Genomic DNA, 115,343 nt, shown 5'->3' with positions numbered 1-115,343 from the left:
CTATGGCGTCGGTGGTGTGGCGGTCATCGTTGAGACCATGACAGACAATGTCAACCGCACAGTTGGTGAAGTGCGTCATGCCTTTAGCAAGCACGGTGGCAACCTAGGCACATCAGGCTCGGTCGCTTATCTATTTAGCAAGCGTGGCGAGATCGTATTTAATGATCTTAGCCTAGAAGACAGCGTGATGGAAGTCGCCCTAGAAGCAGGCGCTGATGATATTGAGAATGATGGTGAGAGCCTACTGGTCATCACAAGTCCAGCTGCTTTTGGTGCGGTGGTCGATGCCCTATTGGCAGCAGAGCTAAAGCCTGACAATATGGAAGTCACCATGTCGCCAAGCACTACTGCTGATATTGATAACATCGATGACGCCCAAAAAGTGCTGAAGATGATTGATATGCTAGAAGATTTGGACGATGTCCAAGAAGTTTATACCAATGTCAATTTTAGCGATGATGTGATGGCACAGTTGGATGCTTGATTTGTCATTGAATTTATAAAGCAAATTGGATATGATAGCTGATCATCATATCCAATTTTTTTAATTAAAAAACGGTGTCAAATTTAGGAAAATCCAATGATTGTACTAGACCTACCGCCACAAATGCTGCAAATCATTGAACAAGTTGCCCATAAAAACGGTCAAAGCATTCAAGATTTTATCACCATCAGTGCTTACGAAAAAGCCCTGCAATCGTTTGCCACACCAAAACAGGGCGAACTGCTAACCGATTTTATCAAAACTCTACCAAACCGCAACCAGCTGGGCGATGGCTTGGCAATTCAACAGGCATTGCGTGATGAGTGGGATTAATTATTTATTGGACACTTGCTTTATCATTGAGCTGTATAATGGTCATCCAACCGTCGTTGATATTATTGAGAAAAATCATATTGACTTAGGTAGCTGTGCCATCAGCCCAATTAACCGCATGGAGGTCTTGGGCTTTGGTCAATTATCAGACCAAGATCGACAAAATCTTGAACATCTATTAAATAGCGTCATCACCATACCGCTTGATAGAGCTGTTGAAGATGCTGTGATCGCCCTGCGTAGCCATCACAAAATCAAATTGCCTGATGCCATAGTTTTGGCAACGGCAATCACGCATCATTTAGAATTGTTAAGCTTAGACCAAGGTCTGATGAACAAATATCAAAAACAAATTCATCAATAATATCAATAGCTTACTATTATTAAAGGAAACCCCATGCTAACCCCTTATGTTCGTGCCATCCTACAAGCCACCGTCTATGATGCTGCTGTGCGTACACCACTTGAGTCAGCGGTGAAATTATCCAAACGCTTTAATAACGACATTCGCATCAAGCGTGAAGATTTACAGCCTGTGTTTAGCTTTAAATTGCGTGGTGCATACAACAAAATCAGCCAACTATCCGATGCTGAAAAAGCCAAAGGCGTCATCTGTGCATCCGCTGGCAACCATGCCCAAGGCGTCGCTTATTCCGCCAGCCGTCTAAATCTCAATAATCTCATCGTCATGCCGACCACCACCCCTGATATCAAGGTGCAAGCGGTCAAGGCATTGGGCGGTACAGTACATCTGCATGGTGATAGCTTTGATGAAGCCAACCGCTTTGCCATCAACAAATCCCAAACCGACGGACTGACCTATATCGCCCCTTATGATGACGAGCTGGTCATCGCAGGTCAAGGTACAATTGGGCTTGAGCTGACCCAGCAGTGGCGTGAGATTGATTATGTATTTGTTGCGGTCGGCGGTGGCGGTCTGATGGCAGGTATTGCCGCTTATCTTGGCGATGTCGCACCACACATCAAAGTAGTCGCCGTTGAGCCTGAAGGTGCCGCTTGCCTAAAAGCCGCCCTAGCTGCAGGCGAGCGAGTACGCTTGCCACAGGTCTCACTGTTTGCCGATGGTGTGGCAGTTGCACAGATTGGCGAGAAGCCTTTTGAAGTCGCCCAGATGATGAAATCGGACGGCGCAGGCACTGTCATTGAGTCTGAAGTGGTGACTTGTACCAATGATGAAATCTGCGCTGCCATCAAAGATGTCTTTGAAGAAAACCGAGCCATCGTCGAGACCGCAGGGGCATTATCCATCGCTGGCATGAAAAAATACCTAAGCACGCACGGCATCACAAACAAAAACTGCGTCGCCATCGTCTCAGGCGCGAACATGAACTTTGACCGCCTACGCTATATCGCCGAGCGTACCGAGATTGGTGAACAAAAAGAAGCGATTTTTGCGGTGCAATTACCCGAAAAAACAGGGGCGTTTTTGGACTTTTGTCGTGTGCTACAAGGTCGCAACATCACCGAATTTAACTACCGCATGGATGCCACCAACCCAAATAGCGCCCATGTCTTTGTCGGTATCGGACTCAAAGAAGGTCAAAAAGAGCGTGCCATCATCAGTGACGCCCTAACACAAGGCGGCTATATCGCCCATGACCTCACCGATGATGAAGCCTCAAAAACCCATATCCGCTATCTGATCGGCGGTCATGCACGCTTGGATGATGAGCAGTTATTCCGTGTGATTTTCCCAGAACGCCCAGGAGCGCTGCTGAATTTCCTTGAAAAACTGGGTCAAGATTTTAACATCACTTTATTCCATTATCGCAATCATGGTGCCGCTGAAGGTCGTATCATGGTGGGCTTGCAAGCCTCCAAAGGCAGCAGCCGCCAAATCCTAGATGCACTCACCGAAATCGGCTATGAATGTGACAGTCTAACGGATAATGTGGGCTATCAACTGTTTTTGAAGTGACATGATGACTATCATCACAGATAAATTGGCGGTCAAACACTTATGCTAGACCGCCAACTGTTAAGGCAGCGTGGTGCCAAAAATATCGCCGTTGACTCCACTGCGTTATCAAAATCCTTATCCATCTACCTAATACCAATTATTTCTTGTATTTTCTTGGCGATTGGTTGGTATAATGGCGATATTGGTTTTATTATTGTTGTTATCATTGCCATCATTGGTAATTTACATTGGCATTTTAAAATAAACAATCATCATGCTGATGAAGTTTGGGAAACGCCTGACGGCTTTATCATCATTATTGATAATGACTATGAAGAAATTCGCTTTTGTGATATCAAAAAAGTTGAATATAAATTCCGATATTTAATAGATAATCGAAATTATATCGTTGAATTTTATTTTAAACAGCCCAATAAATTTGGTGATAAAATCTTTTTTGTAACTTGGGAAGATGCGTGCAATTATAATCAAGAATCACAAATCTTTCGGATAAAAAACCAAGCTACCACCGATTATATCAATCGCCTGCAAGAAAAAATCAAACAGGCAAACGACAATCATATGAGCAAAGAATGAACATCCGCACCTGTCATTAAAATTGGAAACGCTAATGACTCTCACCTTTAAAAAACCCACACTGGATGACAAACAAAGCACCCTAGCCTTTGCCAACGCCTATTTATCTTATTATGATGAAACTGGCATTCATGGCGGTGCAGAATTGGCACGCTTTGATGACAGCACTTTTAATGAATGGCTTAACTATGTTTATGCTCCTGCTGGCACTAATACTTTTGGTTATGACAAGGTCGGTGATGAGACATGGCTAATCTATCTAGAAAATACCGTGGTGGGCATCGTCAATATTCGTTATGAGCTAACTGAATTGTTATCAAAAATAGGTGGCCATATTGGCTATAGCACGCATCCAGATTTTCAAGGTCAGGGCATCGCAAAACAAGCACTGACTCATGCCTTACAAATTTTAAAGGACAAAGGCGTTGATCGTGCCTTGCTCACTTGTAATGATCGCAATACAGGCTCTGCCAAGGTCATCGAAAGTCATGGCGGCGAGCTAGAAAACACCATAGAATCTGGCGATCAAATCATCAGGCGCTATTGGATCTCGTTATAAGACAATCAAGCGACAATGGACATCACAAGCATCCACACCCTGCCCCATTGGTCATTTGGCGATAGCCCACAAATGGCGGATGATAAAATGTGGCTAATTTTTGAAGAATTTACAGTGGTTAAAATTTTATGAACCCATCTGAACTCACCAAAGTACGCGCCGATAAATGGCTATGGGCGGCACGGTTTTTCCGCACTCGTAGCCTAGCCAAAGAAGCCATCGAGTCTGGCAAAGTACATATGAACGGTGCCAAAATCAAGGTCAGCAAAGAGCTGCAAGTCGGCGATACGCTCACCATCCGGCAAGGTCATGCCACCCGCCTTGAAGAAAAAACCGTGGTGATAAAGGCATTATCCGAAAACCGTGGGAATGCCACCATCGCAGCCACACTGTATGATGAGACTGATGAGAGCGTGGTGCAGCGAGAGTTTTTTGCCGAGCAGCGCAAGCTTTTGAACCTTGCTCGCCCCGACACCAAGCCCGACAAGAAACAACGCCGAGCACTGAATAAATTCAAACAGCAGTGGTAAAATAAATCTGATAAGCCGCTGTCCCAATGATGGCTTTATCGATTGACTTGCCAAGCTTGTAGTCGCTATAATGCACTCATTTTCAACTAATCTAAGTCGCCAATGATTCACACCCATCACAATTACGACCTGTCCGCCTTGAATACCATGGCGCTCAGTGCCACAGCCGCTACCGCCATCATCATCGATGATGAATCGGTATTGCCATCATTACAACTGGCAGCGCCTTGGATGGTGTTGTCTGGCGGCAGCAATGTGCTTTTGCCCCATCACATCGAGGCGACGGTGGTGATGCCGCGTATGATGGGCAAAAAAGTCATCGCCGAAGATGCTGACAGTGTCACGCTAGAGGTGATGGCAGGTGAAAACTGGCACGATCTGGTCAGTTATTGCACTGCTCAAGGTTGGTATGGACTGGAAAACTTGGCCTTGATCCCAGGCTTGGCAGGCGCTGCTCCCGTCCAAAATATCGGGGCTTATGGTGTGCAGCTAGAAGATGCACTGGTATCGGTGCGCGTATATGAATGGCAGACCGCTCGTTTTGAGACCTTGACCAAAGATCAGTGCCAGTTTGCTTATCGTCACAGCATCTTTAAAGATGATCCTGATCGCTATTTGATCACCGCCATCACCCTAAAGCTGCACAAAGACAGCACCAAGACGATGAGCAACTATGGTGATCTGCACAACCACGCCACCGACCTAGCCGCACAAGATGGCCGATCAAGCATCACACCGATGGATGTATATCATGCAGTGATCGATATTCGCAACAGCAAATTACCCGACCCAAAGCAGCTGCCAAATTGCGGATCATTTTTCCAAAATCCCATCATTTCTGCCGATCAATACCAAAGCTTGCTCGAGCAATATCCCACCATGCCGCACTATCCGATGGCTGATGGCATGGTCAAAGTCCCTGCAGGTTGGCTCATCGAACAAGCTGGACTTAAAGGCGGTGGCATCGCACCGATCTTGACACACACCAAACAGGCTTTGGTCTTAACCAATCACGCCCCACTGATCGCCACCCAAAATGACATCGCCGCTACAGCCAAGCACATCATCGATGCTGTAGCGGCCAAATTTGGCATTCGCTTGGTGCGCGAACCTGTATGGATTGATCGCGATGGCAGCCATCACTGACGCATCTAAGCCATCTGTCATCAGTCGCATGCTACGAAGCGCCATTAGGCTATTGATCGGTGTTGCATTGTTGGCAGGCGTGGTCACTGTAAGCGTGTTCACCCCCTTATTTGCCGATGCTGGTGTGGCTTTGTTGTCTGCCTATTCTAAGCTGACACTGCCCAGCATCGATCAGCCTGCCAGTAGCATCGTGATCTTAGGCGGTGGACTGACGCGCGATCAACAAGGCGACATTGTTTTAAATCACTACAGCCAAAGCCGCGCCGATAAAGCCATCGCCCTGCACCGTGATTCACCGTTAAATATCATCACCAGTGGTGCTGAGTCTCCGTGGCTACGCGATTATCTGAATTTACATCTTAATCGCTCACGCGCTGTCATCATCAACGAAAATGCCAGCATGAATACTTGTGAAAATGCCGCATTCACCGCCAAGCTACTTGCCCATCATGAGTTGCCGACCACCGCTTATCTGGTGACTGATCGCTATCACATGGCGCGCGCCCGTCGTCAGTTTGCGCGTTCTGGCATTGATACCATCGCTGCGCCTGCTAGGCTGCACATCCGCCCCAGTTGGACACAGCCAAGCAATAACCTCATTCACAGCCGTCGCACACTGTATGAGATTGCAGCTTTGGCGCGCGACATCATCGCACCGCAGCCAAATTGCCGCAGTAGTGATGAGATCAGCATCGAAGAGATCAGCACGCCAAGACGCAAGCCAAAGTTATTTTTATGATGTTATCAAGCTTGGCTCACCGTTTTCGCTGATTTGTCATAAAAATTCACCCATCTAAAAAAATCCTTGCATTTATAAAAATTTAGGCTATAATATGACGCATTGGAAGCTTGGCAGAGCGGTTGAATGCACCGGTCTTGAAAACCGGCGTGGGTTTATAGCCCACCGAGAGTTCGAATCTCTCAGCTTCCGCCATTATTCTGATTTTATCATCCTTGTGATGAATACCGCTTACGGAAGCTTGGCAGAGCGGTTGAATGCACCGGTCTTGAAAACCGGCGTGGGTTTATAGCCCACCGAGAGTTCGAATCTCTCAGCTTCCGCCATTATTGATCGCCCAAGTCCGCATTGGATTTGGGCGATTTTATATCTGTTTGTGCAGCATCTGTGACTGACGCACGGTAATTTGGCTTAGACTGTTTTTGATTTGGTGGCATCATGTCCTACAGCGTATTAAACCCAGTGTTTGTGCAAGGCTTTTTGGTCTCTGGCGGCTTGATCGTAGCCATCGGCGCCCAAAATGCTTATGTACTAAAACAAGGCCTACTAAAGAACCATGTGTTTTGGGTGGTGCTCACCTGCTTTTTGTGCGATTTCATACTCATCAGCATCGGCGTACTCGGCATGGGATCTTTGATCGCGCAAAGTGTGATGGCCACCATCGCCTTGGCTTTGGTTGGCGCGCTGTTTTTGACCGTATATGGCTTTCGTGCTTTGATGAGTGCCTTTCGTGGCGATAGCGCACTGTCTATCGACGCCAGCCCAAAAGCCACCACCCTAGCCGCCACCATCGGTACCACACTGGCATTGACGCTATTAAATCCGCATGTCTATCTTGACACTGTGGTCATCATCGGTGGGGTTGCCAGTACACTGAGCCCAGATGGGCGCTGGCTATTTTTGGCAGGCGCGCTGCTGGCTTCTGCCAGTTGGTTTTTTGGCTTGGGTTATGGCGCACGCCTACTCATTCCATTATTCAAAAAGCCCATCACTTGGCGGATCTTGGATGCCTTGATCGCATTAGTCATGTGGCTTATCGCCTTTAATCTGGCGATTTATGCTCATCGACTGTATTTTGGTTAATACAGCTAATTTATCCCAAATCATGCTCAATCGCCTAAGATTTTTTGTGGAAAATTTGCTAAAATACTGTGGTTTAAATTTCACCAATTATCATCCAATATCGTCCAATTTTCTTTATGGATAAGCATAAAATTATGAATATTCAACAACTTTTAAATGACAAAATCACACAAGCCATGATCAGTGCAGGTGCAGACAGCAATGTCCAAGCGCTCGTGCGTCAGTCTGGCAAGCCACAGTTTGGCGATTATCAAGCCAATGGCATCATGGGCGCTGCCAAAAAACTGGGCAAAAATCCTCGTGAGTTCGCCCAAAGCGTCATCGATGTGCTAGACATCAGCGATATCGCCAGTAAAGTAGAAATCGCTGGTGCGGGATTTATCAATATTTTCTTAAATAATAAATGGATAGAAAATAGCACTACGGTCGCCAATAGCGATGCCAAACTGGGTGTGAATGCCAACCAACATCAGCGCGTGGTCGTGGACTATTCATCACCAAATGTCGCCAAAGAAATGCACGTCGGTCATCTACGCTCCACCATCATCGGTGATAGCGTCGTGCGTACGCTTGAGTTTCTAGGCAATACCGTGATTCGTGCCAATCATGTTGGTGACTGGGGTACGCAGTTTGGTATGTTGATTGCTTATCTTGAAAAGATGCAAAACGAAAACGCCACCGATATGGATTTGTCTGACATCGAAGAGTTTTATCGTCAAGCTAAGCTAAATTATGATAATGATGAAGCCTTTGCCGAGAAATCTCGTAACTATGTCGTCAAACTCCAAAGCGGTGATGAGTACTGCTTAAGTATGTGGCGTAAGCTTGTCGATATCACCATGACGCAGTGCCAAGCCACTTATGAGCGTATGAATGTCACTTTGACACCTGATGATGTCATGGGTGAAAGCCTATACAATCCGATGCTGCCTGTCGTGGTGCAAGCACTCAAAGACAAAGGTCTTGCGGTCGAAGATGATGGTGCTGTCGTGGTATTTTTGGATGAATTCAAAAACAAAGACGGTGAGCCGATGGGCGTCATCATCCAGAAAAAAGACGGCGGCTATCTATATACCACCACCGACATCGCCGCTGCCAAATACCGCTATGAGACCTTGCAGGGCGATCGTGCGTTGGTCTTTACCGACGCTCGTCAAGCACAGCACATGGCACAGGCATGGCTCATCACTCGCAAGGCAGGCTTTGTGCCTGAGTCATTCAGCCTTGAGCATTTTACCTTTGGGATGATGCTTGGCAAAGACGGCAAGCCGTTCAAGACTCGTACTGGCGGCACGGTCAAATTAAACGACCTGCTAGATGAAGCCATCGAGCGTGCTACTGTCTTAATCAATGACAAAAACACCGAACTTAATGATACCAAAAAGCAAGCAGTCATCGATGCTGTCGCCATCGGTGCGGTCAAATATGCCGATTTGTCAAAAAATCGCAATACCGACTATGTGTTTGATTGGGATAATATGCTGTCGTTCGAGGGTAACACCGCTCCGTATATGCAGTACGCTTATACTCGTATTCGCTCGATTTTTGCCAAAGCGGGTGTGGATGGCGATACGCTTGCAGGTCAAATCAGCATCACTGATGATAAAGAGCGCGCTTTGGCGGTGAAATTATTGCAGTTCGAAGAAGTGCTACTCGCCGTCGCCAAAGATGGACTGCCACATCTGCTCTGCCAATATCTGTTTGAGCTGGCAGGTGCGTTCTCAGGCTTTTATGAAGCCTGTCCAATCCTAACAGCCGATGAGCCAACCAAAACCAGCCGCCTACTGCTTGCCAATCTCACCGCCAAGACGCTTAAGCAAGGTCTTGATTTACTTGGCATCAAGACCGTTGAGAAGATGTAAATTAATTCAGATAATTACCCCCAGTCTAGCACTGGGGATAATTTTATTCAAACAATGATGTCAGTATAGAAGGCTCAAAACTCATCGCAATGGCAATTTGATTATCCGGCAAAGCAAGCTGAACTTCATAACTTGGTGCAAAATCATGCCAAAACGACTTGTGCGGATGATGAATCATCAAACCCACACTGGTATCAAACATCAACGCATCTTTTTTGGCGATCGCTGATGGCTTGAGTGTCGCTACGAGCATATAGGCACCCGACCCGATGCCATACATATCGCCTTGATTGATGATGGCGAGCTGTTTGATGTCGTCTTGATTGATTCCCCAATCTGCAACATACACTGGATGCTGTATGGATTCAGGTGGTGGAATGCGAGTGATACTTTTGAGCGTATAGCCGTCTGTTGGGACATACTCAGACAGCACGAACTGTAAGTTTTGATGCGTGGATAATAGCAGTGGATCAGTCAAGCTAAGCACAAACTCATCACCATCGATTGGCACATACAAGCTCAATGTACCATATACTTTGGTAAAAGATTCATCCACGATAGAAAGATGTGCACTGCCTCGATCTGATTTTAGTGCTTGCTGGGTGGCTTTTTCTTGGCGTATGGCTGCTTGAGGGGTGACTTTGACGAATGCTGATAAAAATCCCAATTCATTCACACCCAACTCAGAGCTGATGATATCCTGCTGAGTAAATACTGGCTCTTTGGCAAAATAATGCTCATCTACCATCACCTGACCGCCTCCTGTTTGCCAAGTGAGCATCCGCTTTTGGTAATGCGATCGATCCACCTGTGCCACATCCTCCATCTGCCACGCTACAGGTGCCAAATCAAATATTGCCTTTGATAGCAAAATGTCATTGGCTGATGCACATAAGGGCAAGGCAATCAGCATCCATGCCATGAATTTTTTAAACATATCAAACTTCCACCAATTCAATTATCATAATTAAAGACTGTATTATACTACAATCAATAATGCTTTGGTATTGGTATCGCCATCACCCTGTTTGATGCACTAGCCGACTTGGACAGACGACACCCGATGATATGCTCGCCCAAAATACGCCGAGCCTGCTTTATCATGACTATCCTTGACTGCGATGATTGATGGCTGATTTTAGGCATAAAGTTATTGCGCATTTGAGATAAATTTAAGCTTCATTTATTTAAGGCAGCTGTGATATAATGCATCCAATTTTTTTTGGATCGCCCATGGTGTCTTATGCTTAACTTCCTTCACCCAAAACACCGCTCAATCAACCCATATTTACTAATGCTGATTGTCGCCGTATTTTTAACCATTAGTGCCAATGTTACTTTTTTTAAGCAGGTGGTTTTGGTTTATCCCATTGCAGATCATTTGTTATTTGTTGCTTCATTGACAGTGGTGTTATGCGGTGTTTTAGCACTTGTGATTGGCTTGTTTAGCTATCGATATACGCTAAAATTTGTTTTGATCTTTATGATCATGGTTGCCGCCATCACCAGTTATTTTACCGACACTTATGGCACGGTGTATGACACCAATATGCTACAAAACGCTCTACAAACCGACAGCAGCGAAACCAAAGATCTACTTAACTTAGGCTTTTTGGTGCGCATACTGTTATTGGGCGTGTTACCAAGTTTACTGATTTTAAAGCTGCCAGTTCATTTTGCCAATTTTAAAACCAACGCATTTCAAAGATTAGGATATTTATTATTGAGCCTAGGTTTGATTTTGGTGCCGATTTTAAGCTTTAGCGAGGCTTTTGCCAGCTTTTTTAGAGAGCATAAACCGCTGCGTTCTTATACCAATCCTGCCATGCCAATCTATGCCGTCGGCAAGCTTGCCAGCATCGAATATAAAAAAGCTACCGCTCCAAAAGACCTAACTTATCATGCCAAAGATGCTGCGCAGACCACTACAAGCACCCAACGAAAACCTAAGCTTATTGTAATGGTGGTCGGTGAGACGGCTCGCGCTGATCATGTGTCATTAAACGGCTATTCAAAAGACACTTTTGTGCAGTTATCCAGCATGGATCATCTGACCAGTTTTAAAAATGTCATATCCTGTGGGACATCAACCGCATATTCTGTACCTTGCATGTTCAGCTATTTGGGTGCAGATGACTATAATGTTGATACCGCCAATTATCATGAGAACAGCCTAGATACCTTGCATCGCTTGGGTGTGAATGTTCTGTGGCGTGATAATAATTCGGATTCCAAAGGTGTGATGGATAAGCTCCCTGCCGATTTGTATCAAAATTATAAAACCTCTGATCTTAATCATGAGTGCACCAACGCCCATCAAGAATGCCGCGACATTGGCATGCTGATCGGACTGGATGACTATGTGGCACAAACCGCCAAAAACAGCAATCAAGATGTGCTGATCGTGCTGCATCAAATGGGCAACCACGGGCCAGCTTATTATAAACGCTATAATGAAGCCTTTGAAAAATTTACGCCCGTCTGCCGTGATAACGATCTGGCCAAATGCGATACCAGCCATGTAATCAACGCCTATGACAATGCCTTGGTGGCAACCGATGACTTTTTAAAACAAACCATCGATTGGCTAAAAACACATCAAGCCAGCCATGATGTCACCCTATTGTATGTATCCGACCACGGTGAAAGCTTGGGTGAAAATGGCGTGTATTTGCATGGTATGCCAAACACCTTTGCTCCCAAAGCTCAAAAGCATGTTGCTGCATTTTTATGGACAGCAAACCCAGCCATCCATGCAGTAAGCAATCAAGCACCATTAACTCATGATGCCATCACGCCGACTTTGCTGCGTTTATTTGATGTCAAGACCAAAGCGACGGAAAACCAAGCGATGTTTATCGAATAAGTCATTGAATTTTAATCATTTTATTAATTTTGTTGATCAAGGTGTTCCATGCTCCATCGTTCATCTTCTAATACAGCCATAACTACGCGTAATCTGATGGTCAGCATCTGGATCATGCTGGTGCTATTGGTGGTCACCTCGCTGTTTATTGAGCATAGTATGATCGATCTGTCACTGGCTAGGTTGGCATATCAAGGCGATGGGCAGTGGCTGATTGATAAGCAAAATACGGCTTTATTTATCATTTTCTATACTGCACCAAAATACCTTTTGATTGCTTTAGAGATTTATATCATCGCAGCTTATCTGGTCAGAAAGCTCAAGCGGCAGTTTGGCGTGTTTTATCCTTGTCGCCATCTATCCACACACTCTTTGGCGTATTTAAGCTTGGCACTTGTGAGTACGCCATTGGTGGTTGGAATAGCAAAGGCGGTGACTCATGTCGCTTGTCCTGTCAGTCTTGATGTGTTTGGTGGGGATTTGCCTTATGTTTCTTTGATACAAAGTATGATTTTGGGCCTACCTGCCAAATGCTTTCCTGCTGCTCATGCCAGTGTCGGTTTTGCACTGTATGCCTTTGCTTTTGTGCCTGAATTTAGTCATCATCGCAAAAAAATTATCCTCATCACCACGATGCTTGGGTTTGTCATGGGCGGCTATAAGATGCTGATTGGCGATCATTTTTCAGTCATGCCTTAGCATCTTTATGCACAGCTTGGCTGATCGCAGGAAGCTTGGCACTGTTATTTTTTCACAGATCTGGCAGTATGACCTAAACCGATTGATCAACATTCAAACACTTAACGCTACCCTATGTTATACTAATGTCATACTTATCACAGGTAATCATCATGAGAAGCACCCATCCCGAACCTCATTTTAGCAATCGTAATAACTGGCTGCGCGCCACAGTGTTGGGCGCCAATGACGGGCTGATCAGCACCGCAAGCCTACTGATGGGTGTTGCTGCTGCAGGCAGCAGTGAGCAGACGCTGATCTTGACTGGTGTGGCATCACTCATCGCTGGTGCGATCAGTATGGCAGCTGGTGAATATGTCTCCGTGTCATCGCAAGCAGACACCGAAAAGGCCGATCTTGCCAAAGAAGCATATGAGCTGATGCACAACCCTGACAATGAGCTAAAAGAACTGACCCAAATTTATCAGTCCAGAGGTCTGGATGCCGATCTTGCTGCCAAAGTCGCTGAAGCTCTGACCAAACACGATGCACTACAAGCGCATGCACGCGATGAGATCGGACTAAATGAGGATCTGTCTGCCAATCCCCTACAAGCCGCACTGGCGTCGGCAGCGTCATTTGTGATGGGTGCGATCTTACCGCTATTGTGCGTTTATGCGGCACCTCAGCCGATGCGCATCACAGCCTTATGGATCGCGACATTGGTAGGACTTGCGCTACTGGGCATGCTCTCAGCGCATCTGGGCGGTGCCAATAAGATGCTTGCGATGGCTCGTGTGGTGATCTGGGGTGTGGTTGCTCTGGCTGCGACCAGTTTGATTGGGCATTTTTTTGGTATTCAGACTGCTTAATGCTTGCTATATTTTATGAGGAACTGATATGTACTCACCCCAAAAAGGCAAAACTGGCATCCGCCGTATCATCAATGCCTTTGGTTATTCGATGGCAGGATTTGTTGCAGCTTATCGACATGAAGCTGCTTTTCGCCAGATCATCTGGATTAATCTTGTTCTTATCCCATTGACTTTTATCTTGGATGTCAGCACCCTTGAGCGCGCATTCATGATTTTTGTTTGCTTGTTTTGTATTATTGTTGAGCTGTTCAATTCCGCCATCGAAGCGGTGGTTGATCGCGTTAGCACTGAGCATCATCCTTTATCTGGCCGCGCCAAAGACATGGGCAGCGCTGCGCAGTTTGTGTCATTATCAGCCTTAACCATCGTCTGGGCGTTGATTTTATTTTTTTAAATGTAAATCTTGCATCAGATCATCATGCGGCTCAATGCATGACAATAACCCCACAGCCGTCATCGCCTTTTTGATAAATATTGCTAATTTATTAAACTTGGTTATAATAGTGATTTTTATCGATTTATCATTATGAGCCAGTCCAATCAACAAGCACTACGCCAAGGCTGTCAAGCCGCCCTACCCATCGCGCTAGGCTATATTCCTGTGGCGATCGCTTTTGGCATGGCGACGACGGCGGCAGGATTTCCCACTTGGGTGATTGTGGCGATGAGTTTGTTTATTTATGCAGGCGCTAGTCAGTTTTTGTTATTCGCCTCCATTATGAGCGGTGCGAGCGTGACGGCAGTGGTCGGATTGTGCGCCCTGCTCGACTCTCGGCATCTGTTATATGTACCACTAATGAAACGCCATCTCAAATCCAGTGATGGCATGATTTGGATTGCGCCGCTGATTACCGATGAGGTCTTTGCCACAGCGATGGCGAAACTCAAAGACATCGACAACCAAAAGCCATGGCTGATCGGGCTTGCCATCGTCTCATGGGTGTCATGGTGGGGCGGGACGATTGCAGGGATTTATGGTGGCAAACTACTGGCTGATTATCCGACGATGAGTGCGGTGATGAATTTTGCGTTTGTGGCGTTATTCGTTTCGCTCTCGACGCACGCTTTTATCAGTGAGCCTCGCTTTCGCGTGGCGCTGATCATTTCAGCGGTGATTGCCATCCTCTGCACACGCTATGGACACGGAGAAATCGCGCTACTGGTGGCGGGCTTTGCAGGTGTGCTTGTGCAATTAGCCATCAATCGCATCAGAGGATAAGGGGTAGCTATGTTTAGCCAAGCTAATTTTTCGACTTTGGTAATTGCTGTGGTGGCGATGGCTTTTTTGACCGCCTTGTCTCGTGCGTTGCCGTTTTTATTACCTGATAATTCGCCCATCATTCGTTTTTTTACCGCCGAAAATTCGCCCTTAGCGCCTCTTGGCGGTGCGATCATCGTTGCGATGACGATGGTGCTGATGCTGCCGTTTTTTGAGGCGCCGACTGAGCATAGTCCGATGATTGCCACCATCTGCGGTATCATCGCCACCATCCTTGCCACCGCTCGCGGCATCAACACTGGCATGAGTGTGATTATCGGGATGGTGGGGTTTTTGATCGGTGAGATGATTCACGGTTTGCTGTAGGTCATTTGCCATAAGATTAATCAGCCGATGGCCAATGCTTAAGCTAAAGTACGGACGATCAAAGAGCCATCAACATCTATCCATCACAAAAATGACCGACAGCTTGCTTGATTTTATTTGCTTTCATATTTTTATTAATATATAATTAATAAAATATCGATTAAGACTTCTATCTGAGTACCTAAAAGAGCGCTTAATCTTGTGCAAATTTACTAAAATCCAGCACCACATCCATCGCTTGCATATCATCGATGGCAGCTTGTAGTGAGCTATCTTGATCAATGGCAGCAGTCGCATCCATCAGCACCGTACACTGATAGCCAAGATTGGCGGCATCCATCGCTGTCCACGCCACACAAAAATCAGTCGCAATCCCCACCACATAGACCGTATCGATACCACGCTGTTTTAGATAGCCATCAAGCCCTGTCATGGTGCCATCAGCTTCCATAAAACCCGAATAGCTATCCACTTGCCAATGATGGCCCTTGCGGATGATCAACTGCGCGTGCGGAATGTCCAAATCAGGATGAAAATTGGCATCATCCGTACCTTGAATACAGTGGTCAGGCCACAGAATTTGCTCGCCATACTTGAGCACGATAGTGTCAAATGGCTGCTTATCGGCATGATTAGAAGCAAATGAGATATGATTGGCAGGATGATAATCTTGAGTCATCACCACATGCTCAAATTGTTTGGCAAGCTGATTAATGATCGGTACGACGCGTTCGGCATTTTTTACCGCAAGATTGCCTGTGATAAAGCCATTTTGGACATCGACCACTATCAGCGCTGTGGTGGCTTGATTAATATTTTTCATCATTTTTCATCCATTTACCAATAATTCTCAACAGCGATATTGCCCACACCACGACGATTCATCGTCAAGCCCTTGGCTTTGAGTGCTTCTTTGGTGTCATCAACCATTGCAGGATTGCCGCAGAGCATCACATGACTATCAGTATCCAACGCAATACCTGCCAGTCGTTCAAGCTCCCCTTGTTCGATCAGCGTCGGGATGCGAGCCTGCAAACAGCCATCAACCGCTTCACGAGTCACAATGGGAATATACTTAAAATTCACCGTCTGCTCGCTCATCAGAGCGAAAGTCTCGCTAAGTTCTCGGATTTTATCTTGGTAAGCCAATTCACGGCTTGTGCGGGCACTATACACCAAGATGATGTTTTGGTAATTTTCCCAAGTATATAAATCCTGCAACATAGATAGAAACGGAGCAAGCCCTGTCCCAGTGGATAATAGCCACAGTGTCTTGGGTGCTGGTTCTTGATAGCGAGATAAAGTCAAAAAGCCAAACGGCGTGGGATTGAGCCATAGCGTGTCATTGGCTTGTAGATGCTGAAGCTGTGAAGTAAACGCCCCATCTGGCACGACCACCGAGAAAAATTCAAGCACCTCATCATACGGCGATGATGCAACCGAATATGCTCGAAAAATCCGCTCATCAGGCACATTTTTGCCTTGATTGGCACTAAGCTCACTTGGGTTTACGCCCAGTCGCACAAACTGCCCTGCCTCAAAGCGAAAACCCTCAGGGCGTGTCGTGGTGAAGCTAAATAAAGTATCTGACCAAACGGTCTTTGAAAGCACAGTCAGTGCGATGGCTTTTTCGTCGCTCATAAGTTGTCATTCATTATTTAAAAAATACAATATACCAAAGCCATCCAAACAAAACAAGCACCAATCACGGTGCTTGTTTCGAATCAGAGCTTGGTAATTAGCGAATCACCGCAAGTCCTGCCAATTGCATCATACCCTCTGGTAAGACACCAAAAATCAGGACCAAAGCAGTCACAATCATCACCATCACACCACCCGCTTTGACACCCCAATGCTGGTGTGCATCAAATTCAAGGTTGGTTTTTGGTTTTTGGTATAGATTGACCAGTACTCGCAGATAGTAGTACAAGCCGATGGCGCTGCCAAGGATAATCATCCCAGCCGCCCAAAACCGCATACCCTGCACGGCAGCAAAGAAGATGGTGAATTTGGTGATAAAGCCTGCGGTCAATGGGATACCTGCCAATGACAATAGCATCACAGTCAAGACTGCAGTCAATACAGGGCGACGCCAGAACAGACCTTGATAAAATCTCAGCTCGTCCGCCTCGCCACTGATCGATGTATGACCACGCTCACGATATGGGCTAGACATCAAGGCAATCACCCCAAAGGCACCGATCGATGTCAGTGCGTACACCGCCATGTACAGACTCACCAAACCTGTGCCGCCACCTTGCACCGCAAGCAGTGCAATCAGCGCATAGCCGATATGGGCAATCGATGAATATGCCAGCATACGCTTAAGGTTGTCTTGACGAATGGCAAGTAAGTTACCAATCACGATGGATGCCACGATGATCACTGTTAAGATCACCTCGGATAATGGCGTGATGACCACATGGCTGCCGATTAAGAATCTGAGCGCCAATGCCATCATGGCAACTTTACTAACACTTGCCAAGAATGCCGCCACGGGTGATGGTGCGCCCTCATAGACATCAGACACCCACGCATGAAACGGTGCTGCCGACAGCTTAAAGGCAATAGACACGACCATCAGTACTGCGCCAGCAGCAAATAGGCTACTGACTTCATTAGCATACATGGCGCGAGCCAAACCATCAAAGTACAAAGTACCTGTATCAGCAAAAATCAGCGCCATACCCATCAGTAGCGTCGCTGATGCTGCTGCCGATAGTACTAGGTATTTTAGACCCGCCTCAAGCGAACGAGCACGCAAGAACGTATAGGCAAGCATCCCATACATTGGCACAGACAACAGCTCAAGACTCATAAAGAATGCCGCCAAATGCTCGGCACCTGTCATCAACATCGCACCCAAAGTCGAAATCAGCATCAACAGATACAGTTCATCTTTATTGTCTTTGAGTGTCTCAAAATAGCCATAAGACAGTGTACAGCACGCCAATGACGCAATCAAAATCACGCCCATATTAAATTTGGCAAAACCATCAAACATAAACAGTCCGCCCAGCGTACCGCCTGATGGCATCAGACCCATCGCCTGTGCCAATAAAGCAAGTAAAGCAATGTTCAGACCGACGACACTGATGGTCGCCGTCCAAAAATGTGAGCGTTTCATAGCGATGGCGAACATCACCACCAAGGCTGTTAGCGCCACCACAACCATCGGCAGTAATGACGAAACAGATGCGAAAATCATATGATCCATAATTACTCTCCGTGTGTGTGGTTGTGACCATGATAACCATGGTATCCGTGTTCATGCTTGGCATCATGTCCGACACCATGCAGATGATTGGCGTGCTCTTGCATAAAGTCACCCATATTACCATCAATCAGGCGTACACCATGCTCAGTAGCACTCGCTTTGACATCATAGGTATAAGCTTGTGAGATCCACTGCATTGAGCTTTGTGATTTATCCAGTACTGGCTGTGGATATAGACCAAGCCATACCAAACCTACACCCAAAGTCACGAGCAGTAGCAGTTCTCGCTTGCCAAGGTCTTTGAGCTTACCGCCATTTTGTTTGACCAGTGTAGCGGTAGTATTTTTGCCAAAGAGCGCTTGATAAATCATGATCAGCGAATATAGACCAGCAAGCACTAGGCTAACAGTTGCAAGCACAGTTGCAATCGGATGCAATTTGAACGCACCAAGCAAAATCAAAATCTCACCGATGAAGTTGCCCGTACCTGGAATACCCAGCAAGGCTGCACTAAAGAACATCAATAGTGGTGCAAAGTAGCGGAACTGACCCCACATACCACCCATCAAAGTCAAATCACGCGTATGCAGACGCTCATACAGCTGACCTGCCATGATAAATAGCGCTGCACTAGACAAGCCATGTGCAATCATCTGCACCATCAAGCCTTGTAGCGATACCAAAGTACCAGCATAAATCGCCAGCACTACAAAGCCCATGTGTGAGATACTGGTATAGGCAAGCAGTCGTTTGACATCGCTTTGGGCAAATGCCAAGAACGCACCATAGAATACGCCAATCATACCAAGTACAATCGCAATCGGTGCAAATTCAGCAGATGCCGTTGGGAATAATGGCAAGACAAAGCGTAATAAACCAAATGCCGCTGTCTTGATCAAGATACCTGCCAAGTCCACAGAACCTGCGGTCGGTGCTTGGGCGTGTGCTTCAGGTAGCCAGCCATGCAGTGGGAAAATTGGCAACTTCACCGCAAAGCCGATAAAGAAGCACAGCATGATAATGTATTCCCAACCGCCAAGATTTAGACCCAAAAGATCATGATAATCAAAGCTTAGCACCCCAGTTTGGCTAAAATGAATGATGACCAGTAGCAAGATACCAATCAGCATAATCAGGCCGGATGCTTGGGTGTAAATAAAGAACTTGGTGGCAGCATATTCTTTGGTGCGACCGCCTGTGGCATTATGACCCCACAACGCAATCAAAAAATAAATTGGCAATAGCATCAATTCCCAAAAGAAGAAGAATAAGAATAAGTCAATTGCCAAAAAGACACCAATAACACCACCCAAGCTCCATAGTAGATTCAGGTGGAAAAAGCCCACACGGCGCTGAATTTCACCCCATGAACAACCAACCGCCATGATACCCAAAAAGGCTGTCAACGCAATCATCAGTAGCGACAGGCCATCCATCGCCAAATGAAACTTGATGCCAAAAGTTGGAATCCATGGCAGGATAAACTGCGCCGCCCAAGGTAGGTTATTTTTATCGACCGCCCCTTCGGTTGCAAGCAAGGTATTCATACCGCCTTGTTGCCATAGTACCAAAGTCAGGCCAAAGGTAATCGCCATGCCAATCAGTGCAATCCATCGCGGCAAGCGATCATCCACTTTCTCAATCAGCCAGCACAATAAGCCTGCAATAAACGGAATTGCAATCAATGCTGGCAGTATCCAATTTTGTTCTAATGCCATCTTACACCACCATCATCATTGCCAAGATTAGAAGAATGACCAAGCCAAAACCAAAGCTGATCGCGTGTGTACGCAATAGACCAGTTTGGGTTTTTGCAGTCAATTTGTTGCCCACTGATGCCAATGCAGGGAAAACATTAATCAGCTTATCCACTGGGTCATTGCGTAGTGCTTTGGCGATTGCCAAGAATGGCTTGACAAAGACGATGTCATACAATGCATCAAAGCCCAAGCCATGATAGCACCAATGATACATCGCACCACCGATGGCAGTCTTTTTAAAGCATTCAAGCAGGCGACCTTTGTTAAATACATACAAAATCACAGCCAGTAGCAACCCTGCCGCCATAAAGCCAACAGCGATATATTCAGCCGTATGCTTGGCATGAGCATCACCTGCTTGCTCAAGTAGTGCACCAGGGCCAAGTGGTAGTACACCTGTCAAAGGTGGTACAAGCAGTGCACCCACACCCGTTGATAGCACAAGCAGTACAGTCAAAGGCAGCCAATATGAGATGCCTGATAGCTTATGTGCATGGGTTTTTTCTTCGCCAAAGAAGGTAATCCAAATCAAGCGGAAAGTATAAACCGATGTCAAGAATGCACCGACGACACCTGCCCAGAATAGGGTTTGATAACCGCCTGCATACGCCTCCCAAAGAATCGCTTCTTTTGAGTAGAAACCGACAGTCACCCAAGGCAATGCCACCAAGGCACCACCACCGACGACAAAGCAAGCAAAGACCAGTGGGATTTTCTTATACAAACCACCCATCTTAAAGATGTTTTGTTCGTGATGCACTGACAAAATCACCGCACCTGATGCCAAGAATAGCAATGCCTTAAAGAATGCGTGCGTCATCAAGTGGAAAATCGCCGCTTGCCAAGCACCCACACCCAGTGCGATAAACATATAGCCAAGCTGACTCATGGTTGAGTAAGCCAAGATACGCTTGATGTCCGTTTGTGCCAAAGCACAAAAACCTGCAACAAGCATCGAGATAGCACCAACGCCACCTACCCAGTATAGTAGTACTTCAGGTGTTAGGACAAATAATGGATGCATACGAGCGATCAGATACACGCCAGCAGTTACCATCGTCGCCGCGTGAATCAATGCTGAGACTGGCGTCGGGCCCGCCATTGCATCAGCAAGCCATGTGTGTAGTGGAATCTGCGCTGACTTACCCCAAGCGCCGCCCACTAGCATCATGGTCGTCAAAATCATCGTAGGATTATTGACACTAAATACTTCAGGTGCTTTGGTGATGATCTCAGAGATGGTCAAGGTGCCAAACTCACGGAACAATAGGAATAAACCAATCGCCAAAAACACATCGCCTACACGGGTCACGGTGAATGCCTTAATCGCCGCACGGCCATTGGCACGCTCAGAATAATAAAAACCAATCAATAGGTATGAGCAGATACCAACGCCTTCCCAGCCTAGGTATAGTAACAGCAGGTTATCGCCCTGCACTAGTAGTAGCATACTGGCGACGAATAGGTTTAGGTAGCTAAAAAAACGTGCAAAACCATCTTCACCCTTCATGTACCATGAAGCGAATAGATGAATCAAAAAGCCCACACCAGTAATGATGGCGGTCATGGTCAAAGTTAGACCATCAAACTGCAAGCCAAAAGCTGGGGCAAACTCGCCCACTTTTAGCCAGGTCCATAGCGGTACATTCACCGCTTGTCCATTATAATTTTGGAAATAATCCAGTGATGTCATCAAGGCAAAGATTGCCGATAATGCCATACTACCCACACCAACAATGGTAGCCATTGTTTCAGATAGGCGATCACGCAAGCTTGCTAAGATCAAAAAACCAATCAGTGGGCAAATAAAAGTCCACGCTAGCATACTCATGTCTTACCCCTTTAATCGACTGGCTTGATTCACATCAAGATTGCGGAATCGATGGTAGAACTGAAGCAAAATCGCCAAACCAATCGCCGCTTCTGCTGCTGCCAATGTCAGCACAAAAATAAACATGATTTGACCATCTGGGCTGCCCCACATATTGCCAGCAACCACAAATGCCAATGCAGTCGAGTTCATCATAATCTCAAGGCTCATCAGCATAAAAAGCACATTGCGGCGTGCCATCACACCCACCAAACCAATGGCAAATAAAATCGCTGCCAAAATCAGTGCGTGTGATGATGGGATGCCCAAATTTGCCACTTGTTGCCCCACTTGCACTGTCATGTCAGTGACCGCTGTCTGCAAATTTGTCGCCATTACAGACCTCCTTGGCGTTTGTTATGATCAGTAAAGACCGGGCCATCAGGCTGATGGTTTGGTGCATTTGCTGCATCTTCTGTATCTTGGTAATGGCTAAAGTTCTCATCGTCAAGTGCTTTTTTGCCCAGATGATAAGCCGCTACCAAAGCACCCAATAGCAAAAATGCCGCCACTTCGACCAGTAGCACATATTGCGTAAATAAGCTTGTGCCGACCGCTTTGGCGTCGATGGTTTGGTCATTAAGCATTTGATTGGCATCAGATGATGCTAGAATCAGACCCACAAGCACAGTTGCGATAATCAGCATCAAACAAACAGGTGTCGCCCAAGCACTTGAGGTCAGCCATGTTTTTTCTTCGCTGACATCCGTGCCTAGATTTAGCATCATAATCACAAAGACAAATAACACCAAAATCGCACCAGCATAGACAATCACCTCAAGCACACCTGCAAATGGCGCACCCAAGATAAAGAAAATCCCTGCCACTGCCAACAATGACACAATCATCGATAAGATGGCGTGCACTGGATTGGCGTGCGTCACCACTCGAAAACTGGCAAACACTGCCACAGCTGCCAAGGCATAAAAGCCGACCAAATTGGCATTGCTTAAAATATCGGATAAAATCGTCATCATGGTAATAAACTCCGCACATCAATCGGTGCAGCTTCGTTTTGGTGCGAGCCTTTTGGTTGATTTTCGGTCGCCATGCCAGTCACACGATAGTAGTTATAATCAGGATATTTACCTGGTCCTGAGATGAGTAGGTGCTCTTTTTCATAGACTAGGTTTTGGCGGTTGTATTCACCGATTTCAAAATCTGGAGTCAGCTGAATGGCTGTCGTCGGACACGCTTCTTCACACATACCACAGAACACACAGCGAGAGAAGTTGATACGGAAAAATTCAGGATACCAACGACCATCTTCCCGTTCAGCTTTTTGTAGGCTAATGCAGCCCACAGGACACGCCACCGCACAAAGGTTACACGCCACACAACGCTCATCGCCATCAGGGTCACGGGTCAGGACAATGCAACCACGAAAGCGTGGTGGCACTGGCACAGGCTGCTCTGGGTACAAAATGGTGTCACGAGGGCGCAAGGCATGGCTATTGACCATCCACATTGAGCGGACGATACTTGCGATACCAACTGCTGTATTTTTTAGAGTTGTTAGCATAATTTCATCATCCTTATTGTGCCAGCAGAATGACTGCAGCAGTCACCAATAAGTTAATCAAGGTCACAGGCAAGCAGACTTTCCAGCCAAAGTTCATCACCTGATCATAACGCGGACGCATCAGCGAGCCACGCGCTAGGACAAACAAGGTCATAAAAAACAAAGTCTTTAGCATAAACCACACCACAGGTGGAATGAATGGAATGTCAATGCCAAACGGTGGCAACCAGCCGCCAAAGAACAAGCAGGTCATGAGCGCTGAAATCAGCACGACATTGACATATTCACCGATGAAGAACATACCAAATTTCATGCCCGAATATTCCACATGATAACCTTCAGCAAGTTCTTGCTCGGCTTCTGGTTGGTCAAATGGATGACGGTGCGTCACAGCCACGCCTGCCACGACAAAGGTCAAAAAGCCAAAAAACTGTGGTACGACATTCCATACAGTCGTTTGGGCTTCGACGATGTCACGCAGATTAAAAGAACCTGCCATTGCCACCACACCCATCAATGATAGACCTAGGAATACTTCATAGCTGATGGTTTGGGCTGATGAACGCAGACCACCCAAAAGCGAGAATTTGTTCGCCGATGCCCAGCCACCAAACATCACCGCATACACAGCAAGGCCCGCCATCGCAAAGAAGAATAATAAGCCAATATTCCAATCTGCCGCACCCAAAGTTGGGCTAAGCGGAATGATGGCAAAGCTTGCCAATGCAGTGAACATTGCAATCGCAGGTGCTAGTGTGAAGATTTTTTTGTCGGCAAATTCTGGCGTCCAGTCTTCTTTGAAGAAGATTTTTAGCATATCCGCCACAAGCTGTAGCGAGCCTTGCCAGCCCACACGGTTCGGGCCATAGCGGTCTTGCCATAGTGCCAGCATACGGCGTTCATAGACAATCATCAAGGCAGCAACAATCACAAGCCCCAAGAAAATTACTAAGGCTTGCACCACCAAGAATAGCACCGACCAAGCATCAAAGCTCATCATATTTGCCAAAAATGTCGGCATTTCTGGAATAATACGCGTACTCATTACACTGCCTCCACAGATGGTGTGACTTTGATTGGTGTATCACTCACCTTAAACAGCGGATTACGATGATGGCTTGGCAAATGATCCAAACTCACCGCATAAGCAGGACGATAAACTGGATCGACCGTATCAGCACGCTTGATGGTGGTTGGGACTTTTGGCGACAGTGGCACTTGTCCTGCTGCATAGCCGATGCAGCCATCAGGGATAAATTCGGCAAATTTTACTGGTAGGACGATTTCACCTTGGGCGCTTTGAATGGATAGCAAATCCCCTTCACGCACTTGCCAATGATCGGCATCTTCTTGGGTCATGTACCAGCCGATGTCTTGGTTTTGGCTTGCCACCACTGGACTTCTTGATGCCATTGGGCTTGAGCCAAACAAGTTATGCACAGGCACTAAGCGTACCACACCATTGAATACGCTGGTGCTGGCAGGGTCTTGTACCATGCTGCGATTTGACGCATAAACCACATCCAATCGTGGTAAGCTGTCAAACAGACGCACACCAACATCACCACCTTTGAGCTTGCCACCAACTTTGTCTTGGTATTTATTCCAAGCTTGTGGTGAGTTCCAGCCTGCCGCCCAAGCAAATGGAATACTGGCAGGATTGGTTTGGTTACCGACATAGCCTTCCATTGAGAAAGTCAGTGCAGTATCCACATCTTTTGGCTGCATCGGTTCATGGATAGACAGCGGTGCGCGCATCGCAGTACGACCTGAATAACGGCGTGGTTCACGAGCGATTTTTAGGCCAGTGATACGATAGTCCGCTTCAGGGGCAGCATCTTTGATACCAGTCAGCTGTGGATAATCCGCCACGATATCAGCAATCACTTCATCTAGGTGTGCTGCAGATGCCACTTGTCCTGCATCATGTGCCAAAGCGTATAGCCAACGCCATGCATCTTTGATGTCACTGGTTGGGTCGTAGTATTTTTTGTCATAAGCTTGGAAGAAACGCTGTGCACGACCTTCTGACGACACAAGCGTACCATCACTTTCAGCAAAGCTTGATGCTGACAGCACCAAATCCGCCTTATCATGCCAAGCATAGTGTTGATGGTCAATGACAATCACAGTTTTGCCATCAATCTTATCCAGCACATTGATACTGCTTAGCTGGCTTAGGTCGTTTTCTAGCACCACCACCGCATCAAAGTCGTTTGCCAACACTTCTTCGATTGACTGACCGCTAAGTAAGCTTATGCCAGCACTGTTCGCCGATGGTAGGCATAGATAGATACCTGCCATGGTGGCAAACTTAGCATCGAGTGCTTTTGGCTTAGGTGTACGCACAAGTTGAGCTTGCACTTCTTTATCCGTACCTGTGCCGTCATGTTCAGGCTTGGCAGCCAGCTGTGGATCTTGCTCAGGCACAGTTTGTGCTGCATCTTCGAGCGCTTGATAAGCAGCGACTTCAGCATCATTGACAGACTTGATGGCACGGCGTTTATTGCTTAATGCCTGAGCGATATAGCCTGCCGCTTCGATAACTTGAGCAGATGCCAGTGATGTGCCTGATACCACAAGTGGCTGATTGGCACTGACCAAATCCACAGCGATTTGATAAGCCAAATCCAGCATATCAGCATCGGCATTGAGTGCAGGCTTAGCCAGATTCTCAAGATGTGTATCAAAACTTTCAATCACTTCACCGACCAGATAGCCAAGGCGGGCGATCTCTTCGATACTTGCCACTGCTGAGACTTTGGCGATGTCATCAAGCTTGGTATCAACCACATCCACCACATAAATTGGACTATAAGCCGATTGACCGATACGCTTGACAGGCTCAGCCAGCCAATGATCAGTGCGTAATGCAGTCGCCATTTTTTTGGCTTCATTTTTGGCAGCTTGGCGGACTGACAGTGCGACACGAGCTGCTGTCTGAGTGATATCTTCACCTAGGACGAACACCGCATCAGCCTGTTCAATTTGAGTGAGTGAGACATTATATACGCTGTCATTACGCAGGATTTCAACCGATTTATCCACCAAAGCTTTGGTTGCCATCGATTGACCTGTACTATAATTATCCGCTCCGACCAGTTTTTTGAGCGCGTAGTTGTTTTCTAGGCTGGTCGCATCAGTACCGATACCGATGGTTTTTTTGCCTTTTAAAAGCTCAATTGCACTATCTAATGCTTGGTTGGCATCCATCAATACTTTGCCTGATGCACCATTGGCATACGGGCGTACTGGACGGTCGGCACGATTGACATAGCCATAACCAAAACGACCACGGTCACATAGGAAATAGCCATTGACATCATGGTTATAGCGGTTTTCGATACGGCGAATTTCACCATAACGCTCACCTGCTGAGATGTTGCAGCCTGTAGAGCAGCCATGACAGATGCTCGGTGCGTACTGCATATCCCATTTACGGTTGTAGCGGTCTGAGTGGGTTGCGTCAGTGAATACACCTGTTGGGCAGACTTCGGTTAGGTTACCGCTAAATTCGCTCTCAAACTGACCATCTGCTTCACGACCGAAATACACACGGTTATTTGACGCATAGACGCCCATGTCTTCGCCACCAGCATAGTCTTTATAAAAACGCACACAGCGGTAGCAAGCGATACAGCGGTTCATCTCATGATTGATGAACGGGCCCAAATCTTGATTGTGGTGCGTACGCTTGGTGAAGCGATAGCGTCTTTGGCGATGACCTGACATATAAGTCATGTCTTGTAGATGGCAATGACCGCCCTCTTCACAAGTCGGACAATCATGCGGATGGTTGGTCATCAGATATTCAACGATACGCTTACGAAACCCTTTGGCTTCTTCGTCATCAACCGAGATATACATATCATTGGTTGGAGCCACCATACAGCTCATCACAAGTCTGCCACGACCTGCTTCATAATCTTCAGCATTGTTGTACTGTTTGACCGCACACTGACGGCATGAACCCACTGAACCTAATGCTGGATGATAACAAAAATACGGGATATCGATACCAAGCGACAAACAGGCTTGTAATAAGTTATCGGCACTATCAACTTCGACAGTTTTACCATCAATATGAATAACTGCCATCACACACCCCCTTGTTGTGCTGATTGCTCGGCTGTATCGTCGGCAGATGAATTGATTTTATTGTCAAATTCATGGCGGAAATATTTCAAAGCACTCATCAAAGGCTCCATCGCCCCAGGTGCGTGTGCACAAAATGTCTTACCAATCCATAAATCACGGGTTAATTCAGACAGTTTTTCGATGTCTTCAGGCTTACCTTGTCCATTGTCAATCGCATCAAGCATCTTGACACCCCAAGGCAGACCATCACGGCATGGCGTACACCAACCACAGCTTTCTCTTTGGAAAAATTGCTGTAGGTTCTTGGATAGGCTCACCATATCTTGAGTTTCATCGACGACCATCATTAGGCAAGTACCCAGACGACTACCCGCTTTCATGATCGGATCAAAGTCCATCACCAAGTCCAGATGCTCATCGCTTGCGGTCAAAAAGTCGGTACTTGCACCACCTGGTAGCCAAGCTTTTAGCTTAAGTCCGTCCTGCATGCCACCAGCCAGCTCAATCAGCTCACGAGCGGTATAGCCAAATGGCACTTCCCACAGACCTGCATCCTTGACACGACCTGAGCAGCCCATGATTTTGGTACCAGGCGTTTCTGATTTGCCTTTTTTCTTAGGCAAATCTAGATACCACTCAACGCCATTTAGCATAATGGCTGACATATTGTTCAATGTCTCAACATTATTCACCACAGTCGGGCGACCCCATGCGCCTGAGACTTGTGGGAACGGTGGCTTGGTGCGTGGGTTGGCACGGCGACCTTCTAGGCAGTTAATCAATGCCGTCTCTTCACCACAGATATAGCGACCTGCACCAGTATGTACGTGCAAATCAAAGTTGAACGCCGTACCCATGATGCCATCACCCATCAGCCCTGCTTCGTGCAGCTCTTTGATGGCAGCTTCTAGACGCTCGGCAGCCAAAATGTATTCACCACGAATAAAGATATAACCGACACTTGCACCGATGGCATAAGCAGTAATCAACATCCCTTCAATCAACTGGAATGGCAGACGCTCCATCAATAGGCGGTCTTTGAAAGTACCCGGCTCCATCTCGTCGGCATTACAAATCAGGTAACGCACGCCCCCATCCGGTGGTGTCATAAAGGTCCATTTTAGACCTGCGTTAAAGCCTGCACCCCCACGACCACGCACATTGGCAGTCTTAATCATCTCACCGACTTCTTTTGGAGTTTTTGATAAGGCGATTTTTAGCCCTTCAAAGCCTTTGAGTGCCAAATAATCAGCAAGCTTTAGCACCGCATCTTGGTGAAACAGTCGCCAAGTCAAAGGATGGGTAAGGCTTGTTGGCGCTTCACCTTCTGCCAAGCCCACACCATAAATCGGCACACGCTGATTATTGAGCTGGCTTGGCGCTAGTCCATTTTGGCGAGCTTGTATTTGTTCTGCTACGGTTTTCATGCGTATTGCTCCAGCAACATCGATACTTCACTTGGTAGTACAGGGCCATAAGTATCTTCATCGATTAGCACGCTTGGGCCTTTGTCACAGTTACCCAAACAGCAAATTGGCAATAGTGTAAAGCGACCATCCGCTGTCGTCTGACCAAATTCAATGCCAAGCTCACGCTTGAATGCGTCCGCCAAAGCTTCATAACCTGTCAAATAACACGCAATCGAATCACAAATCAAAATCACATGGCGACCCACAGGACTGCGATAAATGCGGTTAAAAAATGTCGCCACACCTTCCACATCCGTGGTGGCAATGTCTAGCATATTGGCAATGGCAGCGACTTGAGCATCATCAACCCAGCCGTTTCGCTTTTGAACCAATTTTAGGGCATCAAGCACCGCAGCACGAGCTTGTGGGTAGTGATGAATATACTCATCAATGCCTGCAATCTCAGCACTGGTCAAAATGGATGCCACATCCACTTTGGGGGTTTTATCAGTTACAATTTTCATAGAAACCCTTACTGCAATTTAATTATTCATTAGTTTAGTAAATAAACCAATCCTTTAAGATAGAAGATAATATTAATACTGTCACATTTTAACCATATGAGCTTTCTAACACTTGCCTCCAAAACGCTCGCATTGCTAGGATATATCGATGGATATCATCTTCTCCAACTTGAATTTTTGCATCAGCCAAAGAAATCAATTTATTATCAACCACCATATTTGGGTATTTTCTCACCAATTGATCAAAGGATCTGCCTTTACCATGTTTAATTGCATTTGCTACCAATCGCAATTCATAATTGATAGTGCAAATATTTGTACATTTTTCAAATTCATAATTCGAGCTCACCAGGTTGAACTTAGACAAAATATCATTCATCCTGTAATTATCGTTCCGACAATTAAACACTTGCTTAAACCTTCTTTCAAAAATATGATACAACCAAACAGCAGATATGTTTATAAAATCATTCTTAAAATCCTCGTGCAGATTTACAAAATTAACCTGATGAAAAAACGCATTTTCTTCAATTGTCGCTTCATCATCACAATCTGGGCAGAATGCACTATTTCTTTTCTGCAGATAGCCCAACCTGCTTTCTTTGGCCTGTTTTTCAATATTCTTAAAACTCTCCAACAGCCTTTCATCAAAGTTATCTTCAAAGATATTTAATTCTTCCTCGATTTCGTACAGATGGGCTATTATAAAATTATTTACCATCAGAAATACTTGAATTTTCTATATCTAAGCATTGTACTTACCACTCTTCCAAGAAGCTCGTAATTATAATTATCAGACATACTAACATCATCTCTTAGCGACAATTCCAATGTAATATTAGCCATTTTGTAGCTGGCTGGATATTTTCTTTTCATACCATACACCATACGTAGCAAGTCAGGTATCTGTAAATATTTAGGGTTTTTTCTTGCTAAGTTTTCATCCAAATGTTTAGAGTGTGTGATACTTACACTATAAGTTCCGCCTCCTGACTCAAAAGATTCATGCAGATGTATCACTCCGGCATGGTAAGTTGTATGAATAGTACGATCATACTCTTTTACACCTCTTTTATATACACCAATACCGGTTGTTTCTTTTTCCTTTTCTACATCATGAATCATATTAGAATCCTGAAGCCATTTTTTGAGATTATCATAAAACAGCTTCTCATCTGAAAGCAATCTATACCAATCAAAAGAAATAGACACAACTTCAAATGACAACAACTTTAATGATTCATAGCCATACATGTCTATAAGATGTTTACTCACCTGATCACGTATAGTCATGCGCCCCAAGCCAAAAGAAAACACCTTTTTTTACTCCAAATACTTTAACAATCTAACGATCACAGTCAGCCATGACGATGTCAATACTTGCCAAATAAATAATCGCATCCGATACCAATGAGCCATTAATCACGCTTGGCATCTGTTGTAAGTGTGCAAAAGTCGGCGTACGGATACGCGTGCGATAACTCATGGTTGAGTTATCTGATGTCACATAGTAGCTGTTTAGACCCTTAACACCTTCGACCATCGCACAGCTTTCGCCAGCTGGCATCACAGGACCCCATGACACAGAGACGAAGTGGTTAATCAAGGTTTCGATGTCTTGGAGCGTGCGGTCTTTTGGTGGCGGTACAGCCAACGGATGCTCGGCCTTATAAGCACCGCTTGGCATATTGTTCAAGCACTGCTCGATGATGCGTAGTGATTGGCGGATTTCTTCGATTTTCACCAAGCATCTGTCATAAGCATCGCCGTTGTAGAATACTGGCACTTCAAAGTCGAAGTTCTCATAGCCCATATACGGACGAGCCTTACGCAGGTCAAAGTCAATACCTGTTGCACGCAGACCTGCACCCGTCACACCCCACGCCAACGCCTGCTTGGCATCATATTGGGCGACTGCTTGGGTGCGGCCTTTTAGCACGGTGTTGGTCATCGTGGCTTTGACATATTCATCGATACGCTTTGGCATCCAGTCAAGAAAATCTCGCACCAGTTTTTGCCAGCCATTTGGCAAATCATGTGCTGTACCACCGATACGGAACCATGCAGGGTGCATACGATAGCCTGTCACGGCTTCGATGACATCATAGGCCTTTTGGCGGTCGGCAAACATATAAAAGATTGGCGTCATACCGCCGGCGTCTTGGATAAATGTACCCCAGTACAACAGGTTATTAGTAATGCGGAAAAACTCACTCATCATCACACGGATGGTCTGGGCACGCTCAGGCACAGTGATGCCTGCCAATTTTTCGACTGCCATGATATACGGCAACTCATTCATCACACCGCCCAGATAGTCGATACGGTCGGTATAAGGGATGAACGAATGCCAAGTCTGACGCTCTGCCATCTTCTCAGCACCACGATGGTGATAGCCGATGTCAGGGATACAGTCGATGATCTCTTCACCATCCAGCTGTAGCACTAGGCGAAATGCACCGTGCGCCGATGGGTGGTTCGGGCCGATGTTTAGGAACATAAAGTCCTCATCACGACCACTACGCTTCATACCCCACTCTTCAGGCACAAAACGCAGGTTTTCTTGCTCAAATTGTTGCTTAGCGGTGTTTAGAAAATAAGGCGTAAACTCAGTCGCGCGAGCGTGATATTCTTTACGCAGCGGATGACCTTCCCAGTATTTTGGCAGTAGGATACGAGTCAGATGCGGATGGCCATCAAAGATGATGCCAAACATATCATAGACTTCACGCTCATACCAGTTGGCATTTGGGTAAATCTTGGTGGCGCTTGGGGTGCTTTGACCTTCTTTTAGGGCAACCTTGACACGAATATCGCTATTACGCTCAAGACTCATCAGATGATAAAACACCGTAAAATCACTGGCAGGCAAGCCATGTCGATGCGTACGCAAACGCTCATCAATGGCGGATAAATCCACCAACATCACATAGGGCTTTGGCAAAGTACGCAGGGTCAATAGTACATCCAGCACATGTTCGGTGCCAACCCAAATCGTTGGGATACCATCAGCGGTAGTCTGTACCGTGTATTGACCTTGATGCTTGGCATTTAATTCATCAAAAACCGCATGGGTTGATGCGTTGTCAATGATGCTCATTGTTATTTTCCTTATTCGCTCATATCATTATGCGATATGATTCAAATTTAATTTTAAAAATTCTAATATTTTTAAATAAGATTACCAAGCATCATCTTGGCTACGCAAATTGACCGTCGCAATACGATCTGCATTTTTGCGGTCACGCTCTGGTGTCATTACAGGCTGGATAATGCCCTGCTCATCCAAGTGAATACCAAGCGGACGGCGTTCGTGCGTGATGGAGTTTTGAAGTAGCATCAACGCTTGGATGACCGCTTCTGGGCGTGGTGGACAGCCTGGGATATAGACATCGACAGGTAGGATTTTATCCACACCTTGTACGACTGAATAGATATCATACATACCGCCTGAGTTGGCACAAGCCCCCATTGAGATGACCCACTTTGGCTCTAGCATCTGTTCATACAGACGCAAGATAACTGGCGCCATCTTGACAAAACAAGTCCCTGCCACGATCATCACATCCGCCTGACGAGGTGATGCACGGATGACTTCAGCACCAAAGCGTGATAAGTCATGCACACCTGTCAAAGTGGTGGCATATTCGACATAGCAGCAGCTGGTACCGAAGTTGAACGGCCAAAGTGAGTTTTTGCGACCCCAGTTAGCAGCAGCGTGCGTCAGATCTGATAATTTTGCCATAAAGACATTCTTATCAATCTCAGCTTGGGTGATGTCATCAATCAACTCTCGTGATTGTTTTGGGTATTGATCTGCCGATTGATTGGCACGGGTTAGTGTGTATTTCATAGCGGTACACTTTTATTTTTGTTTGTTTAGAATAGACGAATTGCTGGATTAAATCTGGCTTAAGCGTTTTGCATTCCTTTGCAATGCGATGATGCTTTTGCATAAGGTAAAAACGCCACAGCCTAAGCCGTAACGTTTTTGTATTTAGTCATCTTGACGAAAATCGCGTGTGGTGACACGCCCTGTCGTGTTGATATGGTCAATGTTCGCCATATGTGCACGGTTTTTTTCGATGTCGTTAGAGACATTGATGCGACCAGATGACTGTGCCGGCACCTTGCCTGTTGGGTCGGTGTGCAGCTCATCAATGCCATTAAATGCCGTGATGGCAGCCAAGTCAAAGTTTTCGGGGCGAGATAGGATGCGTGGTTTTTTCTTGCGTTTATCCGCTGGTGCCCAGTTCATCGCGCCCAGACGCATTTCATAGACCAGACCAACAAATAAAATAGCAATGAAGATGGCAGCTGCGGTAAAACCAAGCCAGTTGACTTCACGCACGCTCACTGCATATGCGTATAAGAATAATGCTTCTAAATCGAAAATAACAAAGAAAATTGCAACCAAATAGAACTTGGCAGATAGACGGATGCGTGCCGAACCTGCTGACACCACGCCTGCTTCAAATATTTCTTGTTTTTGAGAACCCGAAGAACGACCACCTAATAGTCGTGGCACAACCAACATAAACACCACAAGCCCTGCGGCGGCTAGCAAAAATGCAATCGCTGACCAATTGGCTAACATAATCACCTCTTGTGATTGGTATAATCTTATAAAATGGCGGTATTATAGCATACTTTACAAAAATACATCATTTTGGCAAAGAATTTCTGCCCACAAATTATTTCAAATTGTTATGGCATCATTTTTATAAATGCTGTAAAGCCATCAAGCATCAATTAAGCGGCGCAAACAGCTTAAAGTGATGTCAGCGTCGCATCAAAGCCTGCCGCTTCAATGGCATCCAATAACTGCTGCTGATTCACCAATGCCTCATCATAGCCGACGCTGGCCACGCCATCTTCTAGACTTATCGAGATGCTGCTGACACCTGTTTGTGCTTGTAGGGCTTTTTGGACGCTGGCTGTGCAGCCTGTGCAAGTCATGCCATCGATTTGAATGTGAGCGTTTTGCATATCTTATTCCTTGAACTTATTTTAGATTATGGCGATGGGAGTCCTAACCAAGAATCGCCATCGCATCAAATTACTATATAGTTGATATCGCTATTTGATATCATCATCAGCTCTCATTATAGCACGCCATCATCACCAGTTTTAATAAAATAAAAACCCGAGCGTCACTTTTTGCTCAGGTTTGGTTATCTATTATCAGCCATTGCCTAGACGATGACTGATTGGCGATGCTTAATTGGTTAATGTTGATGCTTATTTAACCAAGCCTCCATCTGCTGAATCTGCGCGCTTTGGGTATCATAAATATCCTCTGCCAAAGCCTGAACCTCAGCATCCAATGCCAACACATCAGCCTGCTTGATCATCGCCAGCATTTGGCTTTGATGCAGCTGCATGAGCAGTATGAACGCTTGATCAGGCGAGCTTTGTTGGGCGGCTTTGGTCATACTTTGAAAATGCTGGCTGCTTGGTTTGGATAGTACAAATTGATCGGCGCTCTGCACGCTGTCTTTGGGCACATAAAAGGACAGCCATTGATCCATCCAGCTCATCTGTGCCTGTTGAATATCAATACTGCGCTGGGCAATGCTCCGCGCATCGGCATCTTTGCCGTGTTTTAACTCAATATAAGCCATCATCACCGCTGCCTGCTGATGGTTGCGCATCGCCTGAATAAACTGCTGATTGATATCCATATCGCCATCGACTTGGGCGGAGGATTTTTTTAGATCCGTGATAATATCCAGATATTTTTGGCTATGGCCATTGGCTGCACCCACCTCAGATTGCGCAGCTTTTAGATGGGTGCTTTCTTCTTTTTGGGTACAAGCCGTCAAAAGCAGCATCGATAATAAGCCAACCACCAGCACACCAAGTAGCTTAATTGAGGCGGTTTTTTTGGCGGCTGTGTTGACAGCCAAGGCAGTATCACAGCTGTTAGCGCTACGATGCTTTTGGCATCCAGCGACTCTTATGTGCTGCGTGCGATTATCATAGGCATGAGTGTGATGGTTTTGCATATGTGTCTATCCCACCTTGATTAGCCGCCAGTGTCTGCGGTCATCAAGGCAATGATAAAAGCATTGCCTTGATGGTGCTGTTATTGGCTAATCACATCCACACCGCGTGGCGGCGTAAATTCAAATTGTGCATTGCTCAATCGTTTATTCAACGAAATGTTGGTAAAGCGGATGCTGGTGGTTTGGCCGATGGCATCATTAAGCACCACCATCACAGGACGACCACCATTAAAGCTGATTGAGACATTTTTAAAATTAGCATTGGCTGATTTTGGTGTCAATACAAAGTAATTGCGACCAGCATTTGGTTGAGCGACATTAAAGTTACGGCTGATTTGGCTTGGATCGCCAGATAACAACAGGGCAGGCGTCTCGCCGACTTGGTTGCTCACCGATTGCTTGGTGGCTTGTTGCAAGTCTTTATCATAAACCCACATGGTGTTGCCATTGGCGACAATCAGCTGCTCAGATGGCGACTTGGTTTCCCAGCGAAATTGATTTTGGCGCTGTACACTCATCGTACCGCTAAAGTTGGTTTTTTTGTTACCTGCGTATGTGGTTTGGGTGAAATTTGCCGTCATTGAGCGGATGTTGCTTAGATGGCGATTTAGGTTATTCACCGCGGTTTGCTGTGAGGCTGCTGCGGCGTGCGCGGTCGTAGCAAGCATCATCGGTGCTGCTGCCGCCGTGATCGTGGCCGCGCCAATCATCGCTTTTAGCGTCAGTGCTTTGATGGTTGAAGTTGTCATATCGTTCTCCAAAAAATATCATTCAAGTTTTGATGTGTGCATTGTGCCAAAATACTGTGTTGCAATCTACATAAAAAATGCAACCAAGCCCACCTGATTGTTACTGCATCCATGAAAAAACACTGATTTTAGCATAAAAGTTGCCAAAAGCCGCAGCATTTGCCAATTTTGTAACAAAATATGACGAATTTTTAGGTATTGATCTGCTGCTGTTTGGTGTTTAAAGATTTGACAGCGTGTTTTGTTAGATTGTCTTACTGCTTATTTTGCCAGTGATGGCTATGGCATTGTTATCTGATTTTGTGGCAATAAAAACCGCCAACCTCATCGGCGGCGGCTTTTAAGATCATCAAGGCAAGAGTCGCTGTATACGCCACACATCGCCATCAGCGGTATATCGCATACGATCATGCATCCGACCGACACGCCCCTGCCAAAACTCCGCACAATCCACGATCAGCTCATAGCCACCCCAAAAGCTTGGGTACGGCACGCTGTCACTATGAGTTGCATCTAAGATGGCATATTTTTCCTCGATGATGGCACGGTTTGCCACGACACCGCTTTGGGGTTCGCTCACCCATGCGCCCAGTTGGCTTTCACGCGGACGCTTGGCGAAATAGGCGGCAGATTTGTCCGCACTCACCTTCTCGATGCGACCCGATAGTCGCACCTGACGCTCTAGCCCCTGCCAGAAGAATAGCACTTCGGCATTAGGATTGTCAGCGATATCTTGACCTTTGGCACTGTCATAGTTGGTGTAGAACACCACACCACGCTCAGTCAGCTCACGCATCAGCACGATACGCACGCTCGGGCGACCATCCGCACCACAGGTGGCAAGGCTCATCGCATAAGGCTCGGGCAAGGCTTCTGCCACCGCTTCATCAAACCATGTGCGAAATAGCTCAAACGGTGTCGTTGGCAGACCTGTATCAGGCAGGGTATGTTTTTCGTATGATTGTCTGTGGTCGGTAAGATCCATGAGATTCCCCCTAATTGACTGTGATGTGAGTAAAAAGATGATTTATTATACACCGATTTCCTTATAATATGTGGGGAATTTATGCAATTGCCAACACAAATCCATATACAAAAAAACCGCTCATACTTAGCGTATCAGCGGTTAAAATCAGTACAGCAAATTATGATGCCAACACTCGCTTGACATGATCCGCTAGGCTCTGTGCCATCGCTTGACAGGTGTCCGCATCTTGATGCTCGACCATCACACGGATGACAGGCTCAGTACCTGATTTGCGGATGAGTAGGCGGCCTTTGCCAACAAGCTCGCTCTCTGCCTTGGCAAAGATGGCAGACAGCTCTTCATTGGCATACGGATCGCTCATCTGTGATAAGCGTACATTGATCAAGGTCTGTGGGAATGGCGTATAGCCCTGGGTGAGCTCGGAGAGTTTTTTGCCTGTTTCTGCCATGCAAGATAGCACCTGCAAGCCTGCAACGATGGCATCACCCGTACGGCTCTTATCTAGGCATAGGATATGACCTGATGGTTCACCACCAATCGTCCAGCCACGAGTCTCAAGGTCTTGCATCACATAGCGGTCGCCGACCTTGGCACGATGAAACTCGATGCCACGCTCCGCCAACGCCAGCTCAAGTGCCACATTGCTCATCAAAGTACCGACCACACCTGCAGGTTGTAAGTGCGTGGCAAGTACATATAGGATGCTATCGCCATCGACGATATTGCCATGCTCATCGGTCATGATAATGCGGTCGCCATCACCATCTAGTGCGATACCGACATCAGCACCATGCGCGCGTACGGCAGCTTGTAGCACTTCAGGATGGGTCGAACCACAGTTGTCATTGATATTGATACCATCTGGCGTATTGTGAATGGCGATGACTTTGGCACCGAGTTCCTTGAGTACGCGTGGGGCGACACTATGCCCTGCACCGTTGGCACAGTCCACGACGATCGTCAGATTTGATAGGCTGTAGTGATAAGGAAAACTGCCTTTGCAGTATTCAATATAGCGGCCTTTGGCATCATCGACACGGTGGTTTTTGCCGATGCTATCTGCCTTGATACCTGCTAGGCGAGCTAGGCGTGCATCAGTATCGCCGACCAGGTAGTCAAGCTCGACATTGATGGCGTCTTGCATGTCATCAGAGATTTTTTTGCCTTCGTGTGAGAAGAATTTGACACCGTTATCTTGGTATGGGTTGTGACTGGCCGAAATCACCACACCCATGTCCGCATGGAAGCTTTTGACCAAATGCGCAATCGCAGGCGTTGGCAATGGGCCAAGCATATAGACATCGACACCTGCTGCGTTAAATCCTGCTTGCAGTGCCGCTTCGATCACATAGCCCGACAGACGGGTATCCTTACCGATGAGTACGCTTGGGCGCTTATTAGGATTTTGGGCGACCAATACACGCCCTGCGCCAAAGCCTAAACGCAACAAAAAATCAGGGGTAATCGGAAAAGTCCCAAACTGCCCACGAATCCCATCCGTACCAAAATAGCTCATTTTTTATCCTTACACTCATTCTTGAGTGATCAATCAATGATGAAATGTTTTTACAACGACATTGATCAGCAGTCAAGTCAGGGCTGTGCTGATCATGATTTGTACAATTATAAAAAAGATGGCAAATTATAGCACACGGCGCAAGCTTTGTAGCGTTAGCTCTGTGTTAATTTGGTATAAATTTTGCATAGGATCAGAGACTTAGCCGTCAATTATTTTACTGGTAAAATCTTAAATAATTGTTTATGCTAATGCATTTAACTCATAATTATCTTAGCATGCGCCGATGGATCTGATCATGACTGATTTTAATACCGAACAATTAGCATTACTTGACAGCTTACCCAAATCCAAACTGACAGGCAAGCCAGTACTGCATTTCGTCCATGCCAATGGAGTGCCATCACCGACCTATCTGCCGATACTTGAGCGATTGGCAAATCACTTCACCATTGAGCGGATTGACCGTCTTGGTACGCATCCCAATTATCCTGTGGATAATCACTGGCAGTGTCTGACTCGCCAAGTCGCTGACAGCATCGATGATGCGTGCTATAAGCATGGTGTGCCGACGGTGGTGGCGGTTGGGCATTCGGTCGGAGCAATGACCACGATGCAAAGCCTACTTGCCAATCCCAAGCCAATCAGCCAAGCGGTATTGCTTGATCCATCCTTATTGACAGGCAAAAATAGCCTGACTTGGCATCTGGCAAAGTCAGTTGATGATCAGCTAAATCGTGTGCCATCACTGGCGCATCGCTTGATTGATAAGCTCTCCCCTGCTGGCAAATCCAAATACCGCAAAGATACCTTTGATAGCTATGATGCTGCTTATCAAGCACTGCGGGACAAGGCGTTGTTCAAGCCATTTGATGAACGCTGCTTTGAGTTGTACATCCAACACGGCTTTGTACCGACAGCTGATGGCAAAGTGACGCTCGCCATCCCAAAGGCAGTGGAAGTCGCCATCTTTCGCACCATACCGTCATTGTATTGGCTTAAGTCCATCAACCCAAAGCGACCAATGACCATCATCGCAGGCAAGGATAGCCACTTTACTCGCATCGGCTCATATCGTGATGCAGCTGATAAATTTGGATTGACCGTGCAGTATGTCGATGGCGAGCATATGTTCCCACTGGAGCGACCTGATGCCATCAGCGATGAGATTTTGGCGACCATCCTACGCCAAATCCACCCATCACAAGCCTGATGCGATCGTCCTTGCCACGCTATCGCCCGATGACTGCCGCCGCCTTGATGGTGATGGTGGTGGCGACCATGTTCGCCCTACAAAATGGCTGGCTGATTATCCTAAGAGCCATCGCCAATGCCACACCCTATCATCAGGTGACGGATAATACCCTGCTTGTGATGTCGGTGGTGCTGACGGCGGTGTGCTTGGTGTGGCTGATGGTGTTTTGGCAGTATTTTCGAATGCAAAAGTATGCCAATGACACTAAGACAGCACGGCAACTATGGCAACAGTATCTGGCATTGATGCCGATGGATGGGCGAAAGTTTTGGTACTGTCTATGGGTGTTCTTGTCGGTGGTGCTTGTCGCCAGTCTCATCGCCAATCTACTCACCACCGCCCTATCACCAACGCCATCGGCAGATAGCACTGCCTTGATGGGTCATGATACGCCGATGTGGCTATTTGCGCTGATGGTGATGGTGTGCGCGCCAGTTTATGAAGAGCTGATTTGTCGTGGGCTGTTTTGGCGACTGGGGCAGGATATTTTTTCATCATTTAGCAATAACACACACCATATCACCATACTGACCAGTTTGATCAGCAGTTTGATATTTGCTCTGCTACATTTTCAATATAATCTGATCGATACTGGTATGATGTTCGCCGTCGCACTGGGATTGTGCTATGCTCGTGTGCGAACAGGCTCGGTATATGCGCCGATGATTTTGCATAGTATGAATAATAGTTTGGTGCTACTGCTGTTGATTTTGGAGTAGCACCTGCTCGCCTGCACTGCGGATGTCATCTAGGGTCAATGATGGTTTACCGCTCAATGCCTGTCGCCATGCGCGCGCACCTGTCAGCCCTTGAAATAAGCCCAAATAATGCCGTGTCAAGGTCGCAAGATTTGCCCCTTCTTCGTCTCGCTTGGCAAGATAACTCATCAATCCTTCAAAAATCTCACGACGGCTCGGCATCGGCAATCCCCAAAGCTCATTACACTCTGCCATCAGATAAGGGTTATGATAAAACGCACGCCCAATCATCACGCCATCGACATACTGCAGATGCTCACGGATAGCACTCATCTGATCGATGCCACCATTAATCTCGATGGTGAGCATGGGGAAGTCTTGCTTGAGTCGATAAATATCATTATAACGCAGTGGCGGAATTTCTCGGTTTTGCTTGGGTGATAGGCCTTGTAGCCAAGCGATGCGAGCATGAGCGATAAAATGCGTACAGCCAGCTTCTGCCACCGTCTCCACAAAGCCTTTCATAAACTCATAGCTGTCATGATGATCGATACCGATACGATGCTTGACCGTGACAGGCTTATCCGTGACCGCTTGCATCGCTGTCACCATCTTGGCGACTATCAAAGGCTCTGCCATCAGGCACGCACCGATTTTGTTGTGCTGGACACGATCGGATGGACAGCCGACATTGATGTTAAATTCATCATAACCCTTGGCATCGGCAAGCTGCACCGCCTGCGCCATCTCATCAGCATCAGAGCCACCCAACTGTAGTACCACAGGATGCTCAGTGCCATCAAAGCGTAGCACACGATCGGCATCGCCCTTTAGGATGGCACTGGTGCTGATCATCTCAGTGTATAGATGGATATTGGGATTGAACAATCGGGCAAATGCACGAAAATCCGAAGTCGTCCAATCGATCATGGGGGCCAGACTGATGCGTTTATTTTTCATGATATCAGTCACCAATAACCACCTTGTACTGATTCACCAAATTGACAAAATTCTGACTGGTCATCTGCCCAATCTCGGCACTATCCATGCCATAAACCTTGGCAAGTGCCTGTGCCACATACGGCACATAGGTCGGTTCATTGTCACGACCACGCTTGGGCACAGGTGCTAGATACGGACTATCAGTCTCAATCAATAAGCGGTCTAGGGGCAGCTGTTTGGCAACTTCTCGCAGTGCTTCAGATTTATTAAAGCTAACAATCCCTGATAGCGAAATGTACAGCCCCATATCCAGTGCACGCTTGGCAAAGGCATAATCCTCGGTAAAACAGTGGATGATACCATGCTCACAGCGCTCGCTTTGCAGCACATCCAAAGTATCATGATAGGCACTGCGAGTATGCACAATGATGGGTTTTTTGGCGATTTTGCTGGCACTGATATGGGTGGCAAAGCTATGCTTTTGGGCAGATTTTTTATTGCCATCCCAATAATAATCAAGCCCCGTTTCGCCAAATGCCCACACCTTATCCGTATCCAAAGCCAACAAATCCTCAACTTGCACGCTCTTTAGCATCGCTTCATCTTGACAAGGGTGAATCCCCACACTCATGCCGATATCAGGTAGGCTATCATCACTCATCGCCAAATCCACCCATGCACGGATGGCATCATTTTCCTCAAACTTGCACATAATCGCCATCGCTCGGCTGACATCAGCATCACGCATGGCAGTCAGTAGATGGCGTGGCGATTGCTCATAATTGTCAAGTTTTAGATAGGTTAGGTGGCAGTGCGAATCGGTGTACATAGTCGTTCTCAATCAATACAAACGCCGTATTTTATCACGAATCTGACTGATTTAGGCGGTTTTTGTCATCCAGCACCACCGTCTGGCTCGGCAAGGCGTGCTCAACCTGATAATTTTCTAAGAATTTTAGTACCTGTAAAATCAACTGGCTTTGTTTGTCATAAAACTCCTGCGCCCCTGACGCTGGAATATACGCACGCATCTCGATGACATAGCAGTCTTGGCGCAGCTCTTTGATCCACGCCTGATTCCACTCATCATTGGTCAGACTATGCGATGCCAAAAAGTCTTGCAAATCAGCAATCATCCGCTCTACTTCTGCCAAATCTGCGGTGCGCTTAATGAATAAATTATGCAAAAACCAAAACATATCTCTTGCGGTAAAGTTCTCAATCTGTAAAGCAGAAAACTCACCATTAGGCACAGTGACGATGGTGCGATTGAGCGTGCGGATACGCGTTGAGCGGATACCGATGTCGATGACCGTGCCTTCATAAGTACCAAATTTACAATAATCTCCCACATGCACTGGACGGTCAGCGACGACAACCACTGAGCCGATGAGATTTTCGATAGTTTTTTGGGCGCCAAAAGCCAGTGCCAAACCACCCACACCCAGTGCAGCGATCCCCGTGGTCAAATCAAAGCCTAAGTTGCCAAAGATGATAATAATTGCCAAAATGACCATAAACACCTTGGCGATTTTGCGAAGCAGATTTAGGATCGAGACCTGCTCAGGGCGGCCGCGCTTGAGCGAATTGGCTTCAGCGCGGCGAAACACACTGTCCAGCAATCGCAGCACCAGCCAAGCAGTCGCACCCCATGCCACGATGTCTTTGATACGACCAAATGAGCTGCGCAAAGTCAGCGGCACGCCGACGCGCACCATCACCTCAGGCAGCAGCATCGCCACGAATATCAGCGCCAAAGGCATGATGACACTGGGCGTTACTCGATATGGTTTTTTGCGGATGTTTGTGTATAAAAACTTACTAATCATATACAGCAGCCACACCGCGACATAAAAGATCAAACACATCGCCACGACGAGCAGTATCACGGCCAGCACTTCCAGCCACTGCTTTTGGTGATTGTCCATATCATCGCGCACCAGATTTAGCTGTTCGGCCAAAGTCTTGGTCTGAGCGACCTTGCTGGGCAGCTGCTCTAAGGTCTGACCTGAAATTTGCCAAAATACCACGCCTTCATCACTTTCGCGACGCGTCACCAAAATATCGAACCGCTCATTCATCAGCTGAATTTCACCGACTTTATCAACTTCTCTGGGCAGATTATCCGATAAATTCCCCTCAGGCGCATCACTCAGCTGCAAATCAGGAAACAGCCTACCGCCAGAATCCAGCGTCTGCACCAAATGCTCAACCACATCACGATTGGCCATTTGGGTTTCTGCCAGATATCGACCATCCAGATAGTTTGCCGCCAGATCATAATCATCGCTTGTTATGGCGCGCATAAATCCTTGGACAGTGCCTCGCGGCGTCTCACGACCGAAACTGTCTGTCGCTTTGACAGACTCTTCGGCGCTGGCAGATTCTTTGCTTAAAATTTTGGCTGTGGTGGCAAAGCTTGGTGTGATGCCAAGCATCAGCACCAATATTAAGCCCATCGACATGAGCGTACTTTTGATCATCGGTAAATGTCTCATAATGACTGCAACTGGTTGAATGGGATTAAAGCAAAAATGCCATAAAGACAATGCATCGCCTGACAAATCTGATCATTGTATAAATAAATAAACCGCTTGGCAACCGACGCCATCTGTATGATGATCATCAGATGCTGTACTGGCAAGCTGATTGAATGAATTTCAACTTAAGATAAGAAATTTTCAGCAAAATATGGCTGAGTGAAATTATATTCATGTTATAATACCCGCAATGAATGTTACAAATTTTAAATCAACAGCAACATAGTTTTAGGTGAGATATGTCATCCCTTACTTTACGCCGTGCCATTATCCTGGCATTAGCCCCAGCCACTTTGATTTCACAGAACGCGACAGCTGCCACAGGTGATGATTTGCCTGTTGTGGAGTTGGATCCTGTTGTGGTGACGGTGAGTCGCAGCGCCACACCACTTAGCGACACACCCGCCTCAGTAACTGTCATCAGTGCAGGCGAAATCGAGAAAAACCCTGCACGCAATCTGTCAGATGTCATCCAATTAGATGCGGGCATCTATGTCAAACAATCAGGTGGCATCGGTCAAATTCCCGAAGTCTCCATCCGTGGCTCTTATCCTGTGCATACTTTAGTACTAAAAGATGGTGCACGCCTTAATAATCAAAATCATCTTGGTTCTGTTTATACTGGCTTTATCGATACCACAAATCTGAGCCGTGTTGAAATCGCCAAAGGCCCTGCTTCAGTACAGTATGGTTCTGATGCCATTGGTGGTGTCATTCAAATGGTCAGCAAAACGCCAACACGCACAGGTGCTGAAATTACTGGTGTGGTTGGTGAAAACAACACCTACAAAGCCATCGTTAAAGGCGATGTCGTGCATAATGACTTTTATGCCAGCCTATCAGGACAGCGTTTAGAAACTGATGGCACTCGCATTTTTAATAACCAAAGCCGTGATAATCAAGCGGGCTACGAACAAAAAGGCTACACCGCCAAGCTTGGCTTTGACAACAAACAAAATCTTGATGCTAGCATCAGCTTTGATCACAGCGAAGGTATTAATGAATTTAATAACTTTGGCAGCAGCACATCACCAAATACTTCATTGCGTGAATTTGAAAACCAAATTATTAATGCCAAAATTTCTTATAAACCAATTGACAATCTTAGCTTAAATGCCCGTTATAGCAATGTCAAAAATAAACAAGATGTCATAGACTACGCCTCATTTTATCACACCCAAGTGGATGAGGCTGATGTCAACGCCAAGTGGTCATTTGCAAACAATCAAAATATCCTAGTCGGCGTCACAGGCAATCAGTCTGAATACACCAGTAACGCTGTCAAAGATGGTGTTCAGAGTATCGATACGATTGGCTATTATGCACAGCATCAGTACAATAGCGACAAAGTTAATACCCAAGTCGGTGTGCGCTTAGAAGACAATGAACGCTTTGGTAATCATACCGTGGGTCAAGGCGCAATTCGTTATCGTATCACACCTGCAACGAGTGTTTATGCCAATGTTGGTTCAGCGTTCCGCGCACCTGCATTGTCTGAATTGTATTACGAAAGTATTGATGGGCCATATCCAAACTGGGTGAATCCAGATATACTTGAAACATATGCCACAATTGGCAATGAAAACCTAGAACCTGAGAAAAGTATTAGCTATGAGCTAGGAGCTTCACATCAATTTAGTGATAACTTGACTCTGGATGTTACTGCATTTCACACCCATGTTAAAAACCTAATCGATATTCAAAACTCAACCACTGATATTCTAGATACAACCAATCCAGGCATAATTCAGAGATTCAATACTGGCACTTATTCAAATATTTATAAGGCCTCATTTATTGGTGGTGAAATCAACGCTACATATGTTCGTGATAATTACTACGCAAAAGCTGGTTATGCATACGTAGAAACCGAAAATAAAGACAACAATCGTGAAATTGCCTATCGCCCAAAACATACCGGCACACTAACCTTAGGCTATGATGATGGCGTCGTTGGTGTCAGTACCTCAATCATCGCGCGCTCAGATGCCTTTGCCAATAGTGCCAACACCATCAAAGTGCCAGGCCATGCTACCGTCGATGTTGATGCGCATTGGAATATCAATCCGCATGTCAAACTATTTACCAACATTCAAAATATCGGTAATGTGGAATATAAAGCGGTATATAATTCAGCAAATCAATGGTATGTCAATGGCGGTCGCCAAGCCAATCTTGGGGTGACTTTTAAATACTAATCCGCTCTAGGATTGATAAAACGGTTGATATTATCAGCCGTTTTTATTGTATCTATAGCTGTATTTGCCACAAAGATTTGTTATAATAATCAGTTTGCAAGAGATGTTGCAACCGCTTTTGGCTTTGGATTCATCAGCGGTCAGGCTTGCTTTTTAGATTTGCGACAGCGATTTAAAATAATCAACGACATCTGCGTTTTCTTTTTTATGATGATTATCCATCATCTCATCGTTAATTTTTAAAAGGAGTGGACGCAGTGTCTACATTTACCGATTATAAAGTAGCTGACATCAGCCTTGCCGACTTCGGCCGTAAAGAAATCCGCCTCGCCGAAACCGAAATGCCTGCCCTAATGGGTCTGCGTAAGCGTTATGCTGCCGCTCAGCCACTGGCTGGTGCCAAAATCGTCGGCTGTATCCATATGACCATTCAGACAGCCGTTTTGATTGAGACTTTGGTGGCATTGGGCGCTGAGGTTCGCTGGACTTCTTGCAACATCTTCTCAACCCAAGACCACGCCGCTGCCGCCATCGCCGCTGCTGGCATTCCTGTATTTGCTTGGAAAGGCGAAACCGAAGAAGAATACGAGTGGTGTCTTGAACAACAAATCCACCAAGACGGCAAACTGTGGGATGCCAACATCATCCTAGATGACGGTGGTGATTTGACCGCACTAATTCACGACAAATATCCACAAATGCTCGATCGTATCCACGGCATCTCTGAAGAGACCACCACAGGCGTACACCGCCTAATCGAGATGCTGGGCAATGGCACACTCAAAGTCCCTGCCATCAATGTCAATGATGCTGTCACCAAATCAAAAAATGACAACAAATACGGCTGCCGCCACTCACTAAACGACGCCATCAAGCGTGGTACGGATATGCTGCTATCAGGTCGTCGTGCATTGGTCATCGGCTACGGCGATGTAGGCAAAGGCTCAGCACAGTCGCTACGCCAAGAAGGTATGATCGTGCGTGTGTCTGAGATTGACCCAATCTGTGCGATGCAAGCGTGCATGGACGGCTATGAAGTCGTCTCACCATTCGTCGGCGGAGACCAAGCCCAAGGCGTGAACACCACCCTACTACAAGACACCGATTTGATCGTGACCACCACAGGTAACTATCATGTGTGTAACGCCGAGATGCTAAAAGCCCTAAAATCAACCGCTGTCGTGTGTAACATCGGCCACTTTGACACCGAGATTGATACTCAGTTCATGCGTGACAACTGGAAATGGGTAGAAGTCAAGCCGCAAGTGCATCAAGTCTATCGCTCAGACAGCGATGATGACTATCTCATCCTACTGTCTGAAGGTCGCCTAGTGAACCTTGGCAATGCTACAGGTCACCCATCACGCATCATGGATGGCTCATTTGCCAACCAAGTACTGGCGCAGATTCACCTGTATCAAGAAAAATTCGCTGATTTACCTGCCGCTGACAAGCCAAGCAAAGTCTATGTCAAGGTACTACCAAAGAAGCTTGACGAAGAAGTGGCTGCGGCGATGGTTGCAGGCTTCAATGGTGTCATCACCAAACTTACCCAAAAACAAGCCGACTATATCGGCGTATCAATTGATGGTCCATTTAAGTCAGATGAATATAAGTACTGATTCATAGCCAAAAAAAGCGATTGGGATTATCCGATCGCTTTTTATTTTGGGCGTTATTTATGATGACTGGTGAACTTTAGATGGGTTTATCATTATCCCAGCTTTTATTTTAGTTGTAATATTAAGCAGGCAGTTATGATGGATCAAACTTAGCTGGCACAGGATTTTAGCATCAACCCATCGATCATGATACGGATGACTGACCTGCCATCGTAAGCATCAGCTGATCATAGGCCAGTTTTTCTTGAACATTTTGAATGATCGATAGCTCAACATCATCCAGACCAACGAGCAGCCGCTCCAGTGCATGATGATCCAGATCCAGTCCCCCAAGCAATGATTCGATATCCAAATCACGATGCAGATTTGGCAAAGCCAAGCGATGCCGCCACAGTGCTACTAACATCATCCGCGACAACAGAATAAACTGCTGCAAGGATAGCGTTTTTTGCCAATATTCACTGGCTGCCATCGGTTGTCGGGTGCCGCGATTTAGCGCCGCGAAAGTCTTTAGCCACAGCGCGCGTTGGTGAAACCAGTCCTCATGCCATAGACGCTGGGCTTGCAATACCGCGCCATCACTGAGTTCAAGTAGCATCTGGGCAGTATCAGCATCCATCTGCTCGCCCAGATAGCTCAATGCAAGTGTCTGGTCAATCTGCGATAGCGGCATGGTCTGCACACGGCTTTTGATGGTCGGTAATAATCTTGAAGGATGATCACTGATTAAAATCAAAAACACCCCATCGCGCGGCTCTTCAAGGGTCTTAAGCAGCGCATTGGCCGCGCCCAAAGTCAAGGTGTCAGCGCTATCAAGCACCATCACCTTTGCGCCATGGCCTTTGGTTTGGCTGTATTCTTGTAGGCGTCTGATGTCATCAATCTTGATGCTATCACGCACAGACTCGCCCTCGGCAGGCTCAGGCAGCACCATCAGGTCTGGATGCGTGCCTGCTTTTAGCCATTTGCAACTATCACACGCTCCGCATGCGCCTGCCTCTGTAGGCTGCATACATAACAAATACGCCACAAAGCGCCAAACAAACGCATGCTTGCCAATGCCCTTAGCCCCTGCTGCCAACAAGCCATGTGGTAGCTGCTGATGAGAAAATTGCTCGGTCAGCTGTCGCCATGCCTTATCTTGCCAAGGCAGTGCTTGAGCAAAATAACGCTGCGCTGACACATCGGCACTCATCACATCCTGCATGTTAATAAGCCAACAAATCTGCCATCGGCATGGCGTTCAATCTTGCCAAATCCTCAGGCGTATCCACACCAGCAGGCAGTGCAACCTTGGCGATGTCGATGGCGATGCGTTCGCCATTTTCAAGTACACGCAGCTGTTCTAGACTTTCAAGTGCTTCAAGTGTCCCTTGAGGCCAGCTGGTAAAGGCTTTTAGCATCCGCACGCGATAAGCATATAGTCCCAAATGTCGATACGCCTGCGCAGGCAGCTGATTTTGGGTGGTCATGCCATCGCGATCATGTGGAATGGGCGCGCGGCTAAAATACAGCGCATGCTTGGCTTGATCCATCACAACTTTGACCACCGATGGGCGAAGAAATTCATCCATATCCTGAATCGGCTCGCACAAAGTAGCCATCGCACAGTCTGGATTCTCAACCAGCAGCTGCACCACTTGCATGAGCAAAACCGGCGGCACCAACGGCTCATCACCTTGCATGTTCACTACGATGTCATCATCGCCCATCCCCAGATCTGCCGCCACTTGTGCCAAACGATCAGTACCAGACGGATGATCGGCATCAGTCATCACCACCTTGATGCCTGCCTCTTGGCAGACCGCTTGGATGCGCGCATCATCAGTCGCCACGCAGACGGTATCGGCAAAAGTCGCCTGCATGGCTTTTTTGGCAGTCCACAAAATCATCGGCTGGCCATGGATCGGTAGTAATGGCTTACCAGGCAAGCGGGTGGATTTATAACGGGCTGGGATCACCAAGTGCACTTTTTGCATAATTCATCCTATAATAAAATCAAATCTGATAACGCAGCTTTAGCGCCTCGATGGCTGCCAATAATGCCTCGCTAAATCTCGCCTCCACAGGCAGCACCCAAATCCGCTCAAATAAAGCGCTGTACTCAGGATGCTGCACGGCCAAAGATCTTATCTTAACAGCATCTTTGGCAGTGATGATTATCGGCAATTCATCAAAAGCCATCAAATCTGCTAGCTTAAACTCATGATGATCACCAAATGGCTGCGGCAATACCTCAAAGCCCAATGATCCTAAGGTATCAAAAAATCTTTGGGGATGGCCGATGCCACTGACTGCATAAACGCGGCTGCCTGATTGAGGAGGCATCTGATGACAATCAGACATCAAAGGCTCAAGCGCACTAGGCTGCAAAGTCATCACCAAAGCATCATCAGAATAAGCCGCCTCGGCCTTATCATGATAAATCACCGTCGCCCCCTCAAGGCGACTGATCGGCTCGCGCAAAAAACCTTGTGGCAACAGCTTTTGATTGCCAAAACCTCGGGCGGCATCGACCACGATCCATTCTAGATCGCGATGCAATGCATAATGCTGCAAGCCATCGTCACTGATAATGAGGCGAATCTTAGGATGGTGATGCAATAACAGCTCGATGGCAGCCTTGCGGTCAGCGCCGACGGCCATCGGCACTTGTTTGCCTGTGGAGGCATACACAGACTGGACGATCAAACAAGGCTCATCACCCACTTGATCTGGCGTACTGTCTGGCAGTACAAGCCTTGGCATGCTGCTGGCATCACCGCCATAACCGCGACTGATAACGCCGACCTGCGCATCCTGTTGCATCAAAATCTTAAGTAGCGCGATGATCAGTGGCGTTTTGCCACTGCCTCCGACGGTGATGTTACCGATGATGAGTACTGGCACAGGTGCTTGATAGGTGGAAATGACGCCTGATTGATATAAGGCTTTGCGCGCGCGGCTGATCGCGCCATAAGCTGCCGATAAAGGCGCCAATGCCATCAAAGCCTTAGACTCGTTTTGCCAAGCTTGGGTCAGTGCCAGCTCTGCTTTTTTCATCATAGCCTCTTTATCTAAGCTTATCAATCAGCTCGTTTAATTCATCATGGCTATAAAAGAAAATCTCCACGCTGCCCTTGCCGTCTTTGCCTTGCTTTAATTTGACTGTCGCGCCCAGTGCATCAGAGATCTGCTGGCTTAGCGCGAGAATTTCGTGATCGGGTTGGCTGCTCTGCTTCGGCTCAGGATCCAAGATGGATTTCACCAAGCGCTCAGCATCGCGCACCGTCATCTGGCCATCGACGATTTTTTTGGCGATGATTGGCTGCTGCTCAAGCGATAATGACAGCAGTGCACGCGCATGCCCCATGTCCATATGGCCATCGATCATGTGCTGTTTGACTTCATCATGCAGATGGTTTAGGCGCATCAGATTAGACACCGTCGTGCGTGCCTTGCCGACCACCGAAGCGATCATCGCATGACTCATGCCAAATTCGGTATGAAAGCGCTGCAAGGCGGCTGCTTGTTCAAGGACATTCAGATCCTCGCGCTGAATATTTTCAATCAAAGCCAGTGCGATGGCGATCTCATCAGACAGCACGCGTTCGATGGCAGGAATGCTATCGAGGCCAGCAAGCTTCGCCGCACGCCATCGACGCTCACCAGCGATGATCTCATGCGTGACCGTATCGCTGATTTTGATCTCATCACCGAGTAGCGGTCTGATGACGATGGGCTGCATCACGCCATGCTGCTTGATCGACAGCGCCAATTCATTGAGCGCCTCTTCGTTCATGTCTCGGCGCGGCTGGTATTTGCCCGACTGTAGGCGATTGGTTTTGATTTGGATCAGTGCCACTTTCTCGCTGCCTGTTGCAGCTTTATCCAGACCGCCTTTGTCAGCCTCTGTGGTTTTTTTGTTTTTTTTCTTTTTGTCCGCCTTGATGGATTTTTTGTTCAGCTCGCTTTTGGCATCAGCTTTAGCATCCGTCTTATCTGCCTGATCGGATTCATTTGACTCACTTGGCACAGCGGTTTGTATAGTTTGGGTAGGCGACTGCTGGTCAGCCACCGCCTCTTGGGCATCGGCGATGATTTTTTTCTCGATGGCGATGTTGCCTAACAGCGCATCCAATCCACGGTTGGTACCCAATCCACGCTTTTTAATCATGACTATATCCAGCTTGATTTTCAGTAAATTTTAGTTAATATAATAAATAGATGCAAACCATCTAACCATCATCACGCATCGACAGTCCATACTGCCAAAACAGCAAAATCTCTCGCTGCTGATGCTCAGCCAATTTAGACAGTGCGTCGGTAAGCTCTGAATCATCGGCCTCAGATACGATGCTAGCAGTCTGATTTGGTGAATCATCGGCCGCATCGTCCATCACAACCGAAGCATCCAAGGCCTGCTCACCCAAACTCTGATCACCGGCACCCTCATCGGATGCACCCTTGTCGATACTCTCGTCACTCACAGCACCGTCATCACAAGCATGCATCGCCAGTTGTGGCGCATCTTCTGACGCATCGGCTTGATGATCAAGCACAGATGGCTCAATATGATGAGCGGCAGATCGCTGATCAGCCGAATCATTAGCTGGCGCCTGCGTCTGTGGTGCCATCTTGGTGCTGATTTGGTCGTTGGAGGGCGTGTCTGTGATGGCTGGGTCATCAGCTGGCAGCTGATCGTGCGCCATGACAGAGCCATCACTGGGCTTAGGCATGATCGCCTTGGCATCATCGATCACACCCACCACTTGCCGCCCGACTTTACTGCTATTTAGCAGTGTGTCCAGTCCACGCTTCGCGCCCAATCCGCGTTTTTTTGACATCTGAATTACCCACGCGCCTGATCTTTGGTGGTGGTTTGCGCCACTACCTCATTCATCAGCATGTGATAAGCGATGGCACCTTTTGAGGATTTTTCATAGCCAAAAATCGACTGCCCAAAACTTGGTGCCTCAGCCAGTCGCACATTGCGAGGGATGCTGGTCTGATAAACCAATTCCCCAAAATGCCGCTCAAGCTCAGCTGAGACATCCTGCGCCAAGGTATTGCGATAATCGAACAAGGTGCGCACCACACCACGGATGTGCAGCTTAGGGTTGATGCTGGTGAGTTTTTCGATGGTCGCGATCAGATCTGCCACACCCTCCAATGCATAATATTCGCACTGCATCGGAATGATGACGCCATCGGTGGCAGCAAAGGCATTGACCGTGATCATACTAAGGCTAGGCGCGCAGTCCATCAGGATATAGTCATAATCCAAATGCCCTGCAGCTTTGGCATCTGCCATCGCTTGCTTTAATAAAAACGGCGCATCAGACACCCCAGCCAATGACACATCAATGCCTGCCAAATCACGATTGGCACCAATCACATCAAGCCCTATGTCTGTCTGTAGCACCGCCTCGTGCAGCGCCACACCATCGAGCAAAATATCCGCCATGGTATAACGGAGCGCATTTTTATCAAGGCCGACGCTTGTGGTGGCATTGCCTTGCGAATCCAGATCGATCATCAGCACTTTTTTCTTGGCGATCACTGCCAACGCGGCTGCCAGATTCACAGTGGTGGTGGTTTTGCCGACGCCGCCTTTTTGGTTGGCGATTGCGATAATTTCCATGATAACCCTTGAATATAATGATAATTTTAATTAATTAAGCGCTGATTTGTTTAAATACACCACGCAGCGATCTTCGTTGAGCTTAGGCACATTGAGCACCCGAACCTCAGTCTGCCACGCTGGTAGCGCCTCGATCTCATCAGCAGTCGGTGTCTTACCCTTCATCGCGTACAGCACGCCATCACTTGCCAGACAAGGCGCGGCCAATCCCACAAAGTCATTCAGCGATGCAAAAGCACGCGAGGTGATGACCTGATATGCCTGCGCAGCTTCGGTCTGATGATGTTCAATCCGTGCGGCGATGGGTGTGATGTTGCCAAGTTTTAGGTCACTTGCGATTTGGCGGATAAAGCGGATTTTCTTTTGGTTGCTATCAAGCGCATCGATGTGCCAATCTGGACGCAAAATCGCCAAAATCACCGAGGGCAGTCCAGCACCTGTACCAATGTCCAGCAGACGAATGCCTGACTGATCTGCAAAGGGCAGATGTGGCACGATGGCCATACAATCAAAAATATGTTTGATGAGCGCCTCATTCGGGTCGGTGATGGCGGTCAGATTATAAGCTTTGCCCCACAACAAAAGCCCATCTAAATAGCGTAAAATCTGCTCAATCTGATCCTTGCTAATATCAAGCCCAAGCGATGCAGCAGCAGTCTCGATGGCACCAAAAAACGCCTCCGCCTGATGAGGAATCTTTGAAAATTTGACAGTCATATTATAAATTCTAAATAAATTTTAAATTATTTCAATCGCTTATCAAGCCAAAATAGCCCCAAAATAGCCAAAGCATGCTGAGTTTTAGCCATCAATCCATCCGCCCTGCCCAAGATGACTTGTACGGATAAAGATATCTACAAAAATCTAGTCCGATGGCAGCTAAAATCAAACTTTGTGGCCATCCGTCTATTTTATCATGCTTTAATCTGCTAAAATACCCTTTTTGAGCCAACTGACTGCGTTTTTTGAGCATTTTTGCCAAAATATCTCATTTGCTTTTTATTGCACACCACAGCACACAGCCTTTAGCCTACAGCCATTTTATGAAAACCGATCATTCCACATTAAAAACCACCCATCGTCTAAAGGCAGCCGATCTTAAGCGCCATACTGATCCTGCCACCCTGCCCAAATCCAGTCGCAGCCGCCTGCCACAGCCTGAGATTAGCTTTGGTCAGGTGCGCGCCATCAAAGCCATCAATACCGCGCTGGACATTCGCGCCAGCGGCTATCATGTGTTCGCCGTCGGTGAAAATGGTCTGGGCAAGCGCACACTGATCACTCGCTTGCTCACCGAACGCGCCAAAACCATGCCGACGCCAGATGACTGGGTGTATGTGCATCATTTTGATGATTCGCGCCGCCCGATTGCCATCAACTTCCCTGCTGGCATGGCGGTCGTTTTTCAGCAAAAAGTACACAAATTATGGCAGCTTGCCAAGAAAAAACTGGCTGCCAAATTGCTCGGCGATACTCATCAAAATCACATTGAGCTGATCAAATCCACCGCCAGCCAAACCCAACAAGCGCGCTTGGTAGATATGGAGGCACAGGCCAAGCAGCATCATCTTACCCTAAAGACCTTAAGCGATGGCCGCATGCAGCTGATCGCGATCGATGATCAAAAACCCATCGATCCTGCCAAATTCAAACAACTCCAAAAACAGCTGTCAGCCATGCAACTGGCGATGGGTGATCTTGAAGACAGCATCCATGATCAGCTTGATGAGCTGCATCAGCAGACCGCCAAAAAAGTACTCGAGCCATTGTTCGCATCTTTGATGGCAAGTTTTGATGATCATCCAAAAGCGCGGCAGCACTTAAGCGCCATGCAAGCAGATATGATCAAGAATGTCGCGCGCATCATCAATGAAGATGATGAAGATTTCATGCCAGCTGTGTTATCAGAGGTGCCAAGTCGCTATGCGGTGAATGTGGTGGTCAGTCACAAGGCTGGCTCTGGCGCACCGATTGTGTTCGAGGATTTGCCGACGCATTTGAATCTTTTGGGTCACATCGAATACACCACCGAACTTGGCACAGTACTTACCGATGTCAGCATGATCCGTGCAGGGGCATTGCATAAAGCCAATGGCGGCTTTTTGATTTTAGAGGCGCAAAGCTTGCTTGAGCATCCTTATGCTTGGCAAGGGCTAAAGCGCGCTTTGCAGTCCAAACAAATCAAAATCTCAAGCCTAGAGCAGATGCTGACCTTAACTGGCAGCCTGTCGCTTGAGCCTGACAGCATGACACTGGATGTCAAAGTCATTTTGCTTGGCGAGGCGGATTTGTACTATGAGCTATTAGAATTTGAGCCTGAATTTAACGCTGTGTTTAAAATACGCGCCGATTTTCATGAGACCATCGTGCGCGATGCTGCCAGTGAATACGGCATGGTGCTAAAAATGGCCGACATCATCAAAGCCGAGTCACTGCCTGCCTTTGACAACACCGCCTTTGCTGTGATCATTGACAAGCTGTCTGAGCTGGCCGATGACAAAAATAAACTTGATCTGCACACCGATCGACTCTCAGGTTTGCTTGTTGAATCAGCGCGCATCGCTGTTATTGATGATGCCAAGACCGTCACTGGCCATCATGTGCGTCGTGCGCTGGATGACATCACCGAGCGCACAGGCTATCTCAAAGATCTGTATTGGCAAGAAATTCTAAACGGTCAGCAGCTGATATGCACCACAGGTACCGCCATCGGTCAGATTAATGCCCTCACCGTCATCAGCTATGCTGATAGTGAATTTGGTCTGCCTGCGCGTTTGACAGCCGTGATTGCACCGAATTTTGGGCATGGCGAGATCCTAGACATCGAACGCGATGTCGAATTGGGCGGCAGCTTACATGCCAAGGGCATGCTGATCATGTCGAGTTTTTTGCGTTCATTATTTAGTGAATTTCATGAATTAAATTTCAGTGCTTCATTGGCATTTGAGCAAAGCTATGGCCAAATCGATGGTGACAGCGCCACGCTGGCTGAGGCTTGTGCGCTGTTATCCGCGCTTGCCAATGTGCCGATTGCGCAGAATCTGGCCATCACAGGCTCGATGAATCAGCTGGGTGAAGCCCAAGCCGTCGGCGGCGTGAATGCCAAAATCTCAGGTTTTTTTGATGCTTGTCGGGATAAGGGACTTGATGGCACACAAGGCGTCATCTTGCCACGCGCCAACATCGATCAGCTGATGCTATCAGATGACATCATCGATGCGGTGTCAAAAGGTCAATTTCACATTTATACCGTCACTCACATCACCGAAGCTTTGGCACTGCTATCAGGCATGGCCATCGATGAAAAAACCAAATCAGGCGAATACAAGAAGACCGCTTTATTTGGCAAAATCGCCAAACGACTGGAGAGTTGGCAAAGTGATGATGAAGACAAACCTCACAAATCCGATAAGAAAAAATAACCATCAATGCATTGATTAAGATAAAATGAGCATACCATCCAAAGCAATTCGCGCAAGTCAGACCAAACCGACCAAGCCATCGGTGGCAAAAACCGCCGATACACCACCCTCGCGCCCGATGAATGCCGAAAAGCGCCAACTATTTTTTCAAAAACTGGCCGATCACATCACCGATCCTGTGACAGAGCTGAACTACACGAGCGATTTTGAATTATTGATCGCTGTGATGCTCTCAGCTCAGGCGACCGACAAAAGCGTGAATATCGCCACCGACAAGCTATTTGCCGTCGCCAATACGCCTGAGGCGATTTTGGCATTGGGGCTTGATGGCCTAAAATCATACATCAGCTCAATCGGGCTTTATAACTCCAAAGCTGCCAATGTCATGAAGACTTGTCAGGATCTGATCGATCGTCATGCAGGACAGGTGCCTCGTACGCGCAGTGAGCTTGAGGCTTTGGCAGGTGTGGGTCGAAAGACTGCCAATGTGGTTTTAAACACCGCCTTTGGTCAGCCAGTCATGGCCGTGGATACGCACATTTTTCGGGTGGGGAATCGTACAGGGCTTGCCACCGGCAAAACGGTACTCGCCGTCGAAAAGGCTCTGATGAAGCGCATTCCCCGTGAGTATCTCGTGGATGCACATCATTATCTGATTTTGCATGGTCGATATACTTGCACTGCACGCAGTCCAAAGTGCGGCGCGTGCGTGGTCTATGAAGAATGCATGTTCAAAGACAAGCACAAATGGGCGCAGATGGCGTAGCTTGGCATAAGATTTATCACATCTAAAAGGTAGATCGCCCAAATAAAAAGCTCTGCCACATCGACAGAGCTTTTGAGGATTGATCACAAAAATCAAGCATCATACGGATCGCGTAGGACGATGGTCTCATCACGGTCAGGGCCTGTTGAGATGATGTCCACAGGACAGCCAACCAAGGCTTCAATACGCTTGATATACGCCTGAGCATTGGCAGGCAGATCTTCAAACTTGGTCACGCCGATGGTTGACTCGCTCCAGCCTGGTAGCGTTTCGAATTTTGGCGTGACTTTTTCATAGTATTCAGCATCATAAGCGCCTGCGATTTCACCCGTTGGCACCTCATACTCAGTGCAGATACGGATTTCTTCTAGACCGTCTAGTACATCAAGCTTAGTTAGGCAGATGCCTGACATAGAGTTTAGCACCACCGCACGGCGTAGGCTGACCGCATCAAACCAACCACAGCGACGCGCACGACCAGTAGTCGCACCAAATTCATGACCAACTTTGGCAAGGTGCGCACCCACATCGTCAAATAGCTCTGTTGGGAATGGGCCTGAGCCAACACGAGTGGTATAAGCTTTGGTGATACCAAGTACATAATCTAGGTACAATGGACCAAGACCTGTACCTGTTGAGACGCCGCCTGCCGTGGTGTTTGAGCTCGTCACAAATGGATAAGTGCCATGATCGATGTCAAGTAGCGTACCTTGTGCACCTTCAAACATCAAGTTTTCACCATTTTGACGGCGAGTTTCGAGTGCATCAGTCACATCCACGACCAAATCTTTGATCTCAGCTGCCCATGCTTTGCACAGTGCCAAGGTCGCATCATAGTCAATGGCATCGGCTTTATAATACTGGGTCAATGCAAAGTTATGATATTCAAGCAAGCTCTCAAGCTTTTGTGGCAAATCTTCACGGAACAAATCAGCGACTTTTAGACCACGGCGAGCCACTTTGTCTTCATAAGCAGGGCCGATGCCACGACCTGTGGTGCCGATTTTGGCGTTGCCACGCTTGATTTCGCGTGCTTGGTCCAGTGCCACATGATAAGGCATGATCAAAGGACAAGCTGCTGACACACGCAGGCGTTCACGCACAGGCACGCCTTTTTCGATTAAGCCGTTCATCTCTTTTAAAAGAGCATCAGGGGCAAGCACCACGCCATTGCCGATAAAGCAAGTCACACCTTCACGCAAGATACCTGATGGAATCAAATGCAACACGGTTTTTTCGCCACCAACAACCAGTGTATGGCCAGCATTATGACCACCCTGAAAACGCGCAACCGCCGTTGCTTTTTCGGTGAGCAGATCCACGATTTTGCCTTTGCCTTCGTCGCCCCATTGGCTACCAAGTACTACGACATTCTTACCCATGATAATTCCTTAAGTTGATCAACAAAATTAAAATAAATGACTATAAAATACTTAAAACTCATCACCGACCAGTTGCACTGCCCATACGCCCTGCTCACGATCAAAATGCAGTACGCCATCGACAGTCTGTGGCTTATCATCTGCTGACAGTGGCTTGATGACGATACAGCCTTCGGTTTGTAGGGTTTTGATTTGTTCAGATAGATCGGCTTTTTGCTCAGCAGTTGCACCCTGTAAATCGGTATAATCCACCCAAATCACGGTGTCTTCTTCAAGCTCAACAAACTCAAGCAAACGGTTGATATCCATACTAAAGCCTGTCGCCGCTCGCATCTTGCCATCGACCGATAAGCCTTCAAAGCGGCCGCCACGCACCAGTGCTTGCGTTTGGGCTGTCTGAGAGTGTGCCAAATAGGCATTAAATACGATGCCAGTATGATAATGATAGCCTGACAACTCGGTCACATCTAGGCTGACACCCATACCAAGCGTACGAATGTGTGCAATCAAAGCAACAATCTCATCAGTCGCCTTAATAATACTCGCATCATTGCGCGCTTTGGCAGACAGCTTGGATAACAGATTGGCAGCATTTGGCACGCCATCTTGGGCAAGCGTGTGTTTGCCCAGCACCAAAAAGTCATTGGCACCATCAGCATCACCGAGTGTCTCACCCAGCGTTTGACTAAATGCTTGTAGTTCAGGCAAGGCTTTTTTGTGATAAATTGCCATCAGTGCATCGACATCAGCCGCTGCTACTTGATGTAGCTCACACAGTCGCTCAAAAATCGCCACATGACCGACATCCATATGCAGACGATCACGAGCAAGCCCAATTTCATCCATCAGCGCTGCCAACAAATCAATCAATGAAATCTCAGCATCGATGCTATCAACGCCAAAAATCTCTGCACCCATCTGAAGTGGCGTACGCAGACCAAACAAACCAGTCGGCAAGGTCTTGACCACTTGACCGACATAGCAATAACGGCTAATGCCCTGCCCATATTTACTATCGATACGCAGAATCTGTGGCGTAATGTCGGCTCGCAAACCCATCAAACGACCGTTTAGCTGATCAATGAATTTGAAAGTTTGACGCTTTAGGTCTTCATCAGCCGTGCCAAGCAAGCTTTCGGTGTATTCGATCAAAGGCGGCGATACCAAGCGATAGCCATGTGCTGTCAAGACAAACAATAACGCATCACGCAGACTTTCTTGTTTTTGGGCGTCTGTAAATAGCACATCCGCCACCCCATCAGGCAGCAGCCAGTTTTGTTGTAGCTTTTTGGTGATCGTTTGATCACATTGATTGGTATTGGTGCAAGACTGTAGCACAAAAAACCCCTGTAGGCAGACAAAACACACAAAGCAATCCAATCGCATCCGACCTACGCCTTATGCTAATCGCTTTATGAGTTGGCAATATCAAGCCAATGAATTAATAAAAATTAATCAAATCGTTAAATAAATTTGGTGAAAAAATTTGACATCTTATCAATGCTTGATAAGATAAAAAGATGCGTCTATAGACAATCAGAATTTTTTCCTATCTAGTGTATCATACTAACACGCCCATGCAAGTGCAAATTGCAAAATTTTATGATTTTTATCCAAAAAAATCCGATTAACCCAATCGCACCATCATATATCAAAACCACTCAATGGTGTATCAAAATTCGTTAAGTGGGCGTAAAGTGCGTACCATGCACCATCAAATAGCATGAATCAATGTTGCGTGGTATGCGTCCTGCTATACTTCTGCACCATGCTTATTAAAATGTGCCTGCAATGAAGCCATGCTATCATTATAACTTCCCTCTCCCCAAATACCTACATTAAGACCACAACAATCCGCATTATGCACCCACACACCCAATCTACTGACATGATAGGTGTGGAAGTTATCTACTTCTATGTTGTAGACGGTGTCGGCGTGGTTAGGTATCAAAAATCAGAAATTAATCTTCCAATTGATTATTCAATATCCAAGACCAGTAATTTCCCCATCGTCTGTCTATACAAGCAGTGCATAATTTAAGTGGGCAAGTAGTATAGCCTCTTACTTTGATTACTGGAAGTAAATAAAATACATTATCCTCTTCTAACATCAACTCCCATTGATTTGGAATCCTATCCTGTAGAACATTCCTAAATGTTTCACCCACATAAACCGCATAACCATCTAAAATGTATGATGGTTCATTTTTAATTTGTTCAATGGTTTCATAATTATCTAAAAGATGTTTTTCAACTATATCTAATGATTGTATTGAAAAATCCAATTTATCTTGAATCTCTTTTGGCATTCTATTTTTAAAACGCTCTAAAGCATTGGGCATATCCCAAAGCCATGCTTCAAATAATTCCAGCTGTTCAGCTCTTTGCTCTGGAGTTAATGGTTGGCGTTTGTTGCGAATTTTCATATCGTTACCTATTTTTTAAATTTAACTTTAATACCTGCTTTTTTAAGGTCTTCATTTAGTGCGTAGGGTGCGTACAACGCACCATTAAATACCATTCAATCAATGGTGCACGGTGTGCACCCTACAGGCTTAATCATGCTCAAAATGAAATACTAGGCTAGATTCATCAAAATCAATCAATCCCATGGATTTCAAAAATTCTTTTTCATCAAGCTGTCCATTTTCTAAAAAACAAGATTTGCTGACAAATAGGCAATCAATCCAATCTTCATTTGGGATTAACTTGCGAAGCTCATTAACAATATCCATTTCCAATTTGTTGTTAAAATTTTTATTTAATAAATCATTGACCAACGAGATAATATATTTATTTCGCTTATACTCATCAGAAAGTTCGTATTCTTCTATTTTTTGGAAAAATTTTTCATAATCTAGTCCATTTTCTTCTGTGTAATAGTCGTTGCTCCAAAAGATATAACCACTCCATTTTGGGTCTGGCAATATGTCATCCAATTCAAGCATAATATCATTCTCTCTATCTTCTGAACTTTCAGCATTTAATAATTCTTGTATTAAAGACTTTGCTTTGATGATTTTTTCTGCATTTAGATTGTTCATATTTCGCCTCTCTTAGTTGTTTTATCAGTAGGCATAGGGTACATACCACACACCATCAGCATAATATACACCCATTGTACTTATCCCAATATTATACGCCAACTCCCATTTTGCGTATCGGATTAATTATCAAAACAGATGAAATCAGCCAAAAATGTTGCTATAATGTTCACTTTTAAGCAGATTTTGGCGATTGAATTTAAGGGGCCTTGCGATGACTCAACAGCACGAAAAAGACACAGACCGCACCCCAAGCGAGACCGCCAAGCCTTACACGCCTGCTCAAGCCGAACTGTTTGAGCCTGCCACTGATGGGCAAGATGACGAACAACATGAAGAGTGGCTTGATAATGAAGGCGAACAAGAAGATGATGACAACCTAGACGAAGCCGAACCAAAATCTGCCGAAACCTTCCATGACACGCACGACAGCTATATCTATGGCGACTCTGATGCCACGCTCGAAGACACCATCGAGACGATGACTGTCTATGACCCTGATGCCGATCGTTTTGAAGACATTGAGCAATCAGGGGATAACGAAACCATCATCTGCTACTCATATTCTCGTAAAACAGGCGCACCGATTGAGCCTTTGGCAATCGAAGATGTTAGCCGTGCATTGACTAACAACAACCAGTTTATTTGGCTTGGGCTATACGACCCAAGCCTTGAGACCGTCAAAGAAGTCCAAGATGCCTTTGATCTACACGAACTGGCGCTTGAAGATGCCTTTGCTGACCACCAACGCCCAAAAGTCGAAAGCTATGGCAATGATACCATTTTCGTGGTCGTGCGTACCGCCAAGCTTGAAGACAATCAAATCCGCTATGGTACGACAGCGATTTTTATGGGCAAAAATTTCATCATCAGCGTGCGTCGCGGTGCATCCAACTCATACAGCCCAGTGCGTGAGCATTGCCATCGCCGTCCTGAGAAACTGCGTCTTGGCCCGATCTTCGTGCTGCATGCGATTTTGGACTTTATCGTCGATAACTACCTGCCGATTACTGACCGCTTGGGCAACTACTTGCGCGAACAAGAACGCAACATTTTCTCGCATGAATTTAGCAAATCAACACTCAAAAGCCTGTACGAATTAAAATCACAACTTGTCCATATGCGCGCGGTGATTTTGCCCGTGCAAGATGTGTGTAATTTCTTTATCAACCACAAAAAAAATGAGTTGGTTGCTGCCTTCCCTGCCGCTGCCAAGCCATATTTTCGCGATGTCAATGACCACTTATTACGCTCGATCGACGCGGTCAATGGTCTAAACGAAATGCTGTCGGTGGCGATGGATACCTACATGGCGATGGTAACAATGGGGCAGAACGATGTCGTGCGTAAGCTGGCTGCTTGGGCAGGTATCGCTGCGGTGCCGACGGCGGTGGCAGGCATCTATGGGATGAACTTTGATTTTATGCCTGAATTACACTACAAATACGGCTATTTTATCGTGCTGGGTGCGGTGATTGCTGTGTGTTTGTATTTATATTCTAAATTTAGAAAAGCTGGCTGGTTATAATTTATTATAATTATTAATGATTTCATCAGATTTTCTTATTTTTTCTGATACTATTGGTCAGCCATTAGGTTTTTAGTTAAGATGACAGCATGAGATGAATGCTGTCTTTTTCGTTGTTATTGTACTATTTTTTAACATTAAAGGTGAACTATGGCCGAAGCAGGCATGGCAGGTGAGTTGATCAAAGTGGTGACCTTATTGGGCGCTGCGGTGATTGCGGTACCGATTTTTCGCAAAATTGGCTTAGGCTCTGTACTTGGGTATCTGGCAGGCGGTCTGTTGATTGGCCCGTTTGGCTTGGGGATATTTACCGATCCGCAGACCATCATTCATGTGGCAGAGCTTGGTGTGGTGATGTTCTTATTCATCATTGGGCTTGAGATGCAGCCAGCACATCTATGGGGTCTGCGTCGGCAGATTTTTGGACTAGGTTCGCTACAGGTTCTGGGTGCAACTGCTTTGATGACCGCGGTGATTATGCTCTTTGGTGCATCATGGCAAGTGGCGTTCATCGGTGCGGCAGGCTTTGTGCTGACCTCGACAGCCATTGTCATGTCAAGTCTTGGTGAGAATAATGAGCTTGGCACCGCCAAAGGTCAAAGCATGGTGTCAATTTTGCTGTTTGAAGATTTGCTCATCGTGCCACTGCTTGCCATTGTGGCATTCTTGTCACCTGTGGTGCATACGAGTGAGACCCCTGCTTGGCAGTCGATTTTGGTGGCGATTGGTTCATTGCTGGCACTGTTTTTTGCTGGTCGTGTACTGATTAATCCTTTGTTTAAGATACTTGCCAAAACTGGCGTGCGTGAAATCATGACCGCTGCCGCCCTGCTGGTGGTGCTTGGCTCGGCATTATTGATGGAGCTTGGCGGACTGTCGATGGCGATGGGGGCGTTTGTCGCAGGTGTGCTATTATCTGAGTCCAGCTTTCGCCATCAGCTAGAAGCGGATATTGAGCCGTTTCGTGGATTGCTCTTAGGTTTGTTTTTCTTAGGCGTCGGCATGGCACTGGATTTGTCGGTGGTGGCGAATAACTGGCAACTGATCACGCTGGGCGTGATTGCACTGATGGCGACCAAAGGCATTTGGATTTATGTAGTAGCTCGCCTGACCAAATCCGACCATGCCATCGCCACCGAGCGCGCGGTCATGATGGCTCAAGGGGGCGAATTTGCCTTTGTGTTGTTCTCAGCTGCTGCGACGCAGTCGGTCATCGATGCCACCACACACGCCAATCTGACTGCGATTGTCGTGCTGTCGATGGTGCTGACACCGCTGTTTTTGGTGATTCATGGTAAATTCACCAGTCGCAAAACCAATGATGGCACTCGTGATAGCGATCATATCGATGAAGAAAACCCAATCATCATCCTAGGTCATGGCAGATATGGACAAGTGGTCAATGGCGTGATGACCGCTTGTGGCTATCAGACGACCCTGATCGATAGTGATGCTGATCATGTTGATGGCTTGGCAAGTCTTGGTGTCAAAACCTATTATGGCGATGCCACCCGTTTTGATTTGCTTGAGATGGCAGGGGTCGCCAAAGCAAAACTCGTGGTTGTTGCCATCAATGATCCCCAAAAAGCTTCCAGCATCGTCAAGCATCTTCGCCATGATTATCCGACGCTGCCCATCGTTGCTCGTGCCTATGACCGTATTCACGCCTATCAGCTGCATCACGCTGGTGCCAATGCGGTGATTCGTGAGACCTTTGATTCAGCGGTACGCAGTGCCAAGACTGGCCTTGAAATCTTAGGCATGGATAGCGACATCGCTGAGCGTATCGCCCATCTGTATCATCACCGAGATCGTGATGGCGTGGCAAATGCTGCCGCAACTTATGATCCTAATATCGGTCGCTATAAGAACACACACATGATCAGCCTCTTAAACGAGCATCGTGCCGATACCAAGGTGATGATTGATCAGCTCATGCGTGGTGAAGAGATTAATTGGCAGCCTAAGCGTGGCACTTATCTTGGTCAAAGTGATGACTGATTCACCCATTCATTAAAATCTATAAAAATAAGGCTGAAAACAAATTTCAGCCTTATTTGATTGAGCATTCATTGGCAAATCACAAATTAGCAGCCAATCACAACACCATCGCCGCGATCCAACCAAAAATAATCAGCGGAATATTATAGTGAATAAAGGTCGGGATCACGCTGTCTTTGATATGATCATGCTGACCATCGGCATCCAGTCCCATCGTCGGGCCCAGTGTCGAATCTGACGCCGGTGAGCCAGCATCACCCAACACGCCTGCGGTCGCAACCAAAGCCACTGTCGCAGGTACGCTAAAGCCCATCGCCATGCATAGTGGCACATAGATGGTGGCGATGATTGGCACCGTTGAAAATGACGAGCCAATGCCCAAAGTCACAACCAAGCCAACGATCAGCATCGCCAATGCCGCCATTGCTTTGTTACCGCCAAATAGCTGCATCGCGCCATCCACCAAAGCATCAATCTGCCCTGTGGCTTTCATCGCTTCGGCAAAGCCTTGGGCGCAGATCATGATAAAGCCAATCATCGCCATCATTTTGATGCCGTCATTAAAGACATCATTGGCCTCACGCCATTTGACCACACCGGTCGCCATAAACACCGCAAAGCCAACAAGCGAGCCAATCAGCAGTGAGTCTGTCATCAGCTGTGCGCCCAATGCCATCAAAATCGCCCCGACAGCCACCGCCACATCATAGCCGCTGACCACTTTGGCGGGTGCTTCTTTGGCAATCTCAATATCCCGATAGGCTCGTGGCTTACGATAAGTCACAAACACAGCAATGATCAAACCCAATAACATCCCCATCGCAGGAATCGTCATGGTCTGCATCATCGAGATATCGCCCGTCGCCATACCAGCGTCATTGACATTTTTTAGAATAATCTGATTTAAGAAAATATCACCAAAGCCATACGGGATAAACATATAAGTATTGACCAAACCAAAGGTCAAAATACACGCCACCGCACGACGATCAAGCCGTAGGCGATTCATCACCAATAGTAATGGCGGCACAATCAGCGGAATAAAAGCAATGTGAATCGGCACAATGTTCTGCGACATCATCGCCATCACCACCAAAATCGCAAACAACAGCCATTTTAGTTGAGTCGCCCCATCGGTATGACTGACCTTGACGATCAGCTTATCAGCGATCATCTGCGGCAAGCCAGAGTGCGCGATCGCCATCGCAAATGCCCCAAGCATCGCATAAGACAGCGCAATCTCAGCGCCATTTTTGATGCCACCTTGAAACGCTGTCAAGGTATCAGCCACCGACATCCCTGCCACGACACCGCCAACGAGCGCACCAATCACCAAGCTTAGTACGACATGGACACGAGCCAGCGACAGTCCCACCATCACAATGACCGCAAGTAATACAGCATTCATCATAGTCACCTATTTATTGATATGCCAAAATCGCATGCGCAAAGTTGGCGTTATTTTTCGTGCGTTATTATACCGCATTTAACCAAGGTTAATTTGATAAAATCATATTTAGAATCAATCACTTATTGAATTAATTTATCTATACAATTTCAATGCAGCAACATTATGGCAAGATTTTATTAAAATAGACCTTATCATAACCCAAAAATTACGCGAATTTCAGCGTCATTGACTTGTAATTTATCCACAGCACCACCATAAACCACCCATCACTTTTATAAGGAAACAACAACGATGAGCAAAAAATCCTTACAAACCTTACCCCTATTGGCGGTGCGTGATGTGATCGTCTATCCACACATGCAGATCGCCCTATTTGTCGGCCGTGAGCAGTCCATCAAAGCCATAGAGCTTGCCCAAGATGCCTATGATGGCGAGCTGATCGTCGTCTCCCAAAAAGACTCATTGGCCGAAGAGATCAATGTCGATGACCTATATCAATTTGGTACGCGCTGCCGCATCGTCAGCACCATGCCGCATGACTCTGATGATAAGTGCCTAAAGGTACTGATCGAAGGTCTAGAGCGCGTAAAAGTCGGTGAGATCAATGAGCAGGATGATCAAGGCAGCCTACAAGTTAGCTTTGAGGCTGCTGATATTAAGCTTGAGCTCGGCGATGATGAAATCAAAGCCCAAAAATCGGTGCTGCTTGAGCTGTTCACCGAATACGCCGAGCATAACCTGCGCAACTTCCGTGAGCTGGTACGCGTCGCATCCAACATTGATGATCTGCTTGAGCTGATTTACTTTATCGCGACACGCACCCAAATTCCGCTGGACAAAAAACAAGCACTGCTCGAATCAGGCGATGTCACTACGCATTTTGCGACGCTCAGCGAATACTTCACCAACACCAAAGCTGAGCGCAGCCTTGAAAGCGAACTGCAAGACACTGTGCGTAAGCAGATGGAAAATAATCAGCGCGAATATTTCTTAAATGAGAAAATGAAAGCCATCAAAAACGAGCTGTCAGATCTCAATAATGGTGCTGATGATGACGATACTGAACTTGAAAATCGCCTAAAAGCCGCTGATCTGCCTGATGATGTCCGCAAAAAAGCCGAAAGCGAATTTAAAAAGCTCAAACAAATGCCTGCCTCATCTTCTGAGGCTGCTGTGGTGCGTGGCTATGTCGAGTGGATCCTAGATACGCCGTGGAATAAGGCGAGCAAGGTCTCCATCAACCTTGAAAAAGCCAAAGAAACACTGGATAAGGACCACTACGGTCTCGATGATGTCAAAGATCGCATCTTAGAATACCTAGCGGTACAATCTCGCGTCAAGCAGATCCGTGGCCCGATCCTGTGCCTCGTCGGTCCTCCAGGTGTGGGTAAGACTTCACTGGGTGAGAGCATCGCTCGTGCCACAGGCCGTAAGTTTGTGCGTATGGCGCTGGGTGGCGTGCGTGACGAAGCAGAAATCCGTGGTCATCGCCGCACCTATATCGGGGCGATGCCAGGTAAGATTGTGCAGTCATTATCAAAAGTCGAAGTTAAAAACCCGCTATTTTTGCTCGATGAAATTGACAAAATGGCACAAGACTTCCGTGGCGATCCAGCCTCTGCCCTACTAGAAGTACTTGATCCATCACAGAATAAATCGTTCAATGATCATTATCTGGATCTGGATTTGGATCTGTCTCAGGTGATGTTCATCTGTACTGCCAATAGTATGAATATCCCACCAGCGCTACTGGATCGTATGGAAGTGATTCGCCTGCCAGGCTATACCGAAGATGAGAAACTGGCGATTGCCAATAATTATCTGATCCCAAAAGCACTGGAACAAAACGGTCTGGGCAAAGATGAGCTTGACATCACCGATGATGCGGTAACGAGCATTATCCGCCATTATACTCGTGAAGCTGGCGTGCGTAATCTTGAGCGTGAAATCAATAAAATCAGCCGTAAAGCTGTCCGCTCTCAAGTCGAAACGCACGGCATCAAGCCCAAAAAAGGCGTGAAGTTTGATACCGTTGCCGTGACAGATGATAACATCAGTGACTTCTTGGGTGTCAAACCATTTGATTATGGTCTGGCTGAACAAGAACCTGAAGTTGGTCGTATCACGGGTCTGGCTTGGACATCAGTGGGCGGTGAGCTATTGACCATCGAATCTGCGACCATGCAAGGCAAAGGTGAGCTGGTATTCACAGGATCGCTGGGTGATGTGATGAAAGAGTCTATCCGTGCTGCGATGAGTGTCGTGCGTGCAGGTGGCGAACGCTTTGGCATTGATTATGAAAAATTCAAAAACACGGATTTGCACATCCACATGCCAGAAGGTGCGACACCAAAAGATGGCCCATCAGCAGGTATCGCCCTGACCACAGCCATCGTCTCAGCCATGACAGGTATCGCCATCCGTGCAGATATCGCCATGACTGGTGAAGTGACTTTGCGTGGCAAGGTACTGCGTATCGGCGGCCTAAAAGAAAAACTGCTGGCTGCTCACCGTGGTGGCATCAAGCAAGTACTGATTCCTAAGTCAAACGAGCGTGATTTGGCAGAGATTCCTGACAATGTCAAAGAAGGTCTGATCATCACACCAGTTGAGAGTATTGATGAAGTGCTGGCAGCGGCTTTGGTCGAAAAACTTCGCCCTATCCCGCCAAAGGTCATCACGCATGACGCAGCCAAAGAACAAGCCATCAGCTGATCCACGCCTTGCCAAGACACACATCTTGGCAAGGTTTTTTGACTGCTGTGCGCTTTTATTTGCAACCTCTTCCCATTTTGTATTGACATCGATCCATGAAAGCTTTATTTGACTACATTCCGCTGATTTTATTTTTTGTGTTATACAAGACCACCGAACCCACTGACAGCAACCATCCGATCCTACAGCTGATCGGCGCATCAGGTGGCGCAGATAATAACCACATTCTGGTCGCCACCGCAGGTCTGATCGCTGCCACCATCGCGGTTTATGGTTATTTATTTATCAGCCAAAAATTTCGCCTAGAAAAGCAGCAATGGTTCGTGCTATTGATGACCGTGGTGTTTGGCGGCATCACTTTGGCGCTCAGTGATGCGTTTTATATCATGCTAAAAGCAGTGCTGATCAATGCCGCCTTTGCCATCGGCCTACTGATCTCGCCCTTATTTACCAAAGACAAAAGCCCGATCATCAAGCGTCTGTTTGAGCCTGTATTTGATCTGACACACGCAGGCTGGCAGCGGCTCAATCTGGCTTGGGTGGCGATGTTTGGCACGATGGCAGGTTTGCACGCATTTTTTGCCTTTGTCTTTGCAGATGGCAAATACTGGGGCGAATTTACCGCCTTTGGTGATATGATTGTGATGTTTGGCTTTATTGCGGTGATGTTTTTTAGCTTGCGGCGTCATATCCGCAAAGATATTCAATAATCAGATGCCCTGTGATACGCCAATCACAGGGCTTTTTTATAAAGGTCAGCATGGTGCATACAACACACCATCAAAAACCCATCTAAGCAATAGTGTGCGGTACATAGCCTGCTGTACCAATTAAGACCAATAACCGTGTGAACAAAATCAGATTTATGTCCTTGATAGTGAATGCTCATTTGGGATTTTTTTGACGGGCTTGACAGGGTGAGCTATCAGGGTATCTATGGCAGACGCCTTTTGGTAAAACAATCTTATGATATCCCTTATTTTCCATACAAATCTCGGCTGTTATATGTTGATTAAGGTCTTTATTAAACAACTCTGAAGTATTTCTAGGGTTGTCAAATCCACAGTGCAACATATCCACTTGAACGACTTCAAAAGGAGTATCATGTTTTCTTTTTTTATAGTAATGCTCCCACGATTCCAGAGGTCCAGACCTATCAGCAAACATAAACAGTATACAACCGTTCAACAGGCTTGTAACGCATATCAAAACAGCTAATCTAATTGCAGTCATTTATCGCTCTCCTTTTGAGTTTCTTGATTCTCAACAGTGTTTGTTGTACTGCTTATCTTGGGTTTGTATACTGGTTCCCATGTCATCGGTTGCTCATTTTTAATCAAATCGGCTTGCACACATTCTGACCTTCCCACTCCATAACAATTATGAGCAGTGGTTTCTTTGCCAAGAACAGAATTAAATGCCTCCTTAACAACACCTAAGACATTATTGGGCTTGGTTGTACCGCCTGTACTTGGGTTAAAGCCTATCACACCATGTACGGGGTCTGCGGCGTGTCCTTGAATATGGATGGTCATTTGGGATTTTTTTGACGGGCTTGGCAAGCTGAACTATCAGGGTATCTATGGCATACGCCTTTTGGTAAAGTCTCTCTGATATATCCCTTTTGTTCCATGCAGATATTTGCTAAAATCCACTCGTTATCGGACATACCCAAATTATTACTTGTGTTTTTAAAACCACACGCAAACATATTCTCTTTTACTTTTTCATACCCTTTGTTAGTATTGAAAAATTGCCCTTTTAAGCGAAACATCTTATATTCATCAGGATAATCATAATAACTGGCAGTGCAGCCTGATAGCAAAAGCAAAGCGGTAGAAAATACGATAAATTTCATAACTAATCTCCTATTTAGGTTCTTCTTGTGAAGGTGGGTATAATGGTATCCACTGCGGTACATCTATCTGGATGGTTTTATCATCTTTATTGGGGATGGTGATATTATTATTGGGATTGCCGTCATTCCAATAATTTTTAATGAAACAATCTTTACTTCCAACCCCATAACAATTATGCACTGTTGTCTTGCCCAAGATTCCAGACATCTTGCCAATACTAAATTCACCACCAGTTGACTTATTAAGACCAATAACCGTGTGAACAAAATCAGATTTATGCCCTTGCACATGAATGCTCATGTCTGATTTTTGTTGTTCAGTATAGCTACCTGTATTACGACCTTGTAGCTCTGCCAGTTTGTCGTCTGCATTTTTGACATTGGCAGCAGCACCAACCATGTTGGTGCGTAGGTTGCTGTATTTGCCAGCATCACCATCATTGAGTAATGATGAATAGGCATTGGTGATGGTGAGTGTACCACGACTATGCCCATCTATTTGCAGGCTTTCAGAGCCACGCTCTTTGATGATGGATTTGATTTCTTGGGTGGCATTGGTTAAGCCTAGTGTATCACTTTCTAGATATTTTTGGTAGGCAGCAACCATCATTTGGGATAAGAATTATTAGACAAATTAACAAAACAGGCATACTCGGCATATTATGACAAATCAACCAATAGTATCAATGATCATGATATTTAAAGCCATCAAGCGATTTTGTTGATCTGCCCAGTGATTGACACACGATGGTGGGAAAATAAAAAAAGCGGGCAATCACCCGCTTATTGTATGCTAATTTATTCACTGACAAAGGCGATCTTAGTCATGCCCGACTGACTGGCCAGTGCCAGCACCTGCGCCACCATGTCGTACTTGCCCTCTTTATCAGCGCGCAGATTAATCTGGGGTGGATTGTCACGATTTTGATCACCAAATCGCGCAGTTAGCTCATCCAAGGTCACCGGCTGATCATCCCAAAATACCTGCCCTGCAGCATCGATACTGACTTGCACCACCTCAGGCGGGGCTTCATTGACCACGGCTGAGGTTTTTGGCAAATCCAGTGGCACGCTTGGGTTTAGCACCGTCGCTGTCACCAAAAAAATAATCATCAACACCAACATGATATCAATCAGCGGAATGAGATTCATCTCATTCATGCCGTTATCATCTTGACTTCCCAGTTCAAATGCCATCGCGCTTCCCCTTATCTTGCAACTTGTGCCAACAGTGCATGCGCTGTGTCGGTAGCGATGTGCAGCGCGCGCTTATTGATGCGTGTGGCGATGTTATAAAATACCACCGCAGGGATCGCCACCGCCAAGCCCAGACCTGTCATAATCAGCGCCTCACCCACAGGGCCTGCGACTTGAGCCAAACCTGCTTGACCGCTTTGACCGACACTGTGCAGTGCATGAAAAATCCCCCATACCGTACCAAATAGTCCGATAAATGGTGCGATCGATGCCGTCGTGCCAAGGACTGGCAAGCCCTTTTCAAGCTCATAACGCTGGCGTGCGATCTGCTGTAGTAAGTGCTGCTCGGTGATCATTTTGCGCTGCTCAAAAGGCAGCTGCTGGGCATCACTGATGCGCGCATTGGCAGTCAAATCATCGGCGATGCGCTCAGCTTGGCGGCGTGAATTTAACACACGCATGACGCCAATCACCCAAGATGAGACCGACAGCGCAACCAAAATAAAAAATAAAGTCTTACTTACCGCATCGGTATGTGACCAATAAAATGAAAAATCCATAAATATTACCTTAATAATTAAATGTCAAAAAAGCGATAATTACCGTGAACAATTTGCATTTGCGCGTTCATTAAGCTGCACAGGAAATCTTGCCTTAACCGCTTTTTTAATCCCATCGACGGCATGTGGGTGCAGTCTGGCGGCGCCAACTTGCTGTCTAATATAGCTATCATACTTGCGATCACCTGTTGAGCCATTTAAGCTGACATTAGATGGCTTGCCGGAACTATCGACGGTAAATGTGATCTCAATGGATGTGTTGATACATTGTTCACCAGGGTCAAATCCGCCCAATCTGGGTGCTTTACGCCAACTGGCAGCGGTGATGGTCAGTGATTGATTACTGCTACGCTTTTCGTTTTCGGCTTTTTCTCGCTCTCGACTTTCACGATCGGCTTTTTCTCTTTCTGTCTGCTCAGCTTTTAGCTTTGCTTCTCGCTCAGCTTCGGCACGCGCTTCTTGTTGCGCCCTAAGCTGCGCTGCTTTTTCTGCTGCCTCTTGTTGCGCTCTTAGCCTGGCCTCGTTCTCAGCAGCGATACGAGCATTTTGTTCAGCTAAAAATTGTGCTTTTTCTTGATCAGCTTTTAATTTCGCCTCTTGCTCAGCTTTTAGTAGAGCCTGTCTATTTGCCTCTGCTTGAGCTGCTAATAGCCGAGCCTGCTCCTCGGCCATTCTCCGTGTCTCATCAACCTCTGCTTTTTTCCGAGCTTCAAGCGCTTGTTGCAGCGCTAACTGATCTTCCTGCTGTTTGTCTTCGTTATCCGTTTCAATTTGTGAATTAGATTCAGATTCCACCTTGGAGTCGTTCATATCATCCATTTTAGATTCTGGCACACTTTCACGCTCTTGAGTTGCCTCAAACTCTATAGCTGCTGATGAATTTTTACTGACTGGGTCAAGTAGCTGTTCAGCTGCTGAATTATACGCCACCGTTTCGGTCACAGGCGGCATCTCGATGGCGACAGCTTGAGTCACAGGCACAGGCGTTGGTGATTCCATGTTGATCAGCTCAATCTCAATGGGTGGCGTGATCTTCGGCGGATTGATGGGCTTGGCCTGCATCTGCGCCACACCAAGCCCTGCCGCCCCATGCAATACCGCCGCTACAGACCATGCCAATACTTTGGTTTTATTGGAATTATCCACCGAAATCACCACCGTTAACCAATCCGCTCAAGCCGAGCGAGTCACAGGAAAATAATACAAAATTTAAAATAGAATAATAATAATAACTATTATCAGTTATCATATTATGAACGAAATGCCAAAAAACTTCAATCCTCTTTTTGAAAATTTTTTGGTCTGGTGAGCCCATCTGATAAATTGCGCGTCAAACCGCACAATATGATATATTATAACATTTAATCTGTCAAAGCATTGTTGATCATATTAGTGATGGCAAATAAAAAAGCTTGCATACTCACGCATGCAAGCCATTGATCATCCACCAAAGTCACTCCGACCCGACACTCGCCATCAGATCTGCTTGATGTTCACGCAATAAGCTATCTAGTAGCTCGGTCAAATCCCCTTCCATGATGGCATCGAGCTTGTATAGCGTCAAGTTGATGCGGTGATCAGTCATGCGACCTTGCGGGAAATTATAAGTACGGATGCGCTCAGAGCGATCACCCGAGCCAACGAGATTGCGTCGCATGTCACTGGTGGCATCAATCTGCGCTTGGACTTTGGCTTGCTGAATGCGTGCCACCAGCATTTTCATCGCTTTTTCTTTGTTGGCGTGCTGAGAGCGTTCTTGTTGGCATTCAGCGACCACGCCTGTCGGAATATGAGTGATACGCACCGCAGAGTCAGTGGTGTTTACATGCTGACCGCCTGCACCACTGGAGCGGTAGGTGTCGATGCGCAGATCGGCTGGATTGATCTGTACGCTGTCATCGATTTCGACCTCAGGCATCACCGCCACAGTACATGCCGAGGTATGCACACGGCCTTGGGACTCGGTGGCAGGCACGCGCTGCACGCGATGGGCGCCAGATTCAAACTTCAGTCGCCCATAGACGCCAGCGCCCGAGACGCGGCTGATGATTTCTTTATAACCACCATGCTCGCCTTCATTGGCCGACAGCACTTCGACTTGCCAGCCTTGGGATTGGGCATATTTTTGATACATGCGAAACAGATCACCGCTAAAAATCGCTGCCTCATCGCCACCTGTGCCTGCTCGGATTTCCAAAAATGCCGTCGCCTTGTCATTGGGATCTTTTGGTAGCATCATCACATTGAGCGTATCTTCTAGCTCATTGATGATCGCTTTGGCATTGTCAATCTCTTCAGCGGCCATTTCTTTCATATCAGGATCATCCATCAGCTCTTTGGCCGTCGCCAAATCCTCTTCAGCTTGGACAAACTTTTGCCAAGTTTCACTAATCAAGGCCAAATCACTATGCTCCATCGACAGCTCACGGAATTTTTTGCTGTCGCTGATGGTATCAGGATCGGATAACAGTGCAGTCACTTCTTCAAAGCGATCGACCATTTGGTCTAAACGATGTCGCAAGGATTCTTTCATAATAGGTTCGGCCAGTAGTTGCTGTTGATTTCATAGATGGACAGCTTGGTATTTTGCCACATCTTGGCTTTTTTTTCATCCATTTTAGGCACAGATCATCTGCCGATGGCTCTTTAGAAGCTTAAATAAGGCAAAATTGGCTTGGTTATATCTTTTATTCCATATTTTTTGTTTGACATGCTTTGAAATTATGCTACTCTGTGTTAGTTTGTAAAAATTTATCAAGCAATCATTGCGCACGCTGCCATCAGGCTTGGCCTATTTTGTGCGTTCTTATTAGGTTTTAATTATGAATAACATCTCTTCTATGAATCAAAGCCACAAGCTGTCATGGCGCTCATTTGGCCCAGGGATTTTGATGGCTTCTGCGGCCATCGGTGGTTCGCATCTGGTGGCATCGACCCAAGCAGGTGCGCTCTACGGCTGGCAGCTGGCGATTATGATTGTCCTTGCCAATCTATTCAAATACCCATTTTACCGTTTCGGCACTGAGTATGCGTACAGCACAGGTGAGAGTTTGGTGGCAGGTTATGCTAAGCTGTCGCGCTTTTATATTTTGGCGTTTTTTGTCTTGTGTATCTTATCAGGCATCATCAGCACAGGCGCTGTTGCGGTCTTGGCATCGGTGATTTTGGGCTACTTATTGCCATTTGAGTTGAACACTTTGGCATTGGCTGCCATCGTCATGTTCTCATCATGGCTGCTGCTATTTGCCGGTCACTACAAGCTGCTTGATGGCGTGACCAAATGGATCATCGTGGCGTTGACGGTAGCGACCGTGGCAGCGGTATTTGTGGCGATGGGCAAGCCTGCGGTGATGGCACCTGATTTTGTACCTGCATCGCCTTGGAATTTGGCAGCGCTTGGCTTTATCATCGCTTTGATGGGCTGGATGCCAGCACCGCTTGAGTTCTCGGCCATCACTTCTGTTTGGACTGCCAAAAAGATTCGCACCGACCACACCAACCGCTACCAAGGGATGATTGACTTTAATGTCGGCTATCTGACTTCTGCGATTTTGGCGCTGTTTTTCTTGGCGCTGGGTGTGTTCGTTCAGTACGGTACAGGTCAAGAGATCGCCATGCAAGGCGGTGCTTATGTCGGTCAGCTCATTCAGATGTACACCGAGACCATCGGCGAATGGTCGCGCCTACTGGTCGCATTCATCGCATTTTTATGCATGTATGGCACGGTCATCACCTGTGCTGATGGCTATGGTCGTACCACCGCTGAGTGTCTATCGCTAATCAAGACCGAAACCACTCACGAGACCGAAAAATTTGTCGCCAAATGGACTGCGTTTTTTATCATTGCAGGCTATGGCTTGATCGCATTTTTCATGGGTCAGATGGCAGCGATGCTAAAATTTGCGATGATCACCGCCTTTGTCACCGCACCGATTTTTGGTTATCTTAACTACAAGCTGATCAAAAAAGAAGGCAACATCAGCACGGCCATGACGCTATTTGCTCTAGCAGGCATCGTGTTCTTGTCAGGCTTTACCATTTTGTTCTTGTTGCAATTTTTTGGCTTTATCGGCTAACTCGTTATTATCCATCCCAAAAATACACCCCAAAGCATCCTGCCTTGGGGTGTTTTTATCAGTGATCAATTTTAACTAATAAATGGTTTTTCTTCATCAAACATACTTTTAATAAATCCAAAACCCGTTAATCCTGCTTGTATTACTCGCTGTTTAAATTCTTCTGTGGCATATACGGCTATGGGATTATCTGGAAGGACAAATAGTGCATTATCCCCTATTTCACCTTCTCTAAATACCCATTGATAAACACAGTCAAAATAATTTTTACTTTTCTTGTCTTCATCAAATTCACTTAAAGCGCCAATAGATTTTTCTCTATCAATACAATCAATGACTGTTTTAATCACGACCATATAATAAGGTTCATTGGGTTTATCCTCCAGTATCACAGGATATAAAGTGGCGTGTTTTTCCCAAATATCAGCTAAAGCATCTACTGATTTTTGGTTAATCAGGTGATGAGAGCCTGATTTTACACAATCTGCTACTAATCTTAGTTTTTTACGTCCATTTAGATACTGTTCTAAAGTTGGTGTTTTCCATTGCTCAAGAGGGGGTAATGGAACACCTAAAATAAAACTTTCCCAGGTCATGGAAGCTTGATCAGCTTCTGTTTTTCCACCATAATCAGCATATTTTAAATTCGGATTAAACCATTTATAAATCATGTAACCTCCTGCATGGATATTGGGCTTATTTTATAAAATTAATCATTTGATATAAAAATCAAGCCATCGTCTGATGACTTGATGATTGATTCTCATAACCGAAGCTGTGTGAAGTCACCAGATGGCAGCTCACGATTGATCCAAGCTTATCGCCTAGCGCTGATTTTGGCGCAGCTGCTGCAACTGACGCATCAGCTCTTGGATTTGTTCAGCTTGCGAAGGTGCTGATGGCGCAGATGGATTGGCAGGGGTGCGCTGAGACTGTGTCAATTCATCAAAATTTGGTCGCTCGGCCAGCACCACTTGCAGCGTCATCGGTGTCTGGTTGCGCAGTACCTCCATCGACAGCTGACTGCCAGGTGCCTTACGCGCGACGATGCCGATTAGCGCATTGGCATCTTTAATCTGTATGCCATCGATGCTGCTGATGACATCACCGACTTGCACGCCTGCTGCCGCAGCTGGGCTATTTTCCCAGACATGTGCCACGGTCACCGCGCTATCTTCTACACGCGTCGGATCGTTCATCGTCCGCGCCATCTCGATACCCATCCACCCACGGCTGACCTTGCCTGTGGTGATCAGACCCGTCATCACTTGCTGCACGATCTGGGTCGGAATGGCAAAGCCAATACCCATCGAGCCACCAGAGCGTGAGTATATCGCCGTGTTAATCCCGATCAAGGCACCATTGGCATCCACCAGCGCACCGCCTGAATTACCAGGATTGATCGCAGCATCCGTCTGAATAAAATCCTCAAAGCTACTCACACCAATGCCAGCGCGCCCTGTCGCTGAAATGATGCCCTGAGTGACCGTCTGACCGACCCCAAAAGGATTGCCGATCGCCAACGCCACATCACCGACACGGATCGGCTCGGCGCGAAATGCCATTGGTACCAGATTATCCAGCTGCACCTTGATCACCGCCAGATCGCTGTCTGTATCGCTGCCGACGACAGTGGCAGTGGCTTTTCTGCCATCATTGAATGCCACGACGATCTCATCGGCTAATTCGATGACATGAGCATTGGTAATGATATAGCCCTCATCAGACACCACCACGCCCGAGCCAAGACTGCTGCCTTGGGGTGAGCCGCCATAATAACGCTCCAAAAAGCGCTGCATCACAGGGTCATTGGAGTACACCTCTGCGCTGGTGGTCTGCGTGGTATAAATATTCACCACCGACTGCGCTGCACGATTCACCGCATCATGATAAGAAGCGATCGGTGCTGGAGTGTCAGGATTGGTTTTGGTGCTATTATCCAAAGTCGGCTGCCATGCTTGCGGCTCGCTCGGTGCTGCGATGGCAGGCGCTGGTGTTTCACTGCTTTTGGTGACGACACCTGGATTCATCAGCAGATAGCCGATAATGACAGCAAAAACTGCCAACAATAACCATGATAATATTAGCAGCACGCTGATGCCAGATTGGCGATGAAAGTGATTTGGTTGCATAGATTTTCCTAAATGCGCGAATGATACGCAGCCAGATGACGATAAAATCGGTTGTGCAAATTTTAGCACATGAATATTGCCAATATTTTTGTCTGTTGTTGGCAAATGCTAATAATTTTTGCAGCAAGATTGGTGGCTTTTGATGGCGGCATTTGATCTTATATCACATCAGTTGGGCTAAAATTCAGCGCCATCAGATGACACAATTTGCTGCATTCGACCAAAGTCGCCATCATAGTCATTAAGGCGTAATCGGCACCAAAGTCAAACCGATGGTCTCATCAAAGCCAAACATTACATTCATATTCTGCACCGCTTGGCCTGCCGCGCCTTTGACCAGATTATCCTGCACCACCAGTACAGTCAGCATATCTGCCTGCTGATGGATGGCGATGCGCAGCTTATTCGACGCTTTCACCGAACGGGTATCTGGCAGCACACCTTTTGGCAAGACATCAATGAAATATTCATCTGCATAAACAGACTCGAACGCCGCCTGCCAATCCACCTGCTCACCTGCATGCGATAATGGCACATGAATGGTGCTAAACATCCCACGGATCATTGGCACCAGATGTGGCACAAAGCGAATCCGATGATCAAAATCCGCCCCCAATACCGCCTGCACGCCCTGCGTGATCTCTGGACTGTGTCGATGACCAGCAACGCCATAAGCACTGAAATTATCGGCGGTCTCGGCATAGCTGATGGCAAGCTTGCCTTGACGCCCAGCGCCCGAGATGCCTGATTTGGCATCAATGATGATGCGACCATCGACCAACGCTTGCTGCTGCCTATTTTCGGTATCGATAATCGGTTTTAGCCCCAAAATCGCTGTCGTCGGATAACAGCCAGGATTGGCTATGACCTTGGCTGTAGCCACTTTGGCGCGCGTCACCTCAGTTAAGCCGTACACGCTGTCTTTTAGAATGTCTGGGCAAGTGTGTGCCATGCCATACCATTGTTCAAACTCATCCAGCGACTGCAAACGAAAATCCGCACCCAGATCGATGACTTTTACGCCCTGCGCCACCAGTGCTGGCGTATGCGCCATCGCCACGCCATGCGGTGTGGCAAAAAACACCACATCACAATCACGAGCCATCATCGCCATCGTCTCACCAGTCATATCACAAAATGCAAGATCACACACACCGCGCAGGCTTGGGAAAATCTCGCTGACGCTTTTGCCCGCCTCGCTGCGAGAAGTCAAATACTTCACAATAACCAAGGGATGACGGCTTAAGATGCGCAGCAGCTCAACCCCTGTATAACCTGTACCGCCGACGATGCCTACTGAAATTTGATTTGCCATGAGAGTATCCTTTTATGACTATTAAATTTATATCAATGATCAGATGAAATTATCTAAATGATCCAGCATATGAATCATCCAAAAATCTGCCGTCATTTTACCATCATTCATGCACGCATCCTAGCCCAGCGGCGCGATTTTTAGTACAAAGAAGCATTGCTTTACTCTTATCATTGATCATCAATGAAGAAAGCCGAGCCGATATCCTGATCAATAAATCAATGCGTATCTGTGGCAGTGATTATAGATCAAAAAAAGACTTGGCACATACCAAGTCTTTTATGGAGTTAAATCTGATAGTCATGCACCGCATCGATAAAGGCTTTGGCATGATCAGGATTTGACCACTGGGTGATGCCATGCCCGAAGTTCGCCACATAGCCTGTCTTATCCAGCACATAAGCATCATCCAGCATACGCTTGACTTCAGCTCGGATGGCATCAGGTGTGCCATAAATGGTTGCAGGGTCTAGGTTGCCTTGTAGGGCTTTTTTGGCGTTCAGCGCTGATAGCGTATGGCGTGCCTTATCCAGTGGCATCGTCCAGTCCAGTCCCAGTGCATCGGCTTGGCTGTCGGCTTGGATATCTAGCCACAGCCCACCACCTTTGGTGAATAGCACCACAGGCACCTCAGGATGGATGGCTTTTAGACGCTCGACGATATCTTTGTTGTAGTGATGGCTAAATTCGGCAAATTGGCGATGACCAAGCGCTCCACCCCAGCTATCAAAAATCTGCACAATCTGCGCCCCTGCACGGATTTGGGCATCCAGATAATCCACCACCGCATCAGCGATCTTGGTCAGTAGTGCGTGCAGTAGCTCAGGTGTGGCATACATTATCTGCTTGGTATGGCGAAACTCGCGGCTAGAACCACCCTCAACCATATAAGTTGCCAATGTCCACGGACTGCCTGAGAAACCAAATAACGGCACTTGACCGTTCAATGCTGTGCGAATGCTTGTCACTGCTTTCATCACATAATCCAGCGATGAATTCATATCAATCTTTGGCAAGGCGGCGATATCTGCTTCGCTGCGGACGGTCTTTTTAAGCTTAGGGCCTTCACCTTCGGCAAAATACAGACCCAAATCAAAGGCATCAGGAATCGTCAAAATATCACTGAATAAAATTGCCGCATCCAACTCAAAACGACGCAGCGGCTGCAGAGTCACTTCGGTTGCCTTATCCGTGTCTTGACATAGACTCAAAAAATCCCCAGCCTGTGCGCGGACTTCTTTATACTCTGGCAAATAACGCCCTGCTTGACGCATCATCCACACAGGTGTCGTATCCACAGACTCAAAGCGAATGGCACGCAATAGGCGGTCATTTTTTAGCGGAGCAAATTCGGTCATAGCTTATCCTAAATTAGCAAATCATTGGTGATCATTAGCAAGTGTTAATTTTAAAATTTCACAAGTCAATCGTTATAAAATCGCCATCTCATCTCGATGCACCATCACGGATTTTTCATCGATATGCGGTAAAATGGCCTTGATTTGGGCGGAGTTTTTTTGGATGATTAATTTGGCATCCTCTGATGAAAAGCCAACTTGACCGACAGCAATGCGAGTTTTGGCGGTATCGACGATCTGCACCACACTGCCTGCATCAAAATCACCTTGCACTTCGATCACGCCGATTGGCAACAGGCTCTTGTGATTGGTGGTGATGGCGGTTTTTGCCCCATCATCGATAATCAGCGTGCCTGCCATACGGATATGTGCAGCCAGCCATTGTTTTTTGGCAATCAATTTATCCGTGCTATCAGTCGTCAGTCGTGTGCCGATGCGCTCGCCACGAGCCAAGCGGATAATCACATCATCCACCTTGCCACTGGCAATCACGGTTTGGCATTGACTCATCGCAGCTAGACGTGCGGCACGGATTTTGGTCAGCATACCACCACTACCCCATTTACCGCCATCACCTGCGACATCGAATAGATAATCCGCCATCGCACGCTCTTGCTCGATCAGCTTGGCATCAGGATTGGTGCGGGGATTGTCGGTAAATACGCCATCTTGGTCAGTCAAGATGATATACAAATCGGCATGAATCATCGCCGCTGCCATCGCCCCAAGACTGTCATTATCCCCAAACTTAATCTCATCATAGCTGATGGTGTCGTTTTCGTTAATCACTGGCACGACACGCCACTCCATCAGTTGAGCGATGGTCTGTGAGATATTCAGATAACGAGAACGATGGGATAAATCATCATGGGTCAGCAGTACTTGTGAGGACTGCACACCTTTTTGGATCAGTGCCTGCCACCAAGTTTCAATCAGCCCCATCTGCCCGATGGATGCACACGCCTGCAAGGCTTCTAGCTTTTTGGGTCGCTCAGGCAGATTCATCCGCACCACTCCTTCGGCCACTGCACCGCTTGAGACCAGCAGCACTTCATGACCGCTGTTTTGTAGCTCGGCGATTTGTCTTGCCCATTCATAAATCGCCGTACGATCTAGCCCACGACCGTTGTTGGTCAGAAGTGATGAGCCGATTTTTACGACGATGCGTTTGGTTTTCATGTGCTTATCCATCATGCCATCCATCAAGCCCAATCAGTACGGTGCGTACTCAACTTTGACATCATAATCATCTTCATTAAAGTCATCATCGTCATCATCACTAATGCCTTCACGCTGCGCTTTACGCATCGCACGATAGGCTTCTTTTTGGATTTCTGTGTTGTGACGCACTTCTTCTTCGAGACGACGGAAGCGTTCGGCCTGCGCTTCAGCAAAGATTGGATCTTCGATTTCACGCTCACGCTCTTCTTCGATGGCGTTCATCAGATGAAACTTCACTGCATCCACACCATCCCCAGTCAGGGTCGATGTGCGAAACACCATACCCGTCCAGCCTAGACGAGCGACGATGTCGGTGCAGACAGCATTTTGTTCTTCTTCAGGGATTTGGTCAATTTTATTCAATACCAAAATCTGCGGTAGCTGTGATAACTCATGCGAGAATTTCTCAAGTTCGTTTAGAATAATCTCAGCATTCGCTACAGGATCTGAGCCATCGATCGGCTGTACATCGACGATGTGTAGCAGGCGACGAGTACGCGCCACATGCTTAAGAAAACGAATACCAAGCCCTGCACCATCAGACGCACCTTCAATCAGACCTGGAATATCCGCCATCACAAAGGACTGGTGCGTGCCAACATCGACCACGCCAAGGTTTGGCACAAGCGTGGTAAATGGATAATCTGCCACTTTTGGGCGAGCTGCCGACACTTGACGGATAAAGGTTGATTTGCCAGCATTTGGCAGACCAATCAAGCCAACATCAGCGACGACTTTTAGCTCAAGCTTGATGTTTTTGGCTTGACCTGGGAAGCCTGGTGTGGCTTTACGCGGTGCTTGGTTGGTACTGGATTTAAAGCGGGTATTACCAAATCCGCCATCACCCCCTTTGGCGATGAGAATTTTTTGGCCTTTTTCGGTCAAATCACCAATCACCAAATCCAAATCGGTATCAATAATCGTCGTACCAATCGGCACTGCCAAATAAATATCATCCGCGCCCTTGCCTGAGCAGTTTTTGCTACCGCCATTTTCGCCACGGCGAGCTTCGAATTTACGGGTATAACGATAATCCACCAATGTATTGGTATTATCATCAGCGATGGCATAGACATCACCGCCTTTGCCACCATCACCGCCATCTGGCCCACCTTTTGGGACAAATTTCTCACGGCGAAAACTCACAATCCCATTACCGCCATCACCTGCTTTGACACTGATCACAGCTTCATCAATAAAACGCATATCTTTTCCAACTGACTAAATTCTGACTAAAATAAAAAAATCTTTCGCCCGTGCGACCACCCACCGCACAAAATTTGGGCATAGTAATGTATTTTAGCACAGTTTGGCAGATTTTGGGGGATTATTAAGTTGGCAGCCGCACGCTTGCTGTTTTACCATCAGATGCCAAAGCCATCCGCGCTGTGATTTGGCAAGTGACATGGCTGCTGCGACCCAAAACAGCACTTTCAGCCTGATAATTTTTGTGCTAACATGACTGATGCCAAACAGCAGCACAAGCACAGGATAAGGCTAACTTAAGGAGATCAAGGATGAAACAGACGCTCAAAAACAACACTCAAAAGCTCACCCTACCCATTCAGCGGCTATTGGTCAAAAAACTGGTCAAACTGCCGCCTGCGATGATGACAAAAATCGTCGGCAAACCCCTCATCATCGATGATCAAACCCTAAATCTGCCACTGCAAATGCTCTTAAAACTGTTCTCACCACCGCCAAATCACTTAGCCAGTGTCGATGAGACACGAGCGGAGTTTGATGAGCAAGGTGCTTGGCTGTCGCAGCCATCAAGCCGCGATGCCGCCATCAAAGACATTCGCATCGATGCCGATGATCGTGAGCAGATCACTTTGCGCATTTACAAACCTCTAAAAAAGCGGCTTTTCGGCAAAAAAGTGGATAAAAACTTGCCCTGTTTGGTGTTCTATCACGGTGGTGGTTATGTCGCAGGCTCGCTAAAATCGCATGATACAGTCTGTCAGCACTTGGCACTGCAGGCTGATTGTGCCGTCATCGCTGTTGATTATCGACTGGCGCCTGAGCATCCTTTCCCCACGCCTGTCAATGATGGCTTGGTAGCGTTTCGCTATGTGGCTCATCACGCCAAAGAACTTGGCATCGATCAAAAGCGAATCGGGGTCGGTGGCGATAGCGCTGGTGGTAATTTGGCAGCTGTCGTCGCCCAACAAACCAAAAATGATGCCATCAAGCCCATCGTACAGATGCTGTGGGTGCCGTGGGTGGATATGAGCCGTGAACGGGCATCGTATGAGCTGTTCGCCACAGGATTATTCTTGGAGCGTGCCAAGATGCGCTGGTACACCGAGCAGTATCTGCAAGATAGTCAGCACAAAACCAATCCTTTGGCATCGCCGATTTTTGGGGACACCACAGGCGTCTGCCCTGCTTATGTCTGGGTGGCAGGCTTTGATCCCTTGCGTGATGAAGGCGTGGATTATGCCAACAAGCTTAACGCCGATGGCGTGCCCACCACCTTAAAAGTCTATCAGACACTGCCACATCCGTTTATCAACATCGCAGGGCAAATCGATGATGCCAAAGCCGCCTTTGATGATGCAGTGCAAGCTTTGCGACAGGCGTTTACTTAACTAATGGCTCTTTATCAATGATGTAGGCATCAGACAAAGCAAAACCACCAAATTGGGTTTGGTGGTTTTTATCATGATTTGGTCAAATCATTTTTTAGGATCCCATATCATCATCTGTATGGGAAATGTCGCCACATCAAATGCAAATGCGATGGGTTTTAGAAATTTTTTGATGGCAATTTCTTTTTTGTCGTGATCAGCATGAAATTCATAAAACCGCACTGCCACAGGCTTGCTTAGCGTATGAGTGAGCTGTGATGGATTGGTGACAGGCTCGGTAATGGTAAAGGCGAGTTTTTCTGAATAATAGCATGAAAGACTGACATCTTCTGCAGAATGCATCTTGCACTCAAAACCCAAATTTTCCATTTGAGCTTTTTCATCATAAAGCTTTGATAAATCGCTAGTTTTATCTTCTAAGGACTTTGTAGAGTCAGAAAGGCTATCAATGCTTCTTGAAAATCGCAGATCGATATTGGCACAGCCATATTTGGATGTACATGTCCAATCATTATAAGCTTGCTTAACATCCAAACCCCCACCATAACCGCGAAGCGATAGACTTTGTAAGTCTGCCGTCTCAAAGATCTTAAGAAGTGTGTCGCCGCTACTGCCATCAGGCTGAACCAAGTAGCCGTTTTTCTCCCCAACGAGTGCCAACGCATTTTCATAACCCTTGATGGGTGCAGTCGGCTTACCAATGGCAATGACGGTGTCGCTGTGTATTAGCACATGGCGTTCCGCTAGTGATTTATAGATGCTTTTATCCAAGGCATTGGAAGTTAAACAACCCGATAAAGTCGCCATTAGTGCCGACACCATACCGATTTTAAGAACATTCATCGTTACACTCCAATTTATTAAAGCCATTGAGTTTGATTTTATCAAAAAAATAAAATTTGCACAAATTTATAATCAAATCCTTAAAATAAAACCACCAAACAGCTTAACTATTTGGTGGTTGTATCAATCAGTAAGGCTGATGATTAGTAACGCACGCCTGCCATTTCTTCGGCGACACGGATAACTTGGGTGCTATAGCCCATTTCGTTATCGTACCAGATGTACATGGTCGCGCGGTTGCCATTGGCGATGGTTGCTTTGGCATCAAAAATCGCCACTTTTTCAGAACCGACGAAGTCCGTTGAGACTGCTTCTGGTGAATCTGAGTAGTTGATTTGCTCTTGCCATTGTTCGCTTTGGGCGATGTCTTTGATAAAGGCATTGAGATCATCAGCGGTACCGACTTCTTTTTCGAAGTTCAGGTTCAAGATTGCCAATGAAACGTTTGGTGTCGGTACACGGATGGCATTGCCTGATAGCTTGCCTTTTAGCTCTGGGATGGCTTTTGAGACAGCAGATGCGGCGCCTGTAGAAGTCATCACCATGTTCAGCGGTGCAGCACGACCACGGCGATCGGCTTTGTGGTGGTTATCCACTAGGTTTTGGTCATTGGTGAAGGCATGAACCGTTTCCATATGACCATTGACCACACCAAAGGCATCGTGTAGTACTTTTAGTGTTGGGGTGATGGCGTTGGTGGTGCAGCTGGCTGCTGAGACGATTTTGTCATCGCCGATGGTGTCATGGTTCACACCATAGACCACATTTTTGATGTCGCCTTTGGCAGGTGCAGTTAGTAGTACTTTTGCGACGCCTTTTGAGGCTAGGTGCTTGCCTAGACCTGCTTCATCTTTCCATTTACCTGTATTGTCAATGACCAGTGCGTTATCAATACCATAAGCGGTGTAGTCGATTTCGCTTGGGTCAGCTGCATAGATGACTTGGATAAAGCGGCCATTGGCGATGATGCCATTATTGGCTTCATCGATGCTCACGCTACCATCAAACCAACCATGTACCGAGTCACGCTCTAGTAGGCTTGCACGCTTGGCAAGGTCACCCTCACCCGCTGGACGCACGACGATGGCTTTTAGCTGTAGGCCTGCTGATGATGCAGGACGGCTCATCAATAGGCGCGCTAGGATACGACCGATACGGCCAAAGCCATACAGTACGACATCTGTCGCTGCCGCTGTGCCTTGAGCGAAGTCTGCTGCTGATTTGCCTGCTTTGATGGCTTGACCTAGGTCAATACGAGCAGTCGCCGTACCCTGTGCAACCAAGCTTTCTGCCAGCGCCAATGATGCAGCCACATCCACACCGTGCTGATCATGCAGTGCCAACACCTTGGCAACAGACAATGCCACACGCTCACCAAAGAACGATACGGTTACATCTTTTGCTGCCAACAAGCTTAACGCTGCAATAAGCTTGGCTGCGGTTGCTTCTTGGGCTTGGCGAGTTGCCAAATGAGATTGGTACAGATTAGCAGACATAGAGCCACCTTTTTCATGATAAATCAGTTTGGATGAACCGATGATGTGATTTGGTACATCTTCGGCATAAAAAAATTGCTTAATCGACAAGATTGTAAAACAAAATGACCGCCGACGCAATTTAAATTAATTTATAAAATGGCAATATTTATATAATTTATGTTAATATGAATCAATCTGTTTGAATTTTGTGCAAATTGCTGTCAATTCAGGCAAATCACAGCATACCGCGAATCCCACTGATTGCCACCGCTCCATAAGCTCTTGCCATCACTGCATCAGATGGATTCATCCCACCAAGCGCGATCGCAGGCATCGACAGCTGCCCTGCCAACTCGCTAAAGCACTGCCAGCCCAGTACTGGTGCGTTTGGATGGCTTTGGGTGGGCAGTACAGGCGAGACCATCGCAGCGATGATACGGGCATGACGAGCGAGCAAGTTTGCCATCATAGCTTCACTGGCGTCATGCACACCAATCATAATGGTCAAATCTGATGGCAAATCCGCTGAAATATCCATGCCTTGTGTGATACGCTGAGTCATATTTGCCAATGTCTGTGCGGATAATTTAACCACCATATCAGCATCCCATTCATCACGGTACACACAATACACCTCATCTTTGATCATCAGGCGAATATCAGGGCGATGCGTGCAGATGGCTTGGTATAGCTGTCTGGTCGTCATCACATCTGTCTGTGGACGCAAATAGAACCATGCATGATTTGGTAGCTTATCTATATAATACTGCACAAAATCATCTAGCGTGCCAAAGTGTGTCAAGCCGTGCGAGATGATCAGCGTATCACAAAGGCCAAGCCAATCCAAAATCCGCAGATTGGCAGCGGGCAGACGCTCACCACTGGCAAGCAGCTCATCCAAACCAAGCCAATGCAGCGCTTGGCTCTCACAGCCATGTGTCCGATGACGAAACTCTTGGTACTGAATATCATTAAGATGTGCTTGATAAATATGCAGCTCAACCGACTTATCCGTATAGTCATGAGCAATCACGCCAAAACGAACCAACTGGTCGGTTTGTAACTGTAGCCCAATCTCTTCACCCACTTCTCGAATCAGTGCAGATTCAGCCGATTCACCCTGCTCTATCTTGCCACCGACAAATTCTAGCTTGCCGCCTTGATGCTGATGCTGATGACGCATGGCCAGCAAAAATTCATCATGATAGCGAATCACCGCCACAGCGACACGGATGATGGGATGAGTTTGGGGGTTGTTAGCATGGATATTCATCATGATAATTATAATAAATTCAATGGGTTGGAAACTTTTTTGATAAATTTTGCCAATTTTTATGATTTGCATTTGCAATTTATCAAAAATCTGCTATCATAAACACAAATGATAATTATTATTGTTTAAAAACAAATAGCATTTGATATCTAGTTTCATAAACTTGCTATTTGCGACATAATAATCATCATTGATGCGTCTTGACGCAAATTATGTTCATCAGTATTAGCTTACGGCTTGGGATAACCACCCATCACCCGTCAATAAAAGGAAACTCGCCATGACTATGACCATCGCTCGCTACTTCAGCAACCGTGAAAGCGCTCGCCTACCGACGCTGTATTCACAAAATCTATTTGCCATGACCAAGGAAGTCCGTATCGAGCATCAAGGTGAAGAATATCGCCTGCGTCTAACTCGCAATAACCGCTTGATTTTGACCAAATAACCAACCACTGTCGAATGACAACATATTAAAAACAGCTTTCTCCAAAACCCAAAAAGCACTGTCAGCCGATGGTGCTTTTTGGGTTTTTGGCTGTTGATGGCATAAGTTCGTGCATTGATTGGTTCTGACACCTTATCGAAAATCATTAAAATTTCCAACGATAAATCACATCCACCATGTTCTCGGTGGCACTGGTCGCCTCGATATAGACACGGCGAGTCAGCTGATAGCGCATCGATAGGCTAGATTCGGCATTGAACACGCCCACACCATAGCGGATGTACAGATCTGGTGTGATGTAGCCAGTGACATTGACATTGGTATCATCCGAATTACCCGATGCATCGATGGTGAGACTTTGTAAGCCGAGCGCTTGACCGATTTGATTGGTGATCTCGCGCGTGCCTGACAAGCCAAGGCTAAGACCTGCTGCCGCCAAGTGGTTGGTCACTTGTGAGCGGAAACCTTGCTCGGTGATGCCTGTGTCGCTGGCTTCACTGATGCGCCCTGTGATCAGCGCATTCATCGCCTGCTGCTCGCCCAAGCCAGCATCATTAAATACCGTGATGTCAGGATCTGCCGCCGTACCACGGATGCGCACACCGACCGTTTGGCCTTCGATTTGTTTTTCGCCTTCGATCGATAGGCGCGGATTGGTCAGATCGCCATTAAAGCGAATCTGAGCATAATTCAAATCAAGATTTTGGCCGATGACATCGATCTTGGTGCGTTCAGAGACCTGCACCACACCGAGCGCCTGCATCACGCCTTGGCCTGACTGTGTCAGATGCAGCGCTCCCGCCAGTGGCACGCGCGCGCCAAAGCCACGGAATTCAATATTTCTGCCCAGATCCACGCCAATGTTGGCATTGATACTCCAAGGTTCTACCTGCGCTAAGATCTGATCTATATTGCCCGTAATACGACGATCCAGCACCGTCACATCAGGCGACTCAGCTACAATGTCTGCCGTCGCCTCAGGTGGGCGGATGGTCGCTGTTGGCACACTGACCACGCCTTGAATATTGACATATTTTTGGGTGGGTCGGACGGTGATTTGTAGGTCTGGGCTGATTTGTGCTGCCACCAATGGTGGCTGGTTGACGGCCAAATTTTCACCCGATACCGTCAAGCGCGCCTGTAATTCATTCGCCCAATCCATACTTCCCATCAGCAGACCCTCACCTGTGCCAGCCTTAAAGCTGCCATCCAAGGTGGCATTGGTGCCACGGATATTCATCTGCGCGGTGATCTCTGATAACGGCAGCGGCACACCAACGACGGCAAGCGCGCCATCGGTCAGATCGGCATTGCCATAGAATAATGGCTTTGATAAAGTGCCGCCCAAGCCACCTGCCAGATTCACACGCCCTGTCAGCGTTTGGATATTCGGGAAAAACGGTCTGATGACTGCCAAATTCAGATCATTCATCACCAAAGCGCCTGAGATCGGCTTATTTTGACCATATGGATCGATGATGACATCGGCATAACCACGCCCTGCCGAACCCAAGACATCTGTGCGAATCTTTAAGCCCTCATCGACGCTCTTAGCGATCACTGAGGCGCGTTGATACGGCATCTCGACATAGCCTGTGTCATCTTGGGTAAGCCCGATGCTGCCATCATCTGAGTACAGCACTGCATCGACGGTCGGCTTAGCGCCTTGACGCCATGATGCCAGCACGCGGCCGTTAAGCATTGATTGCCATTGGATGTCACTTGGCAATGCCGCTGAGAACACCTGCGTATCGAGATTTTGGATAACCAAATTCACATGGCCTGAGGTCGGCGTGTAGCTGAGCGGATCTTTTAGGCACAGCACGCCGACACCATCATTTTGGATGTGTGCTGTCTGCCAGCAGTGTGCTGCCACTTGAATGCTACCATCATTTAGCCCATAGCTAAATTCACTCGGCTGACGCTGCGCCATCTCGCCATAGCGACTTTGGATAAAGCTGTCGGACAATACGCCAGTATAGCGCATCGTATTGCGATCCAGCGATCCTACCACATGTGCCGCTGCTTCGATATCGCCACTTTTGGTGGCCACAGTCAGCGTGTGTGCGCTTTCTGTACCACTAAAATCAACGCGTGCAGACTTAATCACCCTGCCCATGGCGATGATGTCATTGCCTTGGATCAGCAGCTGACTGTCGCTATTACCCAGATTGACGATTTTGCCAAGCACTTGGGCATTTTGGATCACCAAGTTTGGCATGCGAAGCGCATTGACTGATGCATCGACATACAAGGTCGGCAAGGCGTTATCGTCATTGATCAAGATCACGCCGCCTTGGATCGCGCCTGCTGCTTTTGGCACAATCTGCCCCAGATCGCTGACATTGATGCTGGTGGTCAGCCGTGATTGATCACCATTCATCGCCAATAGATTGTCACCGATCTGGATATTAAGATCATTGGCATCAAGCACATGGATAATGTTTTGGGCTTGGCGCGCATTGGCATCAATACGACCGCGCAGATCCAAGAGCTCATCGGTGGTGGTGGGTCGTCGGCTGCTGCGTCTGATCTGATCGATATAAGCACCCAAATCCTTAGGCAACGACAGCTTGGCATACAGGTTGCCACTGGCTTTAAGTGGCTGATTGTTATACATCCCAGTCACATCCAGATCGCGGATGTTAAGCTCTTGAATATCATCTTGCCAAGTGCCTGTAATGCCGATGCGCCCATTTAGATGCGTATTGAGGCTGCGCACAAAAGCCCCGAGATTCAAAGCATTCATCTGCGCATCCAGCTGCCACGCCACACCGCGGCTGATATCCACCCAGCCTGAGGCATCCAGACCGCCAGCGCCGCCTTGATGTGTTAAGCGGTGGATTACATAGCGCGACCCCGAGCCTGCCAAGTCAATCGACACATTGCCATCAGGCAGGCGCTCATTACGGATACCGCCATCGAATTTCAGCGCAAGCTCACTGATATTACCAGCGATGTATTTGCCTTGGCTTGCCACATCGCCTGTGATGACGGCGATGAGATTGTTATTATTCACAAATTTCGCGGTATCCACCTCATCGAGGCGACCTGTGACATCCCAGCCGATGCCGTCATTGAGCTTAAGCTTGCCTGCCAGCGATACCTTGCCTGACTCACTGATCAAGCTTGCTCGATTGATATTCAGCGCATTTAGATCCCCTGATACATCGATTCCGATGGTCGATTGGCGCAGCTGTGGCAATAGGCTTTGATCGACATCGCCATCAAATTCGGCGGTCAAATGCTCGATCTCACCATTTCTAAGGCGCACCACACCAGCACCGCGGCCGATCAGATGCACCTTAGCACCATCAAGCATGCGCGCATCCAGATCACTGTCTATGATCTCAACATCATGCACGCTTGCGCCCTGATCATCACGCATCCGACCTGTGGCGATGATACGACCTGTGATGGTCTCAAATGGCGTCTTGTTGGGCGTATCAAAATAAGCATTGGCACGCAGTGGGTCAGCACGCAGATCCATCTGCCACCGCAAGGGCTGTGTCAAGGTCGCAAAATCCAACCGCCCCGTACCTGTCAGCTGCCCGATCACCCCTTGATAATAAAAATCGGTCAAATGCAGCCGCTCGCCCTTTTCGATGTTCGCCTCGATGGCATAGCGTCCACTAGGTGCAGCATTAAGCCGTATGATGTCAGCATCGGCGGTGATGAAAGTGCGCCCCTCTTCTAGGCGAATATTAGCGCTGCCTTGGCGGCTGTTGATCTCGCCGATCTGAGGGATGCCATGACGGATGAGATTTGCCCAAGTGGCATCGATTCGCCATGGCGCATCATCGATCTGTTGGTTCTGGGCGAGTGTGGCTTGGATGCGCTCACCATCTTTTTGATTCAGATCAAATTCAAAGCGCGTATCGCCATTACTACGATCAAGCAATGCATAACGCACGCCCAATGATCCTGTGAGCGTCTGCGGCAGATAAGCCTGATAATCGCGATACTCAACAGGCATCACCTCGCGAATCTTAAAGCCATCGCCTGAGATGGTCGCATCCAGCTCAAATTCATCCGACCAGCGCATATCGCCTGTCGCGATCAGCGTGCCGCTTGGTGTGTTGGCTTTTAAATATGGAATCTGCATGCCGCCATCATTGATGATGCCGCGGCCTTGGTAATGACCGCTCGGGATATCTTTGGCGCTAAGATCGGTATTAATACGCAGCTCAATGTTCGAAACCACACCATCAGCGGTAATGCTGCCATTGCTCAAAATGATGCGTTGCTCTTCGGCATAAGGCAACAACACCTCATCAAAATCCAGTCGCGCACTAAACGGTGAGTTTTTATCCAAACCTTGGGCGATAAAGCTGCCTGTGACATCATGCTGATTATAGCGACTACTCACTGTGCCGACGGTACGCTTGAGACTGCCACCTGCTTTTACGGCCAAAGTATCAAAATACACGCCATCAAGCGCCGATACATGCACATCAGCATCCATCTTAAGTGGGTAGTGATCAGACAGCGTGATGGTGCCAGTGGCTCGGCTGACATCGACGACATCACCGTAGCTGAGCGCGCTGTCTTTGATCTCAACTTCAGAGCCTGACCATTTGGCATATGGCATGTGGATGCTATGCAACATCACAGGCTCGCTGCCTGCTTGATCATAGATGATCTCATTGGCGCGTGCATTTTGTAGCACTAAAGTCACAGGCAGGCTGATGGTAGCATAATCAAATGGCTCGCCTGTAGAGGGTTTTTTGTTGGTGATTTTAACTTTATCAATGTCAGGATTGACCAGATGCACTTGGCGCGCGAACAATGCTCGCCAGCCCAGCTGCACATAGGCGCGGTTGACGGTGACGGTAATGTCCTCGCCTTGTGCGATTTTGACATCAGAAACCCAGACGCCGCGGCGGATTGAGCCTTCGGTATATTTTAGCTCAGTGCCAGTCTCCAGCGCGATTTTTTCGATTAAAAATTTTGAGCCTGTCTCACTACTTGTGACAGCGAACAGTGCCACCAGCAGCAAAATGGTCGCAACGATGGCTGTGATCAGCAGACGAATCAGATAGATCATCCAGCGCGGTCGCTTCGGCGTTGGGTTGGTGGGCTGATTGGGTGGCTTGACAGGCGATTGATTAGGCGAAAAAGACCCAGTCGCATCCCCAGCACGCTTCGATGCTGTCGATGGGTGTGGCTGTGAATTATCCTGATGGGTCATAGATCGCCTGTTGTCATCGTTTTTTTAAATATGCCATTTAATCACAAATGGGAAAAATTATCAATTAATTTGCGGTCAATTTTCGCCAAATATTGGCTTATCTTAACTGATAACTCTTTTCATCAATTTTGATTCATCATTGAATATATCATCCAATAACTGCTGATGCCGCGCCTTAAGATGCAGATCAGATACGCAGGCTTTTGTCATACCTTTAAAATGGCGCTCCAATAAAAAAGTGCAGCTTGATGGGATTGTCAGGCTCGTTCACGCCCGTCGCCACATCGACTCGCACCTGCCCGACAGGTGACGCCCAGCGCACACCGACGCCAGCACCGATTTTGGTTTCGTTGGTGAAATTTTTGTCGTAGGCATTCCCAACATCACCAAACACCGCCAAGCGCAGTCCGTTCATAAATTCATAATTATACTCAGCACTGCCCAAGGCCAACACCTGACCGCCAGTCAAATACCCTTTATCCGACACTGGAGATAAGCTGTTATAATTATAGCCACGGATACTCTGATCACCTCCAGCAAAGAAGCGCAGACGATACGGCACATTCTCAAAATTATCCGACCAAATGTAGCCGCCTTGCAGACTGCCAATCAGCTGATGCGCGCGATCTTTGCCATATGCATTATCACCAAAGCTGTACACGCCGCTCACGCCAGCACGCGCGATGACCATATTAGCATCTGAAATCACGCTGTCAGTCCCCGCCTCGATCGAGTATTGCTGACGATAGCCGCGCATCGGATTGACCTGATTGTCACTGACCGTCTTATGCAGCGCAAAACCTGCCAAAAGCGCCTCTTGGCTGGGTTTGCCATCCATGAAGTTCACTGGCAAATCTTGCCAAGTCTCTGGGACTGCTTGGGTTTCTAGTTCATCAAGTCGATAGCGCAGTGAATAAGTGCGATTCCAGCCATTATCGACGACGATGTTACGGCTTAGGCTTTGTTCAAGTGTGCGCGTCGTCAAATCAAAGCCATTGGTGGATTGGGCGATCACCTCTTCTTCATAGCCAAGACTTGCGCGCAGTTTGTCGTTTAAAGGATGGCTCAGCGGGCGTGTGGCATACAGCTTAGCGCCTTTTTGATTCTGGGCAGCGCGCAGCTCGATCCCTGCTTGATAGCCATCGCGATTCACCAGATTATGCTCAAATTTGGCAATGGCGCGCGCACCTGTATCCGATCCCCAGCCCACACCGATCTGACCATCGCGCGGCTTATCACTGGCAACGAAAATGTACAATGGGACTTTTTTGGTCTGATACACTTCATTGGGTGTTTTGCGACCCGCCAGCTCAGGGCGCTCCACGCCCTCTGGCATATTAAAAGGGTCAGCGTCTGATTCATCTGGCAGGATCGCCCGTGCGACGCTTGAGATGGCATCACTGATGCGGCCTAAGATAGAGCGGTTTTGTTCGCTGCTGTTATCGATCGCCAAGACGCGATCATCTGGCATGTCGTACAGTCGGCGCGCTTTGGCAGCGACCAGATCCAGCTTGTCTTGGATGAGACTGGACGCGCTAAACTCGATCGGCGCCACATCGACCATCGTGCCATCATCAAGTGTCAGGGTCTCAATCACAGGCTCAAGTGATGCTTCATTCATCGGCGCTGTGCTGCCTGATGACTGCTCAAAGCTGACTTGAGCATTGTCAAGCTGACCGCGTTCAGGAAAGACCGCTTCGGTATTGACCATATTAAAGTAGCCTGTGGCAAGCAGATCATTGGACAGTGCGCGCACCGATTGGCGGTTGTAGGCATCACCCATCTTAAAGCTGAGCAGCTGTTCAAGCAGCTTGGGTTTGACAGGCAGTTTATCTGGATCTGTGGTAAGCTGACCTGTGTCATGATCGATGGTAAAAAACACCACCTCATCAAAATCATACTGCTCACCTGTGTCATAAATCAAGCTGACATCGGCGATATTATCAGGCAAAATCACATCAGCTGAATGATCCAACCAGCGACCATCCAAATAGCCTTGTTCTAAGCCGACATCTTCGATGAGATATTTACTGCTCTCATAGTTGCCATGATGAAATACATCACCTGGCTGCAATGCCACTGACGACACCGCGCTCTGAAAGGCAGCATCACCACTGCCTGCACCGCGCACCTCGACAGCCTGCTGCTCGACTTTGACTGGCTGACCCAGATCGTGAATGATCACATCCACCTCGCCGACACTGGTGCGCACAATGGCAAGATCCACCTCATAATAGCCCACAGCGCGCGCGGCTGTCAGCGCTGTTTGCTTAAGGCGCGCCACCGAAGTGGACAGATCCATCACCGACTCTTGGGTGACATCTTCGATCGCTGCTTTGATGTTGGCATAAGGTTCGATTTTTTGGGTGGCGGATTTTAATTTGGCAGGCTCACCGCCCTCTACCGCTTGATAAAAATTGGCTTTTAGGCGCGGTACTTTACTGACACCATCATTAAACAGCCGATCATACAGACGCTGTATCACGCCTGGAGACTCAGGCTCGATGCTTGGGGCGATCGCCACTTCGGTGGGCGCTGTCGATCCTTGATAATCTGGAATATGCTCGCGCGGATCGATGCCTGTGGTGCTCGAGTTTTGGGTGGTTGGGTTTTGGGTAGTCGGGGTTTGGGTAAGCAGCTCATCGGTCGCCACAGGCGTGCTGTCTTTTAGCTGCGTCAAGTCAAGGCCAATCGGCTGCACTGGCTCGTTGATGCGCGCGATCGGCATCTGCTCGGTGGACATGGCGATGTTTGAGCTGACAGGCAGTGCTTGGTTTTTGGCGGCATTCAATCTATCTTGGATTTGTTCAGGCGTTAGTAATGTAGGCGCGGTCGGTTTTTGGCCAAGTGCAGTACCATTGGCGGGCGCATCGATATTTTGGGGAATTTGCGCCACTGGTGCGACAGATGTCATCGTCACTGCATCTTGAGCCATCGCCTGAGAGGCCATCAGCGGCAAATAAAATACCAACGACACAGGGACAAATATCCGATTTGTCATCAAAACCGACTTTGGCATACAAAAAACCCAAGATAAAAACTAAAATTTCTGTTATTATAGCAGAGTTTATGAGTGATGAAAGACCAATTTGCACTCACCGCCCCTTGTTTAGATGCAGTTTTTATTATGGCAAGCCAGCTTAACTTATTTCGCCGATCCGCATTTTCCTCCATGTTTTTTACCCAATTTTTTGGGGCGTTTAATGACAATGTCTTTAAACAGGCATTGATCTTGGTGCTGACCTATTCAGCCGCCGTCAAGCTGGGTATGGAAGTCAGCTTATTAAATAATCTGGCAGCGATGCTATTTATTTTGCCGTATTTTTTATTTTCGGCGCTGGCAGGACAGATCGCCGATAAATACGAAAAATCTTTACTCACTCGACGCATCAAGCTGCTTGAGATCATCATCATGACGGTGGCAGCCATCGGCTTTATCTTTGAGATTTACAGCTTATTATTCATCTGCTTATTTATGATGGGTGCGCAGTCAACTTTTTTTGGCCCCATCAAATACGCCTATCTGCCTGAGGCCATGCACCGCGATGAATTGGTGGCAGCCAATGGCTTATTTCAGACCAGTACCAGTCTTGCCATCTTGACAGGTATGATGCTAGCTGGTGTACTCACCCAGCTGTATTTGTCCGAATATTGGCTGGCTGCGGTGACGATTTTTGTGGCGATTTTGGGCTATTTGGCAGCGCGCCAAATTCCAAAAACCACCGTGCGCGCCGCTGATCTTGACATCGATTGGAATATCGTGCGTACCAGCTATGGCATCATCAAATATCTGTACAGCTTGCCTTTGTTATTTTTCATCATTTTGGCCAACAGCTGGTTTTGGTTTTATGGCGCGACTTTTTTGACGCAGACCCCTGAGGTTAGCAAGGTTTTGTTGCATGGTGATGAATCGGTGGTGATTTTTTTATTGACCTTATTTTCGGTGGGCATCGCCATCGGTTCACTGCTGTGTAAAACACTCACCAAAAACCAAGTCAGCTTTAGGCTGCTGCCTTTTGGCTTGGCAGGCTTGACGCTCTTTGCCGCTTTGTTGTATTTTTCATTAAATCAACTGTCGCTGCCAGCACCAGTTGAGCCTTATGGCATCTTTGAGTTGATCGCACATCGTGATACTTGGCCTGTGTTTGCCGAGCTGTTTTTATTGGGTTTTAGCGGCGGCGTGTATATCGTACCGCTTTATACCGCGATGCAAGCCTACGCGCCGATCGCGCATCGCTCGCGCATTGTCGGCGCTAATAACATTTTTAATGCGCTATTTATGGTGGTCTCAGCGATTTTTGCCATCGTGGTCTTGGCGATGATGACCCTGCCTGAGCTATTTGCCATCACAGCCGTGGTCAATGTCGTGGTGGGTGCGTTTTTATATATTAAACTTACAAAATACGATCGCAGCTTGCCCATCAATACCGATGACACACCGATGTTATCATAAGTTGCAATCAGCAACACTGGCGCAATATTTTATGCAAATTTTTGTAAATCTTTACCCTGTAGCAGTATGAAATCTGCTATGATTTGATAAATTTATCAAGCCATCGCCCAAGCTTTTAGCAGTGCATTAGGCGCACAACGGCGATGCATGATTTTATTGGTTTAATTAAAAAACGGATGGTTTTATGAAAACAGTATCACTTGTCGCAATCGTTGGCGCTTTGATGAGCAGCGCTGCCATCGCAAACACAGCCACTTTGCCGACCGCATCGATCAGTACTGCCTCAAGTGCAGCCGCTCAAGCAGCCCTTCAAGCGCCTGCCATGCGCGGTGAAATCACTGAGGTCATCATTCCTCAGCCAGGCATCGCAAATCTACTACAGACCTCAGTGCAAGGCTTACCGACCCCAAACATTTCAGTCACTGAGATTAAGAACATCAGCACTGTGACCATCCCTGCCAATACTTCAGGCACCAAGGTACTTGATGTGACTTTGATTGATGAATTCATCAACGATGTCTCGCCAAATGTACGCAACTATCCACCCAATTTCCCAAGTCGTACGGCTGAGTACATCACCACCGAAAACATCAAACACCTATCAGACTGGATCGAGCCACATGCTGCTGCGCCAGATGCCTCATTTGATGTGGTGCTACGCGCCGCCAAATTAAACGGCATGGCTCGCAACCTAAATCTGGGCACTACCTACACCCTGCGCGCTGGCACGCACATGCAAAAAGCACTACAGCTGCGCGCTGATGACATGGAAGCTAATTATCTGTTTGGGATGATGCTGTCTGAAACGGGTGCCTTTAAAGAGGGTCGTAAGTATCTGGACAAAGCCATCAGCATAGGCAGCATCGATGCTGAGCAAAGCATCGCCCAAGCTGATTTGCTGGGTGATAATCGCAGTGCAGCCCTAAAGCGCCTGCGTGATTTGGCAGCTAAGCATCCTGACAATGCCCAGTTGACCGAACAGATTAACATCGTCGAAAATGGCGGCTATTATATCTGGAATCTAAAAGCCGATGACATTGATGTGAAACCCATCAAATAATAAACCAACCCAAAGCATCCGCGCATCTTGATTGTGCGGATGCTTTTTATTATGATAAACAAATTAGTCAACGACCGAATTTGTCAAATCTCATTCATAGCCATCGAGTCTGATTGGGCTATGAAAGCATACAAACCGCGCCCACAGACAGACATAACATCATCTTATGAAACCTTTTACAGCCCTATCACAGCCGCTTCGTGGCTTGATGGCGATCACAGCTTTGATCGCCTTGAGCGCCTGTAGCACACTGACACCACCCAAGCAAACACCAGCCAAGTTGCTCGAGCAGTCGCGTAGTAGCATCGTCACCACCTCTGCAGTCAGTGCTGCCACGCGCTCGATTTTGGTCTCATCAGGTCATACCCAAGAAAGCTGCATGGCAGATTTTGAGGACTGTATCCAAGCCATCGATGCCACTTTTTTGGTTGAGACGCCCAGCCGCCTAAAGCTTGCGGTCTTAAGCGAGCTGTATTATACCCGCGCACAGACGCTCATCGCCCAAGACGCCTGCCGACTTGAGCTGGATCGTCCGCCGATCGATCCGTATTATGCCAATGCGCCACTGAGCGATGAAGCCATGCGCGCGCAGAGCGAGGCCAAGCAAATGTGCGCAGCCCAGTACCGTGAGGCGCTGTATCAGACGATCAAATTAAGCTATGCTTATTTATTTTATCACGGTCTGGGCGGTGCAGAAGCACCCTCGCCGATCGCCCAAGATGCCGATGTGCGCACGCTGGATTTGTATCATTTGGCGATCAATGATCTGGTGACACAGATTTATCGCGCTGATCGAGGTATTTTTGCCGATGCCAAGATCGATGATGTGCCAAATTCAAAAACCACAACCAATCACAATCAATTACCGATCAGCACCATTTATAGCCAAGATCAAAACCAAAAGCACACCATTCACTTATCTGTGGCCGCCGATGATTATTTGCAAAAAATTTTGGCTGACTCTGATGATCATCGAGCGCTGTTTTCTGATCTGATTTCAGCTTATGATTCAAGATTGGTGAACTTGGATGTCAATGCGCGGCGCTCAGGCCTTGGGGTGAGTTTTATCGGCGCCATTCATGACCGTCATACCGTCAGCGCTCGCAAGATGAATATCGAACCCAACAAACCACTGGATGATCGCATCCATCCAGCAGGTCATGTACAGCTGACTGCAATGGTGCAGCCTCGAGGCGATGATCTAAAACAAGTACTGGCTGCCGACGAGTTTGATGCTTACTTTTTTAATCCCTCAAAACAAGCCAGCATCACGATGTACGGCACAGATCATCCTTTGACAGCCAATTTTTCTGCTGGCTATGCGCTGTGGCTGAGTGAAAATCAGCTGCAACAGATCTCACTGATGAACATGATCTCGCGTCAAGATGCCATGGCGCTGCCCGAGCTTTTTATGCTCAAGCCTTATCAACCCGATCAACAAGTCATCATTATGCTGCATGGTTTGGCATCAAGTCCAGCCACTTGGGTGAACCTCACCAACACGCTGCTATCTGATCCTAAGCTTAATGACAATTATCAAGTCTGGCAGATCGCCTACTCAACGAACCTGCCAATCCTTGAAAATCGCTATCAAATCCATCAGCTGATTCGCCAAGCTTTCCAAGCCGTCGATCCCACAGGTAAAGATCGCGCCAGTCGCAATGCTGTGATCATCGGCCACAGCATGGGCGGTGTGATCTCACGCATGCTGGTGTCTGATACCGATTTGACTGCGGCACTGGCCAGACTTGATGACAAAAAACAGTATCAGCTGATCAACCGCCTCCCATCAGATCAACGCCAAGCCATCAACGATCGTCTGATGCTATCGGCCTTGCCACAGGTCGATGAGGCCGTGTTCATCTCTGCGCCGCATCGTGGTACCGATTATGCCGATCGCTGGTTCACTCGAGCAGCGCGGCGTGTCATTCGCCTGCCGGTAGAACTCACCAAGTCCATTACTGGAGCTTTGAGCGGTGAAGGTAGCGCCCAAAGCTTTTTGGGATCGCTGTATCTTCAAAATGGCGCAAGCCAGCTGTCGGATCGATCTTCCTTTGTGGCATTGACCGAGGATGTACAAATCAGCCCATCGGTGCGCTATCACACCATCGTCGGCAATCATCGCGGTGATCAAGACAGTGTCGATACTGTCGGTGCTGCCATCTCAGATGGTGTCGTGCCTTATGACAGCTCGCACCTAGAAGGCGCTGCCTCAGAAACCATCATCACAGGCAGACATAACATTCACGAAAATCCAAAGACCATCGTACAGCTGCGCAAAATTCTGCATCAGCATCTGTTACATTGATCCACAAAACCAAAAAGCCCAAAGCGTCAGTGCTTTGGGCTTAATCGTGATGATCAGTTAAGATTTTAATACTGCAAAAATCTCGTCACGCACGGTGTCAATGGCCTTGGTGCCATCAAAATCATGATATTCTGGTGCATTCTCACCTGATTGAGCGACTTGTTGATAATGATCGATCAGCGCTGCCGTCTGTGCATGATACACAGACAAGCGATCGCGTACGACTTCTTCTTTATCATCATCACGCTGTACCAGAGGCTCGCCTGTCACATCATCAATGCCTTCGACTTTTGGCGGATTGTACACCACATGATAAGTGCGACCTGAGGCAAGATGCGCGCGGCGACCTGACATGCGGCTGACGATCTCATCATCAGGTACGCTGATCTCGATGACATAGTCAATATCCACGCCTGCTGCTGACAGCGCTTCAGCCTGCGCGATGGTGCGTGGAAAACCATCAAAGATGCAACCATTGGCACAGTCTGGCTGACTGATGCGATCTTTGACCAGATTGATGATCAGATCATCAGACACCAACTGACCTGCATCCATGACACTTTTGGCCAATTTACCAAGTTCTGTGCCTTCTTTGATCGCAGCTCTGAGCATATCGCCAGTTGAGATTTGTGGAATGCCAAATTCTTTTGAAATCAGCTGAGCCTGAGTGCCTTTGCCTGCACCTGGTGGGCCCAATAGGATGATGCGCATCATGATAAACTCTCCAAATCAAAATCTGCCAATGACAGTAAAATACGGTAAGTAAACTTACCCAACAAAAACACACCCACTATAAAACACATTGGCTAATTGTTCAAGTGCTTTTATTGGCTTTTATCATAAAATCCGATGAAATCACAAGTTAATGTGACAATTTAAGGAAATCCATCTCCAAATCTCATCAAAATCGGCAAAATTCGATTACTTTTTAATAAATCATGACCCATCAGTCAATGTATGCATTGTGAGCGGATTATGGATGCCATGCTAATAGCCAAAAAAAGACTTGGTCTAAGCCAAGTCTTTGATGCGATACATCCCATCAATTTGAGCCATCAAACCCAAATCAATGCCTTAAGGGATGATCTGTGAGATCGTTAAGCTGATCTGATTTTGTTTATCCAGCACCACAGGGTTGGCGGCCAGATCTCCAGATTCAGCGATGGCATTGCCTGAATGACTGATGCGCGCATTCACCACCAGTGTCGTGCCAGCATCACGGCCTGATGACAGCGTGCGGCCAGGCATCATCGCATCAGCATCACTGAGACGCACGACGACACCATTAGCAGTCAGTTCACTTGCTGCCATACGCTTGACAGCATAAGGCGCACCACCGGCTTGATCGGTCACAGAGACAAATAAAATGTCATCAGGACGCATCTGCGCGGCTAGATTGGGTGCCATATGCACCGTGATGGCCACACCTTGGGCAGCGGCAGCTTCTTGGGCGGTGATGTTATCCATCAATTTATCCAGACTTGCCAAAGCCTCGCTGCGATCACCTGAATGCGATGCGATGTTTGAGCGCAGTCTGGCGATCCACGCCTTGGCTTCTGGGTAATTGCCAGCGCGTGATTCGCCCATCGCCATCATCATCATCGCACCCTCATGCTTGGGCGACTTGGCCAAAATATCACCCAAAATCTCACGCGACTGCGCATCCATGCGACCTTCATTGACAAAGAAACTGGTCTGCGCATAAGTCAAGGCGATCTCTTGGTTATCAGGACTTAGTCGATTGGCACGAGACAAAGCCTCGAGTGCTTGTGGATGCGCCTCGAGCATCATAAACAGCTCTGACAGACGCATCCAGCGATCGGCATCATAGGCATGATGATGCACATTGGTCTGCATGGCACTGATCAATGCCATCGAATCTTTGGTCGCCCACTCAGGCGGTGCATCGATTTTGCCAGTCAAAAGATCGTCAGCGACCTGACCGACACTGTCTTGGGCTTGCCACAGCGCATAAACAGGCGTGCGGTCGGCAGTGGTCAGATAAGCGATCGCCGCCAAAATCGGGATCCAGATCAGCACGATGGCACGACCTTTGGCACCCACAGGGGCATGCGCTTCTGCCACAGTTTGCGCCTCAAGCAGCTGGCGTTTTAGCTCGGTGATTTGTGCTTGGTATTGAGCTTCAGACAGATTGCCCGCCGCTCGATCCGCCTCAAGCTCGCCAATGCGCTCACCAAAGACCTGCACATTGACCACCATCAGCTGATTGTCCGTGACTGGCCGCGAACGCATCCATGGCAAAATCACCACTATCGACAGCAGCACTGTCAGTACAGCACATAACGAAAAAAATAAAATCAAACTTGGTGTCATTTGGCTGCCTTATGCTTTATCTGAATCTTGAGGGGTGGATTTTGTCGAGTGATTCAGCCGATCTTGATGCTGCGACAAAATCTTGGCCAGTTTCTCTTCTTCACTGGCAGACAGTGGCGCAGCTGTATCACTGACGGTCGCCGCACGGCCTTTTTTGGCTTTATACAACCAACCTAAAATCAACAGCACCAACAGTACAGGCGGAAAAAACCACAAAATCCAAGTCGAGGGTCGCACAGGCGGCTTATAGCTGATAAAGTCGCCATATCGTTCAAACATATAATTTCGGATCTCGGTATCCGTGCGGCCATCTTTGACCATCTCATAGGTTTTTTGTTTTAAGTCTTGCGCGATGGGTGCGTCAGAAGCTGCCAGATTTTGGTTTTGGCATTTTGGACATCTAAGCTCTTCGATCAAACCACGATACTGCGCTTCTTGTTGAGGTGAATCAAATTCATACAGCTCAATATTGGTCGCCAAAGCAGCCGTTGTAACGCACAAACCCAGCATCATAGCCATGATGGATGTTTTCATCTGTTTCCCCTATTGACATGCAGCCAGCTTAGCATCACGGTCGAGCGCTGCATCAGCCACCGTGGTCATACACGACTCGATCTGAGCCCAATTCATCTCACCCACCTCGCCGACGATGTGCTGATACACCACGCCATCAGCGCCAACCACATAACTTTCGGGCGCACCCATCAAACCCAGATCAAGCGCATATTCACCCGACAGATCTTGAATAGAAAACATAAAAGGATCTTGATATTCATTCAAATAAGCCAATGCATCAGGCAGCTCGTCTTTATAATTAACGCCCACCATCGGTACACCCTTGGCATGTAGCTGCATCAAAAAAGGATGCTCGACATAACAAGTAGGACACCATGAACCCCAGACATTTAATAAAAATGGGCTGTTTGGCAGATCTGCTTTGGTCATTTGGCGTGCGGTATCAGACAAAAGCGGTAAGCTAAATTCAGGCAAAGGCTGCCCGACGACGCGACTGGTATTGACCTCGGTGGGCTTGCCCAATTGGCGAAACAGCATCACCACAAGCACCACAAAAACCAATAAAGGAATGATAAAAACCCAAAGGCGTTTATTTCGAGTCATCACAATGCTCCTGTATCATTTCGTCTGATGGATTTGACTTTTGAGAGGCGATAACGCTTATCGATGATCGCAATGAATGCACCCAAGGCCATGATGATCGCGCCCAACCAAATCCAGCGCACCATCGGCTTGACATAGACTCGCACCGCCCAAGTGTTGATGTCGGTTTGGCCATTGTCAGCGGTGATCGGCTCGCCCAAAGCCACATACATTTCATTTAATAAGCTGGTGTGAATACCAACTTCAGTCATCGGCATCATGCTGACGACATAGTTGCGCTTTTGGGGATACAGCGTGCTGATCAATCGATCGTTTTGTTTGACGGTGATGGTGGCCTGAGTGGCATCGTAGTTTGATCCTTTGATGGTCTCAAATTCTTGCAAATAAAAATCATAGCCTTGGACATGCACACTATCACCGACAGTCATCGCCACATCTTTTTCGATGCTCATGCTGCTCACGCCAGCCACACCCATCACACAGACGATGACACCAATGTGCGCAATCTGCATACCCCAATAGCTTGGTGTCAATTTGCCAAGACCTGACAATAGACCGCCTTTATGGTGCTTTAGTTTATCTTTGATGTCAGCAATGATGAACGCAAGCACCCACAACGATAAGATGCCTGAGACATACACACTATAGTCAAAGCGAGGAAATTCCGCCAGCTGCGGCACCATGTATGCCAACACCGAACCTAACACAAAGGCACTGAGCGCACACGCTAAGACAGTCGCAAGCAGCGGACGGCTGTCATATTTAAAGCGCAAGATCGAACCTATGCCCATAAAGCCCAAAAGCAGCCAAGTCAATGGCACAAACAAGGCATTAAAATACGGAGGGCCAACAGAAACTTGACCAAGCTTAAAGAAGTCAGCGATGATCGGATACAGTGTTCCTAGCAGCACCACCAGTGTGGCGACAAGCAGGATTAGATTATTAATAACCAAAACGGTTTCGCGTGATTTGAGCTTATAGCTACTCTCCACCGTCAGCTTCCAGCCGCGCAGCGCAAACATCAACAAACCAAAGCCGATGATCGCCGCCAAAATCGCCAGCACCGCAAGGCCTCGCGTCGGATCAGCGGCGAATGAATGCACCGAGGTGATCACACCTGAGCGTACCAAAAAAGTCCCAAGTAGGCTCAGCGCAAACGAAAAAATCGCCAACATAATCGTCCATGCCTTAAAAACGCCGCGTTTTTCGGTGACAGCCAGTGAATGCACCAATGCTGTGGCAGCAAGCCAAGGCATTAATGAGGCATTCTCAACAGGGTCCCAGAACCACCAGCCGCCCCAGCCCAGTTCATAGTATGCCCACCACGAACCCAGCGCGATGCCCAAGGTCAAAAATGCCCACGCCGTCAGCGCCCATGGACGACTCCAGCGCGTCCAAGTCGCGTCCAATCGACCTGCCCATAATGCCGCCATACAAAACGCGAACGGCACTGCCAAGCCCACATAGCCCATATACAGCATCGGCGGATGGAAAATCAATCCTGGATCTTGGAGCATCGGATTTAGATCCGCGCCATCGACGGGCAGATTCGGCAGCACGCGATCAAATGGTGATGAGGTAAAAATCAGCATCGCCAGCATCATGGTCTGCACTGCACCCAGTACAGACAGTACACGCGCGCGCATATCGAGCGGCAGCCCACGACTGAACACCGACACCAACATGCACCAAGTGGCCAAGATGGTCATCCAAAGCAGCAACGAACCTTCATGACCACCCCAAGTGGCAGACAGCTTGTAGTACCACGGCATCAGGCTATTAGAATGCTTGGCGACATACACCAGACTAAAATCATTATACAAAAAGCCTGCAATGAGCGCGCCAAAAGACGCCGCCATCGCCAAAAACTGCGCCATCGCCAGACTTGGAGCCAGCCGCTGCCACTGTCCTTGTCGCTTTATCACCCCAACGGCGGGCAAAATCGCCTGCAATATCGCAAGCACAAAGGCCAGTAATAGCGCAAAATATCCAAGTTCTGTTATTAGCATAGTATGATACTCATTTGCTGTACATTGATTGGCATAACGCTCGATCAATGCCATCAACTCAGTGACTGATCAAGCAAAGCATGCGGCTGCTTGATCTGACTTATATCCACAAAAAGCGGCGATATGGCCGCCGACAAATTAGAAAAACACCACCACAAGATGCAGCCAGCCTGCCAAAAAGCCTGTGATACCACCAAGGACAATCAAGGTAATCTCATCTTCTTGAAAAGCTGGTCTTAATAGATTTTGAAATTCTTTGGGTGTCAGAGCGCGAATGCGACCCTCAAACAGCCCAAAAATCTTGCTGGCTCGAGAAGTATTGAGCTTTGGATCGCGAATCGGCACCATGGTGGCATCGATCGATTTATCCAAAATCATGTCTTTAAAATGATCCAAGCTTTGTTCATTCATGCCCATCTTCAGCGTCGTCGCCACCACAGGCTCTTCAAGCATGCCGTATAAATGCGACTTCATCAAATCGCGCGTTTGATCCGCACGGCTGCCGTACATCATCTCATGCATGATGTTCTCAAGCGTCACCAGCTCTTTGACGACGATCTCAGCAAACACGCTTGAGACCTCATCTTGTCGCTTCATAAAGCCGCCCTGCCAGCTGTAGGTGTGCCAGTGCGGTCGCATCCATCGAATGCGCTTATGGCCATCGACCATCTCATAACGAAACAGACGAACAAATGGAATAAAGCGCGGTTCAACAGGATTAAACACCATCCAAATGGCGATCCAGTTGGTCAAAGCACCCCACACCATCGCAAAAAAAGGCACTGTCCAATGCTGCGGTACAAAATAAAAAATTGCCATCTGCACCACACCAAAGCCAAAGCCGATCAGTGCGCTGATTTTCCAGATGAAGTTAATTTCTTTTTTGCCGACGCGCAAAAACATATCGACCATCAATTTGCGATCGCTCTCCATTTTAGACACGATCATCTGGCGCATATCGACGAGTGATTCGACATTATAGGTCAGATCCATCACCAATGATTTCATGATGTCTGGCAGCTTGGCATGGACATGCGAATAGATTCGGCGACGGATGGCATAAGGCATGTGCGTCCACAGATTATAAGAACGCTCAAGCATGATCTCATCGATGAGACTTTCTAGGTTTTTATCGACCGTCAAAGTGATGAACTCTGCCATCTCTTCTGGCTCCATCGCCTGAAAAAACTCATCGAGCGAGCCAAGTTTTGATAAGGTTTGATCGACGATTTTGCCAGAGATTTTCCCTGCTTTGGCAGGCACGATGCCTTGCCAGCCCAAGCCCTTTAGCCCAAATGGCATATTATTGATGCGAATGCCCCAAAATTTGATGGGATAAAACAGCATCTCAAGCGCCATCCACACATGCGCCCAAGTCACGAACGCCGTCACTGGCGGAATCGTCAGCATGGCGATGAACTCTGGGTGTTCGCTTAAGGCTTGCCAAACAGATGAAAACATAGCAATGATCTAAAACATTAAAAGATAAATGGGCAGCGATGGCAAATTTGCCTAAAATTTAACCCTTATTCTAGCACAGATCTGCCGCGCTTTGGGAGAAAATCTGTGATTTTGTGCCATCAAAACACACAAATGCCAATCGACCACTTTTTTTGGCCAAAGACTATCACAAAACCGTAACATCCAGTAAAATAAGCCAAAACAGTCGCAAAATACAGGTAAAATACTCAGAGTTACGCACCATGACAGCCCTCAAAAAATCCTCATCAGCCAAAGCCAAAACTTCCAAAAAATCCAGCAGCACCAATCAAATACGCATCATCGGTGGGCAGCACAGACGCCGCTTGATCAGCTTCATCGATGCCGATGGACTGCGCCCCACCCCCGATCGGCTGCGTGAGACGATTTTTAATTGGCTGACAGGTCACATCACCGATGCGCGCGTGCTTGATGCTTGTGCTGGCAGCGGTGCGCTGGGCTTTGAAGCCATCAGCCGTGGTGCCGCTCACGCAACCTTGATTGAGGCGAACAGCGCGCAGGCCAAACAACTACAAACCAACGCCAAGCTACTAGGCATAGCCGATCAGTGCAAGATTCTACATGCCGATGCTGTGGCTGCGGTGTCGCTGATGGATATGCCATTTGATCTGTTATTCATCGATCCGCCTTATGCACTGGATCTGTGGCAGCCGCTTTTGGCAGCTGTGATCGATCGTCAGTTGATCCATGCCGATGGCCTGATTTATCTAGAAGCAGATCGAGAAATTGACAGCCTTCTTGGCAGCGAGCTGCGTGCGCGATTTGAGATCATAAAATCCACCAAAGTCGGACAAGCGCGCGCTTATTTGCTGGGCTTGGCAGATTTTGAATAAAGTGTGAATATGCCAAACTTACGCACCAAGCAGCACTCTGCACGCGATACTTAACCATAAGTTTGGTTTTTCCAAAAAATTAGTGTACAAAAGTTCATAAAAATACTTGATTTTTTGGTCATAACAAGGCATAGTTATCCATTTACATGACACCCAATCGTGATGGTCTTGATTGGGTTTTTTCACCAAGCAAAAGGTAATTTTAACATGGCAGAAAAAATGCTAGTTGGTCTGGTTGGCTGGCGTGGTATGGTTGGCTCTGTACTGATGGCTCGTATGATTGAAGAAGGCGATTTTGCACACATTACGCCTGTATTCTTCTCAACGAGTAACGCTGGCGGCAAAGCCCCTGACTTTGGCGTGGATGCAGGCACTTTAAAAGATGCTAATGACATCACAGAACTTGCCAAATGCGATACCATCATCACCTGCCAAGGTGGCGACTACACCAAAGCTGTACATGGCAAACTGCGTGACAGCGGTTGGAATGGCTACTGGATTGATGCAGCCAGCTCGCTACGCATGGAAGATGATGCCATCATCATCCTAGATCCTGTCAATCGCGATGTGATTGATACCGCCCTTGCCAATGGCAAAAAAGACTTTATCGGTGGTAACTGTACCGTCAGTCTAATGCTGATGGCGATCGGCGAACTGTTCCGCCGCGGCTGGGTAGAATGGGTATCAGCGATGACGTATCAAGCTGCATCAGGTGCTGGTGCCAACAATATGCGTGAACTCATCAGCGGTATGGGCGTACTGCGTGATTCGGTCGCTGATAAGCTTGCTGACCCTGCTTCTGCCATTCTTGAGATCGATAAGACCATCGCCGATACACAGCGTAGTGACAGCTTCCCAAAACAGCATTTCGGTGCGGTCTTGGCAGGCAGTCTAATCCCGTATATCGACAGCCAGCTTGAGAATGGTCAATCTCGTGAAGAATGGAAAGGTCAAGCCGAAACCAATAAAATCCTTGGCAAATCAGGCAATGATCTAATCAACATCGATGGTATCTGCGTGCGTATCGGTGCGATGCGTTGCCATAGCCAAGCACTGACCATCAAGCTAACAAAAGACATTCCACTAGAAGAAATCGAAGCCGCCTTGCGTGAAAGCGACAATCCATGGCTAGATGTCGTCGAAAATGACAAACCTGCCAGCATGGAGCGTCTAACCCCTGTCGCCGTCACAGGCACGCTCAATGTCGCTGTTGGTCGTCTGCGTAAGATGAACATGGGTGGCGAGTATCTGACTGCGTTCACCGTCGGTGATCAGCTGCTATGGGGTGCTGCCGAGCCACTACGCCGTATGCTGGCCATCCTACAAGGTCGCATCTAAGATAGACACACCATCAAAAGCACATCGATTTCGATGTGCTTTTTTGTCAGCTTTGCTTTATAATAAGCCAACCTATTTTTATTGATGATATTATGACCACAAACAATCCATCCGTACAACTCATCTATGCTGGCGGCACTTTTGGCAGTCATGGCACACCGTTATCCCCACTACCTGCCGATGTGTTTTTGCCAATTTTGGAAACACAGCTTGCGACACATGGCTATACGGTTGAGATTTTGCCAAATGAGATCATCAAGGATTCTAGCACCTTGACAGCTATGGACTTTGTGGCATTTTATCAGCAGATATTACACGCTTATCAATTGGGCAAACGCCAGTTTGTTCTCATCACAGGGACTGACAGCTTAAGCTTTTTGGCGGCATTTTTGGCAAATGCACTGCAAGATTTGACTGATATTAGCCTTGTCATCACAGGCAGTATGCAGCCTTTATTCATCCCTGATGTTGCCGAACATCAAATCAACCCACACAGTGATGCATGGACAAATCTTAGCGGTGCCTTGGACATTGCTATCGCACATACGGGCGTGTTTGTACAGTTTTATCGCCAGACATTTGACGCTAAAAATACCCAAAAAATCAACAGCCAAATCCATGATGCCTTTGTCGGCACGCCTGCCACTTTGGGCGGTGTCAATCCATCGACAGACAGTCAGCGTATCACGGATAAACTGTTAAAGTTACCACAACTTCTTAATAAAGCCAGCCATACCCGCATTCAAGCAATCTACGCTCTGCCAAATGATGCTGATCAGCTGGCGTATGATCTCATTAATCTACACATGGATACCAAAGCGGTCATCCTAATTGGCTATGGCTCTGGCAATCTACCATCAACACCTGCCATCAAAACCGCCTTAGATCAGCTACACGATCAAAAAATCACCGTCATCTGCACGACGATGTGTGCTTTTGGTGGTGTGAGTAGCACCTATGCCGCTGGTGCTTGGCAATATGCACATGGCGTCATCGCAGGTGGTGAGTTCAGCATCGCAGCCATCTATGGACAAGCGCTATGGTTGTCCTTGAATGATCAATTGACCGCATCAAACTGGGTAGCAGATCAATGATGGATCAACTTGAGCAATTAGCACCCCATCCAGCACAAGTCTATGCCGTTGGGATTGAATTTATCGGAACAAACTACCGTGGTTGGCAGCGTCAAATCGACGCCATTGGCGTGCAGGCCGTCATCGAAAACGCCTTGTCCAAAATCGCCAATGAGCCTATCGAGCTTATCGCTGCAGGTCGTACGGATGCAGGTGTCCATGCAGGCAATATGGTGGCGCATTTTAGCACGCACGCCAAGCGTCCTGTGTATAACTGGCTACGCGGTGTCAATAGCATGCTGCCCGATGACATCGCGCTACGCTGGATGGTGCCGATGCCGTCTGAGTTTCATGCTCGATTCAGCGCCATCGCACGACGCTATCGCTACATCACACTCAATCAGCCCTATCGCCCTGCCATCTTGCGCCATCAGGTGACGCATGAATACGCACCCTTGGATATCGACAAGATGATACAAGCAAGTCAGCTTCTGGTTGGTACGCATGATTTTAGCAGCTTTCGGGCGGCGGCGTGTCAGTCCAATCAGCCAGTGCGTACGGTTAGTCATGCCGATTTATTCACGCATGGGGCATACTTGGTGCTGGATATCCAAGCCGATGGCTTTTTGCATCACATGGTGCGTAACATCATGGGTGCGCTGTTTGCCATCGGTCGTGGTGAGATGGCAGTGGATGAACTGATACCCTTGATACACGCCAAAGATCGCACTTTGGCACCGCCGACCGCATCCGCTGATGGGCTATATTTTATCAATGCCTATTATCCAGAGCACTTCCAGACGCTGCTGCCTGATGAGCCACTGACACCTCTTTGGCTAAATTTGCCGAAATAGTCAAATAAGGCTATGTTTTCGGCTCAAAAAATAGTATAATAGCCCAAATTTTTAACCACTTGATTTAGATTATGGCAAAAAAAGACGACATCATCGAATTTGAAGGCGAAGTAATCGACACTTTGCCAAATACCCTGTTCAAAGTCCGCCTAGACAACGGACACGAAATCATCGCTCACATCTCAGGCAAGATGCGTAAGCACTACATCCGCATCCTAACTGGTGATAAGGTTAAGGTTGAGATGACACCGTATGATTTGAGTAAGGGTCGCATCACTTATCGTGGTAAATGATCCATCGATACACCTAAAAAAAGCTCAAGCGATGGCTTGGGCTTTTTTAGTTTTTGGAGGTTTGGGCTTTGGCAAGTGATGATAATTTGGTATCATATTATAAATTTATTAGCACATAATAGCGATGAACAAACCCTTAACCATCCTAATCCATGGACTGCATCTCAATCCGTGGTATATGAAACCGCTCGCCAAAAAGCTTGAAAACCATGGCTTGCCAACTTACTGCTATGGCTACAAAAGCCTAAGTCAGCCCATCGCAATCAACAGCCAAGGCCTGCACGAGTATCTGCTCGCCAATCATCATCCCACCCAGCCCATCAATCTGGTTGGGCATAGCCTAGGCGGCCTTGTGATACGGCATTTTTTGGCGCATTATCCGATGTGGCAAGTGCATCGCTGTGTGACGCTCGGTACACCCCATCGAGGCAGCCAGACAGCACACTATGCGCATCGCTATCTGTCACCACTGATTAACCAATCTTTTCTCGGCGCGCTCGATGGCAGCTGTCCGCCACTGCGTGAGGATGTCAGCCTAGGCATCATTGCTGGCAACCGA

The 115,343-nt window shown here is 47.3% G+C and carries 102 protein-coding genes and 2 tRNA genes (2 of these 104 cut by a window edge); 41 read left to right on the top strand and 63 right to left on the bottom strand.

Features of this window, described 5'->3' with window-relative positions; all coding sequences use genetic code 11:
- The 13 genes from B0681_RS05020 to argS form a co-directional block, all read left to right on the top strand.
- Positions 1–484, top strand: the 3' portion of a protein-coding gene (locus B0681_RS05020; RefSeq protein WP_078317654.1) for a YebC/PmpR family DNA-binding transcriptional regulator. 266 nt of this gene lie to the left of the window's left edge; the window shows 484 of its 750 coding nt (coding positions 267–750); its start codon lies off the left edge, out of view; its stop codon occupies positions 482–484.
- A gap of 96 nt (positions 485–580) precedes the next feature.
- Positions 581–817 (top strand): hypothetical protein, encoded by a 237-nt coding sequence (locus tag B0681_RS05015; protein ID WP_078317653.1) that lies wholly within the window; start codon positions 581–583, stop codon positions 815–817.
- The gene (locus tag B0681_RS05010) at positions 804–1,181 is read left to right on the top strand and encodes a type II toxin-antitoxin system VapC family toxin (protein ID WP_158077920.1); all 378 of its coding nucleotides are present in this window, start codon (positions 804–806) and stop codon (positions 1,179–1,181) included. Before B0681_RS05015 ends, B0681_RS05010 begins: the two co-directional genes overlap by 14 nt.
- Positions 1,182–1,214: 33 nt before the next feature.
- Positions 1,215–2,756 carry a threonine ammonia-lyase, biosynthetic gene (gene ilvA / locus B0681_RS05005; protein ID WP_078317651.1) on the top strand — a complete coding sequence of 514 codons (1,542 nt, stop codon included), beginning with the start codon at positions 1,215–1,217 and terminating at the stop codon, positions 2,754–2,756.
- Positions 2,757–2,798: 42 nt separating this feature from the next.
- Positions 2,799–3,335: a hypothetical protein gene (locus tag B0681_RS05000; RefSeq protein WP_078317650.1), complete on the top strand. Its 537-nt coding sequence runs from the start codon at positions 2,799–2,801 to the stop codon at positions 3,333–3,335.
- A 34-nt stretch (positions 3,336–3,369) separates the two neighbouring features.
- Entirely contained in the window at positions 3,370–3,894 is a 525-nt protein-coding gene (locus tag B0681_RS04995) for a GNAT family N-acetyltransferase (protein WP_078317649.1), read from the top strand.
- A gap of 128 nt (positions 3,895–4,022) precedes the next feature.
- The gene (locus tag B0681_RS04990) at positions 4,023–4,424 is read left to right on the top strand and encodes an RNA-binding S4 domain-containing protein (protein WP_078317648.1); all 402 of its coding nucleotides are present in this window, start codon (positions 4,023–4,025) and stop codon (positions 4,422–4,424) included.
- A gap of 102 nt (positions 4,425–4,526) precedes the next feature.
- Positions 4,527–5,570, top strand: a complete 1,044-nt coding sequence (murB, locus tag B0681_RS04985) for a UDP-N-acetylmuramate dehydrogenase (RefSeq protein ID WP_078317647.1) — start codon at positions 4,527–4,529, stop codon at positions 5,568–5,570.
- A complete protein-coding gene (locus B0681_RS04980) occupies positions 5,554–6,309 on the top strand; it encodes a YdcF family protein (RefSeq protein WP_078317646.1) in 756 nt (251 codons plus the stop codon). Before murB ends, B0681_RS04980 begins: the two co-directional genes overlap by 17 nt.
- 104 nt (positions 6,310–6,413) lie before the next feature.
- A tRNA-Ser gene (locus tag B0681_RS04975) sits at positions 6,414–6,504 on the top strand.
- A gap of 40 nt (positions 6,505–6,544) precedes the next feature.
- Positions 6,545–6,635, top strand: a tRNA-Ser gene (locus B0681_RS04970).
- 112 nt (positions 6,636–6,747) lie between these two features.
- Positions 6,748–7,392 carry a LysE/ArgO family amino acid transporter gene (locus B0681_RS04965; RefSeq protein ID WP_078317645.1) on the top strand — a complete coding sequence of 215 codons (645 nt, stop codon included), beginning with the start codon at positions 6,748–6,750 and terminating at the stop codon, positions 7,390–7,392.
- A 134-nt stretch (positions 7,393–7,526) separates the two neighbouring features.
- Positions 7,527–9,254 (top strand): arginine--tRNA ligase, encoded by a 1,728-nt coding sequence (argS, locus tag B0681_RS04960; RefSeq protein ID WP_078317644.1) that lies wholly within the window; start codon positions 7,527–7,529, stop codon positions 9,252–9,254.
- A 43-nt stretch (positions 9,255–9,297) separates the two neighbouring features.
- On the opposite strand, the gene B0681_RS04955 is transcribed toward argS, so the two are convergent.
- Positions 9,298–10,191, bottom strand: coding sequence for a hypothetical protein (locus B0681_RS04955; protein WP_078317643.1), 894 nt, complete (start codon positions 10,189–10,191; stop codon positions 9,298–9,300).
- 306 nt (positions 10,192–10,497) lie between these two features.
- Here B0681_RS04955 and B0681_RS04950 point away from each other — a divergent pair, with 306 nt between their 5' ends.
- The 6 genes from B0681_RS04950 (at position 10,498) to B0681_RS04925 (ending at position 15,258) form a co-directional block, all read left to right on the top strand.
- On the top strand, positions 10,498–12,120 hold the full coding sequence (locus B0681_RS04950) for a phosphoethanolamine transferase (protein ID WP_078317642.1): 1,623 nt from the start codon (positions 10,498–10,500) through the stop codon (positions 12,118–12,120).
- A gap of 48 nt (positions 12,121–12,168) precedes the next feature.
- Entirely contained in the window at positions 12,169–12,819 is a 651-nt protein-coding gene (locus B0681_RS04945) for a phosphatase PAP2 family protein (RefSeq protein ID WP_078317641.1), read from the top strand.
- 152 nt (positions 12,820–12,971) lie between these two features.
- Positions 12,972–13,670 carry a VIT1/CCC1 transporter family protein gene (locus B0681_RS04940; RefSeq protein ID WP_078317640.1) on the top strand — a complete coding sequence of 233 codons (699 nt, stop codon included), beginning with the start codon at positions 12,972–12,974 and terminating at the stop codon, positions 13,668–13,670.
- A 28-nt stretch (positions 13,671–13,698) separates the two neighbouring features.
- Complete coding sequence (locus B0681_RS04935; protein WP_078317639.1) at positions 13,699–14,067, top strand: diacylglycerol kinase; 369 nt, start codon at positions 13,699–13,701, stop codon at positions 14,065–14,067.
- Between the two features lie 132 nt (positions 14,068–14,199).
- Positions 14,200–14,892, top strand: a complete 693-nt coding sequence (locus B0681_RS04930) for an AzlC family ABC transporter permease (protein ID WP_078317638.1) — start codon at positions 14,200–14,202, stop codon at positions 14,890–14,892.
- Between the two features lie 9 nt (positions 14,893–14,901).
- Complete coding sequence (locus B0681_RS04925; protein ID WP_078317637.1) at positions 14,902–15,258, top strand: AzlD domain-containing protein; 357 nt, start codon at positions 14,902–14,904, stop codon at positions 15,256–15,258.
- A gap of 193 nt (positions 15,259–15,451) precedes the next feature.
- Here B0681_RS04925 and B0681_RS04920 read toward each other — a convergent pair whose 3' ends face one another.
- The 22 genes from B0681_RS04920 to glmM all read right to left on the bottom strand — a co-directional run bounded on the left by B0681_RS04920 (position 15,452) and on the right by glmM (position 38,919).
- A complete protein-coding gene (locus B0681_RS04920) occupies positions 15,452–16,084 on the bottom strand; it encodes a nicotinamidase (RefSeq protein WP_078317636.1) in 633 nt (210 codons plus the stop codon).
- Positions 16,085–16,095: 11 nt separating this feature from the next.
- Complete coding sequence (locus B0681_RS04915; protein WP_078317635.1) at positions 16,096–16,899, bottom strand: ferredoxin--NADP reductase; 804 nt, start codon at positions 16,897–16,899, stop codon at positions 16,096–16,098.
- A gap of 97 nt (positions 16,900–16,996) precedes the next feature.
- Complete coding sequence (locus tag B0681_RS04910) at positions 16,997–18,475, bottom strand: NADH-quinone oxidoreductase subunit N (protein ID WP_078317634.1); 1,479 nt, start codon at positions 18,473–18,475, stop codon at positions 16,997–16,999.
- 2 nt (positions 18,476–18,477) lie between these two features.
- Complete coding sequence (nuoM, locus tag B0681_RS04905; protein WP_078317633.1) at positions 18,478–20,193, bottom strand: NADH-quinone oxidoreductase subunit M; 1,716 nt, start codon at positions 20,191–20,193, stop codon at positions 18,478–18,480.
- Between the two features lies 1 nt (position 20,194).
- On the bottom strand, positions 20,195–22,066 hold the full coding sequence (gene nuoL, locus B0681_RS04900; RefSeq protein WP_078317632.1) for an NADH-quinone oxidoreductase subunit L: 1,872 nt from the start codon (positions 22,064–22,066) through the stop codon (positions 20,195–20,197).
- A 3-nt stretch (positions 22,067–22,069) separates the two neighbouring features.
- On the bottom strand, positions 22,070–22,408 hold the full coding sequence (nuoK, locus tag B0681_RS04895; protein WP_407661969.1) for an NADH-quinone oxidoreductase subunit NuoK: 339 nt from the start codon (positions 22,406–22,408) through the stop codon (positions 22,070–22,072).
- A 32-nt stretch (positions 22,409–22,440) separates the two neighbouring features.
- Complete coding sequence (nuoJ, locus tag B0681_RS04890; RefSeq protein ID WP_078317631.1) at positions 22,441–23,082, bottom strand: NADH-quinone oxidoreductase subunit J; 642 nt, start codon at positions 23,080–23,082, stop codon at positions 22,441–22,443.
- The gene (gene nuoI / locus B0681_RS04885; protein ID WP_078317630.1) at positions 23,079–23,627 is read right to left on the bottom strand and encodes an NADH-quinone oxidoreductase subunit NuoI; all 549 of its coding nucleotides are present in this window, start codon (positions 23,625–23,627) and stop codon (positions 23,079–23,081) included. Before nuoI ends, nuoJ begins: the two co-directional genes overlap by 4 nt.
- 13 nt (positions 23,628–23,640) lie before the next feature.
- Entirely contained in the window at positions 23,641–24,648 is a 1,008-nt protein-coding gene (gene nuoH / locus B0681_RS04880; protein ID WP_407661968.1) for an NADH-quinone oxidoreductase subunit NuoH, read from the bottom strand.
- A 23-nt stretch (positions 24,649–24,671) separates the two neighbouring features.
- Positions 24,672–27,725 carry an NADH-quinone oxidoreductase subunit NuoG gene (nuoG, locus tag B0681_RS04875; protein ID WP_078317628.1) on the bottom strand — a complete coding sequence of 1,018 codons (3,054 nt, stop codon included), beginning with the start codon at positions 27,723–27,725 and terminating at the stop codon, positions 24,672–24,674.
- The gene (locus B0681_RS04870) at positions 27,725–29,152 is read right to left on the bottom strand and encodes a complex I 51 kDa subunit family protein (protein WP_078317627.1); all 1,428 of its coding nucleotides are present in this window, start codon (positions 29,150–29,152) and stop codon (positions 27,725–27,727) included. Before B0681_RS04870 ends, nuoG begins: the two co-directional genes overlap by 1 nt.
- Positions 29,149–29,658 carry an NADH-quinone oxidoreductase subunit NuoE gene (nuoE, locus tag B0681_RS04865; protein ID WP_078317626.1) on the bottom strand — a complete coding sequence of 170 codons (510 nt, stop codon included), beginning with the start codon at positions 29,656–29,658 and terminating at the stop codon, positions 29,149–29,151. The genes B0681_RS04870 and nuoE overlap by 4 nt, the downstream gene beginning before the upstream one ends.
- An 88-nt stretch (positions 29,659–29,746) precedes the next feature.
- Positions 29,747–30,379 carry a hypothetical protein gene (locus B0681_RS04860; RefSeq protein WP_078317625.1) on the bottom strand — a complete coding sequence of 211 codons (633 nt, stop codon included), beginning with the start codon at positions 30,377–30,379 and terminating at the stop codon, positions 29,747–29,749.
- Positions 30,379–30,975, bottom strand: coding sequence for a hypothetical protein (locus tag B0681_RS04855; protein ID WP_143821222.1), 597 nt, complete (start codon positions 30,973–30,975; stop codon positions 30,379–30,381). Before B0681_RS04855 ends, B0681_RS04860 begins: the two co-directional genes overlap by 1 nt.
- 28 nt (positions 30,976–31,003) lie before the next feature.
- Positions 31,004–32,758, bottom strand: a complete 1,755-nt coding sequence (nuoC, locus tag B0681_RS04850) for an NADH-quinone oxidoreductase subunit C/D (protein ID WP_078317623.1) — start codon at positions 32,756–32,758, stop codon at positions 31,004–31,006.
- A gap of 81 nt (positions 32,759–32,839) precedes the next feature.
- Entirely contained in the window at positions 32,840–33,511 is a 672-nt protein-coding gene (locus B0681_RS04845) for a NuoB/complex I 20 kDa subunit family protein (protein ID WP_078317622.1), read from the bottom strand.
- Between the two features lie 144 nt (positions 33,512–33,655).
- Positions 33,656–34,255: an NADH-quinone oxidoreductase subunit A gene (gene ndhC, locus B0681_RS04840; protein ID WP_078317621.1), complete on the bottom strand. Its 600-nt coding sequence runs from the start codon at positions 34,253–34,255 to the stop codon at positions 33,656–33,658.
- A gap of 173 nt (positions 34,256–34,428) precedes the next feature.
- The gene (locus tag B0681_RS04835; RefSeq protein WP_078317620.1) at positions 34,429–34,647 is read right to left on the bottom strand and encodes a heavy-metal-associated domain-containing protein; all 219 of its coding nucleotides are present in this window, start codon (positions 34,645–34,647) and stop codon (positions 34,429–34,431) included.
- Between the two features lie 239 nt (positions 34,648–34,886).
- On the bottom strand, positions 34,887–35,666 hold the full coding sequence (locus B0681_RS04830) for a DUF305 domain-containing protein (protein WP_078317619.1): 780 nt from the start codon (positions 35,664–35,666) through the stop codon (positions 34,887–34,889).
- A gap of 80 nt (positions 35,667–35,746) precedes the next feature.
- Positions 35,747–36,415, bottom strand: coding sequence for an outer membrane lipoprotein chaperone LolA (lolA, locus tag B0681_RS04825; protein WP_078317618.1), 669 nt, complete (start codon positions 36,413–36,415; stop codon positions 35,747–35,749).
- A 349-nt stretch (positions 36,416–36,764) separates the two neighbouring features.
- Complete coding sequence (gene pdxH / locus B0681_RS04820; protein ID WP_078317617.1) at positions 36,765–37,400, bottom strand: pyridoxamine 5'-phosphate oxidase; 636 nt, start codon at positions 37,398–37,400, stop codon at positions 36,765–36,767.
- Positions 37,401–37,560: 160 nt separating this feature from the next.
- A complete protein-coding gene (gene glmM, locus B0681_RS04815; RefSeq protein WP_078317616.1) occupies positions 37,561–38,919 on the bottom strand; it encodes a phosphoglucosamine mutase in 1,359 nt (452 codons plus the stop codon).
- A 298-nt stretch (positions 38,920–39,217) separates the two neighbouring features.
- Between glmM and B0681_RS04810 the strand changes: the two genes are divergently transcribed.
- Together B0681_RS04810 and B0681_RS04805 are read left to right on the top strand one after the other, a co-directional pair.
- Entirely contained in the window at positions 39,218–40,132 is a 915-nt protein-coding gene (locus B0681_RS04810) for an alpha/beta fold hydrolase (RefSeq protein ID WP_078317740.1), read from the top strand.
- Between the two features lie 11 nt (positions 40,133–40,143).
- Entirely contained in the window at positions 40,144–40,893 is a 750-nt protein-coding gene (locus B0681_RS04805; RefSeq protein WP_211271504.1) for a CPBP family intramembrane glutamic endopeptidase, read from the top strand.
- On the opposite strand, the gene dusA is transcribed toward B0681_RS04805, so the two are convergent.
- The 3 genes from dusA to B0681_RS04790 are packed head-to-tail and all read right to left on the bottom strand — an operon-like array spanning position 40,870 to position 44,312.
- Complete coding sequence (gene dusA, locus B0681_RS04800) at positions 40,870–41,835, bottom strand: tRNA dihydrouridine(20/20a) synthase DusA (RefSeq protein WP_211271508.1); 966 nt, start codon at positions 41,833–41,835, stop codon at positions 40,870–40,872. The genes B0681_RS04805 and dusA overlap by 24 nt on opposite strands.
- Position 41,836: 1 nt before the next feature.
- Entirely contained in the window at positions 41,837–42,643 is an 807-nt protein-coding gene (locus tag B0681_RS04795; protein ID WP_078317614.1) for a TatD family hydrolase, read from the bottom strand.
- A 34-nt stretch (positions 42,644–42,677) separates the two neighbouring features.
- Positions 42,678–44,312 (bottom strand): mechanosensitive ion channel family protein, encoded by a 1,635-nt coding sequence (locus tag B0681_RS04790; RefSeq protein WP_078317613.1) that lies wholly within the window; start codon positions 44,310–44,312, stop codon positions 42,678–42,680.
- A gap of 281 nt (positions 44,313–44,593) precedes the next feature.
- Here B0681_RS04790 and B0681_RS04785 point away from each other — a divergent pair, with 281 nt between their 5' ends.
- Positions 44,594–46,552: a TonB-dependent receptor plug domain-containing protein gene (locus tag B0681_RS04785; protein ID WP_078317612.1), complete on the top strand. Its 1,959-nt coding sequence runs from the start codon at positions 44,594–44,596 to the stop codon at positions 46,550–46,552.
- 257 nt (positions 46,553–46,809) lie between these two features.
- On the top strand, positions 46,810–48,174 hold the full coding sequence (gene ahcY / locus B0681_RS04780; RefSeq protein ID WP_407661960.1) for an adenosylhomocysteinase: 1,365 nt from the start codon (positions 46,810–46,812) through the stop codon (positions 48,172–48,174).
- Between the two features lie 184 nt (positions 48,175–48,358).
- On the opposite strand, the gene B0681_RS04775 is transcribed toward ahcY, so the two are convergent.
- The 7 genes from B0681_RS04775 to rsmG all read right to left on the bottom strand — a co-directional run bounded on the left by B0681_RS04775 (position 48,359) and on the right by rsmG (position 54,514).
- A complete protein-coding gene (locus B0681_RS04775; protein ID WP_228143862.1) occupies positions 48,359–49,381 on the bottom strand; it encodes a DNA polymerase III subunit delta' in 1,023 nt (340 codons plus the stop codon).
- Between the two features lies 1 nt (position 49,382).
- Entirely contained in the window at positions 49,383–50,153 is a 771-nt protein-coding gene (gene kdsB, locus B0681_RS04770; protein WP_078317610.1) for a 3-deoxy-manno-octulosonate cytidylyltransferase, read from the bottom strand.
- A 19-nt stretch (positions 50,154–50,172) separates the two neighbouring features.
- Complete coding sequence (gene lpxK / locus B0681_RS04765) at positions 50,173–51,216, bottom strand: tetraacyldisaccharide 4'-kinase (protein WP_078317609.1); 1,044 nt, start codon at positions 51,214–51,216, stop codon at positions 50,173–50,175.
- 10 nt (positions 51,217–51,226) lie between these two features.
- Entirely contained in the window at positions 51,227–52,330 is a 1,104-nt protein-coding gene (locus tag B0681_RS04760; RefSeq protein WP_078317608.1) for a ParB/RepB/Spo0J family partition protein, read from the bottom strand.
- A gap of 61 nt (positions 52,331–52,391) precedes the next feature.
- On the bottom strand, positions 52,392–53,000 hold the full coding sequence (locus B0681_RS04755; protein WP_078317607.1) for a sigma-70 family RNA polymerase sigma factor: 609 nt from the start codon (positions 52,998–53,000) through the stop codon (positions 52,392–52,394).
- Between the two features lie 5 nt (positions 53,001–53,005).
- Positions 53,006–53,797, bottom strand: coding sequence for a ParA family protein (locus tag B0681_RS04750; RefSeq protein ID WP_078317606.1), 792 nt, complete (start codon positions 53,795–53,797; stop codon positions 53,006–53,008).
- A 30-nt stretch (positions 53,798–53,827) separates the two neighbouring features.
- Entirely contained in the window at positions 53,828–54,514 is a 687-nt protein-coding gene (gene rsmG, locus B0681_RS04745; protein WP_078317605.1) for a 16S rRNA (guanine(527)-N(7))-methyltransferase RsmG, read from the bottom strand.
- 326 nt (positions 54,515–54,840) lie between these two features.
- On the opposite strand from rsmG, the gene B0681_RS04740 reads away from it, so the two are divergent.
- Positions 54,841–57,219 carry a Lon protease family protein gene (locus B0681_RS04740; protein ID WP_078317604.1) on the top strand — a complete coding sequence of 793 codons (2,379 nt, stop codon included), beginning with the start codon at positions 54,841–54,843 and terminating at the stop codon, positions 57,217–57,219.
- A gap of 118 nt (positions 57,220–57,337) precedes the next feature.
- Positions 57,338–57,985, top strand: a complete 648-nt coding sequence (gene nth, locus B0681_RS04735; RefSeq protein WP_078317737.1) for an endonuclease III — start codon at positions 57,338–57,340, stop codon at positions 57,983–57,985.
- Between the two features lie 92 nt (positions 57,986–58,077).
- Here the strand turns inward: nth and B0681_RS04730 are convergent, their stop codons facing one another.
- The 4 genes from B0681_RS04730 to B0681_RS04710 form a co-directional block, all read right to left on the bottom strand.
- Positions 58,078–59,367 carry an adenylosuccinate synthase gene (locus B0681_RS04730; RefSeq protein WP_078317603.1) on the bottom strand — a complete coding sequence of 430 codons (1,290 nt, stop codon included), beginning with the start codon at positions 59,365–59,367 and terminating at the stop codon, positions 58,078–58,080.
- 51 nt (positions 59,368–59,418) lie between these two features.
- Complete coding sequence (locus tag B0681_RS04725) at positions 59,419–60,753, bottom strand: ATP phosphoribosyltransferase regulatory subunit (RefSeq protein ID WP_078317602.1); 1,335 nt, start codon at positions 60,751–60,753, stop codon at positions 59,419–59,421.
- Between the two features lie 575 nt (positions 60,754–61,328).
- The gene (locus B0681_RS04715; RefSeq protein WP_078317601.1) at positions 61,329–61,793 is read right to left on the bottom strand and encodes a hypothetical protein; all 465 of its coding nucleotides are present in this window, start codon (positions 61,791–61,793) and stop codon (positions 61,329–61,331) included.
- Between the two features lie 129 nt (positions 61,794–61,922).
- A complete protein-coding gene (locus tag B0681_RS04710) occupies positions 61,923–62,411 on the bottom strand; it encodes a hypothetical protein (protein ID WP_078317600.1) in 489 nt (162 codons plus the stop codon).
- Between the two features lie 214 nt (positions 62,412–62,625).
- Between B0681_RS04710 and corA the strand changes: the two genes are divergently transcribed.
- Both corA and B0681_RS04700 read left to right on the top strand, forming a co-directional pair.
- Entirely contained in the window at positions 62,626–63,939 is a 1,314-nt protein-coding gene (gene corA / locus B0681_RS04705; protein ID WP_078317599.1) for a magnesium/cobalt transporter CorA, read from the top strand.
- A gap of 150 nt (positions 63,940–64,089) precedes the next feature.
- The gene (locus B0681_RS04700) at positions 64,090–65,940 is read left to right on the top strand and encodes a monovalent cation:proton antiporter-2 (CPA2) family protein (RefSeq protein ID WP_078317598.1); all 1,851 of its coding nucleotides are present in this window, start codon (positions 64,090–64,092) and stop codon (positions 65,938–65,940) included.
- A gap of 97 nt (positions 65,941–66,037) precedes the next feature.
- Here the strand turns inward: B0681_RS04700 and B0681_RS04695 are convergent, their stop codons facing one another.
- Positions 66,038–67,348 (bottom strand): Na+/H+ antiporter family protein, encoded by a 1,311-nt coding sequence (locus tag B0681_RS04695; protein ID WP_211271503.1) that lies wholly within the window; start codon positions 67,346–67,348, stop codon positions 66,038–66,040.
- 294 nt (positions 67,349–67,642) lie between these two features.
- Between B0681_RS04695 and lon the strand changes: the two genes are divergently transcribed.
- Together lon and B0681_RS04685 are read left to right on the top strand one after the other, a co-directional pair.
- The gene (gene lon / locus B0681_RS04690; RefSeq protein WP_078317596.1) at positions 67,643–70,066 is read left to right on the top strand and encodes an endopeptidase La; all 2,424 of its coding nucleotides are present in this window, start codon (positions 67,643–67,645) and stop codon (positions 70,064–70,066) included.
- 95 nt (positions 70,067–70,161) lie between these two features.
- On the top strand, positions 70,162–70,776 hold the full coding sequence (locus B0681_RS04685; protein WP_078317595.1) for an inner membrane-spanning protein YciB: 615 nt from the start codon (positions 70,162–70,164) through the stop codon (positions 70,774–70,776).
- Positions 70,777–70,951: 175 nt separating this feature from the next.
- Here the strand turns inward: B0681_RS04685 and B0681_RS04680 are convergent, their stop codons facing one another.
- From B0681_RS04680 to prfA, 8 genes are all read right to left on the bottom strand, one after another.
- Complete coding sequence (locus B0681_RS04680) at positions 70,952–71,299, bottom strand: hypothetical protein (RefSeq protein WP_078317594.1); 348 nt, start codon at positions 71,297–71,299, stop codon at positions 70,952–70,954.
- Positions 71,296–71,601: a hypothetical protein gene (locus B0681_RS04675; RefSeq protein ID WP_078317593.1), complete on the bottom strand. Its 306-nt coding sequence runs from the start codon at positions 71,599–71,601 to the stop codon at positions 71,296–71,298. Before B0681_RS04675 ends, B0681_RS04680 begins: the two co-directional genes overlap by 4 nt.
- Positions 71,598–71,924 carry a hypothetical protein gene (locus tag B0681_RS04670; RefSeq protein WP_078317592.1) on the bottom strand — a complete coding sequence of 109 codons (327 nt, stop codon included), beginning with the start codon at positions 71,922–71,924 and terminating at the stop codon, positions 71,598–71,600. The genes B0681_RS04675 and B0681_RS04670 overlap by 4 nt, the downstream gene beginning before the upstream one ends.
- A gap of 10 nt (positions 71,925–71,934) precedes the next feature.
- Positions 71,935–72,534, bottom strand: a complete 600-nt coding sequence (locus B0681_RS04665) for a hypothetical protein (RefSeq protein ID WP_078317591.1) — start codon at positions 72,532–72,534, stop codon at positions 71,935–71,937.
- Between the two features lie 188 nt (positions 72,535–72,722).
- A complete protein-coding gene (locus tag B0681_RS04660; RefSeq protein ID WP_078317590.1) occupies positions 72,723–73,121 on the bottom strand; it encodes an ExbD/TolR family protein in 399 nt (132 codons plus the stop codon).
- A gap of 11 nt (positions 73,122–73,132) precedes the next feature.
- On the bottom strand, positions 73,133–73,681 hold the full coding sequence (locus tag B0681_RS04655) for a MotA/TolQ/ExbB proton channel family protein (protein WP_078317589.1): 549 nt from the start codon (positions 73,679–73,681) through the stop codon (positions 73,133–73,135).
- Positions 73,682–73,720: 39 nt separating this feature from the next.
- Positions 73,721–74,827, bottom strand: coding sequence for a hypothetical protein (locus B0681_RS04650; RefSeq protein ID WP_143821221.1), 1,107 nt, complete (start codon positions 74,825–74,827; stop codon positions 73,721–73,723).
- Between the two features lie 307 nt (positions 74,828–75,134).
- Entirely contained in the window at positions 75,135–76,214 is a 1,080-nt protein-coding gene (gene prfA, locus B0681_RS04645; RefSeq protein WP_078317587.1) for a peptide chain release factor 1, read from the bottom strand.
- Positions 76,215–76,503: 289 nt separating this feature from the next.
- Here prfA and B0681_RS04640 point away from each other — a divergent pair, with 289 nt between their 5' ends.
- Positions 76,504–77,757, top strand: a complete 1,254-nt coding sequence (locus B0681_RS04640) for an NRAMP family divalent metal transporter (RefSeq protein WP_078317586.1) — start codon at positions 76,504–76,506, stop codon at positions 77,755–77,757.
- Positions 77,758–77,828: 71 nt separating this feature from the next.
- On the opposite strand, the gene B0681_RS04635 is transcribed toward B0681_RS04640, so the two are convergent.
- The 6 genes from B0681_RS04635 to cgtA all read right to left on the bottom strand — a co-directional run bounded on the left by B0681_RS04635 (position 77,829) and on the right by cgtA (position 84,989).
- Positions 77,829–78,428 (bottom strand): imm11 family protein, encoded by a 600-nt coding sequence (locus B0681_RS04635; protein WP_078317585.1) that lies wholly within the window; start codon positions 78,426–78,428, stop codon positions 77,829–77,831.
- Between the two features lie 153 nt (positions 78,429–78,581).
- Positions 78,582–79,889 (bottom strand): S1C family serine protease, encoded by a 1,308-nt coding sequence (locus tag B0681_RS04630; protein ID WP_078317584.1) that lies wholly within the window; start codon positions 79,887–79,889, stop codon positions 78,582–78,584.
- Between the two features lie 241 nt (positions 79,890–80,130).
- Complete coding sequence (gene argC, locus B0681_RS04625) at positions 80,131–81,204, bottom strand: N-acetyl-gamma-glutamyl-phosphate reductase (protein WP_078317583.1); 1,074 nt, start codon at positions 81,202–81,204, stop codon at positions 80,131–80,133.
- A gap of 287 nt (positions 81,205–81,491) precedes the next feature.
- Positions 81,492–82,562 carry a uroporphyrinogen decarboxylase gene (gene hemE / locus B0681_RS04620; protein ID WP_078317582.1) on the bottom strand — a complete coding sequence of 357 codons (1,071 nt, stop codon included), beginning with the start codon at positions 82,560–82,562 and terminating at the stop codon, positions 81,492–81,494.
- A gap of 72 nt (positions 82,563–82,634) precedes the next feature.
- Positions 82,635–83,765, bottom strand: a complete 1,131-nt coding sequence (gene proB, locus B0681_RS04615; RefSeq protein WP_078317581.1) for a glutamate 5-kinase — start codon at positions 83,763–83,765, stop codon at positions 82,635–82,637.
- 9 nt (positions 83,766–83,774) lie between these two features.
- Entirely contained in the window at positions 83,775–84,989 is a 1,215-nt protein-coding gene (gene cgtA / locus B0681_RS04610; RefSeq protein WP_078317580.1) for an Obg family GTPase CgtA, read from the bottom strand.
- A 311-nt stretch (positions 84,990–85,300) separates the two neighbouring features.
- Here cgtA and B0681_RS04600 point away from each other — a divergent pair, with 311 nt between their 5' ends.
- Positions 85,301–86,377 carry an alpha/beta hydrolase gene (locus B0681_RS04600; protein ID WP_078317578.1) on the top strand — a complete coding sequence of 359 codons (1,077 nt, stop codon included), beginning with the start codon at positions 85,301–85,303 and terminating at the stop codon, positions 86,375–86,377.
- Positions 86,378–86,464: 87 nt separating this feature from the next.
- On the opposite strand, the gene B0681_RS04595 is transcribed toward B0681_RS04600, so the two are convergent.
- The 3 genes from B0681_RS04595 to B0681_RS04585 form a co-directional block, all read right to left on the bottom strand.
- Positions 86,465–87,220 (bottom strand): hypothetical protein, encoded by a 756-nt coding sequence (locus tag B0681_RS04595; protein WP_078317577.1) that lies wholly within the window; start codon positions 87,218–87,220, stop codon positions 86,465–86,467.
- Between the two features lie 143 nt (positions 87,221–87,363).
- The gene (locus B0681_RS04590) at positions 87,364–88,716 is read right to left on the bottom strand and encodes a glyceraldehyde-3-phosphate dehydrogenase (RefSeq protein WP_078317736.1); all 1,353 of its coding nucleotides are present in this window, start codon (positions 88,714–88,716) and stop codon (positions 87,364–87,366) included.
- Positions 88,717–88,933: 217 nt separating this feature from the next.
- Positions 88,934–89,974 carry an NUDIX domain-containing protein gene (locus B0681_RS04585; RefSeq protein ID WP_158077919.1) on the bottom strand — a complete coding sequence of 347 codons (1,041 nt, stop codon included), beginning with the start codon at positions 89,972–89,974 and terminating at the stop codon, positions 88,934–88,936.
- A 277-nt stretch (positions 89,975–90,251) separates the two neighbouring features.
- On the opposite strand from B0681_RS04585, the gene hemP reads away from it, so the two are divergent.
- Positions 90,252–90,419 (top strand): hemin uptake protein HemP, encoded by a 168-nt coding sequence (gene hemP / locus B0681_RS04580; RefSeq protein ID WP_078317575.1) that lies wholly within the window; start codon positions 90,252–90,254, stop codon positions 90,417–90,419.
- 145 nt (positions 90,420–90,564) lie between these two features.
- Here hemP and B0681_RS04575 read toward each other — a convergent pair whose 3' ends face one another.
- Positions 90,565–95,610: a translocation/assembly module TamB domain-containing protein gene (locus tag B0681_RS04575; protein WP_078317574.1), complete on the bottom strand. Its 5,046-nt coding sequence runs from the start codon at positions 95,608–95,610 to the stop codon at positions 90,565–90,567.
- Positions 95,611–95,824: 214 nt separating this feature from the next.
- Positions 95,825–98,629: an autotransporter assembly complex protein TamA gene (locus B0681_RS04570; protein WP_078317573.1), complete on the bottom strand. Its 2,805-nt coding sequence runs from the start codon at positions 98,627–98,629 to the stop codon at positions 95,825–95,827.
- Positions 98,630–98,737: 108 nt separating this feature from the next.
- On the opposite strand from B0681_RS04570, the gene B0681_RS04565 reads away from it, so the two are divergent.
- From B0681_RS04565 to B0681_RS04555, 3 genes are all read left to right on the top strand, one after another.
- A complete protein-coding gene (locus B0681_RS04565; RefSeq protein WP_078317735.1) occupies positions 98,738–100,063 on the top strand; it encodes an MFS transporter in 1,326 nt (441 codons plus the stop codon).
- 184 nt (positions 100,064–100,247) lie between these two features.
- Positions 100,248–101,123, top strand: a complete 876-nt coding sequence (locus B0681_RS04560) for a tetratricopeptide repeat protein (RefSeq protein WP_228143860.1) — start codon at positions 100,248–100,250, stop codon at positions 101,121–101,123.
- Between the two features lie 166 nt (positions 101,124–101,289).
- Positions 101,290–103,431: an esterase/lipase family protein gene (locus B0681_RS04555; protein ID WP_078317572.1), complete on the top strand. Its 2,142-nt coding sequence runs from the start codon at positions 101,290–101,292 to the stop codon at positions 103,429–103,431.
- Between the two features lie 57 nt (positions 103,432–103,488).
- On the opposite strand, the gene adk is transcribed toward B0681_RS04555, so the two are convergent.
- From adk to B0681_RS04525, 6 genes are all read right to left on the bottom strand, one after another.
- Positions 103,489–104,142, bottom strand: a complete 654-nt coding sequence (gene adk / locus B0681_RS04550) for an adenylate kinase (protein WP_169835681.1) — start codon at positions 104,140–104,142, stop codon at positions 103,489–103,491.
- A 363-nt stretch (positions 104,143–104,505) separates the two neighbouring features.
- The gene (gene ccmI, locus B0681_RS04545) at positions 104,506–105,765 is read right to left on the bottom strand and encodes a c-type cytochrome biogenesis protein CcmI (RefSeq protein WP_078317570.1); all 1,260 of its coding nucleotides are present in this window, start codon (positions 105,763–105,765) and stop codon (positions 104,506–104,508) included.
- Positions 105,766–105,774: 9 nt separating this feature from the next.
- On the bottom strand, positions 105,775–106,299 hold the full coding sequence (locus B0681_RS04540; protein ID WP_078317569.1) for a cytochrome c-type biogenesis protein: 525 nt from the start codon (positions 106,297–106,299) through the stop codon (positions 105,775–105,777).
- Positions 106,300–106,308: 9 nt separating this feature from the next.
- Positions 106,309–106,884 (bottom strand): DsbE family thiol:disulfide interchange protein, encoded by a 576-nt coding sequence (locus tag B0681_RS04535; RefSeq protein ID WP_078317568.1) that lies wholly within the window; start codon positions 106,882–106,884, stop codon positions 106,309–106,311.
- Positions 106,884–108,893, bottom strand: a complete 2,010-nt coding sequence (locus B0681_RS04530; protein ID WP_078317733.1) for a heme lyase CcmF/NrfE family subunit — start codon at positions 108,891–108,893, stop codon at positions 106,884–106,886. The genes B0681_RS04535 and B0681_RS04530 overlap by 1 nt, the downstream gene beginning before the upstream one ends.
- A gap of 138 nt (positions 108,894–109,031) precedes the next feature.
- Positions 109,032–110,363 (bottom strand): hypothetical protein, encoded by a 1,332-nt coding sequence (locus B0681_RS04525; RefSeq protein ID WP_407661967.1) that lies wholly within the window; start codon positions 110,361–110,363, stop codon positions 109,032–109,034.
- A 233-nt stretch (positions 110,364–110,596) separates the two neighbouring features.
- Here B0681_RS04525 and rsmD point away from each other — a divergent pair, with 233 nt between their 5' ends.
- The 6 genes from rsmD to B0681_RS04495 all read left to right on the top strand — a co-directional run.
- Positions 110,597–111,226 (top strand): 16S rRNA (guanine(966)-N(2))-methyltransferase RsmD, encoded by a 630-nt coding sequence (gene rsmD / locus B0681_RS04520; RefSeq protein ID WP_078317732.1) that lies wholly within the window; start codon positions 110,597–110,599, stop codon positions 111,224–111,226.
- Positions 111,227–111,445: 219 nt separating this feature from the next.
- Positions 111,446–112,564 carry an aspartate-semialdehyde dehydrogenase gene (asd, locus tag B0681_RS04515; protein ID WP_078317731.1) on the top strand — a complete coding sequence of 373 codons (1,119 nt, stop codon included), beginning with the start codon at positions 111,446–111,448 and terminating at the stop codon, positions 112,562–112,564.
- Between the two features lie 92 nt (positions 112,565–112,656).
- On the top strand, positions 112,657–113,658 hold the full coding sequence (locus B0681_RS04510; protein WP_078317566.1) for an asparaginase domain-containing protein: 1,002 nt from the start codon (positions 112,657–112,659) through the stop codon (positions 113,656–113,658).
- Positions 113,655–114,491 carry a tRNA pseudouridine(38-40) synthase TruA gene (truA, locus tag B0681_RS04505; protein WP_407661958.1) on the top strand — a complete coding sequence of 279 codons (837 nt, stop codon included), beginning with the start codon at positions 113,655–113,657 and terminating at the stop codon, positions 114,489–114,491. Before B0681_RS04510 ends, truA begins: the two co-directional genes overlap by 4 nt.
- Positions 114,492–114,562: 71 nt before the next feature.
- A complete protein-coding gene (infA, locus tag B0681_RS04500; RefSeq protein ID WP_029102801.1) occupies positions 114,563–114,784 on the top strand; it encodes a translation initiation factor IF-1 in 222 nt (73 codons plus the stop codon).
- A 124-nt stretch (positions 114,785–114,908) separates the two neighbouring features.
- Positions 114,909–115,343, top strand: the 5' portion of a protein-coding gene (locus B0681_RS04495; protein ID WP_078317564.1) for an esterase/lipase family protein. Its footprint extends 222 nt past the window's final position; 435 of the gene's 657 nt are visible here — the first part of the coding sequence; it begins with the start codon at positions 114,909–114,911; the stop codon falls past the right edge of the window.

This window comes from Moraxella porci DSM 25326 (assembly GCF_002014855.1).
GTDB lineage: Bacteria > Pseudomonadota > Gammaproteobacteria > Pseudomonadales > Moraxellaceae > Moraxella > Moraxella porci.
This window is presented reverse-complemented; position numbering and strand designations above follow the sequence as displayed.

Bases quoted from the DNA above. Each gene is read 5' to 3' on its own strand.
- B0681_RS04640 (WP_078317586.1), top strand. From the start codon at position 76,504: ATGAATAACATCTCTTCTATGAATCAAAGCCACAAGCTGTCATGGCGC.
- B0681_RS04860 (WP_078317625.1), bottom strand. From the start codon at position 30,379: ATGGTAAATAATTTTATAATAGCCCATCTGTACGAAATCGAGGAAGAA.
- rsmG (WP_078317605.1), bottom strand. From the start codon at position 54,514: ATGACTGTCAAATTTTCAAAGATTCCTCATCAGGCGGAGGCGTTTTTT.
- B0681_RS04995 (WP_078317649.1), top strand. From the start codon at position 3,370: ATGACTCTCACCTTTAAAAAACCCACACTGGATGACAAACAAAGCACC.
- B0681_RS04695 (WP_211271503.1), bottom strand. From the start codon at position 67,348: ATGAATGCTGTATTACTTGCGGTCATTGTGATGGTGGGACTGTCGCTG.
- B0681_RS04540 (WP_078317569.1), bottom strand. From the start codon at position 106,299: ATGAAAACATCCATCATGGCTATGATGCTGGGTTTGTGCGTTACAACG.
- B0681_RS04940 (WP_078317640.1), top strand. From the start codon at position 12,972: ATGAGAAGCACCCATCCCGAACCTCATTTTAGCAATCGTAATAACTGG.
- B0681_RS04925 (WP_078317637.1), top strand. From the start codon at position 14,902: ATGTTTAGCCAAGCTAATTTTTCGACTTTGGTAATTGCTGTGGTGGCG.
- B0681_RS04980 (WP_078317646.1), top strand. From the start codon at position 5,554: ATGGCAGCCATCACTGACGCATCTAAGCCATCTGTCATCAGTCGCATG.
- B0681_RS04750 (WP_078317606.1), bottom strand. From the start codon at position 53,797: ATGGAAATTATCGCAATCGCCAACCAAAAAGGCGGCGTCGGCAAAACC.
- nuoG (WP_078317628.1), bottom strand. From the start codon at position 27,725: ATGGCAGTTATTCATATTGATGGTAAAACTGTCGAAGTTGATAGTGCC.
- B0681_RS04530 (WP_078317733.1), bottom strand. From the start codon at position 108,893: ATGCTAATAACAGAACTTGGATATTTTGCGCTATTACTGGCCTTTGTG.
- B0681_RS04665 (WP_078317591.1), bottom strand. From the start codon at position 72,534: ATGATGGTTGCTGCCTACCAAAAATATCTAGAAAGTGATACACTAGGC.
- B0681_RS04845 (WP_078317622.1), bottom strand. From the start codon at position 33,511: ATGAAATACACACTAACCCGTGCCAATCAATCGGCAGATCAATACCCA.
- B0681_RS04670 (WP_078317592.1), bottom strand. From the start codon at position 71,924: ATGAAATTTATCGTATTTTCTACCGCTTTGCTTTTGCTATCAGGCTGC.
- B0681_RS04965 (WP_078317645.1), top strand. From the start codon at position 6,748: ATGTCCTACAGCGTATTAAACCCAGTGTTTGTGCAAGGCTTTTTGGTC.
- lon (WP_078317596.1), top strand. From the start codon at position 67,643: ATGAGCAAAAAATCCTTACAAACCTTACCCCTATTGGCGGTGCGTGAT.
- nuoK (WP_407661969.1), bottom strand. From the start codon at position 22,408: ATGACAGTGCAAGTGGGGCAACAAGTGGCAAATTTGGGCATCCCATCA.
- B0681_RS04565 (WP_078317735.1), top strand. From the start codon at position 98,738: ATGGCAAGCCAGCTTAACTTATTTCGCCGATCCGCATTTTCCTCCATG.
- B0681_RS04600 (WP_078317578.1), top strand. From the start codon at position 85,301: ATGAAACAGACGCTCAAAAACAACACTCAAAAGCTCACCCTACCCATT.
- B0681_RS04570 (WP_078317573.1), bottom strand. From the start codon at position 98,629: ATGCCAAAGTCGGTTTTGATGACAAATCGGATATTTGTCCCTGTGTCG.
- nuoL (WP_078317632.1), bottom strand. From the start codon at position 22,066: ATGAGTATGCTAGCGTGGACTTTTATTTGCCCACTGATTGGTTTTTTG.
- B0681_RS04535 (WP_078317568.1), bottom strand. From the start codon at position 106,884: ATGACTCGAAATAAACGCCTTTGGGTTTTTATCATTCCTTTATTGGTT.
- asd (WP_078317731.1), top strand. From the start codon at position 111,446: ATGCTAGTTGGTCTGGTTGGCTGGCGTGGTATGGTTGGCTCTGTACTG.
- B0681_RS04945 (WP_078317641.1), top strand. From the start codon at position 12,169: ATGCTCCATCGTTCATCTTCTAATACAGCCATAACTACGCGTAATCTG.
- nth (WP_078317737.1), top strand. From the start codon at position 57,338: ATGAATGCCGAAAAGCGCCAACTATTTTTTCAAAAACTGGCCGATCAC.
- B0681_RS04950 (WP_078317642.1), top strand. From the start codon at position 10,498: ATGCTTAACTTCCTTCACCCAAAACACCGCTCAATCAACCCATATTTA.
- B0681_RS04910 (WP_078317634.1), bottom strand. From the start codon at position 18,475: ATGGATCATATGATTTTCGCATCTGTTTCGTCATTACTGCCGATGGTT.
- B0681_RS04755 (WP_078317607.1), bottom strand. From the start codon at position 53,000: ATGTCAAAAAAACGCGGATTGGGCGCGAAGCGTGGACTGGACACACTG.
- adk (WP_169835681.1), bottom strand. From the start codon at position 104,142: ATGCGCATCATCCTATTGGGCCCACCAGGTGCAGGCAAAGGCACTCAG.
- B0681_RS04710 (WP_078317600.1), bottom strand. From the start codon at position 62,411: ATGAACAATCTAAATGCAGAAAAAATCATCAAAGCAAAGTCTTTAATA.
- murB (WP_078317647.1), top strand. From the start codon at position 4,527: ATGATTCACACCCATCACAATTACGACCTGTCCGCCTTGAATACCATG.
- rsmD (WP_078317732.1), top strand. From the start codon at position 110,597: ATGACAGCCCTCAAAAAATCCTCATCAGCCAAAGCCAAAACTTCCAAA.
- B0681_RS04575 (WP_078317574.1), bottom strand. From the start codon at position 95,610: ATGACCCATCAGGATAATTCACAGCCACACCCATCGACAGCATCGAAG.
- B0681_RS04725 (WP_078317602.1), bottom strand. From the start codon at position 60,753: ATGCGATTGGATTGCTTTGTGTGTTTTGTCTGCCTACAGGGGTTTTTT.
- B0681_RS04930 (WP_078317638.1), top strand. From the start codon at position 14,200: ATGAGCCAGTCCAATCAACAAGCACTACGCCAAGGCTGTCAAGCCGCC.
- nuoE (WP_078317626.1), bottom strand. From the start codon at position 29,658: ATGAAAATTGTAACTGATAAAACCCCCAAAGTGGATGTGGCATCCATT.
- B0681_RS04915 (WP_078317635.1), bottom strand. From the start codon at position 16,899: ATGAGCGACGAAAAAGCCATCGCACTGACTGTGCTTTCAAAGACCGTT.
- nuoJ (WP_078317631.1), bottom strand. From the start codon at position 23,082: ATGATGACGATTTTATCCGATATTTTAAGCAATGCCAATTTGGTCGGC.
- B0681_RS05010 (WP_158077920.1), top strand. From the start codon at position 804: ATGAGTGGGATTAATTATTTATTGGACACTTGCTTTATCATTGAGCTG.
- ilvA (WP_078317651.1), top strand. From the start codon at position 1,215: ATGCTAACCCCTTATGTTCGTGCCATCCTACAAGCCACCGTCTATGAT.
- B0681_RS04560 (WP_228143860.1), top strand. From the start codon at position 100,248: ATGAAAACAGTATCACTTGTCGCAATCGTTGGCGCTTTGATGAGCAGC.
- B0681_RS04955 (WP_078317643.1), bottom strand. From the start codon at position 10,191: ATGTTTAAAAAATTCATGGCATGGATGCTGATTGCCTTGCCCTTATGT.
- B0681_RS04990 (WP_078317648.1), top strand. From the start codon at position 4,023: ATGAACCCATCTGAACTCACCAAAGTACGCGCCGATAAATGGCTATGG.
- B0681_RS04590 (WP_078317736.1), bottom strand. From the start codon at position 88,716: ATGTCTGCTAATCTGTACCAATCTCATTTGGCAACTCGCCAAGCCCAA.
- B0681_RS04775 (WP_228143862.1), bottom strand. From the start codon at position 49,381: ATGCAGGATGTGATGAGTGCCGATGTGTCAGCGCAGCGTTATTTTGCT.
- lpxK (WP_078317609.1), bottom strand. From the start codon at position 51,216: ATGAAAAAAGCAGAGCTGGCACTGACCCAAGCTTGGCAAAACGAGTCT.
- B0681_RS04830 (WP_078317619.1), bottom strand. From the start codon at position 35,666: ATGCAAAACCATCACACTCATGCCTATGATAATCGCACGCAGCACATA.
- B0681_RS05015 (WP_078317653.1), top strand. From the start codon at position 581: ATGATTGTACTAGACCTACCGCCACAAATGCTGCAAATCATTGAACAA.
- B0681_RS05000 (WP_078317650.1), top strand. From the start codon at position 2,799: ATGCTAGACCGCCAACTGTTAAGGCAGCGTGGTGCCAAAAATATCGCC.
- ndhC (WP_078317621.1), bottom strand. From the start codon at position 34,255: ATGTTAGCCAATTGGTCAGCGATTGCATTTTTGCTAGCCGCCGCAGGG.
- proB (WP_078317581.1), bottom strand. From the start codon at position 83,765: ATGGATGGCATGATGGATAAGCACATGAAAACCAAACGCATCGTCGTA.
- B0681_RS04790 (WP_078317613.1), bottom strand. From the start codon at position 44,312: ATGAGACATTTACCGATGATCAAAAGTACGCTCATGTCGATGGGCTTA.
- hemP (WP_078317575.1), top strand. From the start codon at position 90,252: ATGACTATGACCATCGCTCGCTACTTCAGCAACCGTGAAAGCGCTCGC.
- nuoI (WP_078317630.1), bottom strand. From the start codon at position 23,627: ATGCTAACAACTCTAAAAAATACAGCAGTTGGTATCGCAAGTATCGTC.
- B0681_RS04700 (WP_078317598.1), top strand. From the start codon at position 64,090: ATGGCCGAAGCAGGCATGGCAGGTGAGTTGATCAAAGTGGTGACCTTA.
- glmM (WP_078317616.1), bottom strand. From the start codon at position 38,919: ATGAGCTATTTTGGTACGGATGGGATTCGTGGGCAGTTTGGGACTTTT.
- corA (WP_078317599.1), top strand. From the start codon at position 62,626: ATGACTCAACAGCACGAAAAAGACACAGACCGCACCCCAAGCGAGACC.
- truA (WP_407661958.1), top strand. From the start codon at position 113,655: ATGATGGATCAACTTGAGCAATTAGCACCCCATCCAGCACAAGTCTAT.
- infA (WP_029102801.1), top strand. From the start codon at position 114,563: ATGGCAAAAAAAGACGACATCATCGAATTTGAAGGCGAAGTAATCGAC.
- B0681_RS04715 (WP_078317601.1), bottom strand. From the start codon at position 61,793: ATGAAAATTCGCAACAAACGCCAACCATTAACTCCAGAGCAAAGAGCT.
- nuoC (WP_078317623.1), bottom strand. From the start codon at position 32,758: ATGAGCATCATTGACAACGCATCAACCCATGCGGTTTTTGATGAATTA.
- B0681_RS04785 (WP_078317612.1), top strand. From the start codon at position 44,594: ATGTCATCCCTTACTTTACGCCGTGCCATTATCCTGGCATTAGCCCCA.
- argS (WP_078317644.1), top strand. From the start codon at position 7,527: ATGAATATTCAACAACTTTTAAATGACAAAATCACACAAGCCATGATC.
- nuoM (WP_078317633.1), bottom strand. From the start codon at position 20,193: ATGGCATTAGAACAAAATTGGATACTGCCAGCATTGATTGCAATTCCG.
- B0681_RS04795 (WP_078317614.1), bottom strand. From the start codon at position 42,643: ATGTACACCGATTCGCACTGCCACCTAACCTATCTAAAACTTGACAAT.
- B0681_RS04655 (WP_078317589.1), bottom strand. From the start codon at position 73,681: ATGGATTTTTCATTTTATTGGTCACATACCGATGCGGTAAGTAAGACT.
- B0681_RS04660 (WP_078317590.1), bottom strand. From the start codon at position 73,121: ATGGCATTTGAACTGGGAAGTCAAGATGATAACGGCATGAATGAGATG.
- B0681_RS04920 (WP_078317636.1), bottom strand. From the start codon at position 16,084: ATGATGAAAAATATTAATCAAGCCACCACAGCGCTGATAGTGGTCGAT.
- B0681_RS04760 (WP_078317608.1), bottom strand. From the start codon at position 52,330: ATGATTAAAAAGCGTGGATTGGGTACCAACCGTGGATTGGATGCGCTG.
- B0681_RS04730 (WP_078317603.1), bottom strand. From the start codon at position 59,367: ATGGGTAAGAATGTCGTAGTACTTGGTAGCCAATGGGGCGACGAAGGC.
- argC (WP_078317583.1), bottom strand. From the start codon at position 81,204: ATGGCAAATCAAATTTCAGTAGGCATCGTCGGCGGTACAGGTTATACA.
- pdxH (WP_078317617.1), bottom strand. From the start codon at position 37,400: ATGGATCTTACCGACCACAGACAATCATACGAAAAACATACCCTGCCT.
- lolA (WP_078317618.1), bottom strand. From the start codon at position 36,415: ATGACAACTTCAACCATCAAAGCACTGACGCTAAAAGCGATGATTGGC.
- B0681_RS04740 (WP_078317604.1), top strand. From the start codon at position 54,841: ATGAAAACCGATCATTCCACATTAAAAACCACCCATCGTCTAAAGGCA.
- B0681_RS04675 (WP_078317593.1), bottom strand. From the start codon at position 71,601: ATGACCATCCATATTCAAGGACACGCCGCAGACCCCGTACATGGTGTG.
- B0681_RS04635 (WP_078317585.1), bottom strand. From the start codon at position 78,428: ATGATTTATAAATGGTTTAATCCGAATTTAAAATATGCTGATTATGGT.
- B0681_RS04810 (WP_078317740.1), top strand. From the start codon at position 39,218: ATGACTGATTTTAATACCGAACAATTAGCATTACTTGACAGCTTACCC.
- B0681_RS04510 (WP_078317566.1), top strand. From the start codon at position 112,657: ATGACCACAAACAATCCATCCGTACAACTCATCTATGCTGGCGGCACT.
- cgtA (WP_078317580.1), bottom strand. From the start codon at position 84,989: ATGCGTTTTATTGATGAAGCTGTGATCAGTGTCAAAGCAGGTGATGGC.
- B0681_RS04835 (WP_078317620.1), bottom strand. From the start codon at position 34,647: ATGCAAAACGCTCACATTCAAATCGATGGCATGACTTGCACAGGCTGC.
- B0681_RS04585 (WP_158077919.1), bottom strand. From the start codon at position 89,974: ATGATGAATATCCATGCTAACAACCCCCAAACTCATCCCATCATCCGT.
- ccmI (WP_078317570.1), bottom strand. From the start codon at position 105,765: ATGACACCAAGTTTGATTTTATTTTTTTCGTTATGTGCTGTACTGACA.
- B0681_RS04685 (WP_078317595.1), top strand. From the start codon at position 70,162: ATGAAAGCTTTATTTGACTACATTCCGCTGATTTTATTTTTTGTGTTA.
- B0681_RS04630 (WP_078317584.1), bottom strand. From the start codon at position 79,889: ATGCAACCAAATCACTTTCATCGCCAATCTGGCATCAGCGTGCTGCTA.
- B0681_RS04555 (WP_078317572.1), top strand. From the start codon at position 101,290: ATGAAACCTTTTACAGCCCTATCACAGCCGCTTCGTGGCTTGATGGCG.
- hemE (WP_078317582.1), bottom strand. From the start codon at position 82,562: ATGACCGAATTTGCTCCGCTAAAAAATGACCGCCTATTGCGTGCCATT.
- B0681_RS04680 (WP_078317594.1), bottom strand. From the start codon at position 71,299: ATGACTGCAATTAGATTAGCTGTTTTGATATGCGTTACAAGCCTGTTG.
- nuoH (WP_407661968.1), bottom strand. From the start codon at position 24,648: ATGCCGACATTTTTGGCAAATATGATGAGCTTTGATGCTTGGTCGGTG.
- kdsB (WP_078317610.1), bottom strand. From the start codon at position 50,153: ATGCAAAAAGTGCACTTGGTGATCCCAGCCCGTTATAAATCCACCCGC.
- B0681_RS04935 (WP_078317639.1), top strand. From the start codon at position 13,699: ATGTACTCACCCCAAAAAGGCAAAACTGGCATCCGCCGTATCATCAAT.
- B0681_RS04595 (WP_078317577.1), bottom strand. From the start codon at position 87,220: ATGAATGTTCTTAAAATCGGTATGGTGTCGGCACTAATGGCGACTTTA.
- prfA (WP_078317587.1), bottom strand. From the start codon at position 76,214: ATGAAAGAATCCTTGCGACATCGTTTAGACCAAATGGTCGATCGCTTT.
- B0681_RS04870 (WP_078317627.1), bottom strand. From the start codon at position 29,152: ATGAAAACCGTAGCAGAACAAATACAAGCTCGCCAAAATGGACTAGCG.